Origin of the sequence: Bradyrhizobium canariense (genome assembly GCF_900105125.1) — a bacterium.
Taxonomy (GTDB): Bacteria; Pseudomonadota; Alphaproteobacteria; order Rhizobiales; family Xanthobacteraceae; genus Bradyrhizobium; species Bradyrhizobium canariense_A.
Genome location: NZ_LT629750.1, coordinates 2548283 through 2663625, shown reverse-complemented (window position 1 = coordinate 2663625; position 115343 = coordinate 2548283). Strand labels below are relative to the sequence as shown.

Below are 115343 nucleotides of genomic sequence, written 5' to 3'. Positions count from 1 at the left end.
CACGATTGCAGACCAAGCGCCGGACGCCGGGAGCGACGCGCCGATGCTGATCTATGCGCTCGTTGCCGGTGTTCTGTTCGGTCTGTATTTCAGTCTGGTCGGAATAGGTCTCAACCTCGTGTTCGGCGTCATGCGCATCGTCAACCTTGCGCATGGCGACATCCTGATGCTCGGCGCGTTCGTTGCGTTCGGCGTCGTGTCGCTGGCAGGCATCGATCCACTGTTTGCGGTGCCGCTGGCGTTCGTGATTTTCGTGCTGGTCGGCGTATTGCTCTATTGGGTCCTGGTGCCGCGGCTGCAGGGTTCGGTGAATCCGGAGATGCTGTCGATCATCCTGTTCTTTGGGTTGTCGCAGGTGATCGAGGCCATCACGACGATTTTCGCCGGCACCAGCGAACGCTCGATCCAGAGCCGGCTGCTCGGCACCGTGTTCTCGACCATCCGGGTCAAGCTGTTCGGCGGTCAGGCGGGGGCGAGCGGACCGGTGCAGATTTTTGGCCAGGGATTTCCCGCGCCCTGGGTGATTGCGGCCATCACCAGCCTGATCGCGATCGCCTTCGTCTACGTCTATTTGTACCGTACCCGCCTGGGCACGCTGACCCGCGCCGTGATGTCGCGGCGCGACGAGGCGCTGGCGACCGGCATCGATGTCGATCGCGTCTCCGCGGCGGCCTTCGGCATCGGCCTGGGCCTTGCGTCGGTTGCAGGCGTGTTCGCGCCCTTCATGTTCGGATCGGTGACGCCGGCGTTCGGCGCCGACGCGACCGTCACGTCATTTGCTATCGTCGTGCTGGGATCGCTCGGCAATCCCTTAGGGACGGCGCTCGGCGGCGTGGTGTATGGCGTCTGCTATATGCTGGTGCAGACCTATCTCAGCTCATGGGCCGACCTGTTGCCCTATGTGCTGCTGATCTTCATCCTGCTGCTGCGTCCAAGCGGCCTGCTCGGAAGGCGGGTGCGCGTTGCCTAGCTCCATTAAACATTTGCTGTTCCTTGTCGCGCCGCTGATCGTCATCTTCGCGGTGCTGCCGGGCGTGTACCAAAACCACCTGTTGCTGTTCAATTTCGTGATCTTCCTGATCCTCGCCCAGGGCGTGAACATTATCTACGGCTTCACCGGCTATCTGCCGTTCGGCTATGTCGGCTTCTTCGGCGCCGGCGCCTACGGTTTCGCGATCATGGTCATGCAGTACCAGACCCCGGCGCCGCTCGCGGTGATCGTGGCCGGAATCGTCGGTGTCGCGCTTGGGCTGTTGCTGACGCCGCTGCTGCGTCTGTCCGGCGCCTATTTCGCGATCGCCAATCTGGCCGCATCGCTCGCGGTGCTTCACTTCGTTGCCAATCCGGCGCTTGAGAACATCACGCGTGGGCCGTACGGCGTCTCGCTGACCGGCACGTTCAACCCGACCTTGGCCTATGCGGCGGCGATCGTCGTGCTCGCGCTGACGCTGGGTGCGGTGGTGTTTTTGAAAAATTCGCGGTTCGGCCTTGCGCTGCAAGCGGTGCGGGAAGACGCGGTCAGCGCCTCGATGGCGGGTGTCAATGTGGTGCGGATGCGTGTGATCGCGTGGCTGGCCTCGGCGCTGGTCGCAGGCCTCGCCGGTGGCGTCTATGCCTGGTACGTTTCGGTGTTCTATCCCGACAACGTGTTCAGCGGCGATTTCAGCATCTTCGCGATCGTGTTCGCGCTGTTCGGTGGTGTTGCCACGATCACCGGTCCGATCGTCGGCGTCATCATTCTCTACGGGATCTACAATTTGATCGGGTTTACGACACCGCAATACTTCCAGCTGATCTACGGGCTGTTGATCATGGGGCTGGTGCTGTTCCTTCCCGCAGGGCTGGTTTCGCTTGCAACGCGCAGGGGGTGGAATGTCCCCTGATAGCGCGCCCATTCTCAACGTTGCCAAGGTCGTCAAACGCTTCGGCGGTTTTTACGCGCTCGACGGCTTGAGCTTCCATGTCGTGCCCGGCGAAATCCTGGGACTGGTCGGGCCCAACGGTTCCGGCAAGACCACCGCGATCAACGTGATATCGGGCCTTTATGCGCCCGATGGCGGCGAGGTCGTCATGGACGGAGTATCGATCGGCGGGATGGCATCGCACAAGCTGGTCCATCGCGGCGTCAACCGCACCTTCCAGGTTCCCAAGCCGTTTCTGTCGCTGACCGTGCGTCAGAACATCGAGGTTGCGCTGGCCTATGGCCGCGCCGCGGTGACGCCGCCGACGATGGCGGCGCTGCTCGACGAATACAGGCTGGCTGACGTCGCCGACCGGCCGGCGGCCGACCTGAACAATGTGCAGCAGAAGATGCTCGATCTGGTTCGTGCGCTCGCGACGCGTCCGCGATTGTTGCTGCTCGATGAACTCGCGGCCGGCTGCAACCCGACGGAACTCGACTGGATCGCCGAACGCATCAAGGCGTTGGCGCAGTCCGGAATTGCGATCATCGTGGTCGAGCATCTGATGGGTTTTATCGAACATATTACCGATCGCGTCATCGTCATGAATGCGGGCAAGGAGATTTTCGAAGGCAAGCTCGCGGTTGCGGTTCAGGTGCCGCAGGTCATCGAAGTGTTCCTCGGAGGCGAGCATGCTGTCTGAAGCTGCGCCGCTGATGAAGGCTGTCGGCGTCGACGCCGGTTACGGTACCATGCAGGTGCTTTGGGGCGTCGATCTCGACGTGCGCCCCGGCGAGACCGTGCTGCTGCTCGGCGCCAACGGCGCCGGCAAGACCACTTTTCTCAAATCGCTGGTCGGCCTGATCGAGGCCCGGCACGGCAGCATCCGCCTTGCCGACACCGACGTGACGCGGATGCGTTCCAGCGACCGGATGCGGCTCGGCATGACCTACATGTCGGAACTCGCGGTATTCCCGGATCTGTCGATCGAGGAAAATATCCGCGTCGGCGCGCAGGCGTTGGGGCATGCCGATCCCGGCGCGCGGGTTGAGGAGCTCTACGGCATCTTCCCGGTGCTGCGCGACAAGCGCCGTGCGCCTGCGTCCAGCCTGTCCGGTGGCCAGCGCAAGATGCTTGGCATCGCCAAGGCGCTTGCGGCCGAACCGAAGCTCTTGGTGATGGATGAGCCATCGGCCGGGCTGTCGCCGTTGTTCGTCAAGGAGGTCATCCGTATCCTCAGCGATTTGCGCGGGCGAGGCCTTGCGCTTTTGATCGCGGAGCAGAATATCGGATTCTTGGAAGTGGCGACGCGGGTGTTTGTATTGGAAGGCGGCCGCATCCGTTTTTCCGGCACGGTTGCCGAAATGACCGATAACGAGGCGTTGCGGCGAGCTTATTTCGGGCTGAAGTGATGCGCACGATCAGGATCGGATCCGGTGCCGGCTATTCGGGCGATCGCATCGAGCCCGCGCTCGAACTCGCTGAAAAAGGCGACATCCAGTATCTGGTCTTCGAGTGTCTCGGCGAACGCACCGTTGCGCTGGCGCAGCAGGCGCGGATGAAGAATCCTGAAAGCGGCTACGATCCGCTGCTTGAGGAACGGATGCGCGCGGTGCTGCCGGCGTGTGCCGCCAAGGGCATCAAGATCGTCACCAATATGGGCGCGGCCAATCCGGAAGCGGCCGCACGCAAGACCGCCGAAATCGCCAAATCGCTCGGACTGTCATCGTTGAAGATCGCCGCCATCGTCGGCGACGACGTGCTCGATGCCTGCAAGGATGGCGATCTCCCGATCATGGAGTTCGACGGCACCATCAAGCAGCTCGGCAACCGGCTGTTGTCGGCCAACGCCTATCTCGGCGCCGAGCCGATGGCGCAAGCGCTGAGCGGCGGCGCCGATGTCGTCATTACCGGGCGCGCCTCCGATCCCGCGCTGTTCCTGGCGCCGATGATCCACGCCTTCGGCTGGGCGATGGATGACTGGAATTTGCTGGGGCAGGGCACCGTCGCCGGGCATTTGCTGGAATGCGCCGGCCAAATCACCGGCGGCTATTTTGCCGACCCCGGCTACAAGGATATCCAGGGTCTGGCGCGGCTGGGCTTTCCCATCGGCGAAGTTCGCGAGGACGGCGCACTCGTCATCACCAAGGTTGCGGGTTCAGGCGGCGCGGTGACCGCGCAGACCTGCAAGGAGCAGTTGCTCTATGAGGTGCACGATCCCAAACGGTATCTCCAGCCCGACGTGGTCGCGGACTTTTCACAGGTGAAGGTCGAGGAGATCGCACCGGACCGCGTGCGTGTCAGTGGCGGGCGCGGCACCAAGCGCACCGACACGCTCAAAGTCTCGGTCGGCTATGTCGATAGTTATATCGGCGAGGGCCAAATCTCCTACGCCGGTCCCGGCGCGCTCGCGCGGGGACGGCTGGCATTGGACATTGTTCGCGAGCGGCTGAAACTGTCAGGCGTCGCCGCAAGTGAACTGCGGTTCGAACTGATTGGCGTCGACTCGTTGCACGGGCCGGAAGTCTCCGCGCACGCCAACGAGCCCTACGAGGTTCGCGTTCGCGTCGCGGGCCGTACCGAAAATTTGCGCGAGGCCGTGCGGATCGGCAACGAGGTCGAGACGCTCTACACCAATGGCCCGGCCGCCGGTGGCGGCGCGTTCAAATCGGCACGCGATGTCGTCGCGGTTGCCTCGGTTCTGCTGCCGCGCGAACGGGCGAAGCCGCAGGTCCGCTTTGTAGGGGCATAACATGAAGCTGCGCGAGATCGCCCATTCCCGCACCGGCGACAAGGGCAATACTTCGAACATCTCGGTCATCGCTTATGACGAGAAGCATTATCCGCTGTTGCTGGCGCAAGTCACCAGCGAGCGGGTGAAGAGCCATTTTGCCGGCGTTGTCGAGGGCGAGGTGGTTCGCTATGAATTGCCCAATATCGCGGCACTGAATTTCGTGATGACCGGCGCGCTCGGCGGCGGCGTGACGCGGTCGCTGGCGCTGGATGCCCATGGCAAATCGCTGAGCTCTGCGCTGCTCGATCTCGACATTGAGCCCGCTTCGGGCGACAAATAATGCTTCATGGCGTCTTCGAGCGAAGCGGATATCCGTTCGCGCGAAGAGACGCCTCAAAACACAAGCAAGCGACGAGACGAAAAGCCATGCCCAACACGCCAACCCTTGCCGCCCTGGCTGATGATCTCGACAGCGGACGCACCAGCGCCCGCAAACTGGTCGAGGAGTGCATCGCTAAAATCGCCGATGCGTCCGGCGAAGGTCAGCGGACCTTCATTCATGTCGACAAGGAAGCCGCCATCGAGGCGGCGGACGCGATGGATCGCCTGCGCAAGGCGAATGCCGCGCCGTCGCGGTTTGCCGGCATTCCCGTCTCGATCAAGGATCTGTTCGACATCAGGGGGCAGGTGACCCGTGCTGGTTCGCGGGCGCTGGAGGATTCAGCGCCGGCGGAGGCCGATGCAACGGTTGTAGCGCGGCTGCGCCGCGCCGGTTTTGTCGTGATCGGCCGCACCAACATGACGGAATTCGCCTTCTCCGGGATCGGCATCAATCCGCACTACGGGACACCGAAGGGCGCCTGGCAGCGCAATGTCGGCCATGTCCCCGGCGGATCGTCATCGGGCGCGGCTGTTTCTGTCGTCGACGGCATGGCGCATGGTGCACTCGGCACCGACACTGGCGGCTCGTGCCGGATCCCGGCGGCCTTCAATGGCATCGTCGGCTTCAAGCCGACGCAGCGGCGCATCCCGCTCGACGGTGGCGTGCCGCTGTCGTTCACGCTCGACAGTTTCGGGCCGCTGGCGCGCACCGCTTCCTGCTGCGCGGTGCTTGACGCGGTACTCGCCGATCAACCGATCGCTCCGTTGCAACCGCGTCCGGTCAAGGGGATGCGGCTGGCGGTGCCAACCACGGTCGTGCTCGATGATCTCGATGACGCCGTGGCGAAGACCTTCGACCGCGCGCTGGAAACGCTGTCGCGTCAGGGCGCGCTGATCGAGCGGATCGAGGTGCCGGAATTTCTCGATGTGGGCGTGATGAACGCCAAGGGCGGCTTTGCGGCGGCGGAAAGCTATGCCTGGCATCGCTTCCTGATCACCAGCAAGGGCGAGGATTATGATCCTCGCGTGTCCGTGCGTATTCTTCGCGGCGAGGGTTTGAGCGCGGCTGATTATGTCGATCTGCTCGGCGCGCGTCGGTCGCTGATCGCGCGTACGGAAAAGCGGATCGCTCCCTACGATGCGCTTGTGATGCCGACCACTGCCAACACGCCGCCGCGCATTGCCGATCTCGCCGACGACAAGGCATTCGCCGTGGCGAATGTGCGCGCGCTGCGCAATTGCACGCTGATCAACATGATCGACGGCTGCGCGATTTCGCTGCCGGCGCATCGCGAGGGCGAAGTGCCGGTCGGGCTGATGCTGGCGGCAGCAGGCGGATCGGATCGCCGCATCTTTGAACTTGCGGCTGGAATGGAGAGTGTCATCCGTGTTTGATCTTACATTCACCATTGACGATGATGGCGCGCCGACCCCGCTGACGCTGCCGATCGATCAGGCCGTCATCGCCGGCTGGACCGGGCGGGACCCGGTGGCGCGCGACAAGCATATCGCCGAGCTGGAAGCGATCGGTATCGCGCGGCCGGCCTCGACGCCGATTTATTACCGGGTCGCGGCATGCCGGCTGACGACAGCCGACAGCATTGAAGTCAGCGGCGAGGACTCGAGCGGCGAGGTCGAGTTCGTGCTGATCGGGTGGCAGGGCCGCATCTTTGTTGGCCTCGGTTCCGATCACACCGACCGCAAGGTCGAAGCCTACAGCGTCACCGTGTCCAAGCAGATGTGCGACAAGCCGATCGCGTCCGAGCTGTGGGAACTGGAAGATGTTGCCGATCACTGGGACCAGATGATCCTGCGCTCATTCGCATGGATCGATGGCAAGCGCGTGCTGTACCAGGAGGGCACGCTCGACGCGATGCTTCCGGTCAAGGAGTTGATCGATCGCCAGTTCGGAACGGCGGGACTACCCGACGGCTGCGCCATGTTCGGCGGCACCTTTGCGGCCAAGGGCGGCATCCGTCCCGCCAGCCGTTTCGAGTATGAGCTCGAAGATCCCGTGCTGAAGCGCAGCATTCGCCATGCCTACGACGTGATCACGTTGCCGGTGCTGGGCTAGTCTCTGACGTCTGAAATACGAATGCTGCGGACACGGCCTTACCTCTCCCATAGGGAGAGGTAAGGCGCGACGCGCCGGGTGAGGGGGTAGGCTCTATCGAGGGACCGTAACCCCTCACCCTGACCCTCTCCCAATGGGAGAGGGAGCGCATTTCCGAGGCGGTTCCACCGGAAATCGGGTGGCACGAGGCGTCGCGGTCTGCGAAGCTTGCAGCCATGAAATCAAACGTCAAAAGAACCGTCGCTGCTTCCTCCGACATCGCCGCGCGTGTCGACGCGATCGACTGGGCGGACGTGAGCGGCGATCTTGACGCGCAGGGCTGCGCCGTCCTGAAGAGTTTGCTGTCGCCGGATGAATGCCACGCGATGGCGGGGCTCTATCCGGACGACAGCCACTTTCGCAGCCGTGTGGTGATGGGACGCCACGGCTTCGGCCGCGGCGAGTACAAATATTTCTCCTATCCGCTTCCCGAAGCGATCAGCGAATTGCGGCCAGCGCTGTATGCGCAACTCAGCGGCGTCGCCAATCGCTGGAACGAGACGATGGGGATCGATATCCGCTATCCCCAGGCGCATGAGGCGTTCCTGAAGCGTTGCCACGAGGCCGGTCAAGTCAGGCCCACCCCGTTGCTGTTGCAATACGGCGCCGGTGACTACAACTGCCTGCATCAGGACCTCTATGGCGAGCACGTGTTCCCGCTGCAGGTCGCGATCCTGCTGTCGGAACCGGGCCGCGATTTTACCGGCGGCGAGTTCGTGCTGACCGAGCAGCGGCCGAGGATGCAGTCGCGTCCGGAAGTGGTGCCGCTCACGCAGGGCGATGCGGTCGCCTTTGCTGTGCATCACCGGCCGGTGCAGGGGACGCGCGGGTTCTATCGCGTTAACCTGCGTCATGGCGTGAGCCGGATCCGGTCCGGTCATCGCCATACGCTCGGCGTCATCTTTCACGATGCGAAGTGATGCCGTTGTCTTGACGATGGACGTATTGGAAAGTGGATCTATTCGAAACCGTTGCTGACGTACGGCCCTCGCGGGAAGCAATCGCCGAGGGCGCCGTTCTGCTGCGTGGATTTGCCAGGCCGTTCGAAGACGACCTGATCCCGGCGTTACGCGAGATCGTGGCGCAGGCGCCGTTTCGCCATATGACGACGCCGGGCGGCCATCAAATGTCGGTGGCGATGACCAATTGCGGCGGCTCGGGCTGGGTCACCGATCGCAGTGGCTATCGCTACGATGGCCTCGATCCGCAGTCTGGAAAGCCGTGGCCGGCGATGCCGCCCTCGTTTCGCACATTGGCTGAGGAGGCCGCTGCGGAAGCGGGCTTTAACGGCTTTGCACCGGATGCGTGTCTGATTAACCGCTACCAGCCCGGTGCGCGGATGTCGTTGCATCAGGACAGGGACGAGAATGATTTCGGCGCGCCGATCGTCTCGGTGTCGCTGGGCCTGCCCGCGATCTTCCTGTTCGGCGGCTTGGCGCGCAGCGACAAGACACGCCGCTATCGGCTGGAGCATGGCGATATCGTGGTGTGGGGCGGGCCCGCGCGGCTCGCATTTCACGGCGTCGCGCCGCTTGCCGACAGCGAACATGCCCTGATGGGGCGGCAGCGCATCAATCTCACCTTTCGCAGGGCGCGCTAGAAGCGCCTTCGCGTGAAGTCAGAACCACTGGGCTCCAGCACCGAGGCAAATTGCCTCATTTAGGTCGCGGCGGCGCGCGATTGCTGCTCATCTGTTATCCCTTGGATACGCTCGGCACTTGAGGAGCAAGATGAGCATCGCGGCACGCTCGACTGAGGTCGGCACGGTGAGCGGCAACCGGGCCGGCGTCTATTTCGCTATTCTGCAACTGGTCTTTACGCTGGGCTGGACCACCTACGTGATCTACCTGCCGCAATTGGCGGCGAAGGTCGGCATCGCGCCGACGGCGGTCATTCTCATCCTGATGATGGATCAGGCTATCTTCACCATCACCGATACCGCCATGGGGATCGCGGCCGACAAGATCGCGCCCGTTGTCGGCCGGCTCGGCATATTCGTTGGCGCGCTGACGGCTATATCCTGTGTCGCCTTTGTCGCGTTGCCATTCGTGGCCGGCACCGGCCCCGGCGCGCAAGGCTGGTTCATCGCGCTGATCGTGATCTGGGCGATCACCTCGTCGGCGTTGCGCGCGCCGCCGCTGGTCCTGTTGGGCAAGTACAGCGCAAAACCATCGATCCCGTTTTTGTCGGCGCTGGCGATGCTGGGCTATGGCCTGGCGGGTGCGGTATCGCCCTATCTCGGCGTATTGCTGCGCAATCAGGACGCGCGGCTTCCTTTCGTGATCTCCAGTGCGGTCCTGCTGGTCGTCGCGCTGGCGCTGTCCAGGGTCGAACGAGGGCTGGTGCGCGACGCCGCGCCAGCCGGCAAACCCCCTGAAGCTGCAAAACCACTCGGCAAGGTGTCGGCGATCTTCATCGCCTCGATGGTTATTCTGTCACTGGGCTATCAACTGCATTTCAGCATCAACAGCGCGCCGGTCTACCTGCGTTTCGCCAAGCCCGATGATCTGCAGTGGCTGTTGCCGGTGTTCTGGATCGGCTTCAATATTGCGATGTTTCCGGCAAGCGCCGTCGCCAGGCGCCGCGGCGGGCTCATTGTAATGGGTACTGCGGGTCTACTGGGGGCGCTGGCGGTTATCGGCGCGGAGCTCGCCGGCAACCTCAACACGCTGATTGCAGCGCAATTCATCGCGGGCGCGGCCTGGGGCTGCATGCTGATGAGCGCGATCTCGGCGGCTCTTGCCATCGGCGACAGTGGTGCGGAGGGCAGGGTGCTGGGTCTGGTGTTCTCCGCGCTGGCGCTCGCGACCTTTGCGCGGATGGCCGCCGTTGCCGGCGGTCTGCAAAAACTGCCTGAATACGTCCCGCTGCTGCACTGGACGCCGGTGGCATGCTGGTCGGTCGCCGGCGCGGGGCTGTTGGTGCTGGCGGCGTTCCGGGCGCAGCGGAGCGCAGGGGTGCGAAGGATCTAAATTTCCGCGGTCATTCCGGGATGCGTCTCTTGGCGCAGACCCGGAATCTCACTCGCGCCTCGGAATGACGTTGAATATTTTACGGCTTTGCCGGATGAATAAACTTCCAGGGGCTGACTTCCGAATCCGTTGGCACGTCGATGGCGATAAGCGTCGGCCCGCCATGCGCCAGCGCCTTTTCCAGCGCGGGTCGGAAATGATCGGGTGAGGTGACGCGCGACGCTTTCACGCCAAAGGATTCCGCGAGCTTGACGAAGTCCGGATTGACGAGGTCGGACGCCACCACGCGACCGTCAAAGCGCTGGATCTGATCGCGCCGCACATTGCCATAGGCATTGTTGTTAAACACCAGCGTCACGACGCCGATGTTGAACTGTACGGCGGTGGCCAATTCCTGCACGCCGAACATGAAGCCGCCGTCGCCGGTGATCGCAACCACCGGCCGGTCGGGGTTGGCGACCTTGGCGCCGAGCGCGGTGGGGAAGCCCGACCCGAGCGTGCCCTGATACCCCGAAGTGATGAAGGTGCGCGGTTCGTAGATTGGGAATCCGTACCAGGAGGCAAAACCGACCTGAGACAATTCATCCGTGACGATCGCATTCGATGGCAGTACCTCGCGCAGGATATTCAGGTAAGCCATCTGCGGCTGGATGCTCTGAATTTCGTGCTGCGCCGCCGCCGAGGCCTCGCGGATCGCGGCGCGCCGGCCGCTCGTTTTTGTGTAGCCCTGTTTTCTCACGGCTGTGAGCAGTTCGCGTGTACCGGCCTGTGCATCGGCGATAACAGCGGTGTCTGGCGTGAACCGGCGCATCTCCGACGGATCGATATCGATACGAACGGATTTCAGTCCGTCGGGCCGGAACGGCCAACGCGACATCGTTGGCAATTCCAGCCGTGTACCGATCCCGATCATGAGATCGGTGTGCGGCCATAGCTTATAGGCCGCCGCCATCGTCAGCCCCAATTCATGGGCGTTGCTGACGATACCGCGCCCGCTGCGGAACGCCACCACCGGCGCGTCGATCAGTTCGGCAAGCTCGAGGATTTCGTCGCGCGCGTGAATGGCGCCGCTGCCGACAAAGATCATCGGCGTCTTGCTGCCGGCGATAAGCGCGGCGGCGGACTTGATACGATCAGGGTCGGGCTGCGGGGCCGGGAAGGGATCGAACGGCTTGGAGGCGCCGACCTCCGCGCGTTGCGTGAACACATCCCACGGCATTTCCAGCGCCACCGGGCCGCGCCGTCCTGACAGCATTTCCTGGAATGCGCGTGAGACCATGGCGGGCGCGGCATCCGGATATTCGATCCGCTCGGCCCATTTCACGAATGTCCTGAGCGTCGCGAGCTGATCGGGCATCTCGTGCAGATGGCCGCGGCCCTTGCCCAGAAACTGCGTCGGCACCTGTCCCGTCAGGCACAGCACCGGTTCGTTCGAACCGTACGCCGTCAGCATGGCGGCACCGGCATTGAGCACGCCGGGGCCCGGCACCACGCTGAACACGCCGGGCCTGCCGCTAGATCGCGCGTAGCCATAGGCCATGTAGCCGCAAGCCTGCTCATGGCGCGCGCCGATGACTTTCAGTTGCGCCTGATGAAACGCGTCGAACAGCCCGTAGATCTGCGCGCCGGGCAGGCCGAACACGGTGTCGACGCCGTGCGCGACCAGACCATTGACGATGGCTTCGCCGCCGGAAATTGCAGTCATTTGCGATGTCCAATCGTTCGATGAATTACAGTGCTTCGTCGATCACGCCATTGCGGAGCGTGCCGATATTCTCGGCTTCCACTTCGATGACGTCGCCGGGCTTGAGGTAACGCGGCGGATCGAACCGCGCGCCGGCCCCAGTCGGCGTGCCCGTGACGATGACGTCGCCGGGAACCAGCGTGGTGAAGGTCGAGATGTAGTTGATCAGGTAACGGAAGCCGAAGATCAGCCGGCCGGTACGGTCGTCCTGCCGCGTCTCGCCATTGACCCGTGTCGATAGCCGGATATCCGATATCTGCGATTCGCCGGTGTAAGGAACGAGCCATGGGCCGAGGCTGCCGGTGGAATCGAAATTCTTGCCCTGCGTGACGTTGAATTTGGCGTGCCGGACCCAGTCGCGGATGGTGCCTTCGTTGCACAGGGTGACTGCGGCGATGTGGTCCAGCGCGGTGCTCTCCGCAATGTGTCTTCCGGCTTTGCCGATGATCAGAACCAGCTCGCCCTCGTAGTCGAGCTGGGGTGATGCCCGCGGCCGAACCAGCGGCGTCTCGTGGCCGACGAACGAGCGCGGCGTGCGCATGAACATGCTGGGATATTTTGGTGCATCCTGACCGTCTTTGTATTCGGCGTTACGATCGGGATAATTGACCCCAATGCAGATGATCTTCTCCGGCGCCGGGATCGGCGGCAGCCAGGTGATCGCGTCGAACGCGTGATCGGGCGCACGTCCTTCCGCGTGCCTAGCCAGCTTTGTCAGTGCGCCGGCCGCGACCACTTCGCGAAGCGTCGGATATTCTTTTGCAAAATGCGCCGAGAGATCGACGATGCCGCCATCAACCACGGCGCCGTATTTCGTCGATCCGTTGACAGAGAAGGTTGCGAGACGGGGAGGTGCCATCTGGTGTCCAGTACGATCGAGAGACAAAATCAGTCAGCGATGGTGACGTCGGCGACGAACTGCGGTTCACGAATGGCCTGGCCCGAAAACGGCGAGCCCTGTTCGAACCACGAGCGCGGCGCCGGTGCGCCCCACAGTGTCTGCCGGCGCGGGTCCTTCAACGACCAGCGCAACGGCTCGTGGTCGTGATCCCCCGTGAAATAGTCGCTGGTGTAGAGCTCCAGACGGTGGCCATCGGGATCGCGAACATAGAGAAAGAACGCGTTCGAAATGCCGTGGCGGCCGGGGCCGCGCTCGATATTCTTGAGATAGCCGCTGGAGGCCATCACGTCGCACAGATGCAGGATGTTCATCGCCGTCGGCACCCAGAAGGCGAAATGGTGCAGGCGAGGGCCCTTGCCGTTGGTGATCGCGAGATCATGCACGTTGCCCTTGCGGTGCATCCACGCCGCCGCGATGCGGCCATTCGGCCCGTCTTCCTCGCCATATTCGGTCAGGCGGAATCCCAGCCGGGCATAGAAGTCGACGGTATCCTGGACTTCGGCCGCGAATATATTGAAATGATCGAGCCGTTGCGGGTGGCAGCCCTTGTAGAGATCGTAGCGGCGCAGCAGATGCGGACGCTTCTCCATCGTTGCATAGAGTTCGATCTGAAAGCCGAAGGGATCGGTCGCCTGCAAGGTGCGGCCCTGGAACGGCCGTTCTGTAAACGCGTAAGCGATGCCGTTCTCCGAAAAGAATGCGGCGGCCTTGTCGAGATCCTGCTCGTTGCCGACCTTGAAGCCTATCCGGTTGCAGGCGGCCACTGCCGCTTTTCGCAGCACCACCGAGTGATGCTGGTGCTCTTCGCTGCCACGCAGATAAACCGCGTTGTCGTCGCGATCCTCGACATGCAGCCCCACGGTGTTTTCGTAGAACTCGCGGCTGGCGTTCAGATTGGTCACGTCGAGCACGACGTGGCTGCACCTGACGATATTGAAGGGTGGATCGAAAATATGCTGCGGAACGGGCATGCTGTATCCTCAAATTTAGCTCGTCATTCCGGGATGGTGCGCTAGCACCAGACCCGGAATCTCGAGATTCCGGGTTCGCTTCGCGCCCCGGAATGACGGTGACCTTTAAATTCCCAGCCGTTGAATCTTGTGCGTCCCTCGCGCCAGGGAGACGTGCTTGGTTTCCATATAGAAGTCGAACGAATAGTCGCCCCCATCGCGGCCGATGCCCGACGATTTCATGCCGCCGAACGGGGTTGGCAAATGACGGACGTTTTCCGAATTGAGCCAGATCATGCCGGCTTCCAGCGCGTCGGCGACGCGCAGTGCGCGGCCCATGTCCGACGTCCAGACATAACCGGTCAGGCCGTAATTCACGCCGTTGGCGATTTCGATCGCGTCCTTTTCGTCGCGGAAAGGGATCACGGTCAGGAACGGCCCGAACACTTCCTCCTGCGCCACCCGCATCTTGGCGTGCGCGCCGGTGACCAGGGTCGGCTGGATGTAATGGCCGCCGCCGGGGCCGTCATGGGGCTTGCCGCCGACGGCGATCACGGCACCGTCCTTTCGCGCGACATCGAAATAGGAGCAGACCTTCGCCAGATGCCGTTCGTGGATCAGTGGCCCGATTTCAGTCGCGGGGTCGAGGGGATGTCCGACCTTCAGCGCTTTGACGCGCGCGATCAGCTTCTCGATGAAGGTCTCGGCGATGCTTTCCTGGATCAGCAGCCGGCTCGAGGAGGTGCAGCGCTCGCCGTTGAGCGAGTAGATCATGAAGACGACCGCGTCGAGCGCACGATCGAGATCGGCATCGCCGAATACGATCACCGGATTCTTGCCGCCCAACTCGAAATGCACCCGCTTCAATGTCGGCGCACCCTGCGCCATGATCGCCGAACCGGTGGCGCTTTCGCCGACAAAGCCGATCGCCTTGATGGCGGGATGCTCGGTCAGCGCCTTGCCGGCTTCCTCGCCGATGCCGTGCACGGTGTTGAGCACGCCGTCGGGTACGCCGGCCTGCTTCACCAGTTTGGCCAGCAGATCCGCCGTCACCGGCGACCATTCCGCCGGCTTGTGAACAACCGTGCAGCCTGCCGCAAGTGCCGGCGCGATCTTCCAGGTCGAGAGCATGAACGGCGTGTTCCAGGGCGTGATCACACCAACCGGACCGATCGGCACGCGGGTCGAAACGTTCCAGTGCTCGTCACTCGGCATGTTCAAGCCGTCGCGTGCATCGGCGCATTTGTCGGCGAAGAATCGGAAATTCTCTGCGGCGCGGATTGCGGCCTTGGCCATGAAGCGATGGGCCTGGCCGGTATCGATACATTCGAGCACGGCAATATCGTCGGCGCGCTCCTCGATAGCGTCGGCAACGCGATGCAGCAATTTCTTGCGCATCGCTGCGGGCATGTCGCGCCAGGCTTTGAACGCCTCGGCCGCAACGGTGGCCGCGTGATCGATGTCCTCAGGCCCGCCGCGCGCGACAGAAGCCAGCACGGCGCCATCGACCGGGGATTTCGTCTCGAAGGTTTGGCCCGAGATCGACGGCACGATCTTGCCGTCGATCATGTGGCCGATGCCCTCTGCTTTCAATTTCTCGAGCAGCGGCGCGACGCGGTCGCGGTTGGCTTTGAATACATCTGACGGTTTCGGCGTGACCTTATCCATGCGCGGCCTCCACTTTCAGGGCTTCGTGGATGTTGTTGCGTTTCCAGCTCGTCTCCTTGTCGTTGATCTGCATGTCGAACGACAACGCGAATTTGCTTTTCGCAAAAACCGGATCGAGATAGGCGGACAACGCCTTGAAGACGTGTTCGCCGGCCTTCTTGCGGGTCGCGAGATCGCGGCCCTCGCCGAGGCGCAGCACCATGGCGAGAAACCCCAACTCCGCATTGCCGTCGGCGATGGCGTAGTGCTCACAACGGACGGCGCGAACGCGAATGCCGCCGAGCGGGAAGATTCCGGTTTCCACCGCGGCCGCGCGGACCACTTCGACGACCTTGCCCATGTCGACGCGTTTATCGAGATTGGCTGAATATTCGAGCGTGAAATGCGGCATGCGGATCACTCCTGCGATTGTTCGGGGCTCATCAAGCGAAGTGGCAGCTCACGGTGCCGTAGGGACCATAATCGGCTTGAATCGTGTCGCCTTTGCGGGTCTCGATCGGGCGAATGAACGATCCTGCTAGCACCACTTGACCCGCTTCCAGCGCCAACCCGAGCGGCGCGATCTTGTTGGCAAGCCACGCTACGCTGGTCGCCGGATGGTTGAGCACGCCGGCGGCCAATCCGGTTTCTTCCAGTTGACCGTTTCGATAGCAGAGCGCGCCGATCCAGCGCAGATCGGCATCGAGCGGGCGCAACGGCCGCCCTCCGAGCACGATTCCGGCGTTGGCCGCATTGTCGGCGATGGTATCGAATATTTTGCGCGTTGATTTTGTCTTGGGGTCGACCCGTTCAATACGGGTGTCGAGAATTTCCAGCGCCGGCACCACGAAGTCGGTCGCATTGAGCACGTCGAACATGGTGCAGCCGGGCCCGGCGAGCCGCTGTTTCATGATGAAGGCAAGTTCGGCCTCGACGCGTGTCCCGATGAAGCGATCCGATGGCACGAGGCCGCCATCGGCAAAGAACATGTCGTCGAGCAGCACGCCGGAGTCCGGCTCGTCGATGTTGAGCGCGCTCTGCATCGCTTTGGAGGTCAGGCCGATCTTGTGGCCTTTGACGACACGGCCCTGGGCAATTTTCATCCCGACCCATGCTTTCTGGATCGCATAGGCGTCTTCGATCGTGATGCCGGGATGATCCAGCGAAATCTGCCGGATTTGCTTGCGGGTTTTTTCCGCCTGATCGAGCCGCCCGGCGGCGGCGCGGATGTCTTCTGTGGAGAGCGCCATGTCAAGCCAGCGAAAAGAGGGTATCGGGAAGTGATTAACATGTTAAATGTATCAGATCAAACCGATTGAGGTTTGCTGCAATGCAAACTTGAAGCATTGGATCATTTGAACCGATACTCCACTTTTGCGGATCAGGATCATGGCGCGGAAGAGTTCGTCCAGGGATGGCAGTTCGAGGCCGGTCATGTCGGCCGCCCGGCGCGTACCGATGCGCGAATTTTCCCGCTCGCTGCCGATGTCGTTGTTGCGCGCGCGCGAGGCGGTGATGCGGCAGTTCCGGCCCTCGCTGCGCAGTCATGGCTTGACCGAGCAGCAATGGCGGATTCTTCGCGCGCTGACGGCGGTGGACTCCATCGAGGTTACGGAACTCGCGCATGTCGCCTTTCTGCTTGGACCAAGCCTTTCCCGGATTTTGCGCGATCTGGAAGCGCGCCATCTGATCGAGCGCAAGGTGGCGAAGGCGGATCTGCGCCGTGCCGTGGTCTCAATTTCCGCAAAGGGCCTCAAATTGATCGAGGCGGTCGCGCCGACATCGGAGGCGATCTATGCGGCGATCACCAAACGCTATGGCGCCCGCAAGCTCGCCGAGTTGCAGGATATGCTTCACGTGCTCGAGGCAAGTCTTTCGGAATTGAACGTGGCGGAGCGGGGGAGCGGCGAGGCGGACGATTGAGCGCAGATGTGCCGCGTTTTGCCCGCTGCCCAGTATTTTGGCATAAAAACGGCCGCTAACAGACCCGAACCGCGGAATAGGCGCGGCCGGCCAGCGTTAATCATCTCTGGAAGGACGCTCTGCGCCGTTAGTCGAAAGCGCCGCGATATCAATTTACTCCGGACCAAAGAGTCCGTAAGTAGCACTCGGTTTCGCGTCCATCGCGGACTGCCAACACTAAGAAAGGCCGACAAAGAAGCCCGGCCTCAGGGAGAAATACATGAAGCTTACAAGACGCGATTTCACGGCTGGTATTGCTGCCGGTATTGTCGCACCCCAAATCATCAGCAGCGCACGGGCGCAGGGCGCCACCATCAAGATCGGCATGTGCGCGCCGGTAACCGGCCCCGCCGCTGAATCAGGTGGTTATGCCATCAAGGGCGCCAAGCTGGCGCTCGATGCCGTCAACAAGGCCGGTGGCATTCTCGGCAAGCAGGCTGAATTGATTGTCGAAGACGATCAGACCACCAACCCCGGCATCGTGCTGGCCTTCTCCAAACTGGCCGCGCAATCCGATATCGTCGGCTTCCTTGGCTCGATCCGCTCCACGCAAGTCCATGCAATGGCGCCCGACGTCGTCAAGCTCGGCAAGCCGGTGATGATCGGCGGCACCGATCCGAACCTCACCCATATGGGCAATCAGTGGCTGTTCCGCTGCCGTCCGAACGATAGCTATTCGGGCCGCGTTATCGCCGAATACGGCTTCAACACGCTCGGCAAAAAGAAGTGGGCCGTGCTGCATTCGACCGACGCGTTCGGCACCGCCGGCGGCAAGGCTTTGACGGAAGCGCTCACCAAACTCGGCAGCACGCCCGTCCTTGACCAGGGCTACGCCAACCAGAGCCAGGACTTCACCCCGGTCGTGCTCGCGATCAAGCAGTCCGGCGCCGACATTCTCGGCTCCTACTTCACGTTCGAAAACGACCTCGGCATTTTCGGTCGCCAGTTGCGCCAGCTTGGCGTCAACATCCCCTGGGTCGGCTCGCCCTCGATCACCAACATCACGGCGCTGAAGCTCGCAGGGCCCGCGCTCTATGGCACCTACGGCGTGGCCGATTACGCCGAAGATTCCAGCGATGCATCGAAAGCCTTCGGCAAGATCTACCGCGATTCCGTCAAGGTGGCGCCGGATAACCAGAGCTCCTGGACGTTCGACGCGATCAACGTGCTGTCGGGCGCGATCAACAAGGCCGGTTCGACCGATCCTGTCAAAGTCCGCGAGGCGATCCTGGCCACCAAGAAATTCCCGGGTGCCGAGGGCGAATACAATTTCGACCAGAACGGCGACGGACTTCACGGCTACAACGTCGTGAAGAACGACAAGGGCAACATCGTCTTCGACAAGCATATCGAATTCAACGATTGATCGCGCTTTTGGCCTCCCCGGATCTATCTCCGGGGAGGCCGGGCGTTTTCGACGGATTGAATAAGTTCCTCTTACCGAACGCTTGTCATGGACCTCGCACTTCAGCTGTTATTTACCGGCATCGGCATCGGCGCCGTCTATGCGCTGGTGGCGCTCGGTTTCGTGCTGATCTTCCGTGCCACCAACGTCGTGAATTTCGCGCAAGGCGAATTCTCGATGGTCGCGGCTTACCTGATGGTGGTGTTCTCCGTCGATTTGGGATGGCCTTACTGGCTGTCATTCTTGCTGGCGCTCGCCGGAATGGCGCTGCTTGGCGTCATCTTCAATCTCGGGGTTTATTACCCGCTTCGTCACCGCAGCTTTCTGCCGGTTATCATTGCAACCATCGGCGCGTCGATCTTGATGGCCAATTCGGTGCTCGCGATTTACGGCCCGCAGCCGCAGGTGTTGCAGGGGTGGTTTGAGACCCCGGGCATTCAGCTCGGGCCTGTCTATCTCGACAGCCAGTATCTCCTGATCATTGCCGTGACGATCGTGCTTGTGATCTTCAATTACTGGTTCTTCGAACACACGATGCTCGGCAAGAAGTTGCAGGCGACATCTCAAGACAAGGAGATGGCCTCGCTGCTCGGCATATCCGTGTCCGGCATGATCATGATCACCTTCATCTATTCGGCGGTGCTGGGCGGTCTTGCCGGCATCCTGGTTGCACCGGTTCTGTTTGTCTCGATCCAGATGGGGTCGACGATCGCACTGAAAGCCTTTGCCGCGACCATCATCGGCGGTTTCGGCGATGTCACCGGCGCGATCATCGGCGGTCTCGCGCTTGGCGTGATCGAGACCTTCGGGGCGGCCTACATTTCAGTGCCCTACAAAGACGGCTTTGCCTTCCTGGTGCTGATATTGTTCCTCGTCTTCCGGCCGCAGGGCATCTTCGGTGAACGCGTGGCGGAGAAAGCATGAGCGCGCCCAGCGACAACATGTCGATTCCGACGCCGGTCATGCGCACGAAACCGCTGCTGCTGCGACACCTGCCGTATTTCATCGCCGCCGCGATCCTGGTGGCGCTGGCCGCTGAAATGCAATTCGACGGCTACATCCTCAACATTCTGATGCAGGCGACGACGTTCTCGATCGCGGTGTTTGGGCTCTCGGTCGTGCTCGGTCTGTGCGGCCAGATCAATCTGGCGCAGGCCGCGTTCTTCGGATTCGGCGCCTATGCCGTCGGCATTGGCACGACCGATCTGCATCTGAGCTACTGGCTCTGCCTTCCGGCGGGTTGCGTGATCGCGCTTCTCGCCGGCGCTGTCCTGGGCGTATCGACGCTCCGGCTTGGCGGGCATTATCTCGCCATGGTGACGATCTCGTTCCAGCAGATCGTCACGCTGGTCATGATCAACGATATTGCGCTGACGCACGGACCGGACGGCGTCTCCAACATCGGCCGCCCTGGGTTATTTCCGACGTCGCAAGGTTATCTGGCCTTCTGCGTCGCGATGCTGGCGATCGTCGGCTATTTCGTCTGGCATCTGCCGGACACCAAGCTCGGTCGCGCCATGCGCGCCGTGCGCGACAACGAACTTGCCGCCGGCGTCAACGGCATCGATATATTCCGCACCAAAGTCTATGCCTTCGGGCTTTGCGCGGCGCTGGGTGGCCTGGCAGGTGGGCTTTTTGCCGGCGGGTTTGCCTATGTCAGCCCGGATCAATTCTCATTCGCGGATTCGATCGTATTCCTGACGATGTCACTGCTCGGCGGCGTGGCATCACCGATCGGTTCGGCGATCGGCACCGGCTTGCTGATCCTGATTCCGGAATGGCTGCGCTTTCTCAAAAGCGTTCCCGGGCTTTATCTTGCGATCTACGGCCTGTTCGTCATTCTGATCATCCGCTTCATGCCGGATGGCATCTGGGGATTTGTCAGCACAGCGTTTGAGCGTTGGCGCGCCCAGATCAAGCCGCCCGCTGTGGCCGCGCCGCTGAAACTGGCGCCGGCGACCGTCGGTGGTGATATCGTGCTCGAGGTCACAGGGCTCTCCAAATATTTCGGCGGCCTCAAAGCGGTCGATGGCGTCGATATCCAGGTCAAGCGCGGCGGGGTTCACGCGCTGATCGGGCCGAACGGCTCCGGCAAGACCACGACGCTGAACGTTCTCTCCGGGCTTTACAAGGCGACGTCGGGCAAAATCGTGCTTGATGGCACCGACATCACCAACATGCCGCCGCATCAGCGCACGGCAGCAGGGTTGGGCCGCACGTTCCAGAATATCCGCCTGTTCCGCTCGATGACGGCGCTGGAAAACGTCGAGATCGGCGCCGAGCGGCCGGGCAACAAGATGATCGGCGATGGCGGTGACGCGCTGACCGAACGCGCGCTGGAAGCGCTGAACTTCGTCGGGCTCGGCAACCGCGCCAACGAACTGATCTCCAGCTTCTCCTATGGCCATCAGCGGCTGATCGAGATTGCGCGTGCGCTCGCCGCCAATCCGACGCTGCTGCTGCTCGACGAGCCCGCCGCCGGCTTGAACTCGACCGAGAAGCTCGAACTTCATGAACTGCTCAAGCGCATCGCAGCCCAGGGCCTGACCATCCTGATCATCGATCACGACATGACGCTGGTCAGCGAAGCGGCCCAGCACATCACGGTTCTTAATTTTGGACGCCGCATTGCGGACGGCGAATCCATGGCGGTGCTGCGCCATCCCGATGTCGTCTCCGCCTATCTCGGGACCGAATAATGGCGCTGCTCGAAATCCGCGACCTGGTCGTCCGCTACGGCGAAATCGAAGCGCTGCGTGGTGTTTCGCTGACCGTCGATCCGGGGCAGGTGGTGACACTGCTTGGCGCCAACGGCGCCGGCAAATCAACCACGCTGCGCGCGATCTCCGGGCTGACAAAACCAGCGTCAGGTGAAATCCTGTTCGACGGCAAGTCGATCGCGGGTTTGGGGCCGGAGATCATCGTCCGGCTCGGCATTTCCCACGTGCCCGAAGGCCGGCGGATTTTTCCAGGCCTGACGGTGAAGGAAAACATCATGCTCGGCGCGTCGAACCGGCGCGTCGCGAGATCCGAATTGTCGCGCGAGGCAGACGCGATGTTCGATCTGTTTCCCGATATCCGCAAATTCTCCAACGTGCTCGGCTGGACCTTGTCCGGCGGACAGTTGCAGATGGTCGCGGTGGCCCGCGGCCTGATGGCGAAACCGCGCCTGCTGCTGCTGGACGAGCCTTCGCTCGGTCTCGCGCCCGTGATCGTGCAGGCGGTGTTCAAGATCATCTCCGAGATCAGGCGCAACACCACGGTCTTGCTTGTCGAGCAAAATGCGCGCATGGGACTTTCCGTCGCCGATCACGGCTACGTTCTGGAGACCGGTCGCATCGTGCTGGGCGGTAAGCCGGACGAGCTGTGGGGCAACGAAGCCATCGCTGCCGCCTATCTCGGCGGCCACGCCAAAGTCAGCGTCTAAACCAGCGAGCCATCGATCCATGGTCACCATCCAGGTTCCGAACCTCATCAATTTTGTTGCCGAAGTTTTCTCCCATTCGGACTCTTCGCCCGAAGAAGCCAGGCGCATCGCGACGTATCTGACGACCGCCAACCTGACAGGACATGACAGTCACGGCGTGATCCGGGTTCCGGTCTATATCCGCTGGAAGAAGATGGGATCGGTTGTTCCCGATCAGACCGTTGAGGTTGTCGTCGATACCCCCTCGCTCGCGGTGGTCGATGGCAAGTTCGGCTACGGGCAGACGGTCACGCCCCAGGCCGTCAGGATCGGCATCGAGAAATGCAAGGCATCGGGCCTTGCGGCGGTCGCGCTGCGCAACGCCGGACATATCGGCCGGGTCGGCGACTGGGCTGAAATGGCCGCCGCCGAGGGCCTGGTCTCGGTGCATTTCGTCAACGCTGCCGGCTCGGTGCTGGTGGCGCCTTACGGGGGTGTCGAGCGGCGGCTTTCCACCGCGCCCTATTGCGTCGGCATTCCGCGCCAGGGGCAGGGGCCGATCGTGCTGGATTTCGCGACCTCGATCGTCGCCGAAGGCAAGGTGCTGGTCGCCAGCCGCGGCGGCAAGAAACTGCCGAAAGGCGCGCTGATCGATCTCGACGGCACCCTGAGCGAAGATCCGGCGGTGCTCTACGGCCCGCACACCGCGGAAGGGCCGCGCGACCACAGCCAGGGCAAGGGCGCCATCCGGGCATTCGGCGAGCACAAGGGCTCGGGTCTGGCGCTGATCTGCGAACTGCTCGGCGGCGCGCTGACCGGTACCGGCGCCACCGGACCGGACCGGCGCTTCGCCAACGGCATGTTCGCGTTCTATGTCGATCCCAAGCTGGTCGATCCCGCCAACTTTTTCGACGGCGAGATCGCGCGCTACGTCAAATATTTCAAGGATACCAAGCCGGCCGCCGGCGTCGATTCCGTGCTGATTCCGGGCGAACCGGAGGCCAGGATGCGGGCCGATCGCACCAAGAACGGTGTGCCCTTGCCTGACGATACCTGGGCGGCGATAGTGAATACTGCCCGCGAAGTAGGTGTCAGCGAAGTCAGCATCCAGCGGGCAACGGCATAATCTGCGCCGCTGGCGGGAGCAGCGGAGCAATCCAGAGCTGCGAAATCTGGACTGTCTTGCTTCAGCGCCAGGCTCTACGCAATGACGGCAGGTTCGGAAAAAAGGGAAGGAAACAGAGTGGCAAACAACGTCAAGAAAGTATGGGCCTCGGGCAAGGCTGTGGTGAACGCCTGGCTTGCGATCCCGTCGGGATTTTCCGCCGAGGTGATCGCGCAATGCGGCTTCGACAGCGTCACCGTGGATATCCAGCATGGTGTGCAGGACTACCAGTCGATGGTGCAGTGCTTTCAGGCGATGAACGGCCACCCGGTGACGCCGATGGTTCGCGTGCCCTGGAATGAGCCGGGCATCATCGGCAAGGTGCTCGATGGCGGCGCCTATGGCGTGATTTGCCCGATGGTCAACACCAAGCAGGAGGCGGAAAACCTCGTTTCCTACGCCAAATATCCGCCGCGCGGCACGCGTTCGAACGGCCCGATCCGGTCCGGCATGTATGGCTCGGCCGGCACCTATCAGCAGACCGCCAATGACGAGATCGTGCTGCTGCCGATGATGGAGACCAAGACGGCGGTCGAAAACATGGAATCGATCCTCGATGTCGAGGGCATCAACGGCGTCTATATCGGCCCCTCGGATCTCGGCTTCTCCTATGGCCTGGTGCCGAAGCTCGACCGCGACGAGCCGGAAATCCTCAAGATCTATGAGAAGATCGTGAAAGAGTGCGGCAAGCGCGGCCTCTATCCCGGCATTCATTGCAGCGGCGCCGACGGCGCGGTGCGCGCGATCAACATGGGTTTCAAGCTCGTGACGCTATCGAACGAGAGCGGACTGATGATGACCTACGCCAAGATGCAGGTGAATCAGACCCGCAAGGATTCCGGCGGCAAGGCGTAACTGAAAAAGGCGAATAGCGAATGGGGAGTAGCGCGTAGAACTAATTCTGTTCGCCATTCGCTGCTCACCATTCGCAAATCTCACAGGAGACAACCCATGACCCCAGCACCCGTCATTCGATTGCATCCTGATGATGGCGTGCTGATTGCGCGCTCGAGCCTGCCGCCCGGCATGGTGGTGGCCGACGGCGTGACCACGGTTGAGCGCATTCCCGCCGGCCACAAGGTGGCGATCAAGCCGATCGCGGTCGGTGAACCGGTCCGTCGTTATGGCCAGATCATCGGCTTTGCGACCACGCCGATTTTGCCGGGCCAGCACGTCCACACCCAGAACTGCGGCATGGGCGATTTCGCCAAGGACTACGCCTTTGGCGTCGACGTCACGCCGACACCCAATTTCGATCTGCCTGCGACTTTCGACGGCATTCGCCGCCCCGACGGCCGGATCGCGACCCGCAATTATATCGGCATCCTCACCTCGGTGAATTGCAGTGCGCATGTCGCCGGCATGGTCGCCGATGTCTTCAAGAAAAACCCGTTCACGGGCGACAACCCGCTGGCCGATTTCCCGAATGTCGACGGCGTGGTCGCGCTGACCCACAAGACCGGCTGCGGCATGACGCAGGACGAGCCGCTGACGATCCTGCGCCGCACGCTCGGCGGCTATGCGCGGCACGTCAATTTTTCCGCCGTGGTCGTGCTGGGGCTTGGCTGCGAGGTCAACCAGATCGGCGGATTGATGAAGGAGCAGAAGCTCGCCGGCCGCCTGCGCGAACTGGAAATCCAGGAAATCGGCGGGACCCGCAAGACGGTGGAGGCCGGAGTTGCCTTTGTTCGCGAGGCGTTGGCCGATGCGAATAAAGTAAAACGCGAACCGGTGTCGGCCAGTGAATTGACGGTGGCCCTGCAATGCGGTGGCTCCGATGGTTATTCCGGCGTCTCCGCCAATCCGGCGCTGGGAGCGGCGAGCGATCTGCTGGTGCGGCACGGCGGCACCGTGATCCTGTCGGAAACGCCGGAAACCTACGGCGCCGAGCATCTCCTGACGCGCCGCGCGGTCAGCCGCGAGGTCGGCGAAAAGCTGGTGTCGTTGATGCGCTGGTGGGAGGAGTACACCGAGCGTGAAGGCGCCGAAATGAACGCCAATCCAAGCCCGGGCAACAAGGCCGGCGGCCTTACCACGATTTTGGAAAAGTCGCTCGGCGCGATGGCCAAGGCCGGCAGCACCAACCTGGTCGATGTCCTGAACTACGCCGAGCCCGTCACCAAGAAAGGTTTTGTGTTCATGGACACGCCTGGCTACGACCCGGTCGCGGCGACCGGGCAGGTCGCCGGCGGCGCCAATCTTGTCTGCTTCACCACCGGCCGCGGCAGCGTGTTCGGCTGCAAGCCTGCGCCATCGATCAAGCTCGCGACCAACTCGCCGATGTACAAGCGGATGGAAGACGACATGGATGTCAATTGCGGCACCATCCTCGACGGCGAGGAAACCGTGCAGCAATGCGGCCAACGCATTTTCGATCTGATGCTGAAGACCGCTTCGGGACAGCCGACCAAGAGCGAGAGCTTCGACTTCGGCGGCGCCGAATTCGCGCCCTGGGTGCTTGGGGCTACGATGTAGGATTAATCTGTCATTCCGGGGCGATGCGAAGCATCGAACCCGGAATCTCGAGATTCCCCGATGCGCAATTGCGCATCTGAGGTCTGGTCCTACGGACCATCCCGGAATGACGGCGCATACGCCTCCCGCCTAGGCATCCTGTGCCCGTTGTTAGGAGCTGTCCACAGGATGGGTTGAGCCCTTCGCGAAACCCATCATCTTCGCAAATTTAGTTGATGGGTATCGCGGAGTTTATCATCGGGCCGGCCGAAGGCCGGACCCGTTGGCTCGACCCATCCCACGCGCTAGTTGCCGAGCTTGATGCCGGCATCCTTGATCACTTTTGCCCATTCGGGCGTTTCTTTCTTGATGATCGCGGCAAATTCGGCCGGCGTGTTGCCGACCGGCTCGAGGCCAAGTTCGTCGAACTTCTTGCGCACCTCGGGCGTCGCCAGGGCCTTGACGGTTTCGTCGTGCAATTTGTCCAGAACATCTTTCGGCGTGCCGGTCGGCGCGAGCAGGCCGAACCACGGCACGGCCTCGAAGCCAGGGAAGCCGGATTCCGCCATGGTCGGCAGGTCGGGCGCCAGGGCCGAGCGCTTGAGCGAAGTGATGGCCAGCGCGCGCAATTTCCCTTCGCGCGCGAGCGGCACCACGTTCACGATATTGGCGAACGACATGGAGATTCGGTTGGCGAGCAGGTCCGGCATGAACGCCGTGGTGCCGCGATAGGGCACCGGCGCAATATCGACATGCGCCATGTATTTGAACAATTCGGCGGCCAGATGCTGCGACGTGCCCACGCCGGCATGGCCATAGGAAAGTTTGCCGGGCTCGGCTTTGGCGAGCGCCACCAGCTCCGCCACGCTCTTGACCGGCAGCTCGGGCGGAACGGCGAGCACGTTCGCCGCGATGAATACCTGCGAGATCGGTGCGAAATCCCTGATCGGATCGAATGGCAGTGTCGTATACAGGCTCGGATTGATGACCAGCGACGGGTTGCCGCCCATCAGCAGCGTGTAGCCGTCGGCGGCCGCCTTGGCGACGCGGTCGGTGGCAATGTTGCTGCCGGCGCCGGGAATATTCTCGACCACGAACGGCGTGCCCCAGACTTCCGCAAACCGGTCGGCAAGAATGCGAGCCGCAAGGTCGGGAGCGGTGCCGGGTGTGAAGCCGACCAGGATTTTCACTGGCCGGTTCGGATAACTCGATTGCGCCGAGGCGGTCTGCGCCGCGAGCAGCACAAACAGGGCGGCGAACAGGTTCGCAGCGAGCTTCATCGTTCCCTCGATTGTCCCGTATGCCCGCTTGCCCGGTCTTTGCCGTCGGACTTGAGGGCTAAGTGTGGCACCGGCGAGCAGCACCCGCAAGGCAGCCCAGACCGCGATCGGCTGCGCGCAGCGGCGGCACAGGATCCTCGACTGGCGGATCTGCAGTAGGCCGCGAAGAAACTTTGCACTCGGATTTGAATGGCCATCCCACAGCCGACTGTCTATGGTGTGCTTATGTCGCGCCTCGTGTGTCTATCAATTGCTGTCGTTCTGTCGCTGCTGTCGGTGGTCGCGCTGGCTGCGCCAATTCATAAGCGGCCGGCGCCACGCTGGCATGGCTATGGCTTCCTGCCGGGCTATCATCAGCCGCTGAACAACAGCCTGCCGCTCTATCGCCAGGAACCTGCGGTGCTGCGTATGGCGCGCCGCGAGCGACGCCCTTGGTATATTGACCCGGTCCCTAGCTATTACGGGTATGATGGCGACCGGTACTATTTCGGCCGGCCCGGCTTTGCCCGCGGCCGCTACAATGGCGGCAGCTTTGGTCCGTGCTGGACGCAGACACCTATCGGGCCGATCTGGAATTGCGGCTGAGCAGATTGTAGGATGGGTTGAGCCCTTCGCGAACCCCATCATCTTCGCAAATTTTAAATCGATGGGTATCGCGGAGTTTATCATCGGGCCGGCCGAAGGCCGGACCCGTTGGCTCCACCCATCCTACGTGCTATAAAATATGATGCGCCAAGAGATTTTCGGAATTTCGAAGGATAGCCACAGGTGGGTAAGAAGGAAGCCCTGGCTGATTTAATCTTGCTCCGAAAGCAGGATAGAAATCCAAAGTATCATGCGCTGTCTGACTTCGACGATGGCTTCTACGATGGCGATTGGATAACTCCTTGGACTATATCGGCTTGCAACCTGGATGCTGGCTTGATGATTGTGGCCCAAGATTGGTCCTCAGCAGAAGCCTTAGAATCACCAAAGCGAAGCAAACCAGCGCAGAAAGAGGCGCGAAAGCTCTGTGGTCAAGACGCTAATCTTCCGACAAACAAAACCTTGAAAGCACTTCTCAAAAAGCATTTTGGACTGGAGTTTGCTGACACCTACGCAACGAACTTGTTTGTTTTTATCAAACCTGGAACCATCAGCGCCAAGATTCCGATTGAAGACCTTGCGTATTGCGCGGAAAAATACGCCCTCCCGCAAATTGAGATTGTTCAGCCCCGCATGGTCCTTTGCCTCGGAAAAGGAACGTTCAACGCGATTCAACTTGCCCTAGGTCATCCGCTAAGCAAGCTAAGCGAAGCATCGCTGCCTAACGCTCACACCCAACACCAGAATGGGGCTGAGATTTACGGCGTGCCCCATACCGGAAGTTGGGGGACTAGGAATGCGGGCGGCATTGATAATATGCATACCATTTGGGCTAGGCTTGCGAATCGGTTCGCTGAACTTGCCATCACGCAAGGAGTTCGGCACCGGCTTAGGTGAACTTCACATAAACGCTGAGCAGCGGAGGTCCGAGAAACAGAATCGTGTTCGCAGAGCCGGCACAAGCGGGGCCGCTGAGGGCGGTCTGCCGAGATTATGAATGAATGCCGTCGATTTACCCAACGTGTCAGATTATTCTTTCCGTCGAACGGGCGGATGACGCCGTGCAAAAAGCACCCGCGCCCGACGGGCTAGATTTGGTGTGATCGGGGCTGTCGAGTCCCATAGCGAAAAATATTCCCATTCCGTTTTTCTCCAAATCACCTCCATACCCGCCGCCGTCTCGTCCCACAGGAGGGGCGTATCGCGATCGTCACGGACGCGGGATGAGATGCGGTGGACGCGGCAGCGTCAGGCGTGCGATGGGGTCGCAGGGCGGATTGCTCTCCGTGAGCGATATCAGGCACGCAAGACGACGACGCTGTTTTTTCCGCCTTCGCCGAGGCTTCGGCGCGACAAACCGTATCGCGTTGATGACTTTTGTCGAAGACGGAGTCCGCGGACGGTGAAGTCGTGTGGTCCTGACGCCTCGACGCTGGCGTCAAGTCTTGCGGAGGCTCGTTCGGCTCAACCGGGCTGGATAGAACCTTTGGTCCGCGAGGCGACGGTGGCAAAAGAGCCCGATCGCCGGGGAGAGCACGAAGTAAACCGTTAAAACCATTGCGTGCGGGAATGCCGGGCGATTTCCGGTGTGACTGCTGTGAATACTCGTGTGCATACTTACCAACACCATGCGCACACGAGGCTGCGGGTGCACTGGGCGCCCGGCATTCCCCACGCCCTCTGGGCGGAAGTTTTTGCATCAGCTCGGGCGCATCGCGCGGCGAGAGCGTGAGGCATGTTTGAAGGGATTCGGCACCTGGCTGGTCGTCCCAGCTTAGCTCGTAGGATGGGTTGATTCCTTCGTGAAACCCATCGCTTTCATAGACGAAATAGATGGTATCGCTTCGCTCCACCATCCTGCGCGCCGTCATTCCGGGGCGATGCGAAGCATCGAACCCGGAATCTCGAGATTCCCCGATGCGCAATTGCGCATCCGAGGTCTGGTCCTTCGGACCATCCCGGAATGACGGTGCTTACGCCCCTCGCGTAGGCAGCTCGTGCCCGTTGTTAGTGCTTGATCGACCCCCAAACCAGTGTTCTGCTTAAAAAAGCTGCTGGAGTGGTCAGTCTGTGTCGATCTTCGTCGCGCTACATCACGTTACACACTACAAATATGATCGTCCGATCGACCTCGGCCCTCAAACCGTTCGCCTGCGGCCGGCGCCGCATACACGTACGCCGATCCTGAGCTATTCACTCAAGGTTACGCCATCAAATCATTTCGTGAACTGGCAGCAGGACCCGCAGGGCAACTGGCTGGCTCGTTTTGTCTTTCCCGAGAAAGCCACCGAGCTGAAGATCGAGGTCGATTTCACCGCGCAGATGACCGTGGTCAATCCGTTCGATTTCTTCGTCGAACCCTACGCCACCAGCTTTCCGTTTCAATACACCGACGACCTCAGGACCGAGCTCGCGCCCTATCTCGCGATATCCGAGGAGGGGCCGCTGTTTGCCGCCTATCTTGCCGGCATTCCGCGCAAGGCCGAAAGCACCGTCGATTTCCTGGTCGATCTCAACGCCCAACTGCAGAAAAAGATTCGCTATATCATCCGCATGGAGCCGGGCATTCAGACGCCGGAAGAGACGCTGGCGTCCGGCGCGGGATCGTGCCGCGACTCCGCCTGGCTGTTGATCCAGATCTTCAGGCATCTCGGTCTGGCCGCCCGTTTCGTCTCCGGTTACCTCGTTCAGTTGCGGCCCGACATCGATCCGGTCGAGGGGCCGCGCGAGGTCGAGAATGATTTCACCGATCTGCACGCCTGGGCCGAAGTTTATCTGCCGGGCGCCGGCTGGATCGGTTTCGATGTCACCTCGGGCATGCTGACCGGCGAAGGGCATATTCCCGTCGCCGCCACGCCGCATTATCGCTCGGCGGCGCCGATCAGCGGCAGCGCGGGCTTTGCCAACGTCGAATTTGGCTTCGAGATGAGCGTCAAGCGCATCCGCGAAGCGCCGCGGATCACGCGGCCGTTCTCGGATGAATCCTGGGCGCGCCTCGACGGGCTCGGCGAGCAGGTCGATGCCGATCTGAAAGCCGGCGACGTGCGCCTGACGATGGGTGGTGAGCCGACCTTCGTTTCGGTCGACGATCTGGAATCGCCGGAATGGAATATCGCGGCCGTCGGCCCGACCAAGCGCGGCCTGGCCGATGACCTCATCAGGCGCTTGCGCGCGCGCTTCGCGCCCGGCGGCTTGCTGCATTACGGCCAGGGCAAGTGGTATCCGGGCGAGAGCCTGCCGCGCTGGGCGTTCGGACTCTACTGGCGCAGGGACGGCGTCCCGATCTGGAAGAATTCCGATCTGATTGCGAAGATCGAAAACCCGCGCCGGGCGGACATTAACGATGCCGAGCGGTTCGCCGAAGCCACCGCGCAAAAGCTCGGCGTCGATTCCGAATATGTCCTGCCGGCGTTCGAGGATCCGTCCCATTGGCTGCAAAAGGAAGCAGGTCTGCCGCCGAACGTCGACCCCAGCGATTCCAAATTATCCGATCCGGAAGAGCGCTCGCGCATGGCGCGGGTGTTCGATCAGGGGCTCAATACGCCCAAAGGCTTCGTGTTGCCGATCCAGCGCTGGAACGCCGACGCGGGACGCTGGCGCAGCGAACGCTGGAAGCTGCGGCGCGGCAATCTGTTTCTCACGCCCGGCGACTCTCCGCTCGGCCTGCGGCTGCCGATCTCGTCGCTGCCGCATATCCCGGCGGAGGAGTATCCCTACATCGTCGAGCAGGATCCGCTGGAGCCGCGCGGAGCGCTGCCGGTGTATGACCAGACCGCCCAGGCCGAAGCCGCGCCGCATCAGGACGTGCAGGAGCAGCAACTCAAATCCGGCGGCGTTCGCACGGCGATGTCGATCGAAATCCGCGACGGCATTCTCTGCGCCTTCATGCCGCCGGTAGAAAAGCTCGAGGATTACCTGGAGTTAGTCACGGCGGTTGAAGCGACCGCTGAAGAGATGCAGATGCAGGTGCATGTCGAGGGCTATCCGCCGCCGTTCGACCCCCGCGTTGAAGTCATCAAGGTGACGCCAGATCCCGGCGTGATCGAAGTGAACATTCAGCCGGCGAGCAATTGGCGCGAAGCCGTCGATATCACCTTCGGCCTCTACGAAGACGCCGCCAAGGTCCGGCTAGGCGCCAATCGCTTTCTGGTCGACGGCCGGCATACCGGCACCGGCGGCGGCAATCATGTCGTGGTTGGCGGCGGCAAGCCTGCGGATTCGCCGTTCCTGCGCCGTCCCGATCTGCTGAAGAGCCTGGTGCTGTACTGGCAGCGGCATCCGTCGCTGTCTTATCTGTTCTCGGGCATGTTCATCGGGCCGACCAGCCAGGCGCCGCGCATCGACGAGGCCCGGCATGATGGCCTCTATGAATTGGAAATCGCGCTGGCCCACGTGCCGCCGGAGGGCGTCAAGGCGCCGCTGTGGCTGGTCGACCGGCTGTTCCGGCATATCCTCGTCGACATCACCGGCAACACGCACCGCGCCGAGATCTGCATCGATAAGCTTTATTCACCCGATGGTCCGACCGGCCGGCTTGGGCTGGTCGAATTTCGCGCCTTGGAAATGCCGCCCGACCCGCGCATGTCCCTGGCGCAGCAATTGCTGATCCGGGCGCTGGTCGCCAAGCTCTGGCGGGAGCCGCAACAAGGCAAGTTCGTGCGCTGGGGCACGACGCTGCATGATCGTTTCATGCTGCCGCATTTCCTCTGGGAGGATTTTCTGGGCGTGCTCGCCGAACTGAAGCAGTCCGGTTATGACTTCTCGCCGGATTGGTATGCAGCCCAACTCGAATTCCGTTTTCCCGTGTTCGGCCATGTTCACCATGGCGGCGTTTCGCTCGAACTGCGTCAGGCGCTCGAGCCTTGGCATGTTCTGGGCGAGGAGGGCTCGGCTGGCGGCACGGTACGTTACGTCGATTCATCGGTGGAGCGGTTGCAGGTCAAGGCCGCGGGCTTTGTCGAAGGCCGTCACGTCGTGACTTGTAACGGCAGGCGGATGCCGATGACGGAAACCGGCCGCTCCGGCGAGGCGGTCGCGGGCGTTCGTTTCAAGGCCTGGCAGCCCGCCTCGGGGCTACACCCGACCATTCCGGTTCACGCGCCGCTGACGTTTGACTTGATCGATACCTGGAATGGCCGGTCGCTGGGCGGCTGCGTCTATCACGTGGCGCATCCCGGCGGCCGCAGCTACGACACCAAGCCGGTCAATTCCTATGAAGCCGAGGCGCGGCGGCTGGCCCGGTTTCAGGATCACGGCCATACCCCCGGCAAGATCGACCCGCCGCGCGAGGAACGCACAATTGAATTTCCGCTGACCCTCGACTTGAGGACGCCGCTCCTGCATTGAGGACTGGCCTAGGGCGGGAGAGTCGGATGGCGGAACAAGCCGGCAATCAGGAGAGCAAGGCCCGTCCGGGCCATCGCCGGATGGCGCAATGGGCGCGCGATTACGTTCGCCTGCCCGGAATTCCCGATGAATATATCGGCGAGGATGGGGCGCCCCGTGCGGTCTGGACCCGATTTTTCGACGCCTTTGCCGCGTTGACGCCGGCCGACATCGAGCGGCGCTTCGCCTCTGCCGACCGCCATCTGCGCGAAGCCGGCGTGACCTATCGCACGCCCGGCGACAGTGCCGACCGGATTTGGCCACTGAGCCATCTGCCGCTCATCATCGATGACGCCGATTGGCAGCAGTTGACCGCCGGCATCGCGCAACGGGCGCAATTGCTCGAAATGGTCCTGAGCGATCTCTACGGCGAAGGCCGCCTTGTCGCCGAGGGTGCGATACCCGCGGCCGCCATTGCCGGCAGCACGGAATATCTGCGCGCGGTGAGCGGCGTCAAACCGCCGGGTGGGCGCTATCTGCATCTTTATGCCGCTGATGTCGGCCGGGGACCCGATGGGCGCTGGTGGGTGCTCGGCGACCGCACGCAGGCGCCATCGGGCGCCGGCTACGCGCTGGAAAATCGCCTCGTGCTGTCGCGCGCCTTTTCCAATCTCTACAAGTCGATGAATGTCGAACGCGTGGCGCCGTTCTTCGAGGCCTTCCGCGACAATCTGCGCGCGAGCGCCGATCGCGATGAGCCGCGGATCGGACTGCTGACGCCGGGCAATTTCAACGAGACCTATTTCGAGCATGCGACGCTGGCGCGCTATCTCGGCTTCCTGCTGGTGGAAGGTGACGATCTCGCCGTCAGCGGCGACCGCGTTTACATCCGCACCGTCGCCGGCCTGAAGCGGCTCGACGTATTGCTGCGCAGGGTCGATTCCAATTGGCTTGATCCGCTGGAGCTGGATGCCTCATCGCATCTCGGCGTGCCCGGACTGATCGATGTGCTGCGCAAGGACGGTGTGGTCGTTGCCAACATGCCGGGATCAGGCGTTTTGGAGGCACGGGCGCTGCTGGGCTTTCTGCCAAGCCTGAGCCGGCGTTTGCTGGGCCAGGACCTGAAGATGCCGCACATCGCGACATGGTGGTGCGGCCAGAAGGCCGCGCGCGAGGAAGTGTTGTCGCGGCTCGATGAAGTCGCCATCGAGGGCGCCTATGGCCGGGGCGTTCCCGGCTTTCCAGGAAACGGGCCGGTGCTTGCCAGCGAGTTGTCGCCGAGCGAGCGCGAGCGGCTCAAGGCCGCGATCAACGAACGCGGCATCGATTATGTCGGCCAGGAACTGGTCCGGCTGTCGACCACGCCGGTGTGGGAAAATGGCCGGATCACGCCGCGCCCGTTCGTGCTGCGGGTTTTTGCGGCGGCAACACCCGATGGCTGGACCATCATGCCCGGCGGCTTCTGCCGGATCGCCGAGCAGCCTGATGCCCGTGCGGTGTCGATGGGCGATGGCGTCCGATCGGCTGATGTCTGGGTGGTCTCGGACAAGGCGGTCTCAACCGCGACGCTGTTGCCAGCCGTCGATACCGTGCGGATCAGGCGGATTGCCGGCGTGCTGCCGAGCCGCGCCGCCGACAATCTGTTCTGGCTCGGCCGCTACCTCGAGCGTGCCGAGGCGACGCTGCGGCTGGTGCGGGCGCTCGGCACGCCGATGCGCGATCCTGGCAAGGGGCCTTCGACCGCGCTGCCTTCGGTGGAGCGGATCCAGCGGATGCTGGTGGCATGGGGGGCGGTATCGCAGACGACACGGACCAATCCTGCGAGGATCGCAGCCGAGGCGCTGCAGAACCCGGACAAGTTCGGATCGGCCCTGTCGCTGGTGCGCGCAGCGCAGCGGACCGCGACATCATTGCGCGAACGGCTGTCGCCGGACGCCTGGCAGGTGATCACCGAAATGGCGGAACGCCTCGCCTTCGAGGTCGACGACGACGACGGCGTTCTTAGCGCTGCCGAACTGACATTGCAGGAGCTGGCGAGCTTTGCGGGGCTGGCGCAGGAAAACATGAACCGCGCCGCGGGCTGGCGTTTTCTCGAAGTGGGCCGCCGCGCCGAACGTGCCATCAATACCGCGCGTTTCGCGCGTCAGTTTGCCTATGACGAGGCCAGCGACGAGGATCTCGACATCCTCCTGACCTTGGCGGATTGCCAGATCACCTATCGCTCGCGCTATCTGGTTGGAGCTCTGCTGGCGCCGGTGCGCGATCTCGTGGTGCTTGACCCCTATAATCCACGCTCGGTCGCGTTTCAGGTGTCGGCGCTGAATGATCACATCGCCAATCTTCCGGCGTTGAAAGAGCATGGATTGATCGAGCGTCCGCAGCGGCTCGCGGTGGCCTTGCAGGCGATGCTGACAACGGCGGAAGCCACGAGCCTTGAAGTCAAAACGCTGTTCGCGCTGGAGCAGGATCTGCTCATCCTCGCCGATGCCATCGGGTCGCATTATTTCCCGCATGGTGCCAATGCGAGCCGGCCCGAGAAGCTGACGGGCCTCGCGTGATCTACGACATCCGTCATGTCACCACCTACAGTTACGAAAGTCCGGTCAGCTTCGCGCGCTGTTCGCTGCGGCTGGAGCCAAAGAGCAGCGACGGACAGCAGCTGCTTTCTCACGCCGTCGATATCAGGCCGCGGCCGGCAGAGCGTACGATACGGCACGACTTCTTCGGGACGCATACCGAGAACGTCCTGATCGAGACCGCGCATCGCAGTCTTCGCATCGATTCTCGATCGCGGGTCTCGGTCTCTCGCCACGCGCCTGATCGCACTGCGCAAACTCCGCCATGGGAAAGCATTCGCGACGTCGCGTTCGCGGCCACGAGTCTCGGTCCGTCCTCGCCGGTGGGGTATGTCTTTGCCAGCCCGCTGGTGCCGGTACAGCAGCCGGTCACCGCCTATGCGTCCGCGAGTTTTCAGCCGGGATCCGGGATCCTTGCGGGCGCCGTCGACCTGATGCATCGGATCCGCACTGATTTTAAATATGATCCGAAAGCGACGGTGATCTCGACGCCGCTGAAGGAGGTCTTCGAAAAACGCCATGGCGTTTGCCAGGATTTTGCCCATGTGATGATTGCGGGCCTGCGCGGTCTCGGGCTGCCAGCGGCTTACGTCAGCGGCTATCTGCGCACCATCCCGCCGCCCGGCAAGCCGCGCCTGCAAGGCGCGGACGCGACCCATGCCTGGGTCTCGCTGTGGTGCGGCCCTGACGTCGGCTGGATCGGTTTTGATCCGACCAACGATATTCTCGTCGAGAACGATCACATCGTTCTGGCTGTGGGACGGGACTTTTCCGATGTCTCGCCGGTCGACGGCATCATTGTCGGCTCCCGCAAGCAAAAGCTCGCGGTCGCGGTGGACGTACTGCTGGTCGAATGAAGCCTGGTGGTGAGTGATCGGCCTTTACCTGCGGTTGACCACATGAGCCGCCCGCATTTTTAACCACGGTTTTGCAATTCGGCCGGCCGGAACCTTGACGGGATTGCGGGTAAGGCTCGCCTTAATCGGATTACGATGGGTTGAGGTTCTTAGACGAGAGCTTCATCTCGCGAAACCTGTCGGGAAGGGTGTGCCATGTCTAACTTCAAATGGATTGTGTGTTCGAAACTGGAATGCAATCTGTTCAGTCAGATCGCGATGTTCAGTATCGCCGGCCTTTCAATGTCGTTGGCGCTGGCCTTTGTCTGTGATCTCCAGATTCCGTCGCAGTGGCTTTAAGCGGCATCGCGCGGACTGGCGGATGCCAATAAGGCGCTTGAAAGCCGGTTCGTTCGGTTGAAACTGCGTTTCAGGCGGCAGCCGGCCGCGCGGCGTCGCGGCCATGACCCTCATGCGGGTCAGCGCGAAGATTGCGGAAGAATTTTTCGATTTCACGCGACAGGATTTCTGCCGTGGAGGTCAGGTCGCTGGATGCCGACAGGACTGAACTTGCGGCCTTGGTGGTCTCGCCGATGGCGTCGCCGAGCGAGCCGATATTGACGACCAGCGTCTCGTTGCCCTGAGCCGCCATTTGCGCATTCTTGGAGATCTCACGCGTCGCGGCATCCTGTTCTGCCACGGCGCTGGCGATGCTCGACGTAACCTCGTTGATATTGCGGACCGCGCCGCCGATCTCGCGCACGGCATCGACCGCGCTCCGCGTCGAGGTCTGGATCATGCTGACGTTCTGGCCGATTTCGGTGGTCGCCTTGGCGGTTTGCTCGGCCAGAGCCTTGACCTCGTGCGCCACCACCGCGAAGCCGCGGCCGGCGTCGCCGGCGCGGGCCGCCTCGATCGTCGCGTTCAGCGCCAGAAGATTGGTTTGCTCGGCGATGGTCTGGATCAGATTGAGGACACCGTCGATGCGCTGGGTCGCGGCCGCCAGACTTTCAATTTCAGCCACCGACTTATCCGTGCGCTGACCGGCTTGTTCGACGACGACCGCGGACTGATGGACTTGACGGCTGATCTCCTCGACGGATGCCGACAGTTCTTCGGCAGCACCCGCGACGGCATTGACGCTCTGTGAAGCCTGCTCGGTGGCGCCGGCAGCGACGACCGCCTGTCCACTAGCATCCGACGCCACCTGGGCGATGGACTGCGCCGTTTCGCGCATCGTCGTGGCGCTGTTGGTCACCGCGCGCATGACGCCGGCCATCGCTTCGCGGAAGGTCTCCACCGACGTCTCGATATGCCGGGTTCGTTCTTCGCGCGCCTTGGAGTCCGCCAGGACCTGCGAATTGAGATTGCGGTTGCGGCTCATCGCCTCCTGGAAGATCTGGATGGCCCGCGCCAAAGCACCGATCTCGTCCGCCCGATCGGTATGGGGAACCTCGACATGATCGGCACCGCCAGCGACCTGCTTGATGGTCGCCGTGATGGCCGAAAGCGGCCGCGCGACCGAACGGGAGATGATGAGGACGCCGATGATGACCACGACGAGCGCGAGACCGCCGAGACAGGTCAGCAGAAAGGCCAGTTCGTGGTTGGCGTCGGTTTGCTGGGCCAGCCGCTTGCTGCGTTCGGCATAGACCCTGGAAAGCGCTTCAAGATCCTTGTTGAGCGCGGAACGCACTTCCCGATTGGCATCGTTGTCGCCCCACTCGCGGCCCGCGGCGGGGCTGATCTCGACGCCGCGGCGAACCAATTCCTTACGGAACTCAATGAATTGTTCGATGCGCTTCTTGAAGACGGCGAACTGTTCGGCGTCATCGGCCCGAACGAGGGATTCCCAGTTTTTGACCACGGCAAGAATCTGGTCGTTGAATTTGAGAAGCCCGTCGCCAAACTTCTTGGCGCCGGCGGTATCGGTCGACATATAGACGCCGCGGGATTCCATCACGACCGCGTAGACCAGCGAATTGACATGCTGAACGTTGAGCGCGGCCCGGCTGGCGGTCTCGACGGCTTCCGTAAGCTCCGCATTCCGGCGGGAGTTGTAATCGGACAGCGCGGTGATCGCCGCGGTCAGAACCGCGAACAGAGCAAAGACCGAATACAGCCTGGCCGCCAGCGACAACCCCGACATCAGGGCGCGGACAGAAAGGGGGCGGGGCGATTTCATTTCCTTGGGCATCACGATCTCTCCACAGAGGCCGTGAGCTCGGCCGTCTAAAAATTATGCAGTATTTTCATGGACAAATTCTTAATTTGCGAAGCCTGTGTGACATACAAATTTAGTTTCGATATCAATGGCTTGTTCGAGATTTAAGGGTTCCTTAAATTGGAACCCGAGGCTCGCCGGGCTGGATCGGCGTTTGGGTGCTGCGCTCGCGCCGAGCAAACGATGCCGGATTTTGCGGCCCGGCTTCCCTCGACGAAGATGGTACTGTCGGCGATCAATATCGTGCATGGAAGCCATGACGGCTTCGGAGCTGCCATGGTCTATCGCCACGTCATCGACGCCACCAGTTATGTTTTCGATGATCTGCGCGATCTCCTGGCCAAGGCCACGCCGCCGCGCTCCGGCGACCGGCTGGCGGGGATCGCTGCGGACAGTGCGCAGCAAATGATCGCGGCGCGGATTGCGCTGGCCGATGTTCCCCTGAAAAAATTCCTGGATGAAACCGTCATCGCCTATGAAGACGATGAGGTCACCCGCCTGATCGTCGATACGCATGACAAGGCGGCCTTTGCAGCGATCTCTTCGCTGACCGTAGGCGCGTTCCGCGATTGGCTGCTGTCCGACGCCGCGACCGGCGCGGCGCTTCAGGCATTGTCGCGCGGCGTGACGCCCGAAATGGCCGCGGCGGTTTCAAAGCTGATGCGCAACCAGGATCTCATTTTGGTGGCCAAAAAATGCGAGGTGACCACGCGGTTTCGCAACACGATTGGCCTGCGCGGGCGAATGAGCGTGCGGTTGCAGCCGAATCATCCGTTCGATGACGCGAAAGGCATCACGGCATCGATCCTCGACGGCATCCTGTTGGGATCGGGTGACGCCTGCGTCGGCATCAATCCGGCAAGCGACGATCCGGCTGTGATCGGCGGGCTGGTGCGGCTGCTCGACGACATTATTGCGCGGTTGCAGATTCCGACACAGAGCTGCGTTCTGGCCCATGTGACGACCACGCTCGGGCTGATCGAGCAGGGTTTGCCGGTCGATCTGGTGTTTCAGTCGGTCGCCGGAACGCAGGCGGCCAATCGGAGTTTTGGGATCGATCTTGCGCTGCTGAAGCAGGCGCATGAAGCGGGACAGTCGCTGCGGCGGGGTACCGTCGGCAACAATGTCATGTATTTTGAGACCGGGCAGGGGTCCGCGCTGTCGGCCAACGCCCATCACGGTGTCGACCAGCAGACCCTGGAAGCGCGCGCCTATGGCGTCGCCCGCGCGTTCGATCCCTTGCTGGTCAACAGCGTGGTCGGGTTCATCGGCCCCGAATATCTCTACGACGGCAAGGAGATCATTCGGGCCGGGCTGGAGGACCATTTTTGCGGCAAATTGCTCGGGCTGCCGCTCGGCGTCGACATTTGTTACACCAACCATGCCGAAGCCGACCAGGACGACATGGACAATCTGCTGACGCTGCTCGCCGCCGCCGGTGTGACCTTCATCATGGGGGTGCCAGGCGCCGACGACGTGATGCTCAATTACCAGTCCACGTCATTCCACGATGCGCTCTATGTCCGCGATCTCTTCGGCCTGAAGCGGGCTCCCGAGTTCGACGACTGGCTGTTTCGCACCGGCCTTGCCGATGCCGGCTATCGCCTCGCCGGCAACACTGGCCTGTTACCCGATTTCGCTTCGCGGCTTGTCTCCTGACGATCAGGAATCCGGTGGATCATCGCAACGCAACCATTCGGGCCGTTGCGGGTTGGCATAGCTGCCACAATGTTGAGGGATTTGTAGCCCAGCTTTGAACATGATCAATTGCGGAGCCACTACAGCTTTGCGGTTGCAGAGGAAGCTTGATGCGAGTTGAAGGCATAGAGAACGTGCGGCGCATTCTGTGCGTCTTTCCACGCTATACGTCTTCTTTCGGCACATTCGAATACGCCTATCCGCTGACCGACGGCGTTCAGGCCTTCATGCCGCCACAGGGCCTGTTGCTGATCGCAGCCTATCTGCCCGCGCATTGGCCGGTCCGCTTCATCGACGAAAACATCCGCCCGGCGACACAGGAAGACTTTGAATGGGCGGAAGCCGTTTTCGTGAGCGGCATGCATATCCAGCGGCAGCAGATGAACGATATCTGCCGCCGCGCGCATGCTTTCGATCTGGCGGTCGCGATCGGCGGTCCCTCGGTCAGCGCCTGTCCGGATTACTACCCCTCGTTCGATTATCTCCATGTCGGCGAGCTCGGCGATGCGACCGACGATCTGATCGCAAGGTTGTCGCGCGATCCATCACGTCCGGAGCAACAGGTGGTATTGAAGACCGCCGATCGCCTGGACATGACCAAGTTTCCGATCCCGGCCTATGAACTCGCCGAGATCAAGCGATACTTCCTCGGCAGCATCCAGTATTCCAGCGGGTGCCCCTATCAGTGCGAGTTCTGCGACATCCCCGGGCTTTACGGCCGCAATCCGCGTCTGAAGACCCCGCAGCAGATCACGGCCGAGCTCGACAAGCTGCTGGAATGCGGCATCAACGGTTCGGTCTATTTCGTCGATGACAATTTCATCGGCAACCGCAAGGCCGCGCTCGATCTGCTGCCGCATCTGATCGAATGGCAGAAGAAGACCGGCTATGTGCTGCGCTTTTCCTGCGAGGCGACGCTGAACATCGCCAAGCGCCCGGAAATCCTGGCAGGCATGCGCGAGGCGTTCTTCGGGACCATTTTCTGCGGCATCGAGACACCGGACCCCGTGGCGCTGAAGGCGATGCACAAGGATCACAACATGATGGTTCCCATCATGGAAGCGATCCACACGCTCAACAATTATGGCATGGAGGTGGTGTCCGGCATCATCCTCGGCCTCGATACCGACAAGCCCGAAACCGGACAGCATTTGCTCGAATTCATCGACGCGTCGCAAATCCCGCTCTTGACCATCAATCTGTTGCAGGCATTGCCGCAAACGCCGCTGTGGGATCGGCTGAAGCGCGAGAACCGGCTGATCGAGGACGAAAGCCGCGATTCCAATGTCGACTTCAAGCTGCCATATGAGGATGTCGTGACGACCTGGCGCGCCTGCATGGGCAGCGCCTACCAGCCGGACAAACTTCTGGAGCGCTACGAATATCAGATCACTCAAACCTATCCGCACCGGATCCAGCCTCCGCCATCGCGCGCGCGGAGTTCGTGGAAAAACATCAAGCTCGGGCTCACGATGCTTCGCAACATCTTCTGGAAGGTCGGTGTGCTCGGCGATTACAAGCGCGAATTCTGGAAGTTTGCCTTGAGGCGTCTTGTCCGCGGCGAGATCGAATATCTCATCAGTTCGATTATGGTCGCCCATCATCTGATCATGTTTGCCCGCGACGCGTCGGGCGGGCACACCAACGCGTCCTACTATTCGCTCAAACTGCAGGAAGCCTCCGTTCCGGCGGAGTAGTGAAGCGCTGATGGCGATGACAGCTGGCCCGCCGGGACGAACGTTGCGCGATCTGCGCAATCTCACACCCGCACGCGTCGGACTGGGGCGTAGTGGGGCGAGCATGCCGACCGATGCGCTGCTCGAATTTACCCTGGACCATGCGCGCGCCCGCGACGCCGTTCATGCCGCTTTTGATACATCCGCGGTGATGCTGGGCCTTAGCAGTCTTGGTCTCGAGACCTTTGAGGTCCGCAGTCGCGCGGGCAGCCGCAAGGACTATCTGCGGCGGCCCGATCTGGGGCGCATGCTCGACCAGGCTTCTCAGCAGTTGCTGACGAACAGAGGCGGTGGTCCATGTCAGCTTGCCATCGTTGTCGGCGACGGTCTGTCGTCAGCGGCGGTGCATAACCATGCGATCGAACTGGTGCGACGCCTGATCCCATTGCTGAACTCCTGCAGCATCGACATCGGCTGTGCCGTCGTCGCGTCGGGCGCGCGGGTCGCGTTGGGCGATGAGATCGGCGCCATCCTTGGCGCGCGCATGATTGTGATGTTGATCGGTGAACGGCCCGGCCTTTCCACCCCGGACAGTCTGGGAGCGTATCTGACGTTCGGGCCGAGAATCGGTCTCACGGATGCCGAGCGCAACTGTGTGTCGAACATTCATGGCGCTGGACTTGGCTATGAAGAAGCCGCTTCGAAGATCGCGTGGCTGGCCCGCGAAGGCCTCGCCCGGGAAGTCACCGGTGTTGCGCTGAAAGACGAAAGCGGCGCTGGAACGCCGCAGCGAATCGCTGTGCATCCGGGCGAGCACGACAAAGCCGAAATTTGAAGCCATTATCGCCACTTTGATAGCGATTTTGTGCTGCCGGCCGCGCTTGCGAGAGGCCATACAGACCTGCTAGACCGGCTCAGCAAATTTTCCGCATGTTTTCAAGGACTAGCGCCAATCGGACACGGCCCATCTGAGGCCTCATTCGCGCCCCGGAACTTAAGCTATATAAATTGAGCCGATGTGAGAATTGGACAAGGCATGCTCGACAAGATCAGCGACAATGAAGTCCATGTCCAGAAGGTCGAGCAGCCGCCGACAGGGCCCAGCATTGCTTTCGGGCTGGAGCGAATCGGCCTCATTGCCGTTCGGGCGCCGATCCTGTCCTGCATCATTCTGGTTGCCCTGATTGTCGCAGCGATCTTCGGTATTCACCGCATCAAGATCGACGATTCGCTGAGCCAGCTGTTCCGCTCCAATTCCAAGGACTACCAGCAGTATGAAGCGGAGACCAAGCGCTTCCCGGCGACGGAATTCGACGTGCTGGTCGTGGTCGAAGGCAAAACGCTGCTCGAGCGCAGCAACCTGGAAAAGCTGCGCGATCTCGTCACCGATCTGCAACTCGTCGACGGCACGCGCGGCCTGATTTCGCTGTTCTCGGCCCGGCAGGCGCCGGCGCCGGGCAAGCTGCCCGCCGCGCTATTTCCGACGGAGCTGCCGCAAGGCGCCGACTACGACAAGTTCATCGAAACCGTCAAAAGCAACGAGATCATTCGCGGCAAGCTGTTGTCCGAAGACGGCACGCTGGCGCTGATCGTGCTGTCGCTCGAGCCCGAGGTGGTCGCAAGCAACAAGCTCAGCAAGACCGTCGGCGATATCAGGAAGCTGATGGCCGATGATCTCGCAGGCTCCGGACTCAAGGCCGAGCTGTCGGGCGTTCCGGTCATGCAGCTCGAAATCCGCAACGCGGTCGAGCGCGACGGGCTGACCTATAACATCCTGGGTATTCTGGCCGGATGCCTCATCGCGATCATCTTCTTCCGCAAGATATCGTTCATGGTGGTCGCCGCCTTTCCGCCGATGATCGCGATTCTGCTCGCGCTCGGCGGCCTCGGATGGGCCAATTTCAATCTCAATATGTTTTTGAACGTGATGACGCCGCTGATCATGGTGATCAGTTTTTCGGACTCGATGCAGCTGACCTTCGCGGCGCGCGATCGCCTGATCGCGGGTCAGGACAAATATACCGCTTTCAAGAACGCCGTGCTCGTGGTCGGGCCGGCCTGCGTGCTCACGCACGGTACGGCCGGGATATCGTTTATCGCCCTGCAATTTTCGGATTCCGACCTGATCCGAAAATTCGGCGAGGCGGGACTCGCGGCCACCATCATCGCTCTGATCGCGGTGCTCTCGCTGGTGCCGGTGTTCGGTGTGCTGTTCGTGCGCAACGAGAAGGTTTTCGCCACCAAGTTCCAGAGCGCCGATGCCGGCGTTCAGGCATTGCGCAATTTCTGTTACTGGATCGCAGTGCGGATGGTCGGCCGCCCCGGCCTGTTCAGCCTGATCGCTTTGATAATTGTCGGCGGTCTGGCCGGCGTCTACGCCAATCTGCAGCCGCGTTACCGGCTCGCCGATCAGGTGCCGGACAAGCAGCAGGCGGTTGCGGCGAGCGGGCGCCTCGATGCGAAGCTGACTGGCGCCAATCCGATCGATGTGCTGGTTGAATTCCCCAAGGGTGAATCGCTTTATTCGCCGGAGACGTTGCAGACGATCGCCGATGTTCACGCAACCGTGGAAACCCAGGCCGGTGTCGGCAATGTCTGGTCGCTCGAGACGCTGCGTCGCTGGCTCGCCGAGAAAGCCGGCAGCGACGATGTCGCGACGTTGAAGGAATACGTCAATTTGATTCCGGAACATCTGGTCCGGCGTTTTATCTCGGCCGATCAACAGGCCGTCGTGGTGTCGGGCAGAGTGCCTGACCTCGATTCGAGCCAGATCCTGCCGGTGGTCGAGAAGCTGGATACCGCGCTCAATGTGGTCCGCCAAAAGCATCCGGGCTATGAGATCGCCGTCACTGGCCTTTCGGCGATCGCGGCGCGCAACAGCGCCAGCATGATCGAAAAGCTCAATCGGGGGCTGACCATTGAATTCGCACTGGTCGCGATCTTCATTGGACTCGCATTCCGCTCGGTGGTCGTGATGTTCTCATGCGTCCTGCCAGGCATTTTCCCGGTGGTCTTGTCCGGCACGGTGCTGTGGTTGCTCGGCGAGGGGCTGCAATTCGCAAGCGTCGTTGCTCTCACGGTGTCCTTTGGTCTGGGACTGAGCGCGACTATTCACTTCCTCAACAGGCTCAGACTCGAGAGTACCCCGGGTATCAGTCCTGAACTGGCGGTCGAGCGCGCCACCGTGCTGGTCGGCCCGGCGCTGATCCTGACCACTGTCGTGCTGGCCTGCGGTCTGGTGGTGACGGTATTTTCAGACCTGCCGTCACTGCGTCTGTTCGGCTGGCTCAGTGCGTTTGCGATGGTCGCGGCCCTGATCGCGGATCTGTTTATCCTGCGCCCGACATCGATGTTCCTGATCAATCTGTCGAACAGGCTTCGTGGGACGGCGGCTCACACGAAAGCGGCCGAGTAAGCAGGAAACGAGAAATCGGGAAAAGCTGCTTCAGAGCCTCGGTTCCAATCGGAAGTCAGGCTCTGAATATCGGGCTTTGACGCGGCAGGCTTTCGTTCAAAAAGGCTCAGCTCTTCACCATCGTGATGTTGACGCCGCGGATCTCGCCCTTGGAGCTGATCTGCACGGTTTGCCTGTTACCGCTGGTCCGTAACGTCAGGTTCGCGGCAAACCCGTTGGCCTCAACGAACACCTCGATCTGGCCGCCGCCCGCCGTTCCCTGCAGATTGCCGAAAATATTTCGGCTTGCCTCGCTCCAGTTGCCGGAAATCCGGTCACCCTGGCTGGTCACGTCGCTGCTGAGATCGAACTTGTAGCTGTCGCTGGCGCAGTGGAGGCTCTGTTTCAGACCCAATCCGCTGCCGTTGACTTTGTAATCGGCCTTGCAGCGGATGCGCTCGGTGGTTCCGTCCGAAAGCGCAACGGTGCCGTTGCCCGACCAGGCCCCGTCAAAACCGGCGAACGGGCTGGATGACTGTGCATGGCCTGCCGATATCGACAACATCAGTGCGGCGCCAACGGTCGCGGCTTTGATGGCCTGTCCAAACAGGCTGGAAACAAGCAGTTTCATATCGATTTTTCCCGTTCAAATTGCCGTCTCATGCGAGTGACGTCTCGCCGCATCGAAGACTTGGTGTTGGCTGCGATGTGTTAGGTTCAAATGGACAATCCCCGCGGCCTTCCAATCGCGACAATTGGCCATGGCGTCGGATTGATATCTTTAAAGTACACAAACCGGAACGCAGGCGGATGGCGTTTTTTTGTTCGGCTGCGTCAAAAAACCTTCAGATATTCGCCGGATTTGAAGCGCAAGCGGCTGGTGTCTGCGGGGCCGATGACGAGTAAAATCATCATCAATAAATAATCATTTGTGATCAATCGGTTATGCGTGTCATTGGAGTTCATGCGTTAGACCCGGTATTCAAAGGCGTGCCGCCGTAAATTTGGCCGCATTTACCAGCGCTTTTGGTCCACTCGTCGCCGCAAGTTCGCGGCCTTTGCAATCTAAGTGAGCTTTCCCGCTCAGCCCTGTGCTATCGGATGGGGATTCTCCGCGTTACTAATGAAGGAACACAATGCATAAGTTTTTCCTCGCCCTGTCCCTGTTGTCGATGTCCGTTTCCACCAGTGCGATAGCCCAGCAGCAGCCGCAGCAGCGCAGCGGCACCCCGGAGGAGCAGGCAGCTTGTTCGCGCGACGTTCAGCGCCACTGCCGCGCCGTGATCGATCAGGGTGATTTCACCATTCTGGCCTGCCTTCAGCAAAATCGCACGAAGATAACCAAGGCCTGCGATCAGGTGCTGAAAAACCACGGGCAGTAGGCTCTATTTGCGGCGGGTCATCGCTGTCGCAGGCCCTTTCCCGGTGTAATTTGGACGCGGCCTGGGTCTGCGAGAAATCGCAGACAGCATTGGTTTTGGCGACGTATTCCCCTATATGGGGTTCGCGATCCATCTGCTTGCGCGGATGGCTGCCGCATGCCAATTCACCCCGACGAATGTAGCCAGTTCCTGATGACCACCGCGAGCGATTTGCGATCCGGCAAGACTCACCGCGACGAGAACTTTCCCGTCGCGTCGTGGATCATTCATCCGCGTCACCGGGCGCTGATCCTGGCATTCTATAATTTCGTCAGGACCGCCGACGATGTCGCCGATCATGCAACGCTCGGTGAGCAGGACAAGCTCACCTATCTCGATCTGCTCGAAGCCGAATTGCTGGGGCAGGGCGATAGCCAGCCGGAAGCCGTCAACCTCCGCCGCGCACTGGCGGAGCGGTCGATGCCGCCGCGCCATGCCCTCGATGTCCTGATCGCCTTCCGGATGGACGTGACCAAGCTTCGTTACGAGAACTGGGACGAAGTGGTTCACTACTGCCGATATTCGGCGATGCCGGTCGGGCGCTTCATGCTCGACGTTCACGGCGAGAGCACGTCGACCTGGGCCGCGTCCGACGCCCTGTGCGCCGGCCTGCAGATCAATAATCATCTTCAGGACTGCGCCAAGGACTACAAGAATCTCAACCGCGTCTATCTTCCGCGCGACGCGCTGGCTGCCGCCGGCGCATCCGTGGAGGAGCTTGGACGGGAACGGGCATCGGCGCCCCTGCTGCAATGCCTGCATTCGCTTGCCGTGCGAACCGAGGCGCTGCTCGACGAAAGCAAGTCGTTGAGCGCCGAAGTGAAGGATTTTCGGCTCGGGCTTGAGATCTCGGTGATCCAGAGCTTTGCCGACAGGATCGTCCGTCTTCTGAAAGTGCGCGACCCCCTGAGCCAGACGGTCCATCTGGGGCCGCTTGAACTGCTTGCGTATAGCGTCGGCGGGATGGCCGGCGAGATGGCTCGGCGCGCGGTCGGACGCCGCGCGGTGTCCAATCCGGCGGCCGGCGCATGACGCTCGACGCGGCGGTAGCCAACCCGAGTGACGGGACGTCAGCTTCCGGCAGTTCGTTTTACGCAGCGATGCGGATTCTGCCGCGCGAACAGCGCGAGGCGATGTTTCAGATCTACAGTTTTTGCCGGCAGGTCGACGATATCGCGGATTCCGAGGGACCGCGGCCGGAACGGCTGGCTGCAATCCAGCGGTGGCGCGACGACATTGACGCGCTGTATCAAGGCCACCCGCCTGCGCGGTTGCAGGACTATGTCGCCTCGGTTCGTCACTTCGGTCTGAAGCGCGAAGATTTTCTGGCCATCATCGATGGCATGGAGATGGATATTCCACAGGATATCCGCGCGCCGGACCTCGCAACGCTCGATCTGTATTGCGACCGCGTCGCCAGCGCCGTCGGGCGGCTGTCGGTGCGGGTGTTCGGTCTCGGGGAAAATGACGGCATCCTGCTTGCGCATCATCTCGGCCGCGCGCTGCAATTGACGAACATCCTGCGCGATATTGATGAAGATGCTTCGATCGGCCGCCTCTATCTGCCGCTCGAAGGCCTGCTGCATGCCGGGATCACCAGCAACGATCCGCTCAAGGTCGTTGCCGAGCCGGCGCTGCCGAAAGTCTGCGCGCCGCTGGTCGAACGGGCACGAAGCCATTTCGAGAAAGCTGACGAGGTCATGAATCGCAATTCGCGGCGCGTGGTGCGCGCCCCGAGGATCATGTCGAAATATTATCGCGCGATCCTGGAATTGCTGGTCGAAAGAGGGTTCGCGCTGCCCCGGCCGGCCGTGCGCCTCAACAAGATGGCCAAGTTCGCTATCATTCTTCGCTACGCCTTCATCTGATGCAAAAATCCGTTCATATCATCGGCGCTGGAATTTCGGGCCTGTCGGCCGCCGTTCGGCTGGCCAACGCGAACTACCAAGTGCATGTCCACGAGGCGACCCAACAGGCGGGTGGCCGCTGCCGATCCTATTTTGACGCAGCGACCAACCTGACCATCGATAACGGCAATCACCTCCTGCTCTCCGGCAACCGTCATGCGGTCGCCTACGCAAAGTCGATCGGCACCGAGGCCGGACTGGTCGGGCCGAAGCGCGCGCAATTTCCATTTGTCGATTTGACCACGGGCCAGCGCTGGCAGCTCGACCTCGGAGACAGCCGGCTGCCGCTGTGGGTGTTCGATCAGGCGCGCCGCGTTCCCGATACCGGACTGCTTGATTATCTCGCACTGACGCCCCTGGTCTGGGCGGGTCCTGACAAACTGGTAGGCAAGACGATTCCGTGTGATGGCACCCTCTATCAGCGGCTGGTGCAGCCGCTGTTGCTGGCTGCGCTCAATGTCGATCCGCCGGAAGGTTCGGCCGGGCTCGCCGGCGCGGTGGTGCGCGAGACGCTGCTGGCGGGCGGAGAGGCCTGCCGGCCGCTGATTGCGCGCGATGGCTTGAGCGCGGTCCTGGTAGAGCCCGCGATCAAGCTGCTGCAGGACAAAGGCGCCAGCATCCGGTTCGGACACGAGTTGCGCGCGTTCAGTATGGCCGAAGGCCGCGTCGGAGAATTGAACTTTGGCGACGACGTCATTGGTCTCGCGCCTGGCGACGCGGTGGTCATGGCCGTTCCGCCACGCCCCGCGGCCTCGCTGCTGCCCGGCCTGAAAACGCCGTCGAAATTCCGCGCGATCGTCAACGCGCATTTCCGCTTCGATCCGCCCAAGGATGCGCCGCCGATCCTGGGGGTCGTGGGCGGACTGGTCGAATGGTTGTTTGCGTTTCCCCAGCGGCTGTCGGTGACCATCAGCAATGCCGACCGGCTGGTGGACATGCCGCGCGAGGAACTCGCGCAGGCGATCTGGAGCGACATCTGCAAGGCCGCCCGCGTGCAGGGTGAATTGCCTCCCTGGCAGATCGTGCGCGAGCGCCGGGCGACTTTCGAGGCCACGCCGGAACAAAACGCGCTGCGGCCGGGGCCGGTCACCAATTGGAAAAACCTGTTTCTCGCCGGAGACTGGACTGATACGGGGTTGCCGGCAACCATTGAGGGATCGGTGCGGTCGGGCGACCGCGCCGCCGACCTTGTCCTCGCCATGCCGCGGGGCTGATCGGGAGAGGCAAACGGTTTCCGACGAAACCGGGTACAATTACGGGGATATCGCTGAAGATGCGTTCCGGCAATGACATGATGGGCGTCGCCACCGACGCCGCTCTGGAGGCGAGCATTGCGTCGGCGACGCGCGCTTTGCTGGACTTCCGGCAGCCCGACGGACACTGGGTGTTCGAGCTGGAAGCCGATTGCACCATCCCGGCCGAATATGTGCTGCTGCGCCATTACCTGGCTGAACCGGTCGACGCGGCGCTGGAAGCCAAGATCGCAAACTACCTGCGCCGGATTCAGGGCGCTCACGGCGGCTGGCCGCTGGTTCATGAGGGCGCCTTCGACATGAGCGCCAGCGTGAAGGCTTACTTCGCGCTCAAGATGATCGGAGATTCCGTCGATGCGCCTCACATGGTGCGGGCGCGCGAGGCCATCCGCTCGCGCGGCGGCGCCATCCACAGCAACGTGTTCACGCGCTTCCTGCTGGCGATGTTCGAGGTGACGACATGGCGCAGCGTGCCGGTGTTACCGGTCGAGATCATGCTGCTGCCGATGTGGTCGCCGTTTCATCTCAACAAGATTTCGTATTGGGCGCGGACCACGATGGTGCCGCTGATGGTGCTGGCGGCGTTGAAGCCGCGCGCGAAAAATCCCAAGGGCGTCGGCATCGACGAGTTGTTCCTGCAGGATCCGCGCAGCATCGGCATGACGGCAAAGGCGCCGCACCAGAGCTGGGCCTGGTTTCTGCTGTTCCGGGGGCTCGACCATATCTTGCGGGTGATCGAGCCTGTGTTTCCGAAAAAACTGCGCGCCCGCGCGATCGACAGCGCGATCGCCTTCATTGAAGAGCGGTTGAACGGCGAAGACGGTTTGGGCGCGATCTTTCCGCCGATGGCCAACGCCGTGATGATGTACGAGGCGCTCGGCAAACCGGCGGATTATCCACCGCGTGTGGTCACGCGAAGAGGGCTCGATAAGCTCCTGGTGATCGGCGAGGACGAGGCGTATTGCCAGCCTTGCGTCTCACCGGTGTGGGATACCGCGCTCACCTGCCATGCGCTGCTTGAGGCCGGCAGCGAGGATGCGCTGTCGCAGGCCAAACAGGGGCTCGACTGGCTGCTGCCGAAGCAGGTGCTGGATATCAAGGGCGACTGGGCGGTCAAACGCCCCGAGGTTCGCCCGGGCGGTTGGGCGTTCCAGTACAATAATGCCTATTATCCCGACCTCGACGACACAGCGGTCGTGGTGATGGCGATGGATCGCGCCGTGCGCCACTCTGGCGGCCGGGAATACGATACCGCGATGGCCCGCGGCCGCGAGTGGATCGAAGGCATGCAGAGCCGCGATGGCGGTTGGGCCGCCTTCGACGTCAACAACCTCGAATACTACCTCAACAACATCCCGTTTTCGGACCACGGCGCGCTGCTCGATCCGCCGACCGAAGACGTGACCGCGCGCTGCCTCTCGATGCTGGCGCAGCTCGGCGAGACCGCGAAAACCAGCAAAGCGGTTGCCGAGGGGATCGAATATTTGCGGCGAACCCAGCTTGCGGAGGGGTCCTGGTACGGCCGCTGGGGGCTGAACTACGTCTACGGCACCTGGTCGGTCCTGTGCGCGCTCAATGCCGCAGGGGTCGACCACCAGGATCCGATGATTCGCAAAGCCGTCGATTGGCTCATTTCGATACAGAATGCCGATGGCGGCTGGGGCGAGGATGCTGTCAGCTACCGACTCGATTATAAGGGATTTGAGGGTGCACCCACGACCGCCTCGCAGACGGCATGGGCTTTGCTTGGTCTTATGGCGGCCGGAGAGGTCGAAAATCCGGCTGTCAGGCGTGGGGTGGAGTGCCTAAAAAGCACACAGACCGAAAAAGGACTGTGGGACGAGCAGCGATATACGGCTACGGGCTTTCCGCGGGTGTTTTACTTGCGTTATCATGGCTATGCGAAGTTCTTTCCGCTTTGGGCGCTAGCGCGGTATCGAAATTTGAATAGCACCAACAGCAGGGTGGTAGGGGTCGGGATGTGAATTTGGGGATTGGGGGCGAGACCGCGGGCAGTGCAATCGACCCGCGGCCGGTTTTAATTGTGACAGGTTTGGTGCAGGAGGCGCGGATTGCAGCCGGCCCAGGCATGATCGTCATCTGCAGCAGTAGCGATCCCCAGCAATTGCGGTCGCTGCTTGCGACGCTCGATTCATCAACATTCCGGGGCGTCATTAGTTTCGGCGTGGCAGGCGGTTTGGATCCTGCCCTGAAATCTGGCGATATCGTGGTGGCGACCGAAGTTCTGGCCGGTGACACGCGATGGCTGGCCGGTTCGGCGCTGAATGAAGAGCTGATTGCCAACATCGCATTGGGCCGCCGCCGCGTCGTCAGGGGTGGCCTGGCGGGCGTCGAGCAGGTCATCGCCGGCATAGCCAAAAAGGCTGCGCTGTGGTCGGAGACGGGAGCCGCTGCCGTCGATATGGAAAGCCATATCGCCGCGGCCTACGCCGACGAGGCGGGTCTTCCCTTCGCGGCGTTGCGTGTCATCAGCGACCCTGCCAACCGCGCTCTGCCGGCGCTGGCAAGGAATGCGATCAAGCCGAACGGTGACATTGATCTGCGCAAGGTCCTGCGAGGGGTCGCGCGTAATCCGCTGACGCTGCGCTCGCTGGTTTCGACCGGGATCGATTTCAACCGCGCGCTGCGCAGCCTGCGTGGCTGCCGAGGCTTTCTGATGGGCGGCGAGGGCCTCGTCACAGCCGATCTCTGAGAAATTACTGCAATTTCCAGCTTGAAATGAAGACGAACGAAAACAGGGCGCGATCGCTATCGCGCCCTGTTTTGTTTTGGGTCGGCAGTTAAAGCGTTTTCGAGCGAGGCAGATACAGGATCGCTCTGGAAAAGCGTATCAAATCAAAGGCTAGAGCCTCGGTTCTAATTCAATATCAGAACCGAGAGGGGGCCAGCTCAGGCGGCCGTCGACGCCTTTTGCTGTGTCTTCAATTGCGCCGCCGCAGCCTCGTCGCGGCGGATTTCCGACAGCCGCTTCTGCACTTCGGACGAGAAGATGTATTGTGCCGGACGCTGGTTATCGAGATTGATCTCGGGCGCCATCGGGCCGGTCGTCCGCACGCCGCGCAGCGCCACCCACATCGCCTTCAGCGGATTGGTCAGGGCCGCGTTCGCTGCCGTCGGCTCATAACCGCAATGCGCCATGCAGTCCGCGCACTTCTCATACTTGCCGGTGCCGTAGGTTTCCCAGTCCGTGGTTTCCATCAGCTCCTTGAAGGTCTTGGTGTAGCCTTCGCCGAGCAGATAGCAGGGCTTCTGCCAGCCGAAAATGTTGCGGGCCGGCATGCCCCACGGGGTGCATTCATAATCCTGATTGCCGGCAAGGAAGTCCAGGAACAGGCCGGAATGCATGAAGTTCCACTTCTTGCCCTTGCCGAGCGCAAACACGTCGCGGAACAGTTTTTTGGTCTTGGTGCGGTTGAGGAAGTGCTCCTGGTCGGGCGCGCGCTCATAGGCGTAGCCCGGCGACATCGAAACGCCGACACCAAGCTCGGTGGTGAAGTCGAGGAACTTGGCGATCTCCTCCGCCGCGTGTCCGTCGAAGATCGTGGCGTTGACGTTGACGGTGAATCCCTTGGCCTTGGCGGCCTTGATCGCGGAGACGGCGCGATCGAACACGCCCTTCTGCGAGACGGCCTTGTCGTGATGCTCCTTCAGACCATCGAGATGCACCGAGAAAAACAGATAGGGCGACGGCTCGAACAGATCGAGCTTCTTTTCCAACAGCAGTGCGTTGGTGCACAGCGACACGAATTTCTTGCGCGCCACGAGGCCGCGCACGATCTCGCCGATTTCCTTGTGAATCAGCGGCTCGCCGCCGGGGATCGCCACCATCGGCGCGCCGCATTCGTCGGCGGCATCCCAGCACTCCTGCGCCGACATGCGGCGATTGAGAATCGCGTCGGGATAGTCGATCTTGCCGCAGCCCACGCATGCTAGATTGCAGCGAAACAAGGGCTCAAGCATCAGCACCAGCGGATAGCGTTTCCGGCCCAGCATTTTCTGCTTGAGAAGATAACCGCCGATACGCATTTCCTTGAAGAACGGTATTGCCATTACGAGTTTTCTTTCTGGACTTGGTAGAGGTGGATCAGCCCGTCGTTAATTCGCTGCCGTCAATTCAGCCGGAAGCCGGAACTCGATATTTTCTTCCCGGCCGGGAAGCACAGACACCGCAACCGGCCCGATACGCCTCAACGCCTCGATCACATCGTCGACTAAAACTTCCGGCGCCGAAGCACCGGCGGTAATGCCGACAGCTTTTGCATCCTTCAGCCATTCCGGGTTCAGTTCGCTTCCGTCGGCAATCAAATAACTCGCAACGCCGGCCTCGGTGCCGATTTCGCGGAGCCTGTTTGAGTTGGAACTATTGGTGGCGCCCACCACCAGAATGACGTCCACGAGCTTACTGAGATCCCTTACCGCAGATTGGCGGTTCTGTGTCGCATAGCAGATATCCCGGATGTCGGGGCCTTGAATGTCTGTAAATCGCTGCTGAAGGGCGAGAATTATGTCCTTTGTGTCATCCACGCTCAGGGTGGTCTGGGTGATGTAGGCCACCGGGGTGTCCGCGGGCAGGGTCAAAGCCGCCACATCGTCGACATCCTGGACCAGCAGCACGGGGCCGGGAACCTGGCCCATGGTTCCCTCGACCTCGGGATGGCCGGCATGGCCGATCAGGATCAGGGCGCGTCCCTTGGACATATACCGTTTGCCCTGATTGTGGACCTTGGTGACCAGCGGGCAGGTCGCGTTGAGGACGGGCAGGCCGCGCACCGCAGCTTCCTCCTCCACGCTCCGGGCCACGCCGTGGGCGCTGAATACCGTCACGGCACGGGGCGGCACTTCCGACAGATCCTCAACGAAGATGGCGCCTTTGTTTTTGAGGCTTTCGACCACGTATTTATTGTGCACGATCTCGTGGCGCACATAGACCGGGGGACCGTACTTCTCGATCGCGCGTTCGACGATCTCGATCGCCCGCACGACGCCGGCACAAAATCCGCGGGGTTGCGCGAGATACACTTCCATGGGACTTCCGTTACGCAAGTTGCACCAACCTCATTTTGGTATCTCCGTGCCGCTCGGATAGCTGCAATATCTGCACCATGCCTCAATTTGCATCCATTCCGGCCCTAAGCGCATGGAGGCACTGGGCTTTGTGTCAAAAAACGATCGGCTAGAAAAGGCGGATCGCAAAAAGGATCAGCCATGGTTGACGGAGATAGGTATTATAATACGGAGAAACCGTGACGGGAAGCCGCGGAACCCTCACTTGTTCGTCACTTTACTGGAGGTCGATCCGCATTATACCCGCGACGGGAAGATTAAGGCGAGCTCTTGCGCTATCTGTCTGCCGCCCGTAGCAAAACGCATCCAAACAACGTTAATCAGCCGCTGGAACTTCGCTGGATAGCGAGCGTTTCGGCTAGCTATTAGATTAGAAAGAAAAGATGTGCTGACAAGTATTGTCGTATCGATTGTTAAAACTTGTACGCGGTTTGCTCCTCTTGTTGTTCTCGTCGCGCTGATCCTTGCGGTCGCAGCGGGCTTCTACACAGCCCAGAATTTTTTAATCAATACCGACATCAATACGCTGATCTCGTCGAAACTGGATTGGCGCAAGCGGGACAATCAATTCGACAAGGCGTTCGATCGCGACAGCACGATCCTGGCGGTAGTAGAAGCCCCAACCCCGGAACTCACCAGCACTGCAAGCGCCGCGCTCGAGCAGAAGCTATCCGGCGACACCGCGCATTTTTCTTCCGTACAGCCGCTCGGCTCCGGCGCGTTCTTTGAAAAGAACGGACTGCTGTTCCTTCCGGAGGTGGAGGTCCGCGAGCTGACCGGCCAGTTCGCATCCGCCGCGCCGTTGATCGAGATCATGGCCGGCGATCCCTCCATCCGGGGCCTGACCGGCGCGCTGGAGACCGGGCTTGCCGGCGTCAAGCGCGGGCAGGTCAAGCTGGACAGCACCGAGCGGCCGTTCACGCAAATCGCAAAGACGGTGGAGGATGTGCTGAAAACCGGCACCGCGACATTCTCCTGGCGCGAACTCGTCAGCGACAAGCCTTTGACCGATTCCGATCGCCGTTCGTTCATCGAGTTCAAGCCGATCCTCGATTTCAACGCGCTTGAGCCCGGCAAGGATGCGACCGATGCGATCCGGCAGGCCGCGAAAGACCTCAATCTCGCGGGCGAATATGGCGCGCGGGTCAGGCTGACCGGACCGGTTCCGATGGCCGACGAAGAGTTCGCGACCGTTCAGGACGGCGCCGTCGTCAATGGGATCGGCACCGTGATCGTGGTACTTTTCATTCTTTGGATGGCGCTGCATTCGGCAAAGATCATCTCCGCCGTGTTCATCAACCTCTTTATCGGCCTGTCGATCACCACCGCCCTGGGATTGATGATGGTGGGCTCGCTCAACCTGCTCTCGGTTGCGTTCGCCGTTCTGTTCGTGGGGCTTGGTGTGGATTTCGGCATCCAGTTCAGCGTTCGCTATCGGTCGGAGCGCTACAAGGGCGAGGATCTGCCGGGTGCGCTGGCGAAGGCAGCCGAATATGTCGCGGTCCCGCTTTCGCTAGCCGCGATGGCGACCGCGTCCGGATTCCTGTCGTTTTTGCCAACCGACTACAAGGGCGTTTCAGAGCTCGGCGAGATCGCCGGCGTGGGCATGCTGGTGGCGTTTATTACCAGCATTACGGTACTGCCGGCGTTGTTGCGCTTGCTTAATCCTCCCGGAGAAAAAGAGCCCGTCGGTTATGCGTTTCTGGCGCCGCTCGACCATTTCCTCGAAAAGCATCGCGTGATCATTATCGTCGGCACCCTCGTGATCGCGGTGGCCGGCCTGCCGCTGCTCTATTTTCTGAGGTTCGACTTCAACCCGATCAACCTGCGCAGTCCCAAGGTTGAGTCGATCGCGACCTTTCTCGATCTGAGAAAAGACCCCAATACCGGCGCCAACGCGATCAATGTGCTGGTGAATTCCGACGAAGACGCTAGGAAAGTTCAGGCCCGGCTGGAAAAGGTGCCGGAAGTGCTCCGCGTCATGTCGCTGGAGAGTTTTGTGCCGGAGGACCAGCCGGCAAAATTGAAGCTGATCGCCGAGGGTGCCAAGATTCTCAATCCGGCGCTGAACCCGGATTCGATCGATGCCGCGCCGTCCGATCAGGAGAATATCGATGCCCTGAAGGAATCGGCGGAGAGCCTGCGAAAGGCCGCCGGCGATGGCAAAGGCCCTGGCGCGGTGGCGTCCCGGCGGCTTGCGGATGCGCTGTCAAAGCTTGCCGAATCGAATCAGGCGACGCGAGACAAGGCCCAGGCCATCTTTGTGACGCCGTTGAAAATCGTGCTCGACCAGCTCAAGAACTCGCTGCAGGCGCAACCGGTCAGCCTGAAGACGCTGCCACCCGATCTGGTGAACGCGTGGAAAACCAAGGATGGCCTGCAGCGCGTCGAGGCGCTGCCGAAAGGCGATCCCAACGACAACGACACGCTGCGCCAGTTTGCCGGCGCCGTTCTGAATGCCGAACCAACCGCGATCGGTGGACCGGTATCGATCCTCAAATCCGGCGAGACGGTCGTCAGGGCCTTTATTCATGCTGGTCTGTTTGCGCTGATCGTGATCAGCCTTCTGCTCTGGCTGGCGTTGCGGCGGATAACCGATGTGCTGCTGACGCTGGTTCCGCTGCTAGTGGCCGGCGCTGTCACGCTCGAGATCTGCGTGCTGATCGGGCTGCCGCTCAACTTCGCCAACATCGTCGCACTGCCCTTGCTGCTGGGCGTCGGCGTCGCATTCAAGATCTATTATGTGACGGCCTGGCGGGCGGGCAGAACGAATCTACTGCAGTCGAGCCTGACGCGAGCAATCTTTTTCAGCGCGCTAACCACGGCCACGGCGTTCGGCAGCCTCTGGCTGTCGAGTCATCCCGGCACGGCGAGCATGGGCAAACTGCTCGCGCTCTCGCTGGTCACGACGCTTGCCGCGGTGTTGTTGTTTCAGCCTGCCTTAATGGGCAAACCGCGCGATGTCAGGGATTAGGCAGATATCGCCGACCGGATCGTTCGGCTTCGCAGCGGTTGCCAATTTTTGACCCTGCGTTTTCGGAGCCGGATTGGCCGACCCGGTGGTCTTCGGGGGAGCTGCGGTTGGGGGGACTGTTGCCGCGGTTTTAGGCGGCGCGCCCGTCGTCTTCGGTGCTGCGCCCTTCGCCATGCTGTTGACCGGGCTGCTGGGAATCGAGCCCGCGACGCGGGTCCAGGTTTCGCCGCCACAGAGAAAGCCTAGCACGCAGCCGCGGATTTCAAGCTGGTCGGGGCCGGCTGGCTTGATCGTGGAGCTGTAGGTTTGTCCATCCTTGGCGTTATAGACTTGGCCTTCCCACTCATCGGCGCCAGGCTTTTTCTTCATGTCAAGCAGGATTGGCATCCCCAGCGTTAACCTATTCTGCTTTGAGACATCGGGATTGTTCTTGTCATGGCCGCCCGGAATTTTCTCCCACGCCACCACGCCCCACATGCTTCCGTTACACTCTGCCACCCGGATGTCGGCAACTCCGTCCGCCACTCTCCAGTCGCCGGTCGGATCTGCCGCTAAAGCTGACGCAAGACCTGTTGCCAAAAAAATTCCGGAATATGCTAGGGTGCGGATGACGGTTCGCGGGCAGTGCAACATTTGTTGAAACCTCAAAGAGCTGGTCAAATCGTGGGCAAAACGCCGCATTGAGTGTTTTCAGTTGACGAAGCAGCCATCAACCGAAGTATGTAGCTAATGCTATATTCAAATCTAGACGTTTCCGAGATGTTTGTGGACCGCCAGTCACAGCGCGGTTCCATGCATACCCGCCATCTGAACGAACAGCTTGTTCGGGTCCTCAAGACGATCGGCTACGACGTCGGCTTTCAAAAGGGGCAAGGCCAATACCTGTTCGATCGAGATGGCGTTCGCTATCTCGATCTGCTGAGCGGTTTTGGCGTTTTTGCGATTGGCCGGAATCATCCGGCACTGCGCACGGCGTTGAAGAGCGTGCTCGACAGCGACCTGCCCAATCTCGTGCAACTCGACGTTTCGACGCTCGCAGGGGTGCTCGCGGAACGTTTGCTGGAGCATGTGCCGTATCTGGATAAGGTCTTTTTTGCCAATTCAGGCGCGGAATGTGTCGAAGCTGCGATCAAATTCGCACGCGGCGCCACCGATCGCCCCGGCATCGTACACTGCGCGCATTCCTATCACGGATTAACCTACGGCGCGCTTTCGCTGACCGATGATTCGAACTTTCGCGGCGGATTCGAGCCGCTGCTGCCCGGATGCACATCGATTCCGTTCAACGATCTTGCTGCGCTGGAACAGGCGCTGTCGTCGCGTCAGGTTGCCGCCTTTATCGTCGAGCCGATCCAGGGCAAGGGCGTCAATATGCCCACGGATGAGTTCCTGCCGGGTGCGGCGGCGCTGTGCAAGAAGTACGGGACGTTGATGGTCGCCGACGAGATCCAGACCGGAATGGGCCGGACCGGACGATTCCTCGCCGTCGAACACTGGAATGTCGAACCTGACATCGTGTTGCTCTCCAAGGCGTTGTCGGGCGGTCATGTCCCGGTCGGCGCGCTGCTCACCCGCAAGAACATCTTCGACAAGATATTCAACCGCATGGACCGTGCGGTTGTGCACGGATCGACGTTTGCGAAAAACGATCTGGCGATGGCGGCGGGCATCGCAACGCTGGAAGTGATCAAGTCGGAAAAGCTGGTTGAAGCAGCCGCCAAGCGCGGCGCCGAGCTCCGGCTGGCGCTGACGCGGATGGTTCCCGGCTATGAATTGCTGAAGGACGTTCGCGGCAAGGGATTGATGATCGGCGTCGAATTTGGTCCGCCGAAGTCCTTGCGACTGAAGGCGTCGTGGAACGTGCTGGAGACCGCCAACAAGGGCCTGTTCTGCCAGCTCATCACCGTGCCGCTGTTCAAGGATCACAAGGTCCTCACGCAGGTCTCCGGCCATGGCAGCCACACCATCAAGCTGCTGCCATCGCTGACCATCACCGAAGAAGATTGCAAATGGATCGAGACGGCGTTCGATATCGTCATCGCGTCCAGTCACAAGGTTCCCGGTGCGATATGGTCGCTCGGGAAAACCCTCGTCGACAACGCCGTCCGCAAGACGGCGTAACGGCACGATGTAACAGCACGATCTGCAATCTCGCCGGTTCCTGGAGCTAGCCCACGGAATTGGTCCGCAGCGACGTCTCGAACTTCTCGCCGAATTCGGCGAGTTCGTCGGGAGCGATATCGCTGACCGCCCAGAAGTTCATTCCTTGCTCGCTCCAGCGTCGGACGTTGAACCCCTGCATGGTTTCCATTTTTGCGGCGCGGTGCTCGGTGCTGGCGGTCTGGGCCACGAACAGGTTGATGATGTGCTGACGCCGGCGATAGACCACGGCACCGATCGCCCGGGCATCGACATAATCGAGCCGGCCGCCGATCAGCGTGAAGCCCTGCGCGGTGAGATCGATCACCGGCGGAGAAACATCCAATTTGCCATTGAACCAGGGTTTCACGGTGTGCTGGTCGGTGGAGACCACGTCGATGAGATGACCTGCCTGCAGCGATCGCAGATGCGCCGAGACGACCTCCGAGACAACGCGCTGGTCGTCATCGTTACGCAGCACGATGGCGACGAGACCGGTGGCCGCGATCGCCGACACCGCCGAGCCCATGGCGAAGCCTCTGAGCACCGAACGACGGTTCGGTAATGCTCGTGTTTGCGGCAGCGATGCTTCGATACGCCGGCGCAGCGCCAGCGGGGCCGTATAATGCAGATCGGCGTCTGCAACGGCCTTGCTCATCTCGCGATAGGCGGCAAGCTGCGCGGCGCAGCGCGGGCAGTCGGCGATATGGGCTTCGACGTCGCGTGCATGTCCGGCGTCGAGTTCGCCGTCGATCAGCGCGTGAAGAAGGATCTCTGCTTCATCGCAAGTCATTTCGGTTGCTCCTCTGCCGCCATCCATGCCGATCGCAGCATGGAGCGGGCGCGCGCGAGACGGGACATCACCGTGCCAACCGGCGCAGCAACGATGTCGGCAATTTCGCGGTACGAAAGATTGTGAATTTCGCGCAGCACGAACGTCTCGCGAAACGGTTCGGCGAGCGCGGTCACGAGCTGCTGGATCGTTGACGCGTCGCGGCGGCGCAACATCTGCGTCTCCGGCGTCTCTTCCGCTTCGTGCCACAGCGGCGTCTGCTCCTCGCTATCGGCCACATCGTTGACCGCGCCGGTCGGCGAACTCGCGCGCCGCGCAAATTCGGCGCGACAGACATTGCGCAGGATGGCGAACAGCCAGGGCTTCATCGCCGGCCCGCGATAGCTGTCGAAATGCTTCAATGCGCGCAAATAGCATTCCTGCACCGCATCCTCGGCGTCGGTCGCGTCGCGCAGCAAATGGCGCGCGAGCGTATAGACATCGTCGAGATGCGGAAGCGCCGCATCGCGAAACCGCCGCGCTTTGTCGGCATCATTGTCCGAAGTGGTGACCGGCATCGCCTCTTGCCCGGCTTTTGCTGAAAATGTGTATGTCCGGCCGGCTTCGATGCGCCGGCCGGACATCATTGTGATGCCTTGGTTTTGACCGCTATTCAACCTTGATCGTCCCGGTCATGTGCGGGTGCAGCGAGCAAAAATACTTGTAATCGCCTGCCGCCGTGAACGTGAAAGAGAAGCTGTCGTCGGTATCCAGCGCCTTCGACCTGAATTTACCCGCGGAGACGATGGTGTGCGGAATGTCATCGTGGTTGCTCCAGGTGACGGTGTCGCCGACCTTCACCTTCAGCTCAGCCGGCGTGAAGGTGAAATTATCGATTGTCACCTTCGTTTCGGCGGCAAACGCACCGCCGGGATGCGAGGATAGTAACGCAGCGACGGCCAGGCGAATGCCGAAGGTGCGGAGAGTTGCCGAAATCATCTTGGATTTCCTTTAGCCTTGCAGCGGGGTGTCGATGATCGCGAGGCGCTGGTCGCCACGCTTGAAGTTGATGCTGGCGACACCGAGCATGCTGCGGAGCTTGTCGTCGGCAACTTTCATCGGGCCGGGCGAGGGGGCCGCGCCCGGCGCCGGCTGCGGGAAAGCGGTCGAGCGCGCGGTGTGGAAGGTGACGTTGCCTTCGATCTTCTGCATCACCTGGTGAATGTGGCCGTTGAGCACCGTCACCGAGCCGAACCCTTTGAGGTAATCCAGCACGCGCGCGCCGTCCTCGGTGCCCCAGCCCCACTGCGGATAGACCGTCCACAGCGGGATATGGGCGAATACGACGATCGGCGTCGATTTCGAGCGGCCTTTCAGATCTTGCTCCAGCCATTCGAGCTGCTCGTCGCCGAGATTACCGAGACCGCCAGCCTTGAGATTAACGACGTTGACGAGGCCGATGAAGTGAACGCCGCTGGCATCGAATGAGTAATAGCCCGCGCCTTTCGTGCCGCGGCCGTAACGATCGCGATAGAACTTCACCTCTTCGTCGAGGAAGTCGTGCTCGCCCGGCACATAGTGCACGTCGAGCTTGGCTTGCGAGATGATGCGCTCGGCGTCATCGAACTCGGACGCCTTCGACAGATGGCTGATATCGCCGGTGTGAATCATGAACGAAGGCTTCACCGGCATGGTGTTGATCTTGGCGATTGCTTCTTCCAGCGTGCCAAGCGCGTTTGGATTGGCCGGCTTGTCGAAGCCGACATGGCTGTCGCTGATTTGCAGGAACGTCATGCCGGCGGGCTCCGCGGCCATCGCCGAGCCGACGAGCCCGAGCGAACGAGGCACGCCGCCTGAAATCGTCCAAAGCACGCCGGTGCCAGCCCAGGTCATGCATTCCAGCACCCGGCGGCGACTGACGCCCCGATCTTCATTGTTGTGGTCGTGATCAAACCCGCTCATTGCCACTCTCCATGAGCCCCTGATTGGGCTTCGGCGACATGATTGGGAGAGGGGGCGGTTTATTCCCGGAAATTTCCGCAGCAGACGAAAAAGCCGACGCAGGGGGCAATGACGTTTCCGTGACCGGGCAGGCCTGCGATCATCCCGCCCACTCTGCTTGCGGCCGTCGGCAAGGCGATCGATCAGGCCTGCAAATATCCGGATGGTTGAAAATCGGCTGCGACGGAGTTGTGCTAACCTCCTTTCTGAATTAGCGAGGCGTCCCTACGTCCTCAGCATCGACTTCATGGTGCGAGCATGAATTTCGTCGAGATGCCGGATTTCCGTCAGGGGTGGGCGCGACGTATTCGGGAATCGATACGGCAAAGACCCCATAGCGGCCCGACCGTCATGGTGGCGCAGCGTATTATTCCGCTCGATCGGGCTCGCACCTTTGTTACGTTCTTGGTGGTGCTGTACCACTCGGTGATCAACTACACGCATTTCGGGATTGGCGGCGACCGCATGCGCTGGCTTGGTTTCGACCTGATCGTGCTGTTCGAAGACAGCTTCTTCATGGCCTGCATGTTTTTCATTTCCGGACTGTTCGTATCCGACAGCCTGGCGCGCAGGGGGTCGGCAAATTTTCTGTCAAATCGCGGCTGGCGCCTGGGCATACCCTATCTGGGGTCCATCTTCGTCCTGATGCCGATTGCCTATTTTCGCTACCAGTTTCCGGACGCGGCGGACATCAATTTCTTTCATTTCTGGTGGCGCACGCTGACGACCGGTCCCTGGCCGCCGGGGCCAGCCTGGTTCCTGTGGGTATTGTTGACGCTCGATGCAATCGCGGCCCTGCTATGGGCGGTAGTACCGCGCGCGATCGAAGCGCTCGGGCGGCGCATTGATACCTTGCGTGACCGGCCGATGACCGCCTTCGCCGCGTTCCTGGTCTTCTCGATCATCATCTATCTGCCGCTGCGCCTGGAGTTCGGCGATTCCTCCTGGTTCGTGCCCGGCCATTATCCGCTCATCATTCAGACCAGCCGTATCCTGCTCTATGCCGGCTATTTCTTTGCCGGCGTAGGCATTGGCGCCGCCGGGTTGAGAAGCGGACCGCTCGCGGAGAAAGGCGAAATCGTAAAGCACTGGATGGTGTGGTTTGCCTTTGCGCTTGCCTTCTATGGCGCGATCCTGGTTCTGGTTTATGCGCACCACAATTGGATCGTGGATTTCAGGTCGCCGCCGCTTTGGTGGCACACGGCTTACGGTGTTTCGTTTGCGATGTTCTGCGCGTCGATGACGCTGACGATCCCTGCGGTTTTCTTGCGCTTTGCAGGATCCCCGCTTCGGCTGCTCGACACGATGCAGCCCTCGGCTTACGGCATTTATCTCCTGCACTTCATTCCGCTGATCTGGCTGCAGTACCTCGTTTACGATCCGGCCTTCCCGGCCTTCGTCAAATTCGCGATCGTGTTCGCCGGCACGCTTTCAACAAGCTGGGGGCTTACCGTCCTGTTGCGAAAAATTCCTGTCCTGGCGCGTCTGATCTAAAGCATGATGACTTTTAGTTGGATCGGTCTGTCCGAAGTTTTCCTTCACCTCTCCCATGGGGAGAGGTCGGATTGCGAAGCAATCCGGGTGAGGGGTTATGGACCACGATAGACCGTACCCCCTCTCCCCATGGGAGAGGGGGAGACAGACTTCCGCTGACGATCTAACTCAACCCAATCTCATCACGTTTTAGAAATCGGCGGCGGGCGCTACCGCGCATCCTCAAGGATCATTGCGGCGCCCTTGTCGGCGATCATCGCGGTCGGGGTGTTGGTATTGCCCGAGGTGATCGTCGGCATGACGGAGGCGTCGATGACGCGCAGGCCCGCGAGCCCAAGAAAACGCAGACGTTCGTCGACGACGGCGGTGGGGTCGCTGGTCTTGCCCATCTTCGCGGTGCCGACGGGGTGAAAAATCGTGGTGCCGATATCGCCGGCGGCCTTCGCGAGCGACGCATCGTCGTCGCCGACCGATGGGCCCGGCAGAAATTCGCTGGGATGATAGGGCGCGAGCGCGGGCTGTTGCATCAGCCGCCGCGTGGTGCGGATCGCATCGGCGGCAACCTGGCGATCTTCAACCGTCGACAGATAGTTTGGCGCGATCGAGGGCGCCTGATCGGCCTGCGCGGAGCGAACGCGCACGGTGCCTCGCGACGTCGGTTGCAGGTTGCAGGCGCTGACGGTGATCGCCGGGAAGCGGTGCAGGGGATCGCCGAACTTGTCGAGCGACAGTGGCTGCACGTGGAACTGGATGTTAGCGCGTTCGCGGTGCGGATCCGAACGCGTAAAAATTCCGAGCTGGGACGGCGCCATGGTCAATGGGCCGCGGCGGCGGAAGGCATAGTCGAGGCCCATCAAGCCGCGCCGCACCAGCGAGTAATAGGTCTCGTTGAGGGTGCGAATGCCTTCGACCTTGTAGATCGCGCGTTGCTGCAAATGGTCCTGCAGGTTGCGTCCGACGCCCTGGCGATCGAGCACGGTTTCGATCCCCAGCGGCGCCAGCCAGTCCGCCGGGCCAATCCCGGAGCGATGCAGCACCTGGATCGATCCGATCGCGCCGGCGCACAGGATGACTTCGCCCTTGGCGCGGGCTTCGACCATTTCGCCGCCTTGCATGAAGCGCACGCCGACCGCGCGGCCGTTCTCGACAATCAGGCGATCGACCAGCACGTCCTTTTCCAGGCGCAGATTGGGGCGATTCAAAACCGGCTTCAGGAAGCCCCGTGCGGAGGACCAGCGGCGCCCGCGCTTCTGGTTGACGTGGAAATAGCCGACGCCCTCATTGTCGCCGGTATTGAAATCCGGGATTTTGCGAATCCCCATTTCTTCCGCGGCCTCGCCGACGGCGTCCAGAACGGCCCAGGACAGCCGTGGCGCCTCGATCCTCCAGCCGCCGCCGGTGCCGTGATATTCGCTGTCTCCGAGAAAATGATCCTCCAGCCGCCGGAACGCGGGCAACACATCATTCCAGCCCCAGCCGGTGAGGCCGAGCTGACGCCAGTGATCATAGTCGGCCGCTTGCCCGCGCATCGAGATCATGGCGTTGATCGCAGACGAGCCGCCGATCACCTTGCCGCGCGGATAGGCCAGCGAGCGGCCGTTGAGACCTGCTTCCGGTTCGGTCTTGAACATCCAGTCCGAGCGGGGATTGCCGATCGCGAAGAGGTAGCCGACCGGGATGTGGAACCAGATCCAGTTGTCATTGCCGCCGGCCTCCAGGATCAGGACGCGATTGGCGGAATTGGCCGACAATCGGTTGGCGACGATGCAGCCCGCGGTGCCCGCACCGACGACGATGTAGTCGAAATCACCTTCTAACCGCTTCATAAGTCACCACCGTGCAGCCGCTTTGGGCAATTTATAGGCCATAGCGTTGCTGTCGCCCGCTGTACAGCGCAGGGGGCGGCGCCGAGAATGTTGGGCCGAACGCAACGGCGTGCTAGACTAAGCGGTCACACTTGGTCCCTGCACATTTGGCCCTTTACCCGAGACCTTTCATGCCCATCATCAATCGTGTCGCCGATCTGCAACCGGATATTCAGGCCTGGCGCCGGGATATCCACCAACACCCCGAACTGCTGTACGACGTCCATCGCACTGCAGCATTCGTAGCCGACCGGCTGCGGGAGTTCGGCTGCGACGAAGTCGCCACCGGTCTCGGCCGCACCGGCGTGGTCGGTGTCATCAAGGGTCGCAAGCCTGCCGGCAAGGGCGACGTCAAAGTGATCGGGCTTCGCGCCGACATGGATGCCCTTCCGATCGAGGAGGAGACCAATCTCGCTTATGCCTCCAGGACGCCGGGCAAAATGCACGCCTGCGGTCATGACGGACACACCGCCATGCTGCTCGGTGCGGCGCGCTATCTCGCCGAGACCCGCAATTTCGCCGGTGACGCGGTCGTGATCTTCCAGCCGGCCGAAGAGGGCGGCGCCGGCGCCGCCGCGATGATCAAGGACGGCCTGATGGATCGCTTCGGCATCGATCAGGTCTACGGCATGCATAACGGTCCGGGGCTTCCGATCGGCTCGTTCGCGATCCGGCCCGGTCCGATCATGGCCGCGACCGATGCCATCGACATCAGCATCGAAGGGCTGGGCGGCCACGCGGCGCGTCCGCACAAATGCATCGATTCCGTTCTGGTCGGCGCGCAGTTGATCACCGCCTTGCAATCGATCGTGTCGCGCACCGTGGACCCGCTGGATTCGGCCGTCATTTCGATGTGCGAATTCCACGCCGGCAATGCGCGCAACGTCATTCCGCAAACCGCCGAGCTGAAAGGCACGGTCCGCACGCTGACGGCGGAAGTGCGGGAATTGGTCGAGAAGCGGGTGCGCGAAGTCGTCGCCGGCGTGGCGCAGATGACGGGCGCGAAAATCGACCTGGTTTACGAACGCGGCTATCCGGTCGTGGTCAACCATTCCTCGCAGACGGACCTCGCGACGCAGGTAGCGAAGGAAGTCGCCGGAGATGCCAACGTTCACGAGATGCCGCCGCTGATGGGGGCGGAGGATTTCGCCTACATGCTGGAGGCCCGGCCGGGCGCGTTCATCTTCTGCGGCAATGGCAACAGCGCCGGGCTGCATCATCCCGCTTATAATTTTAACGACGAGGCTATCGTGTATGGCACGTCGTACTGGATCAAGCTGGTCGAGAACACGCTGGCGGCGTGAGGCCGGTCACCGGCCCGGTGAGGTCCACAAAGAAGCATCGATAAGAAAAAGGCCCGCGCTGTCACGCGGGCCTTTTTGTTGGTTCTCGGTCCGCCGCTGGCTGCGGCGAATGGTTCGGTTAGAACAGCTTCGAGAAGATCAAATACAGGAAGCCCGAGAGGATCATCGCGGCCGGCAACGTCAGCACCCAGGCGAGCGCGATGTTGCGGATCGTCGACCATTGCAACCCCGACCCATTCGCCGCCATCGAACCGGCGATACCCGACGACAACACGTGAGTGGTCGAAACCGGCAGGCCGTACCCATCGGCCGCCGCGATCGTGGCGGCTGCCGTGATTTCGGCGCAGGCGCCCTGCGCGTAGGTGAGGTGGGTTTTACCGATCTTCTCACCGACGGTGACGACGATGCGCTTCCAGCCGATCATCGTGCCCAGACCGAGCGCGATGGCGACGGCGATTTTCACCCAGGTCGGAATGAACTTCGTCGCGCTGTCGAGCGATCCCTTGTAGCTGTTGAGGGTCGCAACGTCAGCGCTGCTGAGTTCACTTTCCTTGTCCTTCATCAGGAAGCGAAGGGCTTCGGAAACCAGGTACATGTCGTTACGGGTGTTGCCGACGAGATCGGCGGGGACCTTTGCCAGCGTTCCGTACTGATGGACCTGGTCGCTGATGTCGCAGACAAGCACGGCCAGCGACGGATAGGTGCCCTCGTTGATCTCATGTTCCGCAACATAGTTGGTCACAGCCGGCCGCGGATTGCCGATCACGTTGAAGCCGGCGGCCTTGCTGTCGATGATCTTGCTGGCAGCGATTGAATTCGTGCTGAACTGCTCGATCTGGCTTTCGGGCAAGGCGCGGTTCAGTGCATAGGCCGTCGGCACCGTTCCGATCAGAATGAGCATGATCAGGCCCATGCCCTTCTGGCCGTCGTTGGATCCATGGAAGAAGCTGACCAGCGTACAGGTCAGGATCAGAATGCCGCGAATCCACCATGGCGGCGGCTGATCGCCCACCGGTTCGCCGAACAAGGCCGGCGTAACACGCAGCAATACCGCCTTGAGGACGAAAAGAAGCACAGCCGCCAGCACGAAGCCGAACAGCGGCGACAGCAGCAGCGCCTTGGCGATACCGGCCGCCTGCGACCAATCCACGCCGGAGGTGCCGTTACGGCCGCGCAGCAAGGCATTGGTGATACCGACGCCCATGATCGATCCGATCAGGGTGTGCGAGCTCGACGCCGGCAGGCCGAAATACCAGGTGCCGACGTTCCAGATGATCGCTGCGATCAAGAGGGCGAAGACCATGGCGAAGCCGGCGCTGCTGCCGACCTGCAAGATCAGTTCGACGGGGAGCAGCGACACGATGCCGAAGGCGACCGCGCCGCTTGAGAGCAACACCCCGAACAGGTTGAACATGCCCGACCAGACCACGGCGGCGTTGGCAGGCAGCGAGCGGGTATAAATCACCGTGGCGACGGCGTTTGCGGTGTCGTGGAAGCCGTTGACGAATTCGAAGCCGAGCGCAATCAGCAGCGCGACAAAGAGCATAAGGTAGGGCAGGTACGATGTGACCCGCGTACCGGTCGCGTCGACGTCGGAATAGATGCTGTAGGCGACGAACAGGAGCGCAGCCGCAACCACCCCCATGTAGATGATGCCCTGCAGCGGATTAATCCCGCCATCGAGGTTGGGGCCTTTTTTAGCGGCGGGCTCAATCGAACCAGGTAATGCAACGTCGCTCATGGTAAATTTCTCCAAAATCCGGTGCCCGGACTTTGCGCGATCGATGTGACAGCCACGTGAAATGGCCACGAAAGTCCTGTGTTGAGATGCCGTCAAATCGAGCTTCGGTCCGGTCGGCCGCGCCAGGCGTCTCCGCGGCTTTCCTTTTGAAATGATAGGAACATTGCTTGGGAGGTGACGTTGAGCTGCCGGGTAGACCCCGCATTTCAGTGACGTCTCAGAAGGAGCGTGCCATGACCGCCAAGGACAAAGACCTCAACGACCTGTTTCTCGATACGCTCAAGGATATTTATTACGCCGAAAAGCAGATTTTGAAGGCGTTGCCGAAGATGGCCAAAGCTGCCAGTTCCGACAAACTCCGCGCGGCGTTCGAAAAGCATCACGGCGAGACCGAAGGCCAGGTCGAACGCCTCGAGCAGATATTCGAGCTGATCGACAAGCCGGCGCGCGGCAAGACCTGCGACGCGATCCAGGGCATCCTCGATGAGGGCAAGGAGATCATGGACGAGTACAAGGGCTGCGAGGCGCTCGACGCCGGCATGCTTGCCGCGGCCCAGGCCGTCGAGCACTACGAAATCTCCCGCTATGGCACGCTGAAGCAGTGGGCGCAGCAGCTCGGCATGAAGGACGTGGTCCGGTTGCTGGATCAGACCTTGCAGGAAGAGAAGAAAACCGACCAGAGCCTGACGACGCTCGCGGAAGCCGCAGTCAATCTTGCCGCGGCAGCCTGAGATCAGGCGTCGAACCCGTCATGCCCGGCGAAAAGCCGGGCATGACGGTCGATCGACCGGCGTTTCCAGGAAGATTCAGGCCGCGTGCGCGGCTTTTTTCAACAAATCGGCGGCAATCCGGAGATCATCGACAAAGCGCTGATATTCCCGCGCCTTGGCGTCTTCGTCCGGCAATCGCAGCAGATAGGATGGATGCACTGTCACCAGCGCCTTGATGCCGTCCTGGAGGTCAATCAGGCGCCCACGGTGCTTGTTGATCGGTGTGATTTTTCCGAACACGCTTTGCGCCGCGGTTGCGCCCATCGCGACCACCAGCGCGGGTTGGATTGAGGCCAGTTCGCGCTCGTACCATGGCCGGCATGCCCTGATCTCCGGCGTGTTCGGTTTCTGATGCAGGCGGATTTTGCCGCGCGGCACAAACTTGAAGTGCTTTACCGCGTTGGTGACATAAGTCTTTGTGCGATCAATGCCGGCTTCTTGCAGCGCCCGGTCGAGCATCTGTCCCGCCGGTCCGACAAAGGGCTTGCCGGCGAGGTCTTCCTTGTCGCCGGGCTGCTCGCCGACCAGCATCACTTGCGCGTGCTGCGGACCTTCGCCGAACACGGTTTGCGTCGCATCTTTCCAGAGCGGGCAGGCGCGGCAATCGGCTGCTTCCTCGCGCAACGCTTCGATAGTGCCGGATCCTGCATGCGGGGGTTTCATGGGTGGCTCCGGCCGTTTCTGGGACTTATGCGGTTCGGTTGCGGCTTTGGCGATCATGGCACCGGCCAGGCGTTCGGCATCGGCGATCAAGGGTTTAATGATCGAGGCTTCCGGCAGGTTCCTCCAGTATTTCCTGGGCATCTCGGTTTGCATGGCTTTCACCTTCAGCCGGGCCGGATTGAAGATGCTGGCGTAGTACCGCCGCCAGGTTTCCTCCAGCCGGTCCTCGCTCGGCGCGTCAGCCTTGCCGACGCCGGATGTCATGGAGACCGCATGGCCGTCCCAATGGGCGCAGACGTCAGGGGTCAGGATCGACCAGGGCATGTCGGCGAAACGCCGCGCGAAGAACGGCGCGGCCGCCTCGACGATGTGATGCTCAGGTTCGAACCAGGCCACGAAATGCGATTTCTGTTCGCGCCCGACTTCGCGAAAGCGGACGAAGGCGTGCATCTTGTGTTCATCGCGGCGCACGGCCCTGGCCATTGCCGTGACCTGCGCGACATCGGGATCGGTCGCGACGTCAAGCAGATCGTGGTTGCTGCGCAACCGCCACAGCAGGCGATAGAGGATCGCAAAGCGCTGGGGATCGCGGTGCAGGATCGCGGATTGCGCCAGTTCGACGAATTTGGCTGACACGTTGAAAGTGCCTGACGCCGGTTCAAACGGTGGAGCTTCGGCGGCTTGTTCGAACAGTTCGGGCTCGCTGCCGCGCAGCGTCCATGTCACGTCGGACGGGTTCACATGGTTCAGCGCCAATGCCCGCGCAGCTTTACGCCAGCCATCGAAATCTGTTTCGTTGTCGAGGGTTATGAGGTGCATCAGAAGCCAAATCCGAGCTGTTTCGCCTTCGGCTTGAACCGCTCCGCCAGCCGCGCATCGTCCAAAAGATGCGGTGGCGGCCGGTGATCGCTGAGAACGACGAAGGGCAAAGCCTTGTTTCGGGGGATGTGCAGCCGGGCCAGATCGGCGACGCGAATGGATGTGACGCGGCGGGTGGCGATGATGCGGTCGACCGCCTTGGTGCCGAAGCCGGGCACGCGCAGCAATTCTTCGCGGCTGGCGCGGGCGATATCGAGCGGGAAGCGGTCGCGGTGCCGCAGCGCCCAGGCGAGCTTTGGATCGATGTCGAGCGGCAGCATGCCTTCCGCCTGGTCGACGATTTCGCCGACATCGAAACCGTAAAACCGTATCAGCCAGTCGGCCTGGTAGAGCCGGTGTTCGCGAACCAGCGGCGGCGCGGCTAAGGGCAGGGCGCGGCTGGCATCGGGGATCGGGCTGAACGCCGAGTAATAAACCCGCTTGAGCTTGTAGGAGCCATAGAGATTGGCTGACGTGTCGAGGATGGTCTGGTCGTTGGCGGCATCCGCGCCGACGATCATCTGCGTGCTCTGGCCGGCCGGTGCAAAGCGCGGCGGTTTTGTTCTCGTCGGGGTCTTGCTGTTCTCCTGCGCTTCATCGAGTTTCAATCGCAGCCGGCCCATGGTGCGGCGGATTGCGCGCACATCTTTCTCCGGCGCCAGTTTCGCCAGACTCGTCTCTTCCGGGACTTCGATGTTGATGCTGAGGCGATCGGCGTATTTGCCGGCCTGCGCGATCAGCGCGTCGTCGGCTTCCGGAATGGTTTTCAGATGGATGTAGCCGCGGAAGTGATGTTCTTCGCGCAATTTGCGCGCGACGCCCACCACCTGCTCCATGGTGTAGTCGGCGCTGCGGATAATGCCGGAGGAGAGAAACAATCCCTCGATGTAATTGCGGCGATAGAAGTCGAGCGTCAGCTTCACCACTTCATCCGTTGTGAAACGCGCGCGCGGTACGTTGCTCGAGGTGCGATTGACGCAATAAAGGCAGTCGTAATTGCAGGCATTGGTCAAAAGGACTTTCAACAGCGAGATGCAGCGTCCATCCGGCGCGTAGGAATGGCAGATGCCCATGCCGGGGGCGGTCGAACCCATGCCCTTGCCGTCGCTGCTATCCCGCCGCTCGGTGCCGCTGGAGGCGCAGGAAGCGTCGTATTTGGCTGCATCCGCCAGGATTTCCAGCTTGCGTTGCACATCCATCGCTGAATCCTCTTGATTCCATTCATGAATCGCCTGAAGCGCCAATTCGATTGACTCCGCGGGCCCTGTTAGCTTTATATTAGAACATATCATGAACAAATGAGCCAGCTTCGGGTTCATGCAAAGAACCACTGGCAGTCCAATATTTTCGAGGAGCGGCGCATGTGCGAGCGCGATCAGCAAAAGTGGTCGCCGGTTTTGCGTCCGATCGCGCTCACTTTTTTTAAGAGGGGCGCATGATCTTGTCGCCAAACCGCTCACACTTTGGCGGATCATGCGCCGCACGCACCAGCACGCTTGCGACTTTACGCGGCAGCATCGAGCGCATCGAAACGCCTGGCGCTGCGTACGCGCTCAACAGGGTGCCGCTCGGCCATGCCGAGGCGGATGCGACGCTGCAGGGCGGCCTCGCCAGAGCTGCCGTGCACGAGGTGTTCGCCGAGGGACACCAAAGTGGTGCGGCCACCGGGTTCATCGCAGGGCTCGCGGGGCGGGTGTCATCACGCCGGCCTTTGGTGTGGGTGCGGCAGGATTTCACCGAAATTGAATCAGGCGCGCTGTCGATGAGCGGGTTGGCCGAGCTTGGCCTCGATCCGCGGCAATTGGTGACCGTGCGCGCGGCTGATGTCGACGGCGCGTTGCGAACGGCGGCCGATGCGCTTGCCTGCGATGCGGTGGGCGCTGTGGTGCTGGAAGTCTGGGGCGAGGCACGTCAACTCGACCTCGTCGCCAGCCGCAAGCTGACGCTGACCGCACAAGCCTCTGGCGTCACCTGTCTGCTGCTGCGCGTGGCAGCAGAGCCGTCGCCTTCAACCGCGGAGACAAGATGGATCGTGCGCGCGGCGCCTTCACTGCCTGCGGCGCCCTGGAGCACATGGGGTGCGCCTGTGTTCGACGCGCAGCTCATTCGAAATCGTCATGGCCTTGTTGGGCGATGGATCATGGAATGGAAATGTGATGAGTGCCTTTTCAGCGAACCGGCGGCGTATCCTCAGCCTGTGGCTGCCGCGCCTGCCCATCGATCGCATCAAACGCCAGCTCGGGTGCAACAACAGCGCCGCGCCGGCTGAATCGTTTCAGCGTGAGGTGGGTATCGGTTCGCGTGAAATTTCTCACGACTCGGATGGTCGGCTCTCTCCCCCCTTGCGGGGGAGAGTTGGAGAGGGGGGTAAGCCGCAAACGCCGGAGCTTGCGGGACCCCCCTCCCTAACCTCGAGAGCGAGCTTTGCTCGCCTCGGCCCCCGCAAGGGGGGAGAGAACGACACCAAATCGCGAGATGGTTCAGATGACGCCCCCAGCATCGTCGTCGCCAAGCAAAACAACGCGCTGCAGATTTACGCGCTGGATGATGCCGCCGCCCGTCTCGGCCTTGAGATCGGCCTGCCGCTCGCCAACGCCCGCGCGATCTCTCCGCAATTAAAAGTATTCGATGCCGATGAAGTTGCCGACGTCAAAACATTGAATGACATCGCCGACTGGTGCGACCGCTTCACGCCGCTGGTGGCGCTTGACCCGCCACATGGCTTGTTTCTCGACATCACCGGTTGTGCCCATCTGTTCGGTGGCGAAGCCGCGTTGATGCGTCTGGTGTGCGAGGTGTTGACCGCGCAAGGCTTTACCGTCAGCGCCGGGATTGCCGGTACCCCCGTCTGTGCGCGGACCATGCGAAGTCATGTCCATGGCCGCATCGTTGCGGATGGCGAGGAGGCCGGCGCGGTCGATCCGCTGCCGGTGTTTGCCCTCGGCGCCGATGACGCCATCACCCGGGGCCTGCGCCGCGCCGGGCTTAAAACCATCGGCGATGTAGCCTCGCGGGCGCGCCACGAAATCACCGCGCGGTTTGGCGCTGGTTTCACGGCCCTGCTGGAACAGGCGTTAGGGCAGGGCGATGCGCCGATCAGTCCCCGAAAGCCGCCGCCGGATTATATCGTGGAGAAACGCTTTGCCGAGCCGGTGGCGACCGATCAGGTGATCTCCGTGACCTTGTCCCGTCTGGCGCAAATGCTGGTCGCGGCAATGGACAAGCAAGGCAAGGGGGCACGGCGGCTGGAAGCGAGCTTCTTCCGTACCGATGGCGCGGTGCGCTCGATCGTGGTGGATACCGGGCGGCCCGTGACCCGGAGCGAGATCATCGATCGGCTGTTTCGCGAGCGGCTCGATGCGTTAAACGATCCGCTCGATCCCGGTTTCGGCTTCGATCTCATTCGCCTGTCGGCGAGCCGTACCGAAATCGTGGTGCAGCAGCAGCGCGATCTCGATGCCAATGTGCATGACAATGACGAACTGGCGGCGTTGATCGACCGTATTGCCGCGCGCATCGGCGGCAAGCGCGTGGTCGTGTACTTGCCGCAGGATACGCATATTCCGGAGCGCGCGGTGCTGGCCGCGCCGGCGCAGCATCATTTGGCCGCAGCGATGCAGGCGGCGTGGCCGGCTCGTGTGGAGAGCGAGCCTCCATTACGGCCGCTGCGGCTGTTTGAAAGACCGGAGCCGATCAAGGTGCCGTTCGCAACGGTGCCGGATGGACCTCCGCATCATTTCACCTGGCGCCGCGCCACCCATGCGGTGGTCCGCGTGGAGGGGCCCGAGCGCATCGCCATGGAATGGTGGAAGCAGAACGCCGAGGTGCTGACGCGCGATTATTTCCGCATCGAGGATGAAGCCGGACTGCGTTTCTGGATTTTTCGCGATGGCCTTTATGGCAGCGAACTCATGGACGGTGAGGGGAAACCCACGCCTGCCAACTGGTTCGTGCATGGATTGTTCGCATGACGGCTGTTCGCATGACCAAGTCAGGCGGTATTGCCCCAACGCCCGGTTATGCCGAGATCGGCATCACCACGAATTTTTCATTCCTGCGCGGCGGATCGGATCCGCGGGCTTATGTGCACCAGGCGAGCGAGCTCGGCCTTCCCGTGATCGGCATTGCCGACCACAACACCCTGGCCGGCGTGGTGCAGGCTTACAAGGAACTCGACAATCCCGACGTCATGCACAAGCCGAAACTTCTGATCGGCTCGCGCCTTGTCTTCATCGACGGCACGCCGGATATTCTGGTCTATCCGCGCGATCGCGCCGCCTATGGCCGGCTGTGCCAGCTCCTCACCCGCGGCAAGCGGGGAAACGATACCGAGAAGATCGAGAAGGGCGAATGCCATTTAAGGCTCGATGATCTCCTGGAATTTTCCGAAGGCCAGCTTCTGGTGTTGACGCTGCCGCACCGCTATGAGGCGGCCAGCGCCTTGAAAATTCTGGAACGGTTGCAGGAGAGTAGCGCCGATGGCGTGTGGCTGGCGGCGAGCCTGCTGTATCGCGGCGATGACCGGCGCCGTCTGGCACGGCTGCATCACCTGGCTGCGACGGCGGGGGTGCCGCTGCTCGCGACCAACGAGGTGCTGTACCATCATCCCGCGCGCCGACCGCTGCAGGATGTGCTCACCTGTATCCGCGAGAAGACGACGATCGATGCCATCGGCAGGCGGCTTGAGGCCAATGCCGAGCGCTATCTGAAGCCGCCGGGTGAAATGGCGCGGCTGTTTCGCGATCTTCCGGAGGCGATCGCGGAAACCATGCGGTTTGCCGATCGCATCGTGTTTTCAATGGATCAGCTCAAATACCAATATCCGGACGAGCCGGTGCCGCCCGGCAAAACCGCACAACAGCATCTGGAAGACCTGACATGGGCGGGTGTGAAGCAATATTTTGACGGCAAGATTGACGATACGCTCCGTGCGACCTTGAAGAAGGAGCTCGATCTCATCGCCGAGCTCAAATACGCGCATTATTTCCTCACCGTGCACGACATCGTTCATTACGCACGCAGCCAGGACATCCTTTGCCAGGGCAGGGGATCGGCGGCGAACTCGGCCGTCTGCTACGTGCTCGGTATCACCTCCGTCGATCCGACCAAGGTCGATCTGTTGTTCGAGCGTTTCATTTCCAAGGAGCGGCTCGAGCCGCCCGACATCGACGTCGATTTCGAACACTCGCGGCGCGAGGAAGTGATGCAATATGTCTATCGGCGCTATGGCCGGCACCGTGCCGCGATCATCGCAACCGTCATTCACTATCGTCCGCGCAGCGCGATCCGCGATGTCGGCAAGGCGCTGGGGCTGACGGAGGATGTCACCGCGGCATTGGCCGATACCGTGTGGGGAAGCTGGGGCAAGGGTCTCAGCGAGATGCAGGTGAAACAGGCCGGGCTCGATCCCCAGAATGCGATGATCGAGCTCGCCGTCGAGCTTGCCACCGAGCTGATCGAATTCCCCCGGCATCTGTCCCAGCATGTCGGCGGCTATGTGCTGACGCAGGATCGGCTCGATACCTATGTGCCGATCGGAAATGCCGCGATGGATGACCGTACCTTCATCGAATGGGACAAGGACGATGTCGACGCGCTGAACATGATGAAGGTCGATGTGCTGGCGCTGGGCATGCTTACCTGCATCCGCAAATGTTTTGATCTGATCGCCGATCATAAGGGCGCGCGTTACGAACTGGCCGATATCAAATCAGTAGACAACGACGAAGTTTATCAAATGCTGCAACGAGGCGAGTCGCTCGGCGTATTCCAGGTCGAGAGCCGCGCGCAGATGAACATGCTGCCGCGCCTGAAGCCAAAGACATTCTATGATCTCGTCATCGAGGTCGCGATCGTGCGGCCGGGGCCGATCCAGGGCGACATGGTGCATCCTTACCTGAAGCGCCGGAAAATGAAGCCCGAGGATATCGAATATCCGTATCCCAAGGGCGGCAACAAGGATGAACTCCGCAACGTCCTGCACAAGACCCTCGGCGTGCCGCTGTTCCAGGAGCAGGCGATGCGCATTGCCATCGAGGCGGCAAAGTTCACGTCCGAGGAAGCCAACGGATTGCGCCGCTCGATGGCGACCTTTCGTAATCTCGGTACGATCGGCAAATTCGGCGACAAGATGATCGGCAACATGATCGCGCGTGGCTACGATCCTGCATTTGCCAATAATTGCTTCGAGCAGATCAAAGGTTTCGGCAGTTACGGTTTCCCGGAGAGCCATGCGGCGAGCTTTGCGCAGCTCGTCTATGTCTCGTCATGGCTGAAGCATTATCACCCGGACGCGTTTTGCTGCGGGCTTTTGAACTCGCAACCGATGGGCTTTTACGCGCCGGCGCAGATCGTCGGCGATGCCCGCAACAACGGCGTCAAGGTGCGTGAGATCGATGTTTCCTATAGTTTTGCCCAGAATACATTAGAGGAGAAAAACGGCGACCATCACGCCGTGCGGCTCGGCTTCCGCCAGATCGATGGCTTCAAATGGGCCGATCCGGATGATGAGCGGTTGAAGAAAATTCAGGCGTCATTCCGGGATGATGCCTCCACACCGTCATTCCGGGATGGTCCAAAGGACCAGACCCGGAATCTCGAGGTTGTATCGCGAGATTCCGGGTTCGATGCTGTCGCATCGCCCCGGAATGACGATGTTGTGGTGACGCCCCGGAATGGCGATGAGAAAGCAGACGACTGGGCCGAGTGCATTATCGCGGCACGTAACCGCCGTCCCTTCACCTCGCTGGAGGATTTTGCCCGCGACACCGGCTTGCCCAAGCGGGCGCTGATCCTGCTGGCGGATGCCGATGCGTTTCGCTCCATTGGGCTTGATCGGCGTGCGGCACTTTGGGCGGTGCGGCGATTACCGGACGATGTGCCGCTGCCGCTGTTCGAAATCGCCACCGCGCGCGAGCAGCCCGACGAAAACGCAAAACCGTTGCCGCTGATGCCGCTGCCGGAGCAGGTGGTCGCCGATTATCAGACCATCCGCCTGTCGCTGAAGGGCCACCCGATGCAGTTTCTGCGGCCGACGTTTTCGCGCGAGCACGTCATCGCCTGCGCGGAGGTTTGCCATGCCAACGATAAAAAGCGTGTGCGCTGTGCCGGCGTCGTACTGGTGCGGCAGCGTCCGGGCAGTTCCAAGGGCGTCGTCTTCATGACTTTGGAGGACGAAACCGGCATCGCCAACATCGTGGTGTGGCCGAAAGTGATGGAGCATTTCCGCAAGGAAGTGATGGGTTCACGGCTCATCCTGATCGAAGGCTACATCCAGAGCAGCCCGGAAGAAGTGACGCATCTGGTCGCCCAGCGTATGTTCGACCGCTCGCATGATCTGATCGGCCTGGCCAATGATGCGCGGGCCCGCAAACACGCTTTGCCGGTAGGGCCTGCGCTGATCGAAGCGGTCAATGATGACCGGCGCGAGCACCCGGATAATCCGGCGCAGAAGATCCGCCATCCGCGCAACGTGCGTATCCTGCCGCGCTCGCGGGATTTTCATTAGGCCTGCCGCAGCGGCAAAACCGGACAACCGGCACTTCCGAGATTCCCCCCGACCGGACGTGACGCGGACATGCCAAAATCGACACGAATGACCCGAAGGAGAAATTCCCCGACCTTGCCGCTTGCGGCCCTCCCATTTACGCGTCAGTGCTTGTGCGTTAAGTTCCAGCGGGCATCATGAGCCGTGCGTGGCTGATTTGTCCGCAGGCTGAGAGCTGGATATGCAGCCGATGACCGACATCTCTTTCGAGACGGCTCTGGGCGAACGCGTCGATGAGATGCTCGACGCCTGCACGCGATGCGGCAAGTGCGTCGAGGTTTGTCCGAGCGTGAGACCCGCCGGCATCTCGGCCACGAGGTCCGAAGACATCATCAGCGGCGTACTCGACCTTGTACGCACCGGCGATGGTCCCGAGGCGGCGCGCCAATGGGCGGCGTCCTGCATGCTCAGCGGGGAATGCATCAAGGCGTGCGATTATGGCGTCAATCCGCGCTTTCTGCTTGCGATGGCCCGCCTCGGCATCGCAAAGGCCGACAGCGGGCTGCCTGAACGGCGACGCCAAGGCTTGGAGAGATACCGCGATCTCGGCCGCGACGTGACGGTGCTGTCGCGTTTGCAGCTCGATAGCGAGGTACTGGAGCGGCTTGGCCAGAAATCGGCGACGGTATCAAAGCCCGCCGAGGCGCCTGACTTCATTTTCTATACTGGCTGCAACGTGCTCAAGACGCCGCATATCGCGTTACTTGCCCTCGATATCATGGATGCGCTTGGCGTCACTTACCAGGTGATGGGTGGGCCGAGTCATTGTTGCGGCGTCATGCAGCTGCGTACTGGCGACCTCGAGATGTCCGGGCGTATGGCCTCGAGCACGATGGAGAAGCTGTCGCATTCCAAGTCCGGCCAGGTGATCTCCTGGTGCCCGAGCTGCTACGTTCAGTTTACGGAATTGACACTGCCAACGATTGAACGACAGCACGGCTCGCGACCGTTCGAGATGACGCCATTCATGCGGTTTCTCGATGGCCGGCTCGCTCAATTAAAACCGCAACTACAGCGACGGGTCGAAATGCGGGTCGCGCTGCACCGACATCCCGGCGTAGTCGGCGTCATGGAAGCCGCGGCTGAAATCCTGAAGGCTATCCCCGGCGTTGAACTTGTCGATCTGAAGCAGCCTGCGGTCGGCTTGCAGAGTGTTAATGTCGGTGTGCTTCCCGCGTTCAAGCGCGAGCTGCAACTTAACGAACTCGAGGCGGCGCGTGACGCGGGCCTCGATGCTCTGGTCGCGGTCTATCACTCCGATCATCGCGAGCTGTGCGCGCACGAACGCGACTGGCCATTCCGCATCGTCAACCTCCTCGAGGTGGTCGGCGAGAGTATGGGGCTGCACCGGCACGATCGCTACAAGCAGCTCAAGATCATGCAGGATGCCGACCAGATCGTCGCGGAATGCAGCGACCTGATCACAAAGCACTCGCTTGACGCCGGCAACGCCCGCAGCGTCATCGTCAAGGCGATGCTCGGCGACCAACCGCTTCCCTTGAAACCGGGCTCGGGACCGGTGGGGCAATCCGCGAGCGACGGGCACTAGCGAGTTCCCGAAGGCCCGTCGCCGTTAGGAGCCCTATACTTTCCATCGTACGGTCATGCTTTGGCCAAAACTGCATTGAGTGTGACATTGGGGAGGGTGCGCGAATGGATCCCACACCGAAACCGAAAACAACTGAACCCAACGATGTCTTGGTCGCGCTCGCGGATGAACGGCTGGCCCACGCTTACGGACAGATCGCGCGCGCGGATGAACAGCTCGCGCGTGTCAATGAACAGCTTTCGAAGCTGGAGCACGATGCCCCGCGCCATCCTTGGGCTGTCCCGGGCCGCCGGACATCGCGCGTCAGGCCGGCGCTACGTGGCCTCATCGGCTTGCTGTTGGCAGCGTGTATCTTTGTCGCTGCTTTCGTTTCGCAGTCGTCCTACGGCGACGCGGCCAGGCTGACGATCGGGCGGTGGGTGCCGCAGCTCATTCCAACTTCATCGCTCCCGCTGGAAAAATCGGGGCCGCCCGCGCAGCTGAGCTCATCTGCCGTTCAGGTGGCCGGGGCGGAGTCAGTACCTACGCAACCAACGCCTTCGGCCCAGGCCGCGCCGCAAGACGGCGCGCCGGCAGCCACCACAGTGTCTCCCGAACTGGCGCAGTTGCTCCAGACGATGGCAAACGATCTCGCACGCGTGGAGCAAGGAGTCGAGCAGCTCAAGGTGAACCAGGCGCAAATGGCCAGCGACAATGCAAAGGCCGTCGAGCAGCTCAAGGCGAGCCAGGAACAAATGACACGTCTTATCGCCAGGGCTTCCGAGCAGAACCTGCGGCCCAACACACCAGCGCCTCCGCCACGGCCGATTGCTCCCCCATTGCGTAAGCCTGCGCCGACGCTTCAGTCGCCGCAAGCAAGAGCGCATCCGCAGGCCCCAACGCAGTCGCAGCCCAAACAACAGTAGTTGTCATCGGCGCCGTGTGGTCGCGTCCCGGCTGCGTTTTCCCGCTATCTACCGTTACCGCGAGTTCGCGGAGGCCCTAACCGGACGTGACGCGGACATCGACGCAAATGACCCTGAACGGACTTTTGAGTGTCACCGTTTCCCTCGGGCAGAGGCACCAAGGCGCTTCGTCCTCGTTACCCGAGGTGGTGTGCCTTCGCACCGCGCGAAGGGGAAGTAACCCGTGACCCATCCAAGACCGACGAGTTCAAGTCTTTGGCGGCGGGACGCAGGGTCGCGAAGGATTTTTGAGCTGCATCTCCAGTGCTGCGCTTAGACCGACTGTGTCTAACGGTCGAGTTCTCAGACGCTGTTCGAAGCCGCCTTCAAACCATTTACTGACACACACCAATTGCTTCTGTGCGCGATCGAACAAATCGCGGCGCTGCGAAATTTCTATGGTTTCACAACCACGACGAAAGAGGTCATTCGCCAGAGTGTGGCACACCCACGCCGTCCTTTGACGACAATAACCGGTTCCGTTGGTTGCACATGCAGAAATGCTTCCGTCGTCGTCACCGACGGGACGCAGGCGATCATCCGCTTCCAGGTAGTTGTAAAGGTGGTCGTCGCTGTCGCGGATGCGTCCCCGAATACGCAAGATTTCCGCTTTGTAGTAGGGGACACTGCCGTTGAGTTCGTCAACGTGTTCTAACAAAGATTCCAGGTCATCACAGTGATCCGCGTCCACCGGGGGGGCCTTCACACAGTCTCCGAGGCGGTGAGTTACGAACAGGACAAACCCATGCTTTACGTCCGCCAGCGTGGCATATGCCTGAATATCTTTTTCGAGCTCGCTTCTCAGCTTTTGAGCCCGCAATTGCTCCGATGTGTCAGTGGCTGTGCAGAGCCCCACGACTGCCGTTCCTATGCCGGCAATGATCCATTTATCGAGGATATGTCCCGAACCGATACTTGAAAGGGCGATTGCAACGCTGCCAAGGATCGTCCCAACTGTGACTCCGTAGGGTACGAGAAATCCCGCTGGCCACAGTATCAGAAATACTGCAAACGAAAGATACACGACCAAAGAAGCTGGTCGCTCCTTGAGGTACTCGAAGATATAGAATAGCCACCGAAGAAACGCTGACACGATCCCAATCCCACCGCTTCTATTCCTGAAAAACAGATGTCCGTGGAACACGATGCCGATCTGCTCCGCAACCTATGGTGGATAAGCTAGCTCTGGACGAGGCAACGCGCAATCAGCAAACCATCAAAGACACCCAATCCCCCTAAAGACGTGTCACTTTGTGCTTCGAGGCGCCAGCAGCGTATTTTTCAAGGCGTAAAGTCCGTTCCTGGCACCTTTCTGGGAATTCGCGCCAAAGTGGACGTTCACCGACCACTCTGAATTTACTGGTTCACCCTCTACGCCAGACTGGATCAACGACTTTCCACAAACCGGTGAGTCGGGTGTCCAGCCCTCTTTCACAAGATTTTTTGCTTTCGTCTCAAGTAAAATCACCTCTATGTCCCGCGCATCTCGTACCCGCCAGAGGGGCGTATCGCGATCGTCACGGACGTAGGGCGCGGGATGCGGTGGACGCGGCAGCATCAGGCGCGCAACGGCAACGCAGGGCGGGTCGTCATTGACCTCGTGAGCGATGAACCGGCGGGCTGACGACGGTGTTAACGCGGACGGCGAAGTCGTGTGGTCCTGACGCCCCGACGCTGGCGTCAAGTTGGTGATGATGCCTGCGCATCACGCAAGTGATGTCGCTTCGCATCACACCGATGACGGTGGCAAGAAAGCCCGGTCACCGGGGAGAGCGCGAAATAAGCCGTTAAAACCATCGCGCAGGGAATGCCGGATGAAACCGGTGAACCTGTGGTGATTACACTCGTGTGCTTTTTTCATTGCACGCGAGGCTGCGGGTGCATCGGACGCCCGGCATTCCCTGCGCCCTCTGCTACCGGAGGGCCATGCTTCCTGCACAACTCGGGCGCTTCGCGCCGCGGGAGTGCGGACGCGTATCCTCAGCTCTTTGAAAATAGTTTCGTTACTCCGGCGCTGCCCCGACCGGCGGGCCGCCGGGCGGCCGGTGCAGGAATGTGATCGATGCATACGCGCCGAGCCACGAACCGATCGCCGCAAAGGCCACATAGACCCAGTTTTCCGTGTAGCTGATCACGGCATAGGAAGAGAGCAGGTACCATACGCTGCTCCACGTCGCTGCGGGAACGCGCTTGCGCGCGACCACGGCTGAAGTGAACATGACGTAGACCGCGTCGGTCGCGGCCGTCGCCAGCAAGACGCCTCCGGCGGTCAGTGGATCGATCGCAGCCATTGCAAGTCCTTTCATGGTCGGGCAGAGCTTAGGTTATCGTGTTTGCGAACAAAGTGTTGCCGCTTCGCGTAAAGAAAATACGTCAGAACAAAAGGCTCTAGGCAAGGAGTGAGGATGACGCGAAATACCAGGGAAATTCTCACGGATATCTGGACCTCCGCGGGAGGCGATTCCTCCGCGCTCGATGACGTCACGCTGACGGGGCAAGAGCCGCAACTGCCCTCGACGTTTCGCGTCGGTGCCGGGGCGCAAGCCAGCATTGCCGCGACGGGGTTGGCTGCCGCGCAAATCTGGAAATCGCGCAGCGGGCAATCGCAGAATGTCGCCGTCGACATGAGTCACGCTCTCGTCGAATGCCGCAGCGAGCGCTATCTGCGCGTCGATGGTCAACCTCCGGGCCCGACGTGGGATGCCATCGCCGGTATCTACAGGACCCGCGACCGGCGCTTTGTGCGGCTGCACACCAATTTCAGGCACCACCGCGACGCTGTCTGCAAGGTATTGAACTGCAAGCCGGAGCGCGACGAGGTTCAGGCCGCGCTGATGCAATGGGACGCCGAGGCATTCGAGACCGCGGCCTATGCCGGCGGCTGCGTGGTCGCGATGATGCGCTCGCATGACGAATGGTCGGCTTTGCCGCACGCCAAGGCGCTGGCGGAATTGCCTTCGTTTTCGATCGAAAAAATCGGCGAGGCCGCGCCAAAGCCCTGGCCCGCGGGCGATCGTCCGCTCGCAGGCATTCGTGTGCTGGATTTGTCGCGCGTGATCGCCGGTCCCGTTGCGGGCCGCACGCTCGCCGCCCATGGCGCGGATGTCATGCTGATCTCCGGTCCGGATCTGCCGGCGATTCCCTGGCTCACGATCGATACCGGCCGCGGCAAGCTGACAAGCTTTGTCGAGCTCAAGAGCGAGCAGGGGCGGGGCGTGCTTCGCGATCTGCTGGCGCAGGCCGATATTTTCTCGCAAGGCTATCGTCCGCGTTCGATCGCCGCGCTTGGTTTTTCGCCGGAGGACGCGGCGCGTATCAGCCCCGGCATCGTCTACGTGTCGCTGTCGGCTTACGGCCATGCCGGGCCGTGGGCGGAACGCCGCGGGTTCGATTCACTGGTGCAGACCGCGACCGGTTTCAATCACGCCGAAGGCCAGGCCGCTGGCCTCGATGGGCCGAAGGAATTGCCGGCACAGTTGCTCGATCACGCCTCCGGCTACCTGATGGCGTTCGGTGCGATGATGGCGCGGGCGCGCCAGTCGCGCGAAGGCGGTAGCTGGCATGTTCGGGTGTCGCTGGCGCAGACCGGACGATGGTTATGGAATCTGGGCCGTGTGGTTGATGGCCTCAAAACCCCTGACTTGAAGGACGACACGGTGCAGCGCTTTATCGAAGAAATCCCGTCGGGCTTCGGTCCGTTGCGCTCGGTCCGTCACTCGGCGGTGCTATCGAAAACGCCGGCCTTCTGGGCCCGTCCGGCGATGCCGCTCGGTAGCCACCCCCCGCAATGGCCGGCGCGAGGATGACCATCACCATCGCACCGGCTGTTGCTATCGTCCGACGATCCGCGTTCGTCTCGCTGCATGCGAGGCGCGATGACGAGGGACGCGCCCGAAATCCGCAGCGCAGTCATAACTATATACGTTCTGTCCCTCCGGACCGCGCTGTGACTGCAGCTTCCAGCCCTTTCCTGGTCCCAATATATTGATCTCCTGCGCGACCACCGGTGCCGATGTCAGTGACAGCAGCAGCGTCGCGGCGGTTGCTAAAATCGTGGTCTTGCGCATGGCCATCGGTCCAATGGTTGACGAGGAGCCGTTCATCCTCAGCAGCGTCTCATTTCAAGCCGGCTGATTAGTGGCCGGAATGTCGGTGGCAAGATGGCGCTTCCGTCGTAGCCAAGGTCTTGTGGGGGAAGCTCTTGTGGGCGAAGGTCTTTGGGGGCGTTCTCAGAGACAGTGGAAGGCCGCCGAGGTCGCGCTGCCTTTCGAAATTTTAACGCAAAACGCTGAGGCATCGGCGTTTTTAGTTTGTTTGAAACATCAAATGGGCACTATTAGCGTAGCGATGAGGCCGTCGCTGCCAGAATCATCGCTGATATGACCCGGATCCATGCCGCCAGAATTTGACAAGCAATTACAGCCGCTTAACCGAAAACCGCTGGTCGTTGGCGCGGCCTTGCTGGTGCTCGTCGGCGGCGCTCTTTACGGCTTTATGCATATCGGCGGGGCAGCGAAGCAGAATTCCGAGATGTCGAGCCAATCCCGCAAGGGGGCGTCACGCTATACGCCGACTCCGGCCGAGTGGGCGACCCTGACGATCGAGCCCGTGACGGAGCGTATCTTCCGGGCGGAGCACGCCACCGAAGGCAAGATCGCCGTCGATGAGGATCGCTCGACGCCGGTGTTCTCGCCTTACACCGGCCGGGTCATCAGGCTCTTGGCCAAGGCGGGCGACCATGTCACCCAAAGGCAGCCTTTGTTCGTGATCGAAGCCGCCGATACCGTGCAGGCGCAGAACGATTTCATCACGGCCATGACCGGCCTGAACAAGGCAAAATCGGCGCTCGATCTTGCGCAACTGCAGGACACGCGGGCCAAGGATTTGTTCGAGGGCAAGGCGGTTCCGCTGAAGGATTATCAGCAGTCGCAGGCCACGCTGATCCAGGCGCAGAACGATCTGCGTTCGTCGCAAACGGCACTTGAGGCCGCGCGCAATAAATTGAAAATTCTGGGACTCAGTGACGCCGCCATTGCAGCCTTTCAGGAGAAGGGCAGCATCGATCCGAACACCACCGTGTTCTCGCCGATCGCGGGCACGGTGGTGCAGCGGAAGATCGGACCCGGCCAATACATCAACTCCGGCGCCAGCGATCCGGTCTATGTGATCGGCGATCTCTCCACGGTCTGGCTGATCGCCTTTGTCCGCGAAACCGATGCCTCGATCGTCTCCGTGGGGCAGGAGCTCTCCTTCAGCGTCCTGGCGCTGCCGGCGCATCCCTTCGTGGCGCACGTCGATTATGTGTCCGCCGCCATCGATCCCTCGACCCGCCGGTTGCTGGTTCGTGCGACGGTGGACAACAAGGACGGTCTATTGAAGCCGGAAATGTTTGCGAATGTGACGATCTATTCGGGCGGCGATCGTTCCGCCGTCGGCGTGCCCAAGCAGGCGCTGATCTACGAGGGCGATCAGGTCCGGGTCTGGGTCGCGCACGAGGACAAGTCGATCGAGCTCCGCCAGATCAAGACCGGCCTTACTAATGGTGATCTCGTGGAGGTCGAAGGTAATTTGAAGCCCGGTGAGCAGATTGTTACAAAGGGCAGCCTGTTCATTGACCGCGCAGCGTCGGGTACCTAGAGCATGATCCGCCTCGCATTCGGAACGCCAGTCCTCCCCGCAGCGCATTGAAAGCCCCGGTCTGAATGGATCGTCTCGTCGCCATTGCAGTCAACCGCCGCTATTTGATGGTGGGCCTGTTCGTCGCCGTGATCGTCGGTGGCCTGATCGCGTTCAAGCAGCTCAACATCGAAGCCTATCCCGATCCGACGCCGCCGATGGTCGACGTCGTGACGCAAAGCCCGGGTTTGTCGGCGGAAGAGATCGAGCGCTATATCACCATCCCGCTCGAGACCCAGGTCTCGGGCATCAAGAACCTGCAAACGATCCGCACCATTTCGCTGTACGGCCTGTCGGACGTCAAACTACAATTTTCGTTTGATTACACCTATGACGAAGCATTGCAGCAGGTGTTGAACCGCCTGTCGCAACTGGCGCCGCTGCCCGGCAACGTGCAGCCCCAGATTTCACCGCTGAGCGCCATCGGTGAAATCTACCGCTACCGGCTGAAGGGGCCGCCGAATTACAGCGTGCTCGACCTGAAGACGCTGCAGGATTGGGTGCTGGAGCGCCGCTTTCGCGCGGTGCCGGGCGTTATCGACGTGACCGGCTGGGGCGGCAAGACCAAGACCTACGAGATACAGGTCGATTTCAACAAGCTGGTCGCCAACGGCCTGACGCTGCCGCAATTGTTGCAGGCCGTCAGCAACTCCAACATCAATGTCGGCGGCAATACCGTCAATATCGGCACGCAATCCGCGGTCGTGCGCGGCGTCGGTCTGATCCGCTCGATCGACGATCTCGCCAACACCATGGTGTCGCAGAGCGGGGGCAATCCCGTTCTGGTCAAGGACGTCGCAACGGTGACCGTTGGCGAACGGCCGCGGCTCGGCATTGCAGGCCTCGATAACGACGATGACATCGTCCAAGGCATCGTGCTGATGCGGCGCGGCGAGCAAAGCTCACCGACCATTCGTCGCGTCGAGGACGTGGTCGCCACGATCAACAATTCCAGCATCCTGCCGCCGGGTGTGCGGATCGAGCGCATCTACGACCGCAAGGACCTGATCGACATCACGACCGCGACCGTGCTGCACAACATGGTGGTCGGCATTCTGCTGATCGTGCTCCTGCAGTGGATTTTCCTCGGCGATCTGCGCAGCGCGCTGATCGTAGGCGCCACGATTCCGTTCGCGCTGTTCTTCGCCGTCATCATCCTGGTGCTGCGCGGCGAATCCGCCAATCTATTATCGGTCGGCGCCATCGACTTCGGACTGATCGTGGACGCCACCGTGATCATGGTGGAAGCGATCTTCCGCAGGCTGACGCAGACCACGGCCCTTTCGGAGGCCGAGCAAAGCCATATCTCGACCGACACCGCGATGGGCATGAAGAGCCACGCCATCCTCTCGGCCGCCGCTGACGTGTCACGGTCGATCTTCTTTGCCGCAGCGATCATCATCGCAGCGTTCCTGCCGCTGTTCACGCTGAGCGGCGTCGAAGGCAATATTTTCGGCCCGATGGCCCGCACCTATGCCTATGCACTCGCGGGCGGTCTGCTTGCGACGTTTACGGTCACGCCGGCGCTGAGTGCGATCGTCTTGCCGTCGCATGTGCATGAAACCGAGACCTGGATCATGGCGGTCCTGCATCGGCTTTACGTGCCGGTGTTGAACTGGGCCGTTGGCAATCGGAAGCTGGTCGTGGCCGGCGCGATCGGGCTCGTCGTCATGACCGTTGTATTCGGCCGATTGCTGGGGCTGGAGTTTCTGCCCAAGCTCGAGGAGGGCAATCTCTGGATCCGCGCAACGCTGCCGCCGACCATCTCGCTGGAGACGGGCAACGCCTATGTCAACGAGATGCGCAAGCTGATCCGCAGTTTCCCCGAGGTTGAATCCGTCGTGTCGCAGCACGGCCGTCCCGACGACGGCACCGACGCGGCCGGATTTTTCAACGCGGAATTCTTTGCGCCGCTGAAGCCGGCCAGTGAGTGGCCGGGGACCCACGACAAGGATGAACTCACCGGCCAGATGCTGGCGAAATTGCAGGACAAGTTTCCCGGCGTCGAGTTCAATTTCTCGCAGTACCTGCAGGACAACGTCTCCGAAGCGGTGTCGGGCGTGAAGGGTGAGAACTCGATCAAGCTCTACGGCAATGATCTGCAGACGCTCACCGACACCGCCAACAAGATCAAGGCGGTTCTTGCCACCGTGCAGGGCATTACCGATCTCGCGGTGTTCACGTCGCTTGGTCAACCCACCATCCAGATCGACATTGATCGCGCCAAGGCCGCCCGATATGGGCTGGCTCCCGGCGATATCAACGCCACCATCAAGGTCGCGATCGGTGGCGACACCGCGGGCGATCTCTACGAGCCCGGCAGCGACCGGCATTTTCCGATCATCGTCCGGCTGTCTCCGGAATATCGCAAGAGTGCCGAAGCGATCCAGAACTTGCGGATCGGTGCACCCGGGCCGAACGGGACCATTACGCAGGTGCCGCTGAGCGAAGTAGCCTCGATCAAGCTGGTTTCAGGCGCGGCCTATATTTATCGCGAGCAGCAGGAGCGCTATCTGCCGATCAAGTTCTCGGTGCGCGAGCGTGACCTCGGCGGCGCGATCAGGGAAGCGCAGGAAAAAGTCGCCGAGCAGGTCAAGCTGCCGCCGGGATCGCGGATCGAATGGGTCGGCGAATTCGGCAATTTGCAGGATGCTATCAAGCGGCTGTCGATCGTGGTGCCGATCAGCCTTGCGCTGATCGCGATATTGCTGTGGTTCAATTTCGGCTCGATGGTCGACACGCTGCTCGCCATGAGCGTGATTCCGATGGCGATCTTCGGCGGCGTGCTTGGACTATTGCTGACCGGTATTCCCTTCAGCGTTTCCGCCGCGATCGGGTTTATCGCGCTGTTTGGTATCGCCGTGATGGACGGCATCATCATCCTGTCGCAGTACAATCAACTGATCGACGAAGGTTTCGACCGCATCAGCGCCGTGATCCGCACCGGCGAACTGCAGCTTCGCCCGGTGCTGATGACCTGCGTGGTTGCAGGCGTCGGACTGTTGCCCGCGGCGCTGTCGGCCGGCATCGGATCGCAGGTGCAAAAACCGCTCGCGGTCGTGGTGGTGACCGGCATGATGCTGGCGCCGCTGGTCATCCTGGTGACGCTGCCGGTGCTGATCTCGTTGTTCTCGCGCCGGGCGCGATAGCGCGGCGAGGTCGCTCAGAACCCGTAAAGTCCTGCCGGATTGTCGACCAGGATCTTCTTGCGGATCGCGGCATCGGGCGCCCATACCGGAAGCTGATTGAACAGCCGGCCGTCATCGATCTGGAACAGCGGCGTGAGATCGGTCGGCTTCTTGCCGGGTGGCGTGGTCGAATTGGGGTGCGGCCAATCGCTTCCCCAGACGATCCGATCGGAATTCGCGGCGATCAGCGCACGGGCCAGCGGCACCACGTCGGGATAATCGGGCGCCAGTTTTGAAGCCCGATAGGCCCCGGAGATTTTCACATAGGCCTTGCCCGAGCGCACCAGTTCGAGCAGGTCCGCAAAGCCCGGCTGCTCCGGGCCAAGCTCGCCAAGCGCGCCGCCGAAATGATCGAACACAACCGGCACCGGCGAAGCCGCAACGAGATCCTTGATCGCGCTGATCATCGCCAGACTCGTGAACATCTGGACGTGCCAGTTACGGCTCTTGACGCGGTCGACCGCGGTCTGAAAACGCTGCCGACCGACGTTCGGGTCGCTGGTGCCGCCGGTTGCGAGGTTGAGCCGGATGCCGCGAAAGCCCGCCTGGTTCATCGCATCGAGGTCGCTTTCGGGCGTCTTGTCGTCGATCACCGCAACCCCGCGCGCGGTCGCGCCCCGCGCCTTCATGCCGAACAGCGTGGCGGAATTGTCGGGGCCATAGACGCTCGGCGTGACGATGACCACGCGCTCGATATGCAGTGCCTTATGCAGCGCCGACATTTCCTCCGGTGATGCCAGTTCCGGCGTATAGACGCGGCCCGGAAAGAACGGAAACTTCGTGGGGTCGCCGTGGATGTGGGTGTGGCAGTCGGTGGCCCCGGCGGGAACGTCGAAATTCACCGGGGTTGACGGCTGCGACGCCGTGGCGCGTGCGTTTCGGTTCGACATCATCACGCTGGCCGCGACGGAGGCGAGAACAACACTGCGTCTGGTGAACATCGGCTCACTCCCTGGTTTTCTATTATTGTTTTCACCGCGTGCGTCCTAGGTGAGTATAACGCCGCGGACTTCCGCGACCAGTTCGGCTAACGGTCGCGATCCATCGAGACGGAGAATACGACAGGGCAGGGCGGCAAGCCATGCCTGATGTTTTGCCAGGCTGCGGCCCTCGCGATCGCCGTCGTCATAGTGCGATGCCCATTCAATGAATTCTTCGGTCTCGGTGTGCCGCCATCCGCCTGGTGCCACTGACTCAGCGCCGAAGTGCGTGGCTTCGCGGGCGCGCAAGCGCTGCAGGCGTACCGGCCACGGTGTCGCAATGAAAACCACGAGGTCGAAATAGGGGACGATTGGATCGCCCCAGCCTTCGAGCGATCCGCTCAGCACCCAATCCGCGCGCGCCAAAAACATCTCGTGCATCAGCCGCAGGCGATCGGCGATTTCGCGCTTGTCGCGATAGGGCGGTGTTGTGGGCTGCCAGAAATAGTCATCCGTATCGTGATGCGGGGTCGCCAAGATATCGGCCGACGCGCGGCCAAGACTCGTGACGCCAGATCCCGAGGCTCCCATGATGTGAATGCGGCAGAACTTCATCGCATCCCGCCCTCCGCAGGCTACTGACCGGACGGTGTGCGCGTGCGAAGTCCTTCCCACGCATCGCGCACCTGATGGTAGTGCACTTCGGGCAGATAATCCGGGGTATTCAACCCGAGCGTCTTGACGTCGAGCCGGCCGATCGCGCTGAGCAGGGTATAGGATGCGATCACCCGATCGCGCTGGGCGCCGATCAGCCGCGCTTTTGCCGAGATCAGGTCCGCTTCCGAGTTCAAGACATCGACGGTGGTGCGCTGTCCGCCCTGTGCTTCCTTCTGCACGCCCTGCAGCGCCACTGTTGCCGCGCGCACTTCGGATTCCGATGCCGTCACCGCGATCTTGGCGCCTTCATTGGCGACCCAGGCGCCAACGGCGGCGGTCCGCGCCTGGCTGCGGACCTGATCGAGCACCAGCCGGCTTTGGGCCGCCACTTCCTTGGCCTGCCGGGTCTGCGACGCTCCGGTGCCACCATCGTAAATCGGCGCGTTGATCTGGCCGACCACCGATGCCTGATCGGTCCTGAAGGTGCTCAGCGTCGAATCGTCGTCGGCGCTGTGGCTGACGTTACCTTGCAGGGTAACGGTCGGCATCAGGCTGCTCTCGGCGACGCGAATGCTGGTCGAGGCGACGTCGACATCGAAGCCGGCGGCGACAACCGCGGGATTCTCCTTGGTCGCAAACGTGGTAGCCTCATCGCGACTGTGCGGCAGATACCGGTCTACGGTTTCGGCCGGCCGCAACTGAGCGGGAGGATTACCGATAACCTGGGTGTAGGTCGCCTGGCTGACCGCAAGATTGACTTCGGCGGCGTTGAGATCGGCAAGTCCCCGGCTCAGGCGGGCCTCCGCCTGCGCGGTATCGGTCGGCGTCACATCGCCGGCCTTGAGACGTCTTTGGGTGATTTCCAATGTCTCGCGCAGGAATGCGACGTTGGTGCGTTGCGCCTCGACCAGCGATTGATTGGCGAGCACATTGCTATAAGCGGTGACGGCGTCGAGCAGCACGCCCTGACCGACATTGCGCAGGGCCTCGCGGCCGGATTGCACCTGCAATTCCGCCACGCGAACGCTGTTTGCGGTCTTGAAGCCGTTGAACAATGTCTGGGTTACCGTCACCCCGATGACCCAGGGCTTCAGGGTCGCGGATTGAATCGTGTTATCCGGCAGCAGGTTGCGCACCGCCTGCAGGCCGACGCTCAGGCTGGCAATGATCTGGGGCCGATAGCCCGCCATCGCCTGCGGCACGTTCTCGTCAGTGGCGCGCTGCCGCGCCCGTTCGGCACTGAGCTGCGGATTGGTCTGATAGGCTTTCACCAAAGCCTCAGCGAGGCTTTCGGCCTGGGCTGTGGACGCGGGGAGGCCGAGGCAGGTTGCAAGGCAGGTGACGACGCCAAGGCAGATGCCCGATCGAAGCATGCGCCTTCCCACGTGGCCTACTGTAGCGGCACGCCCAACCATCTGATTCCGTAACCAACCCCGGCCGTCCGCCCCCGCCGACAGCCACCGACAGGTTTACCCGTTTAGAGGGCGTGACCGCCACTGGCAAACCGCCGGCGACAAAAAAGCCTGTGAATTCCGTCTTGTGCTGTTGCCGGTTCGTCACAGACGAATATCTGGCGAAAATAAGCTATAGCTGCCGGCGATTGGCGTCCGATTCCGGGCGTTGCCTGTCCCATTTCGCCCGGGCTTGCATTTAATGCCGAAAATATTTTCCGACCCCGACCTCATCGCGGAGGATATCGTCCGTGACGTCGGCAACAATCTGGTGGTCGGGCTGCCGCTCGGGCTCGGCAAGGCAAATCACATCGTCAATGCGCTCTACGCGCGCGCCGTCGCCGACCGCAGAATCAACCTGACCTTCTTTTCCGCACTGACGCTGGAAAAGCCGAAGCCGGCAAACCTGCTGGAGCGACGTTTCATTACCCCGGTGATTGATCGCCTGTTCGGCGGCTATCCTGATCTTGCCTATGCCGATGCGCTGCATGCGGGCGAGCTGCCACCCAATGTCCAGGTGATCGAGTTTTTCTTTCTGGCGGGAAAATGGCTGCATGTGCCGTTTGCGCAGCAACATTACATTTCCGCGAACTATACCCACGCCTCGTCCTATCTGCTGGCGCGAGGGCTCAATGTCGTCACGCAACTGGTGGCGAAGCGCGTGGTTGACGGCGTCACGCACTACAGTCTGAGCTGTAACACCGACACTACGCTCGACGTTTTGCGCGCCCGCTCGGAAGGGCGCGCCTCGTTCAGACTGATCGGCCAGGTCAATTCCGAACTGCCGTTCATGCCGGGTGCGGGTGATGTGCCGGCGGAGCAATTCAGTGCGGTGCTCGAGGGGCCGGCGAACGAATTTCCCCTGTTTGCGCCGCCCTCCGAGCCGATCACCGACACCAAATACGCCATCGGTCTTCACACCGCTGGCCTCGTGCGTGACGGCGGCACGCTTCAGATCGGCATCGGGCAGGTCGGCGACGCGCTGGCGCAGGGATTGATCGTCCGTCATCACGACAACGCCCAGTTTCACACGATCATGAAACGGCTCGCGCCCGCCGCGGACCAGCCGTCGGATCCGCAAACCGGCTCCTTTGAAAAGGGCCTCTACGGCGTCAGCGAAATGTTGTTCGAGGCGTTTCTCGGCCTGATCGACGCCGGCGTGCTCAAGCGCGAGGTCGACGGCGTGGTGCTGCACGGCGCATTTTTTCTCGGGCCAAAGTCATTCTACCGCGCGCTGCGCGAGATGACGCCTGACCAGATCGCGCGAATCCAGATGATGCCGGTATCCTTCACCAACGAGCTCTATGGCGACGAAGACACCAAGCGGCGCGCCCGCGTCGACGCCCGTTTCGTCAACAATGCGATGATGGCCACCTTGATGGGCGCTGCGATTTCCGACGGCCTCGAGGACGGCCAGGTCGTCAGTGGCGTCGGTGGCCAGTATAATTTCGTGGCGCAGGCCTTCGCGTTGCCGGGTGCGCGCTCGATTCTCACGGTGGAAGCAACGCGGCAGGCCGGCGCCAAAACCCAATCGAACATCCGCTGGACCTATGGTCACGAGACCATTCCCCGGCATCTGCGCGACGTCGTCGTCACCGAATACGGTGTTGCCGATATCAGGGGAAAATCCGACGCCGAGGTGATCGCGGCGATGCTGCAGGTGACCGATTCCCGCTTTCAAGACGGTCTGATGCGCCAGGCCAAGGATGCCGGCAAGCTGCCGAAGAATTTTGAAATCCCGGTCGCCTATCGCGACAATCGCCCCGAGAAAATCGCAGCTGCGCTAAAGCCCGCGCGTGAGGCCGGTTTGCTGCCATCGTTTCCATTCGGCAGCGATTTCACCGACGTCGAGCAGCGGTTGATTCCGGCTTTGCAGGTTCTCCAGGATGCGCAACGCACGCCAAAAAGTCTGCCCGGATTGTTGTGGCAGGGATTGACCCGCACGGTGGATGCTTCCGATCAGGAGTGCCTGGCGAGGCTCGGGCTCGATCGACCCGCGACGTGGTCCGAGCGCGCCTATCGCGCGCTGGTCAGCGCCGCGCTGGCGAGGAGCAAGGCGAGCTAACGAAAGACCGCTTGATCTACCTGTTCTTGTTCACCGGTTTGCGCTTCTCGATGAACGCCGCCATGCCTTCGGAGCGATCCTCGAGCGCAAAGGTGGAATGAAACAAATTGCGTTCGACGTTCATGCCCTCCGACAGCGGTGTCTCAAAGGCGCGGTTGATGGCTTCTTTTGCCATCGCGGCTGCGGGATGCGACATCGCGGCGATTTTTTCCGCCGCGGCCAGCGCTTCTTCCATCAGCTTGTCCGCAGGCACAACGCGGCTCACAAGCCCCGATCGCTCCGCCTCGGCGGCGTCCATCATCCGGCCGGTCAGGCACAGGTCCATCGCCTTGGATTTGCCGATCGCGCGCGTCAGTCGCTGGGTTCCGCCGATGCCGGGAATGGTGCCGAGCGTGATTTCAGGCTGGCCGAATTTCGCCGTGTCGGCGGCGATAATGATGTCGCACATCATCGCCAGTTCGCAGCCGCCGCCCAGCGCATAGCCGCTGACGGCGGCGATGGTCGGTTTCCGGCAGTTGGCGACGCGATCGCCGCCGATCGCGGTGAAATCGCTGGAGAACATATCGATGAAGGTCTTCGGCTGCATTTCCTTGATGTCGGCGCCCGCGGCGAAAGCTTTTTCGCTGCCGGTCAGCACGATGCAGCCGATTTTGTCGTCCGCCTCGAGATCGTCGATCGCGGCGGCGATCTCCCTGAATACGCCAAAGGACAGCGCATTGAGCATTTTCGGGCGATTGAGCTTGATAAGGCCGACCGCGCCTTGGCTCTCGACAATGATGTGTTCAAAAGTGCTCATGATCCACCCCGCGCAGCCTTACCTTGCGGGCACTGTGCCCGCTGGCGGGATGGGCTTCAAGTGGGGGGATTTGAGCAGATCGTCACCCGGAGGCACGCACCCGATCGGGCGCGCGTCCTCGGATGATGCTTATATGTCAGGCTATGAACATGCGCGCGGCGGAGGCCACGGTCAGCAGCGCACCAAAGCCGATGAAGATCTTCCCGATCAGCGAGGTCTGATCCCAGGCGGAACTTTCATTGCTCGCTGCCGCGACAGGGGCGGTTGCAGGCGTTACAGGCGCGTCAGCGGCGGCCATCGCTACCGGCGTCGCGGGCGGCGCGGCTTCGTGCAGGGCGCGGTCGACATCATTGAGCTGGTCGGCGGCAACGACTGGCGTTCCTGCCGCGGCCTGTATATCGGCCGTTGCATCCGGCGCAGCCTGCACGATGTTGTTGGCGCGTTCGGTCATCGCCTTGGCGCTGCCGGCCACCGGGGTGTCGGCCGCCAATTGCGCGTTGGCGTTGGCGACGGATGCCGGCATTTGCGAAGACTGGACCGCGGTCGAATTGTCGCTGTCATCGGAATCGGCAGATTTTTTGCTGTCGGAGGATTTCAGCGACGCCTTGTCGGAACTTTGATGCGCGTATTTTTTCCCGTGATGCGAGCTGTGTTTGGCAACAGGCGCCGCTGTATTGTCCGCATCGTCGGCGCTCGCGGCTTGCGACGGCCCGGCGAAGCAAATCCAGAACCCTGTTGCGAGGATCAATGCCGAGCGCCCGCTGGCTTTGATGGTCATGTGGCTATCTCCCCGATTGCCAGCCCTTGGCGGCGAAAAGAGACCCCATGGCATGTCCGCAGCGGGGCAAAAAAAGGGAATCTTCGCGCGAGTCCGGGCGAAAACAGGGCGACCCCTTTGCCCGGCGGGCATTTTGAGCGGAGCCGTTCACGGAATCTCTCCGCAAAACCTCGTGCGGTGCCGCCAAGGGTGCCAGCCGGACCGTTCGATGTTATGAGCCTTCGGCGACAGAACTTCCTGGCCGCGATTCCCTGAGTGAAGCCGACGATCCCCGCGGGCTTCCGATGACGATCATCACGACTTCGTGATTGGCGTCTGCGGGCGTAACAAATTGAAAGATCGACCGAATTGCAGTGTGGGAGCGCACGTGCGCGAACGTGAAGACGAATGGACCGGCCTGATGCGGCTGGCCATTTCAGGCGACAGTGCTGCGTATCATCGTCTGCTCAAGGCCGTGACGCCGGTGTTGAGGGCTGCGGCGCGCCGCGGTCTGGCCCGGGCTGGGCAGCCGGTCGACCAATCCGAGGATATCGTGCAGGACATTTTGCTCGCGGTGCACCTGAAGCGGCATACCTGGGATGCCGGCGCGCCGTTCGCGCCATGGCTGTTTGCGATTGCCCGCAACAAGCTGATCGATGCACTGCGCCGCCGTGGCCGGCGGATTTTCGTCAACATCGACGATTTCGCCGAGACGATCCCAAGCGAGCCCGCAGCCGAGACCGTTCCGGCAAATGAGGTCGCTGTTCAGCTTCAATCTCTTCCGGCCCGTCAGCGCGAGGTTCTGCAGTCGATCGCCGTCGACAGCGCATCGATCAAGGATACGGCGGCAAAATTCGCGATGAGCGAGGGCGCGGTGCGTGTCGCGCTGCATCGCGGGCTGACCAGCCTTACCGCCAAATTGCGGGAACAATAACCATGGAAACCGACCAGCTCATTCGAACCCTCGCCGCCGACAACGCGCAACGCGCGCAGCCTGTTGGATCTGTGCTGGCGTTGACGTTGCTCGCCGCGGCGCCGGTATCGATCGCGATATTTCTCGCAATACTCGGGGTGCGGCCGGACGTCAGGACCGCAATGCATAATCCGTTCTTCGACCTGAAGTTTGTGGTGACGCTGGCGCTGGCGATCTCGGCGATCACCGTCAGTCTGCATTTGTCGCGGCCGGAAGCCTCGCTGCGCGGCTGGGCGTTACTGCTGTTGATTCCGGCCGGAATTCTTGTCGCCGGGATCGGGGGCGAGATGATGTTGCCGCAACGGTTGCCGATGATGACGCGATTGGTCGGCCACAATTCGCGGGTTTGCATGACGGCGATTCCGCTGATCTCGTTGCCGTTGCTGGCGGGAGCGCTGGTCGGCCTGCGTCACGGTGCGCCGACACGGCCGGCACTCGCGGGCGCGATCGCCGGAATGTTGTCGGCGGGATTGGCGGCGACGCTCTACGCGTCGCACTGCACCGACGATTCGCCGCTGTTCGTCGCGACCTGGTACAGCATCGCGACCGCGCTGGTCGCGGCCGTCGGTGCGTTCGCGGGCTCGCGCGTGCTGCGGTTTTAACGCCGTGGATTCACCTTTCCCTGCGGGAGTGGAAGGCCTATGCCGCCGGCGCCGTTTGCTGCATGCGGTGGAAACGCAGCACCTGCTGCGCCGTTGAAGGCCGCAGCCGTTCGTAGGTCGCCTTGCAAGCCTCGAGATCGGTCGGATCCATGCCCGACAGATCGTCGCGCATGTTGATGATCGCCCTGACGGTCGCCCACGACATTCCCGAGACTTTTGCCAGGATCATCACGCCCTCGGCGCGGGTTTCGACCATCATGTTTTCCGCGACCAACACCGAAACATTGGCGAGCGCTGCGATTGCGGCGTTAGCCTCGTCGAATTTGCCGGCCGCGGCAAACGCCTCCACTTGGTGCTCGTCGAGCCGGCCTTCCTCGTAGAGGGATTTGACGAGCGCGTGCGCGATGGCGGTTTCCTGGCTCATGGCTGCAGAGGCTGAGCGCGCCCGTCGCGTTGCCTCGCGCACCGCAGTCGGCACCTCGCCGGCCTGTTGCGGGTTTGCCGACTCAAGACGCGCGCGCACCGTGTCCGAGGCCTTTGCGAGCAGCTTGAGATAAAGGTGCCTCGGAATGGCCGGTCGCAGGCCGAGGCAGGTCGCGAGGTTGTCGTCTCCCTCGGCACGGTTGACCAGCCGGGTAAAGCCGCGCTCGGAGAATTCCGCGCCCGGATTGTTGACGGTGCTCTGGATTACCTCGTCGTTGCCGCGCAGCACCAGCACGTCGGTCACCGCGTCACTCAACACCCTTCGTTTCGAAATCGCCATCAGATGCGCCTGGCTTTTGGTGCGCGCGGTCTCGATCAACGTTTCGTCGTCGAGCCGCTCCGATTGCGTCAGCACGGGAGCCGCGACCTCGATGAGGTCGTCGAACGCCAGGGTGCGAATGATCCGCGGCGGCGCGGTGTCGATCGGAGCGAGGCGGTTGGCGAGCAGTGCCTTGGCTGAAGTCTCGATGTGCAGGATCAGGCATTGGAAGACGTCGTCGAACAGTCCGATCTGTTCATCCGAATAATCGACCGCGCCGTTGATAAAAAGGTCGGTCACACGACGCAGGGTCTCGACCCGGCGCGCAACGGTCCCGTGTGCGAGCGTGGCCTGCAGCTCGTCGAGCAGGTTTTCGGGACTGGAGGCGATTTTCAAATTCATGACTCTATCCTGGAGTATTCATATTGGCCGGCAACGGTTTCTTCGTTCCGAAATAGAAATAGTTGAATCAGGCGCTGGCGATGCGGTCGCGTCCCCGTGCCTTGGCTATGTAGAGCGCGCTGTCGGCGCGCGCGAGAAATGTATCCGACGTCTCGTCCGGTTTGAGCGTTGTGACGCCCGCGGAAATCGTCACCTGCATGCCGGGCGAGAATGCGCTCCAGTCGAGATCGGCAATGATCTCGCGCAGCCTTTCGAGATTGTGCACGGCGCCTTCGGTGTGCGTATCGGGAAGCACCAGCAGGAATTCCTCGCCACCATAACGGCCGAACCTGTCGATGCTGCGGATGTTCGCGAACATGGTGATCGCGAACGTTCGCAGAACTTCATCGCCGGTGGGATGGCCGTAGGCATCGTTGATGCGCTTGAACCAGTCGAGATCGATCAACGCGATCGAGCAGGGCGTCTTGAGGCGGCGGGCGCGGGAAATCTCTTCATCCAGCATCCGCATGATGCAACGGCGGTTGTACGAACCTGTGAGTTCGTCGAGTTCGGCAAGCTCTTCGATGCGCCGGTAGGCTTCCTTGAGCTTGAGGCCGCTCTTGTAAAGCGATTGGCGCATCGAGTTCGAGAACATCCCGAGAAACATGCAGCGCCCGACGGTAAGGACGAATACCGACATCGTCGCAACGCGCTCCAGATAGCTGCCGTGCGGCATCGAGATCGGCTTGTCGGTGAGCAGGAACAGCCCGGCGACGCCGAACGCCATCGTGGTCCAGACCACGGCCATCTGCCGCGGCGTCGAGCACAGCGAGGAGAAGTTGAAGACGACGAACAGGCTGCAGAGAAACATCACCCCGACCTGCGGCGCGATGTAGGTGAAGGCCAGCAGGATTGTCATGCCGACGATGGCCTGCGGCGTGACGAAATAATGATCCTTGAAGCGCTCGGTGAATCCGGCTTCCGACAGCACGATATTGCATGCGACGGTGAAGAGACCGCACGCGGCATAGGCCGGGCCGATCGCCGCCGGGATTGTGCCGGCCTGGCTGTAGATCAGCAGGACAATGGCATCGATGACATAGCTGACGCCGACCATTCCCAGAATTTGCCGGCGCTGCCTGGCGCGGCGCGACAGTGCCTCTGCCGTCGGCTTTGTGGGGCCGACGCCGTCCAGTTCGGCCGAAATTGGATTCAGGAACGCGGACGCAGCGGTGCCCATGACCTTGCCGTTGATGGAACTCAAGTTCCAAAATCTAAAAGGTAAAGCCTTTAGGTTTGGTATCTTTGGGCCCCAAATTCCCGGCTAAGAGTCCGTAATTACCCTTGTTTCATAATGGAAATTTGCCGGATCAGGGTCGCGCGGAGGGGGAGGTTCGCCTGGCGCGGGCCGGTCCAGGCGGTCGCGCCGTGCAAATGCTGTGTTGCGGACCAAGCCTTGGTAAGGAACCCTTGGTAAGGTCGGCCATGAATTGCCGAGACGTAAAGAAAGTAATACTGTATTATGATACCGGATTTTGCATTGCGATCGGACTCGAGGCTTCGGCGGGCGCTTTTTTCCTGCCTCTTGTGCGGTACCTCACAGGTGAAGTCGCGCTGTTGCGATAATTTCAAGAATCTTGCCTTTTCCATCGAACCACCCGGCAGCCCACTCCGACCAACCTTGCGAGACGGCCATTGAGTGCGACACAGGCGGCTTCGGATGACGTCCTGATCGCTCGGATCGCTCAAGGCGACCGGCTCGCCATGCAGGTGCTGTACGGAAGGCACCATGTCAGGGTGTTCCGCTTTGGGATTCGTCTCGTGCGGGACGAACAGATCGCGGAGGACCTCATCAGCGAGGTCTTTCTTGATGTGTGGCGCCAGGCCGGCAAGTTCGAAGGCCGATCCGCCGTTTCCACCTGGTTGCTGGCGATTACGCGATTCAAGGCCCTTTCCGCGCTACGCCGCAGGAAGGACCTTGAGCTGGAAGACGAAGCCGCCAACGCGATCGAGGATACGTCCGACGATCCCGAAGTGACGGTGCAGAAGAAGGATACCAGTCAAGCGTTGCGCAAGTGCCTGAGCTCACTTTCGCCGGATCACCGGGAGATCGTCGATCTTGTCTACTACCACGAGAAATCAGTGGAAGAGGTGGCTGAAATCGTCGGCATTCCGGAAAACACCGTGAAGACGCGCCTGTTTTATGCACGCAAAAAACTTGCCGAACTGCTGAAGGCAGCCGGCGTGGAACGAGGCTGGCCATGATGGCAATGAAAAAAATGCTGCAGCAAGAGCCCCATGAGCCCGGTGAAACAGAAATGCTGTTGCCATGGCATGCAGCCGGCACGCTGAACGCGCGCGACGCCAAGCGCGTGGAAGAAGCGCTCGCGCGCGATCCCGGACTCGCGAAGCAATATGCCGCGATCCAGGAAGAATATGCCGAGACCATCGGTCTCAATGAAAGCCTCGGCGCACCGTCCGCGCGCGCCATGCAGAAGCTTTTTGTCGCCATCGACGGCGAGCCGCCACGCAAACCGTCGATGTCGCTCAATCTCTCGGCCAGGATCGCCGGGTTTTTCGCCCGGCTCTCGCCACGTACGCTGGCCTGGTCGGCCGGTCTCGGTGCGCTGGCGCTATTGCTGCAGGCGGGTGTGATCGGCGCGGTGCTGGTGAAGAACCAGCAGCAGGCGTCTTTCCAGACCGCGTCGCTGAGCCAGAACGAACCCATCATCCGGTCAGTGGGGCCGGAGACGCCGCCGCGCGCGCTGGTGCGGTTCGCGCCGGATGCCCGGGTCGCCGATATCACGGCACTGCTCGACAGCTATCATGCGTCGATCATCGACACGCCGGGCGGCCTGTTTCGGTTGCAATTCGGCAATCGGGCGATGTCGAAGCAGGAAGTTGCCGGTCTGATGAGCAGACTGCAAGGCGAAAAGATCGTCGGTCTCGCGGTGGCTACACCGTAGCCACGACGGTTTCGCGCCAGAACATTTCACTGACGCATACCGAGGTCTCATGACGCACAATTGTGCCAATTGGCGGATGAAGGCGCGTGCCGTCGCGGCGCTGACGGCTTCTGCAGTAGTGCTGTTAGCGTGTCTCGGCGGTTCGATGGTTCACGCGCAAAGCATCATGCGCTCGCCGAACCTCAATATCGGACCACGGCTTCCGAGGATCAATTCGAACATTGCGCCGCGGGTCAACCCCAACATCGCCGGCAGAGTGGTGACAAATGTCGGCAGGGGCACGCCCGGCGCCGGTGCAAGGATCTCCTCAATGAGATCGGTGCCGCGGATCGGCGTGCGATCGACGCTTCCGTATCTGCACTATTCGCCCAACCTTTATCCGGTTTGCGACGACGTCGGCGGCGATGCGGCGTGCTGGGATCAGCCGGTTTCGCTGGCCGATGGCGGCGCAGGTGCGACGGCGAGAGGGAGGGGAGGCGATCCTCGCCGCGGTGCGCCGCAAGCGGCGCTCAATTTGCGTACCATCCCCAATCAAATCGTGGCCGAGATCGACGGGACGCTATCCGATGCGCAGGCCGATGAGCTGGCACGGCGTCACGGTCTGGCGCGCCTGCAATCGCAGAATTTCCCGTTGATCGGCGGCACCATCGGCCTGTTCCGCGTCACCGATCGCCGCTCGGTTGAGACCGCGAGCCGCGAACTCGCCACCGACGCGAGCGTTCGCTCGGTACAGCCGAATTTCCGTTATGTCCTGCAGGACCAAAAGGCAGCACTGACCGAGGGCGATCCCGCGCAATACGCGCTGGCGAAACTCCGGTTGCCCGAGGCGCATACGCTCGTGCACGGCGCCAATGTCAGGGTCGCCGTGATCGATTCCGGAATCGACGTCAAACATCCTGAACTGACAAACGCGATCGCGGACTCCTTCGATGCCCTCGGCAGCAAGGAAGGCCCGCACCCCCACGGCACCGGCATTGCGGGGGCGATCGTTGCGCATGCGCGGTTGATGGGAAGCGCGCCGGCCGCGAAGATTTTGGCGATCCGTGCTTTCGGCGTGGCCGCGAATGGTGCGGAGAGTACTTCCTTCATCATCCTGAAGGGCCTCGACTATGCGGCTGGACATGGCGCGCAGATCATCAATATGAGTTTTGCCGGTCCGAAGGACGCGCTGATCGAGCGTGGCATCGCAGCAGTGGCGGCAAAGGGCATTGTGATGGTTGCCGCCGCCGGCAACGCAGGACCGAAATCTCCGCCGCTTTACCCGGCCGCCAATGCAGACGTGATTGCCGTCAGCGCCACCGATGCCCAGGACAAGCTTTTTTCGGCGTCGAACCGCGGCGGCTATATCGCGGTTGCGGCTCCCGGCGTCGATATCTTCCTGCCGGCGCCCGATGACAAATATCAGATGACGTCAGGCACCTCGTTCTCCGCCGCTTATATCAGCGGCCTCGCAGCCTTGGTGCTGGAACGGAACCCGGCCTTGAAGCCGGAAGAAGTGCGCGGGATCCTGACGAAAACCGCACACGATCTGGGCACACCAGGGCGGGATGACCTGTTCGGCGCCGGCGAGGCTGATGCCTATGCGGCAGTCATCGCTGTGGCGAATACGCAGGCGCCGTCGGTTGCGGCGGCTTCCGATAAACCCGCCACCGAAAAAGTCACCACGGAAAAAACCTTGGACCCACAAAGTGTTCCCGCGACCAGGGCGCTGAATCAGCCAGCGATAGCGGCGGACAAGCCGGCGGTCGGCGAAGCCGGTCGTCCTGCGGCGCAATAATTGGCCGGCGAAGCTCCCTGCCAGGGAGAAAAAAATCCGCTGAACCTTTGAACGTGCCGGCAGCCTCCCGCGACACAAATTATGTGGGAGCGGTAATCCCTCCCCATAGGCTGTATCCGGCGCGAGCGCCCATCCACCCCAGCGCCCATATAGCTTGACCCGTCCGGTTGTCCCCCCGGACGGGTCTTTCATTTTGGTGGCCGTTTACCGCAAAATCAGACTACGATTTTCGGTAGGGCCGGACGCGGGACCGCCATGCGGCCGGGGCGGCTTGACCGTGAACGCGCGGGCAACCTCCGCATTTCCCCGACTTTTTGCCGATCGCCGACGCGGACCAATGTCACTCACTGGACAAAGGAAAAGTTTTCCACAGAATATACCTGTCACGTCCAATTGATTCGGTTCGGTTGCGTCTGCGTCCGTTCTCCTCTTACGGGCTAATGTATGACACACCGACCGGACGTGGCACGGGGCCGCGAGATTGTCGCGCGCTGGTGCAACCTGGCCGAGAAGCGGCTGGAACATCTCACGGAATTGTTCGAAACCGGCCGCTGGCGCCGTTATCACAGCGAACGCGCTTTTCTCGAAAACATTCAGGAAGCGAAGGCCGCCGTGGAAACGTGGCGCGATTTGCTCCGACGGGAGGCTTCGCGGGAAAATATCGAGATCGACATCTCCTGGCTTGGCCGCACCAGAGTGACGCCGCTGCCGCGCGCCGATGGACTGTCGCGCCGGATTCGCGCGCTCTCGCCGCAGCCCGCGCCCGTTTCAGCCGAGATATCACGATCGGTTCTTGCCGCGGTTTCTCAAGCCATCGGCGTTTCGCTGCATGCTTCTTCGAACGAAGCGCCTTCCGTGCCAGCGATTGATCTGGCGGCCTTCGAACCGGACCTGTCTCCGACCTCAGACGTTGCCCTGGACACCGCATCGCAGGTCTTGCTCGATATCGCCCGAATACAGGAACGCTATCCGTTGCTGCGCCATACGCTGTAACGAGGCTAGTGTCCTGAATCAGAAGTTCGGCGGACTCTAAATCGACTCGATGATAGCGGACTCTCCAGATTTTGGGGAGGATTGGCGATGGGTCGACGCTTTGCTCCGCTGGAGTTGGATGAGGTGGAACGCGCTGAGTTGACGTCGCTGGCCTCACGCCGAAGCACGGCGCAGGCCTTGGCGCTACGAGCCCGGATCGTCTTGGCCTGTGCCGACGGCGAGCAGAGTAAGGTTGTGGCGGCCCGCCTGGGTGTTGATCCCGACACGGTTGGCAAGTGGCGGCGGCGCTTCGCCGAGCATCGGCTTGAAGGTCTTTGGGACGAGCCGCGATCGGGGACGCCGCGCACCATCGAGGATACCCGGATCGAGGCGGTGATCGTCCGCACCCTTGAGACCAAGCCCGCCGACGCCACCCATTGGAGTTCGCGCGGCATGGCTCGGGCCTGTGGGCTGTCAGTCTCCACGGTACAGCGGATATGGCGCGCCTTCGGCCTGCAACCGCACCGGCTGGAGACTTTCAAACTCTCAACCGACCCTGATTTCGTCGCCAAGGTTCGCGATGTCGTCGGCCTCTACGTGGCGCCGCCCGAGCGCGCCATCGTGCTGTGCGTCGATGAGAAGTCGCAGATCCAGGCCCTGGATCGTAGCCAGCCCATGCTGCCCATGCGACCCGGCCAGCCGGCGCGCCATAGTCACGACTACAAGCGCCATGGCACCACATCCCTGTTTGCCGCCCTCGACATCGCAACCGGCCGGATCATCGGCAAGTGCTATGGACGCCATCGCGCCAAGGAGTTCCGCAAGTTTCTCGATGAGATCGAAGCCGCTGTTCCAGACGATCTGGACGTTCATCTCGTCATGGACAATTACGCAACCCACAAAACGCCGCTGATCCGCAACTGGTTGGCCAAGAGGCCGCGCTGGCACGTTCACCTGACGCCGACCAGTTCATCCTGGCTCAATCAGCTCGAACGCTTCTTCGCACTCATCACCGAGCGCAAGATCAGGCGCGGCATCTATCGCAGCGTGGCGGCGCTACGTGCCGAGATCACGTCATTCATCGAACATCACAATGCCGACCCGAGGCCGTTCCGATGGACCAAATCAGCCGACGACATTCTCAGCTCGATCGAACGCTTCTGCGCTTACAATTCGCCGGCTAAGGTCTAAAATGCCACGAACTTTTGGTTCAGGACACTAGCTTCTCACCGCGTTGGTGCCGATCACGACCTGCGCAAAGCGTGGTGCGCCGTCGGCGGCGAGATCGGGAGTGATCGGACGCGCGCGATCGAGTCCCACTACGGCTCCCCGCGGGGTTTCTGAAATCACATTGGTGTTCACGAGCACCGTGCCCGCGCCCGAGGCCACGGATACGCCGATGCCGACGAAGGCTTTGCGGATCACGTTGCCGGATATCACGACGTCGCGCAGATATTTGCCCCAGCCGGTGATGATCCCGAATGACGGCGCATTCTCGATTACATTGCCGGTGACCGAACTGTCGGCCTCGACATAGATACCGACGCCAGCGTCATCATCGGGCGCGGTGCCGATCGGCCGCTTCGGCAACAGATTGCGGATGAGATTGCCCTGGACCACCGCAAGGCGTCCGCCCTCGTTGAAATTGCAGACGGAGACGCCGAACGCTGCGCCATCCACGGTGTTGTTGGCGATCACGGCACCCTCGAACGAAAATTCGGAATACAGCGCCACTTCGCGAACGTCGCTGACGCTGTTGCCCGTGATCTGGATGTTGGAAGCCGAATTGCCGCGCACGGCCGAATAGTCGCAGTTGCGGATGCGATTGCCGCGCACGATGACGTTGCCGGCGCGAAATGCGTTGATGGCATTGCCGTATTGTCCGGAGCCGCCGGGGCCGGCCTTGATGTCCTCGATGCGGTTGTCCGCCACCAGCGTGCCGTCGTCTCCAATGGCGGTACGCAGAATTTCGATGCCGTTGTCGCTGGTACCGACAATGGTGTTGCGCGAAACCGAGAGTCCCTGCGCGTCGAATGAGACGATGGCGGTGGAGGCTGTATGGGTGATGATATTGCCGCTGACGTCGCCCGAAACCTGCTCGAACCAGACGCCGGCTCCGCCGCTGCCTGTGATCTCGCAATCGACAATGCGGATGTCGCGTCCGCCGAGGCAATGCACCAGGCCGCGCCGGGGCGGCAGCGGAACGCCGCCGCCATCGAGTGTCAGGCCGGTCAGGCCTACACTTCCAGCGCCTTCGCCCAAAAGCATCGACGCGCCGCCGTTGAAGACGAGCTTGGTGGCGCCGCGCACGCCGACAAGCTGGGTGCCGTTCTGAAGATGGAGCATGCCGGTGCGATAGACGCCCGGCGGCAATGCGAGCGGCATCTGCGCGCGCGTGGCTTCATCGATCGCGCGCTGCAAGGTGCGGGTCTGATCGTCGGGATTACCGGGCCGGACGCCATACTGGGTGGCGTCACGTCCAAGCACAGATGTCAGCGGCGCTGCGTGCGCGGCATCCGGCGAGATCGCTAACGCGCCCGCGACGCCGGTAACGGATGCCCCGATGAGATGGCGGCGGTTGACGTCCATGATCGCGCTTTCCGGCGGCGACGCGAGAGGCGTGGCCGTGACGTTGAAGTAACGCAGAAATGCGGCCTGGCGTCGTAAAGGCGAGGGCAGGAAAGGCGGATTGTTGAGGGTAGGGTTAAATTTTTACCTGTTCCAGCAAGCCGCGAGAGGCGGAAATCACGCAGCCTCGCGGACCGCCTCACGCGTCAGCTTCACCATTTCCATCAACATCGCTTCGCCGGCATCGACCAATTCGTCGAGCGTGATGCGGGAGGTGCCTTTTTGCCGTGAAGTCTCGTCGCGCGCGAGCAGGGGGACGTGAACGAACGAAGCCAGGCGCAGCCCGCCATCGGCATGGACGGCCTCGATCGCGCGCCAGCTCAGATAATTGCAGAGGTAGCTGCCGGCATCGCGCGATACGCGCGCGTCGATCCCGGTGCCCACGGCCGCCCGCAGCAGTTTCGCGGTATGCGGGCCGAACATCATGGCGTCCGCGCCGCCGACGATCGCGCCTTTTCGCGCACGGTTGCGGTCCGCATCGGGGAATAGCGTCGTGACGGCGTTGCGGGCTCGGGTTTCGATCCGGACATGGGCTGTGCGGTCGGCGAGGCCGAACATCAACAGCGCCTGCGGGCGAAGTTGAGCGATCAGCTTGGGCAACTCGCGGTCAACCGTGTCATAGGTGACGTGAAAAATATGACTTGTCAGTTGGACGCTGCTAAAAGCGGGGCGACGGAGTTGAGTGAGCCGCTTCACCAGTGGCATCGTTGGATTGAATGGCGCACCGGGAAACGGACCGAAGCCGGTCAAGAGAATGCGCAGCTTTTCGTTCACTTCAGCATCTCCGCGATCTGCTCCGCCGCGACCGCCGGCGCGATGCGGCCGTCAGCGACTTCTGTTTCGGTTTTTTTCACTTTGGCGCGGATCGCCGGATCGGCGCGCAGCCGCGCCATCATCCGCTGCTCCAGCATCGACCACATCCACTTCACCTGTTGCTGCCGCCGCCGCGCGGCGAAATCGCCGGATGCATTCATCGCGGTGCGGTGATCGAGGATTTTGTGCCAGAGCTCGGCGATACCAGTACCGGTCAACGCCGAATAGGTCACGACCGGCGGGTGCCAGTGCTCGGAGCGGGCGCTGAGGATGTGCAGCGCGCTGCGATACTCGCCCGCCGCGGCATTGGCGCGCTTGATGTTGTCACCGTCGGCCTTGTTGACCGCGATCATGTCGGCGAGTTCGACCAGGCCCTTCTTGATGCCCTGCAACTCGTCGCCCGCGCCCGGCAGCATCAGCGCCAGGAAAAAATCCGTCATGTCGCAGACGGCGGTCTCGGATTGCCCGATGCCGACGGTCTCGACCAGCACCACGTCGAAACCGGCCGCCTCGCACAGCAGCATGCCCTCTCGGGTTTTCGCCGCGACGCCGCCGAGCGTGCCTGAGGCCGGCGAGGGCCGGATATAGGCGTTGTCGGAAGCCGAGAGCCGCGCCATCCGCGTCTTGTCGCCGAGGATCGAGCCGCCAGTGCGGGCGGAGGAGGGGTCCACTGCGAGCACGGCGACCTTGTGGCCGCGTTCGATCAGGAACATCCCGAGCGCGTCGATGGTGGTGGATTTGCCGACCCCGGGCGAGCCGGTGATGCCGACCCGTATCGCCTTGCCGGTGTCGGGCAGCAGCGCCTGTACGAGATTGCGCGCCGCGGCCTGATGATCGCCACGCCTGCTCTCGATCAGCGTGATCGCACGCGCCAGCGCCGCGCGGTTGCCGGCGCGCAGCTCTTTTGTCAGTTTGCTGATATCGAGTGGGTTGCGATCAGTCATTGCTGGTCGTCATCGTCGGCCTTGGCCCGTTCACCGCCGAAAATCCTCTCGCCTTCCGGGGTGAGATACGGCTTCAGGGTTGCCCACGGCACGAACGCGACATATTCGCCTTCCACATAGGGACCGACCGCGTAGGGCGGATAGTGAAACGTCAGGCCCGAGCTTTTGCCTGCCTCGGTCGAGGGCGCAAACGTCACCGCGCCGATCTTCAGCAGTTTGGGTTCGAGGCCCTTGTACCACTCGGCCGTGGCGGTCTCGGTGGCTTCGCGTTTCTTCTTTTCGGCATTCAGCGACGCAATCACGGCTTTCAGCATTGCGTTCATGGTCGGGCCGTTATCGGCGGTTTCAGTGAAGAACGGCCGGATGCTGATGCGCTTCTTTATCGTGGTGTCCCACAGGATGGTGTCAACATCTCTATTCGGGTGCGCGCCGTGGGTATCCATGTAGTCGGACCGGATGATGCTGACATAGCGATCGCCGACAACCGAGCGGACGCCGTATTTGCGCTCAAAATCCCAGCCGCCGTCCCGAAACAATTGCGGGTCTTCCTTGCGCGAAGCCGCAGCCTCCGCGGCATTCTTGTCGATCCACTTTTTGCCCTCGGCCAGGCAATCTGCCGCCAAGGCCGCATCCGCCTTGATCTTGTCATCGAGGAACACGCTGGCCTCGACAGTCCTGTTCTTGATCGTGGCATCGGCGGCAAGCGCTGCGGCTGGTAATATCCAGCAGGCGACCGCGGCAACGAAACATATTCTGCGAGCAGACGTGAATGCGGCGCGGTGCACGGAAAATCCTTTGAAATAATTGCCGTCGGGTATGGGCTACTCCGCCGCCTCGCTATGGCCCAGCCGCGCGTTGAGCTTGTGGATCAGCTCTTCAGCGGCGTCTGCAATGACGGTGCCCGGCGGGAAGATCGCCTCGGCGCCGGCCTTGTAGAGCGCGTCGTAATCCTGCGGCGGCACCACGCCGCCGATGATGATCATGATGTCGTCGCGGCCCTGCTTCTTCAGCGCGGCTTTCAATTCCGGCACGGCGGTCAGATGCGCTGCCGCCAGCGACGATACGCCGAGGATATGCACGTCGTTCTCGACCGCCTGCCGCGCCGCTTCATCGGCGGTCGCAAACAACGGCCCGATATCGACATCAAACCCGACATCGGCAAAGGCGGAGGCGATCACCTTCTGGCCGCGGTCGTGGCCGTCCTGGCCGATCTTGGCCACGAGAATGCGCGGCCTTCGGCCCTCGGCATCCTCGAAGGCATCGATCAATGCCTGCACTTTCTCAACCCGGTTCGACATGGTGGACGCCTCCCGCTTGTAGACGCCGGTGATGGATTTGATTTCAGCGCGGTGCCGTCCGAACACTTTTTCCATCGCATCGGAAATCTCACCGACCGTGGCCTTGGCGCGCGCGGCATCGATCGCCAGCGCCAGAAGGTTGCCATTGCCTTCACCGGCGCTTCGGGTCAGCGCCGCCAGGGCCTCGTCGACATCCTTCTGGTTGCGCTCTTTTTTCAGCCGCGACAGCTTGTCGATCTGCAACCGGCGCACGGTGGAGTTTTCCACCCTGAGCACGTCGATCGGCGCTTCATCCACCGGCTTGTATTTGTTGACGCCAATCACCGCCTGCCGTCCGGCGTCGATCCTGGCCTGCGTCTTGGCGGAGGCTTCCTCGATCCGCAATTTCGGGACGCCGGCCTCGATCGCTTTCGCCATGCCGCCGAGCGCCTCGACTTCCTGGATATGGCCCCATGCCTTGGCGGCGAGATCGCGGGTGAGGCGCTCGACATAATACGAGCCGCCCCAGGGATCGATGATGCGGGTGGTGCCGCTTTCCTGCTGCAGGAACAGTTGCGTGTTGCGCGCGATCCGGGCCGAAAAATCGGTCGGCAAGGCCAGCGCCTCGTCGAGTGCGTTGGTGTGCAGCGATTGGGTATGGCCCTGTGTCGCTGCCATCGCCTCGATCGTGGTGCGCATCACGTTGTTGTAGACATCCTGCGCGGTCAGCGACCAGCCCGAGGTCTGGCAGTGTGTGCGCAGTGACAGCGAGCGCGGGTCTTTCGGGTTGAACGGCTTCAGGAGCTTGGCCCACAACAGCCGCGCCGCCCGCATCTTGGCCACTTCCATGAAGAAGTTCATGCTGATCGCCCAGAAGAACGACAGCCGCGGCGCAAAGCGATCGACGTCGAGACCCGCCGCAAGGCCGGCGCGAAGATATTCGACGCCGTCGGCCAGCGTATAAGCGAGTTCGAGATCCTGCGTCGCACCGGCTTCCTGCATGTGATAGCCGGAGATCGAGATGGAGTTGTATTTCGGCATTTTTTGCGAGGTATAGGCAAAAATGTCGGAGATGATCCGCATCGAGGGCACGGGCGGATAGATGTAGGTGTTGCGCACCATGAACTCTTTCAGAATGTCGTTCTGAATGGTGCCCGAGAGTTTTTCCGGCGGCACGCCCTGTTCCTCGGCGGCCGCAACGAACAGCGCGAGGATTGGCAGCACCGCACCGTTCATGGTCATCGACACGCTCATCTGGTCGAGCGGGATGCCCGCAAACAATGTGCGCATGTCGTAGATTGAATCGATCGCCACGCCGGCCATGCCGACATCCCCGGAGACGCGGGGATGGTCAGAATCGTAGCCGCGGTGGGTCGCCAGATCGAACGCCACCGACAGGCCCTTTTGTCCGGCGGCGAGATTACGTCGGTAGAAAGCGTTGGAATCTTCCGCCGTGGAGAAGCCGGCATACTGCCTGACCGTCCAGGGCTGATTGACATACATCGTGGGGTAGGGGCCGCGCAGGTAGGGCGCGATACCGGGCCAGGTCTCGAGGAAGTCGATGCCTTCGAGATCGGCTTCGCTGTAAGCGGGTTTTACCGGGATGCCTTCGGGCGTAAGCCACGGTTCGGCCCGGCCTGTGGGATCGGCGCGGGCTGACTTTTCAAACGCGATATTTGCAAAGTTCGGTATGCGGCTCATGGCTTTCCATCATAGCACAGGTGGCGCGAGCAGGCGCCACCCTCAGTCGTGGTCCGGATGCTGGTGGCTGACGATGTCGTTAACTTTGTCCGGCCCATAGTTCTGCAGCGTGGTCTGGCTCGGCAGATTGGCGATCGCAACGACCCAGCCAAGCCGGGCTTCGGTTCCATATTGCCGCGTCGGCACCAACCGGTCGGGACGGTCGAAGGTGCCGGTCATGATCTCGATCTTGGGGCCGTCGATCCGGCGAAAGGTCAGGGGCGTGCCGCAGGCGGCGCAGAAATCGCGCTCGGCGAGCGACGATGAGCGGAATGCTGACGGCTTGCCCCGGGTCCAGGCGAAGTCGGCGCGTTCAATCTCGGCGAAAGAGGCAAACGGTGCGCCGGATGCCTTCTGGCACATCCGGCAATGGCAGATGCTGATCTTCACCGGCGGCGCCGATAGTGCAAAGCGAACGGCGCCGCATTGGCAGCCGCCGGTCAGAACGGGTTTGCTCGCCGCGGTCATGTTCACTCCATCCGCCGATAGGCTTCCCGAAGCGTCGCCAGTGCATCGCCGCCGGCGAAGATGAAATCGCTGACACCGGCGCCGCGCATCGCGGTTTCCTGCTCGCCGGGCCGGCCTGCCAGATAGATATGTTTCGCGCCGGCCGCTTGAAGGGCTTTTGCGGCCGCAGCGGCCTTGTCGGCGTACAGCTTGTCGGATGAACAGAGGCACACCAATGCCGCGCCGGAAGACGAGAACGATGCGGCGAGGGCAGCCGGATCGGTAAATCCGTCGCTGCCGACCGCCTCGATCCCGCCGGTCTCAAAGAAGCTTTTGGCAAACGTCGCCCGTGCGGTGAAGTCGGCGGCCGTCCCCAGATTGGCGAGAAAGACCCTTGGCCGCGCACCGCTGCGCTTCAGCCTGGCGTCCGACTTGTCCCGCAACGCTTCGAACGGCTCCGCGAGCCGCATCGGCGCCAACGCGTCGAATTTGATGTTGGTCTCGCCATCCGGCGCAAGCGCGGCTGGCTTCGCGTCGAGCACCGTGACATCGGTCTCGTGCAGGTTGGGAAATTCGCTGGCGCCGGTCAGCACCGTCTTGCGTTTGGCGATATCGGTCTCGCGCGCCGCCCGTGTCGCAGCCACCTTGCGCTGGATCAGGCCTTGTTCAAGGCTTGCGAACACGCCGCCCGCTTGCTCGATTTCCTGAAACAACAGCCAGGCCGCTTCGCACAATTGTTGTGTCAGGGTTTCGATACCGCCGGAGCCGGCCGCGGGGTCGGATACCTTGGCGAGATTGGATTCTTCCAGCAGCACCAGTTGCGTGTTGCGCGCCACGCGACGCGCGAACGGGTCAGGTAATCCCAGCGCCAGCGTGTGTGGCAAGACGGTGATGGCGTTGGCGCCGCCGAGGCCGGCCGAGAACGTCGCCATCGTCGCGCGCAGCATGTTCACGTAAGGATCGCGCTGGGTCAGCATTCGCCATGCGGTCTGCGCGTTGACGAAGATCGGCTTGGGCGCCAGCCCGCAGGCTTGTTCGATCCGCGCCCATAGCAACCGCAGCGCGCGGAATTTCGCCATTGTCAGGAACTGGTCGGCGTCGGCACTGAGCCGGAACGACAAAGCGGAGCGGGCGGTGTCCAGCTCGATGCCGCCAGCTTCCAGCGTGCGCAGATAGGCGACCGCGACCGCGAGCGTAAAGGCCAATTCCTGGGCTTCCGATCCGCCGGCATCGTGCACCGGGCGGCCATCCGCGAGCACGAACGGGCCCTTGAAGCCGCGGCCGATAAGGCCGCGGATCATCTTGGCGAGCGGCTTCTCCATCTCGGACCATGAGGCCACTGCCGCGCCACGCGTGGCGATGGTCGTCAGCGGTTGGTAGTTGAAGTGAATGTCTACTTTTGTGGGATCGAAGCCACCGGCCATAACAAGGTCGGCCAGGTTCTCACCGGCATTTTGGCGTCCAAGCACCGGGTTGAGCGCGATCATGATTCCAGCGTCGAGGACGACGCCGTCAAATACGTGCGCGATTGTTTCGGCAGATGCATCCGCAATGCCGAAGCCGCGCGCGCCCGGCCCACCGGCGAACTCGACCTCGAGGCCGGTAGCGCCGTTTTCCAGATCCTGTAGCGCCTGCGCATTGGCCCGCGCCGCGTCCGGATGATCGATCCGCTGCATGATCCGCCACGGCGCGGCGGCGGCGCGGGCAGCGATTGGCGCGGCGTCGCGGCTGCGCCGATAGATCGGTTCGATCCTCAGGCCGTCACGGGTTTTGCCGACCAGCTTCTCGAACGGCGCGCCCTTCAGCACGCCATCGACCAGCTTGCGCCAGTCGTCGTAGTTCGCCGGCGCAAAATCCGCGGCCAGCCGCAGGTCGTCAGTCTCGGATGTCATTCGGCAGGGGGCTCCCTTCCGGCCGTTCTTATAATTGGGCGGAAATTGCCACGTCGGGGCGGCC

The 115343-nt window shown here is 61.8% G+C and carries 95 protein-coding genes; 56 read left to right on the top strand and 39 right to left on the bottom strand.

Going from position 1 to position 115343, the window contains the following annotated elements:
* Positions 1–43: 43 nt before the first annotated feature.
* The 11 genes from BLV09_RS12745 to BLV09_RS12695 all read left to right on the top strand — a co-directional run bounded on the left by BLV09_RS12745 (position 44) and on the right by BLV09_RS12695 (position 10101).
* Entirely contained in the window at positions 44–970 is a 927-nt protein-coding gene (locus BLV09_RS12745; RefSeq protein WP_146687541.1) for a branched-chain amino acid ABC transporter permease, read from the top strand.
* Positions 963–1883 (top strand): branched-chain amino acid ABC transporter permease, encoded by a 921-nt coding sequence (locus tag BLV09_RS12740; protein WP_146687539.1) that lies wholly within the window; start codon positions 963–965, stop codon positions 1881–1883. Before BLV09_RS12745 ends, BLV09_RS12740 begins: the two co-directional genes overlap by 8 nt.
* On the top strand, positions 1873–2604 hold the full coding sequence (locus BLV09_RS12735) for an ABC transporter ATP-binding protein (RefSeq protein WP_146687538.1): 732 nt from the start codon (positions 1873–1875) through the stop codon (positions 2602–2604). The genes BLV09_RS12740 and BLV09_RS12735 overlap by 11 nt, the downstream gene beginning before the upstream one ends.
* Positions 2594–3313, top strand: coding sequence for an ABC transporter ATP-binding protein (locus BLV09_RS12730; protein WP_146687537.1), 720 nt, complete (start codon positions 2594–2596; stop codon positions 3311–3313). The genes BLV09_RS12735 and BLV09_RS12730 overlap by 11 nt, the downstream gene beginning before the upstream one ends.
* Positions 3313–4653: an acyclic terpene utilization AtuA family protein gene (locus BLV09_RS12725; protein WP_100386729.1), complete on the top strand. Its 1341-nt coding sequence runs from the start codon at positions 3313–3315 to the stop codon at positions 4651–4653. Before BLV09_RS12730 ends, BLV09_RS12725 begins: the two co-directional genes overlap by 1 nt.
* A 1-nt stretch (position 4654) precedes the next feature.
* The gene (locus BLV09_RS12720) at positions 4655–4975 is read left to right on the top strand and encodes an AtuA-related protein (RefSeq protein WP_100380718.1); all 321 of its coding nucleotides are present in this window, start codon (positions 4655–4657) and stop codon (positions 4973–4975) included.
* Positions 4976–5061: 86 nt separating this feature from the next.
* Positions 5062–6411: an amidase gene (locus BLV09_RS12715; protein WP_146687536.1), complete on the top strand. Its 1350-nt coding sequence runs from the start codon at positions 5062–5064 to the stop codon at positions 6409–6411.
* Positions 6404–7090 (top strand): DUF2848 domain-containing protein, encoded by a 687-nt coding sequence (locus BLV09_RS12710; RefSeq protein ID WP_146687534.1) that lies wholly within the window; start codon positions 6404–6406, stop codon positions 7088–7090. Before BLV09_RS12715 ends, BLV09_RS12710 begins: the two co-directional genes overlap by 8 nt.
* A gap of 215 nt (positions 7091–7305) precedes the next feature.
* Positions 7306–8049 (top strand): 2OG-Fe(II) oxygenase, encoded by a 744-nt coding sequence (locus BLV09_RS12705; RefSeq protein ID WP_146687533.1) that lies wholly within the window; start codon positions 7306–7308, stop codon positions 8047–8049.
* Positions 8050–8081: 32 nt separating this feature from the next.
* Positions 8082–8729: a DNA oxidative demethylase AlkB gene (gene alkB / locus BLV09_RS12700; protein WP_146687532.1), complete on the top strand. Its 648-nt coding sequence runs from the start codon at positions 8082–8084 to the stop codon at positions 8727–8729.
* Between the two features lie 130 nt (positions 8730–8859).
* Positions 8860–10101 (top strand): MFS transporter, encoded by a 1242-nt coding sequence (locus BLV09_RS12695; protein ID WP_146687530.1) that lies wholly within the window; start codon positions 8860–8862, stop codon positions 10099–10101.
* Between the two features lie 79 nt (positions 10102–10180).
* On the opposite strand, the gene BLV09_RS12690 is transcribed toward BLV09_RS12695, so the two are convergent.
* The 7 genes from BLV09_RS12690 to BLV09_RS38480 form a co-directional block, all read right to left on the bottom strand.
* Positions 10181–11806: a thiamine pyrophosphate-dependent enzyme gene (locus BLV09_RS12690; RefSeq protein WP_146687529.1), complete on the bottom strand. Its 1626-nt coding sequence runs from the start codon at positions 11804–11806 to the stop codon at positions 10181–10183.
* A gap of 25 nt (positions 11807–11831) precedes the next feature.
* Positions 11832–12704 (bottom strand): fumarylacetoacetate hydrolase family protein, encoded by an 873-nt coding sequence (locus BLV09_RS12685; protein WP_146687528.1) that lies wholly within the window; start codon positions 12702–12704, stop codon positions 11832–11834.
* A 29-nt stretch (positions 12705–12733) separates the two neighbouring features.
* A complete protein-coding gene (hpaD, locus tag BLV09_RS12680; RefSeq protein WP_146687527.1) occupies positions 12734–13717 on the bottom strand; it encodes a 3,4-dihydroxyphenylacetate 2,3-dioxygenase in 984 nt (327 codons plus the stop codon).
* A 105-nt stretch (positions 13718–13822) separates the two neighbouring features.
* A complete protein-coding gene (hpaE, locus tag BLV09_RS12675) occupies positions 13823–15364 on the bottom strand; it encodes a 5-carboxymethyl-2-hydroxymuconate semialdehyde dehydrogenase (RefSeq protein ID WP_146687525.1) in 1542 nt (513 codons plus the stop codon).
* On the bottom strand, positions 15357–15755 hold the full coding sequence (locus tag BLV09_RS12670) for a 5-carboxymethyl-2-hydroxymuconate Delta-isomerase (RefSeq protein ID WP_146687524.1): 399 nt from the start codon (positions 15753–15755) through the stop codon (positions 15357–15359). Before BLV09_RS12670 ends, hpaE begins: the two co-directional genes overlap by 8 nt.
* Before the next feature lie 31 nt (positions 15756–15786).
* Entirely contained in the window at positions 15787–16593 is an 807-nt protein-coding gene (hpaH, locus tag BLV09_RS12665) for a 2-oxo-hept-4-ene-1,7-dioate hydratase (protein WP_146687523.1), read from the bottom strand.
* A 51-nt stretch (positions 16594–16644) separates the two neighbouring features.
* Positions 16645–16779, bottom strand: coding sequence for a hypothetical protein (locus BLV09_RS38480; protein WP_283806849.1), 135 nt, complete (start codon positions 16777–16779; stop codon positions 16645–16647).
* On the opposite strand from BLV09_RS38480, the gene hpaR reads away from it, so the two are divergent.
* From hpaR to BLV09_RS12625, 8 genes are all read left to right on the top strand, one after another.
* Positions 16733–17266: a homoprotocatechuate degradation operon regulator HpaR gene (gene hpaR, locus BLV09_RS12660; RefSeq protein WP_146687522.1), complete on the top strand. Its 534-nt coding sequence runs from the start codon at positions 16733–16735 to the stop codon at positions 17264–17266. The genes BLV09_RS38480 and hpaR overlap by 47 nt on opposite strands.
* A 259-nt stretch (positions 17267–17525) precedes the next feature.
* Positions 17526–18671, top strand: coding sequence for an ABC transporter substrate-binding protein (locus BLV09_RS12655; RefSeq protein WP_146687521.1), 1146 nt, complete (start codon positions 17526–17528; stop codon positions 18669–18671).
* Positions 18672–18758: 87 nt separating this feature from the next.
* Positions 18759–19634 carry a branched-chain amino acid ABC transporter permease gene (locus tag BLV09_RS12650; protein WP_100380734.1) on the top strand — a complete coding sequence of 292 codons (876 nt, stop codon included), beginning with the start codon at positions 18759–18761 and terminating at the stop codon, positions 19632–19634.
* On the top strand, positions 19631–21409 hold the full coding sequence (locus BLV09_RS12645) for a branched-chain amino acid ABC transporter ATP-binding protein/permease (protein ID WP_146687520.1): 1779 nt from the start codon (positions 19631–19633) through the stop codon (positions 21407–21409). Before BLV09_RS12650 ends, BLV09_RS12645 begins: the two co-directional genes overlap by 4 nt.
* Positions 21409–22137, top strand: a complete 729-nt coding sequence (locus BLV09_RS12640) for an ABC transporter ATP-binding protein (protein WP_146687519.1) — start codon at positions 21409–21411, stop codon at positions 22135–22137. The genes BLV09_RS12645 and BLV09_RS12640 overlap by 1 nt, the downstream gene beginning before the upstream one ends.
* Positions 22138–22156: 19 nt before the next feature.
* On the top strand, positions 22157–23242 hold the full coding sequence (locus tag BLV09_RS12635; protein ID WP_146687518.1) for a malate/lactate/ureidoglycolate dehydrogenase: 1086 nt from the start codon (positions 22157–22159) through the stop codon (positions 23240–23242).
* A 117-nt stretch (positions 23243–23359) separates the two neighbouring features.
* Positions 23360–24136: an HpcH/HpaI aldolase family protein gene (locus BLV09_RS12630; RefSeq protein ID WP_100380738.1), complete on the top strand. Its 777-nt coding sequence runs from the start codon at positions 23360–23362 to the stop codon at positions 24134–24136.
* Positions 24137–24232: 96 nt separating this feature from the next.
* On the top strand, positions 24233–25756 hold the full coding sequence (locus BLV09_RS12625; RefSeq protein WP_146687517.1) for a UxaA family hydrolase: 1524 nt from the start codon (positions 24233–24235) through the stop codon (positions 25754–25756).
* Between the two features lie 284 nt (positions 25757–26040).
* Here the strand turns inward: BLV09_RS12625 and BLV09_RS12615 are convergent, their stop codons facing one another.
* Complete coding sequence (locus BLV09_RS12615; RefSeq protein ID WP_146687516.1) at positions 26041–27015, bottom strand: Bug family tripartite tricarboxylate transporter substrate binding protein; 975 nt, start codon at positions 27013–27015, stop codon at positions 26041–26043.
* A gap of 225 nt (positions 27016–27240) precedes the next feature.
* On the opposite strand from BLV09_RS12615, the gene BLV09_RS12610 reads away from it, so the two are divergent.
* The 6 genes from BLV09_RS12610 to BLV09_RS37225 all read left to right on the top strand — a co-directional run bounded on the left by BLV09_RS12610 (position 27241) and on the right by BLV09_RS37225 (position 36697).
* Positions 27241–27600, top strand: coding sequence for a hypothetical protein (locus BLV09_RS12610; protein ID WP_167558712.1), 360 nt, complete (start codon positions 27241–27243; stop codon positions 27598–27600).
* A 183-nt stretch (positions 27601–27783) separates the two neighbouring features.
* A complete protein-coding gene (locus tag BLV09_RS12605) occupies positions 27784–28497 on the top strand; it encodes a hypothetical protein (RefSeq protein ID WP_146687515.1) in 714 nt (237 codons plus the stop codon).
* A 1173-nt stretch (positions 28498–29670) separates the two neighbouring features.
* Positions 29671–32946: a DUF2126 domain-containing protein gene (locus BLV09_RS12595; RefSeq protein WP_146687514.1), complete on the top strand. Its 3276-nt coding sequence runs from the start codon at positions 29671–29673 to the stop codon at positions 32944–32946.
* Between the two features lie 26 nt (positions 32947–32972).
* Positions 32973–35483, top strand: coding sequence for a circularly permuted type 2 ATP-grasp protein (locus BLV09_RS12590; protein ID WP_146687513.1), 2511 nt, complete (start codon positions 32973–32975; stop codon positions 35481–35483).
* On the top strand, positions 35480–36358 hold the full coding sequence (locus BLV09_RS12585; RefSeq protein ID WP_146687512.1) for a transglutaminase family protein: 879 nt from the start codon (positions 35480–35482) through the stop codon (positions 36356–36358). Before BLV09_RS12590 ends, BLV09_RS12585 begins: the two co-directional genes overlap by 4 nt.
* Before the next feature lie 195 nt (positions 36359–36553).
* Positions 36554–36697, top strand: a complete 144-nt coding sequence (locus BLV09_RS37225) for a hypothetical protein (protein WP_167558711.1) — start codon at positions 36554–36556, stop codon at positions 36695–36697.
* Positions 36698–36767: 70 nt separating this feature from the next.
* Here BLV09_RS37225 and BLV09_RS12580 read toward each other — a convergent pair whose 3' ends face one another.
* The gene (locus tag BLV09_RS12580; RefSeq protein ID WP_146691096.1) at positions 36768–38522 is read right to left on the bottom strand and encodes a HAMP domain-containing methyl-accepting chemotaxis protein; all 1755 of its coding nucleotides are present in this window, start codon (positions 38520–38522) and stop codon (positions 36768–36770) included.
* A gap of 315 nt (positions 38523–38837) precedes the next feature.
* Here BLV09_RS12580 and BLV09_RS12575 point away from each other — a divergent pair, with 315 nt between their 5' ends.
* From BLV09_RS12575 to BLV09_RS12560, 4 genes are all read left to right on the top strand, one after another.
* Positions 38838–40220: an ethanolamine ammonia-lyase subunit EutB gene (locus BLV09_RS12575; protein ID WP_146691095.1), complete on the top strand. Its 1383-nt coding sequence runs from the start codon at positions 38838–38840 to the stop codon at positions 40218–40220.
* Between the two features lie 149 nt (positions 40221–40369).
* The gene (locus BLV09_RS12570; RefSeq protein WP_146687511.1) at positions 40370–41956 is read left to right on the top strand and encodes a B12-binding domain-containing radical SAM protein; all 1587 of its coding nucleotides are present in this window, start codon (positions 40370–40372) and stop codon (positions 41954–41956) included.
* Positions 41957–41966: 10 nt separating this feature from the next.
* Positions 41967–42770, top strand: coding sequence for an ethanolamine ammonia-lyase subunit EutC (eutC, locus tag BLV09_RS12565; protein WP_146687510.1), 804 nt, complete (start codon positions 41967–41969; stop codon positions 42768–42770).
* Between the two features lie 201 nt (positions 42771–42971).
* Positions 42972–45350, top strand: a complete 2379-nt coding sequence (locus BLV09_RS12560; protein WP_146687509.1) for an efflux RND transporter permease subunit — start codon at positions 42972–42974, stop codon at positions 45348–45350.
* A 106-nt stretch (positions 45351–45456) separates the two neighbouring features.
* Here BLV09_RS12560 and BLV09_RS12555 read toward each other — a convergent pair whose 3' ends face one another.
* Both BLV09_RS12555 and BLV09_RS38475 read right to left on the bottom strand, forming a co-directional pair.
* The gene (locus tag BLV09_RS12555) at positions 45457–45960 is read right to left on the bottom strand and encodes a hypothetical protein (RefSeq protein WP_146687508.1); all 504 of its coding nucleotides are present in this window, start codon (positions 45958–45960) and stop codon (positions 45457–45459) included.
* A 203-nt stretch (positions 45961–46163) separates the two neighbouring features.
* A complete protein-coding gene (locus BLV09_RS38475; RefSeq protein WP_283806848.1) occupies positions 46164–46295 on the bottom strand; it encodes a hypothetical protein in 132 nt (43 codons plus the stop codon).
* Positions 46296–46465: 170 nt separating this feature from the next.
* Here BLV09_RS38475 and BLV09_RS12550 point away from each other — a divergent pair, with 170 nt between their 5' ends.
* The 6 genes from BLV09_RS12550 to BLV09_RS12525 all read left to right on the top strand — a co-directional run bounded on the left by BLV09_RS12550 (position 46466) and on the right by BLV09_RS12525 (position 52623).
* Positions 46466–46711, top strand: coding sequence for a hypothetical protein (locus tag BLV09_RS12550; RefSeq protein ID WP_100380748.1), 246 nt, complete (start codon positions 46466–46468; stop codon positions 46709–46711).
* Between the two features lie 192 nt (positions 46712–46903).
* On the top strand, positions 46904–47782 hold the full coding sequence (gene hpnC, locus BLV09_RS12545) for a squalene synthase HpnC (protein ID WP_146691094.1): 879 nt from the start codon (positions 46904–46906) through the stop codon (positions 47780–47782).
* Complete coding sequence (hpnD, locus tag BLV09_RS12540; RefSeq protein WP_146687507.1) at positions 47779–48618, top strand: presqualene diphosphate synthase HpnD; 840 nt, start codon at positions 47779–47781, stop codon at positions 48616–48618. Before hpnC ends, hpnD begins: the two co-directional genes overlap by 4 nt.
* Positions 48618–49871, top strand: a complete 1254-nt coding sequence (gene hpnE, locus BLV09_RS12535; protein WP_146687506.1) for a hydroxysqualene dehydroxylase HpnE — start codon at positions 48618–48620, stop codon at positions 49869–49871. The genes hpnD and hpnE overlap by 1 nt, the downstream gene beginning before the upstream one ends.
* Before the next feature lie 59 nt (positions 49872–49930).
* On the top strand, positions 49931–51895 hold the full coding sequence (gene shc / locus BLV09_RS12530; RefSeq protein WP_146687505.1) for a squalene--hopene cyclase: 1965 nt from the start codon (positions 49931–49933) through the stop codon (positions 51893–51895).
* Complete coding sequence (locus BLV09_RS12525) at positions 51892–52623, top strand: phosphorylase (RefSeq protein ID WP_100380753.1); 732 nt, start codon at positions 51892–51894, stop codon at positions 52621–52623. Before shc ends, BLV09_RS12525 begins: the two co-directional genes overlap by 4 nt.
* Positions 52624–52820: 197 nt before the next feature.
* On the opposite strand, the gene hpnH is transcribed toward BLV09_RS12525, so the two are convergent.
* Positions 52821–53981 (bottom strand): adenosyl-hopene transferase HpnH, encoded by a 1161-nt coding sequence (hpnH, locus tag BLV09_RS12520; protein WP_146687504.1) that lies wholly within the window; start codon positions 53979–53981, stop codon positions 52821–52823.
* Positions 53982–54026: 45 nt separating this feature from the next.
* The gene (gene ispH / locus BLV09_RS12515) at positions 54027–54956 is read right to left on the bottom strand and encodes a 4-hydroxy-3-methylbut-2-enyl diphosphate reductase (protein ID WP_146687503.1); all 930 of its coding nucleotides are present in this window, start codon (positions 54954–54956) and stop codon (positions 54027–54029) included.
* Positions 54957–55380: 424 nt separating this feature from the next.
* Between ispH and BLV09_RS12510 the strand changes: the two genes are divergently transcribed.
* Positions 55381–57969, top strand: coding sequence for an MMPL family transporter (locus BLV09_RS12510; RefSeq protein WP_146687502.1), 2589 nt, complete (start codon positions 55381–55383; stop codon positions 57967–57969).
* Here the strand turns inward: BLV09_RS12510 and BLV09_RS12505 are convergent.
* Positions 57937–58578 carry a DUF2147 domain-containing protein gene (locus BLV09_RS12505; protein WP_167559069.1) on the bottom strand — a complete coding sequence of 214 codons (642 nt, stop codon included), beginning with the start codon at positions 58576–58578 and terminating at the stop codon, positions 57937–57939. The two genes, BLV09_RS12510 and BLV09_RS12505, sit on opposite strands and share 33 nt — an antisense overlap.
* Before the next feature lie 120 nt (positions 58579–58698).
* Between BLV09_RS12505 and hpnO the strand changes: the two genes are divergently transcribed.
* Positions 58699–60090, top strand: a complete 1392-nt coding sequence (hpnO, locus tag BLV09_RS12500; RefSeq protein ID WP_146687501.1) for an aminobacteriohopanetriol synthase HpnO — start codon at positions 58699–58701, stop codon at positions 60088–60090.
* 46 nt (positions 60091–60136) lie between these two features.
* Here the strand turns inward: hpnO and BLV09_RS12495 are convergent, their stop codons facing one another.
* The 4 genes from BLV09_RS12495 to BLV09_RS12480 all read right to left on the bottom strand — a co-directional run bounded on the left by BLV09_RS12495 (position 60137) and on the right by BLV09_RS12480 (position 62842).
* Positions 60137–60901: an anti-sigma factor family protein gene (locus BLV09_RS12495; protein WP_146687500.1), complete on the bottom strand. Its 765-nt coding sequence runs from the start codon at positions 60899–60901 to the stop codon at positions 60137–60139.
* Positions 60898–61458: a sigma-70 family RNA polymerase sigma factor gene (locus tag BLV09_RS12490; RefSeq protein ID WP_244549064.1), complete on the bottom strand. Its 561-nt coding sequence runs from the start codon at positions 61456–61458 to the stop codon at positions 60898–60900. The genes BLV09_RS12495 and BLV09_RS12490 overlap by 4 nt, the downstream gene beginning before the upstream one ends.
* Positions 61459–61549: 91 nt before the next feature.
* A complete protein-coding gene (locus BLV09_RS12485) occupies positions 61550–61879 on the bottom strand; it encodes a cupredoxin domain-containing protein (protein WP_100380761.1) in 330 nt (109 codons plus the stop codon).
* Positions 61880–61891: 12 nt separating this feature from the next.
* A complete protein-coding gene (locus BLV09_RS12480; protein WP_100380762.1) occupies positions 61892–62842 on the bottom strand; it encodes a metallophosphoesterase family protein in 951 nt (316 codons plus the stop codon).
* Positions 62843–63139: 297 nt separating this feature from the next.
* On the opposite strand from BLV09_RS12480, the gene BLV09_RS12475 reads away from it, so the two are divergent.
* A complete protein-coding gene (locus BLV09_RS12475; RefSeq protein ID WP_244549063.1) occupies positions 63140–64375 on the top strand; it encodes an acyltransferase family protein in 1236 nt (411 codons plus the stop codon).
* Positions 64376–64584: 209 nt separating this feature from the next.
* Here BLV09_RS12475 and BLV09_RS12470 read toward each other — a convergent pair whose 3' ends face one another.
* Positions 64585–66201 (bottom strand): GMC family oxidoreductase, encoded by a 1617-nt coding sequence (locus BLV09_RS12470; protein ID WP_146687498.1) that lies wholly within the window; start codon positions 66199–66201, stop codon positions 64585–64587.
* 170 nt (positions 66202–66371) lie between these two features.
* Between BLV09_RS12470 and BLV09_RS12465 the strand changes: the two genes are divergently transcribed.
* The gene (locus BLV09_RS12465; protein WP_100380765.1) at positions 66372–67544 is read left to right on the top strand and encodes a M20 aminoacylase family protein; all 1173 of its coding nucleotides are present in this window, start codon (positions 66372–66374) and stop codon (positions 67542–67544) included.
* Positions 67545–67662: 118 nt separating this feature from the next.
* On the opposite strand, the gene BLV09_RS12460 is transcribed toward BLV09_RS12465, so the two are convergent.
* A complete protein-coding gene (locus BLV09_RS12460; RefSeq protein WP_146687497.1) occupies positions 67663–69285 on the bottom strand; it encodes an inorganic phosphate transporter in 1623 nt (540 codons plus the stop codon).
* A 233-nt stretch (positions 69286–69518) separates the two neighbouring features.
* Between BLV09_RS12460 and BLV09_RS12455 the strand changes: the two genes are divergently transcribed.
* On the top strand, positions 69519–70016 hold the full coding sequence (locus BLV09_RS12455) for a ferritin-like domain-containing protein (protein ID WP_146687496.1): 498 nt from the start codon (positions 69519–69521) through the stop codon (positions 70014–70016).
* Positions 70017–70091: 75 nt separating this feature from the next.
* Here BLV09_RS12455 and BLV09_RS12450 read toward each other — a convergent pair whose 3' ends face one another.
* Both BLV09_RS12450 and BLV09_RS12445 read right to left on the bottom strand, forming a co-directional pair.
* Positions 70092–71537, bottom strand: a complete 1446-nt coding sequence (locus BLV09_RS12450) for a UdgX family uracil-DNA binding protein (RefSeq protein WP_146687495.1) — start codon at positions 71535–71537, stop codon at positions 70092–70094.
* Entirely contained in the window at positions 71537–72775 is a 1239-nt protein-coding gene (locus BLV09_RS12445; protein WP_146687494.1) for a putative DNA modification/repair radical SAM protein, read from the bottom strand. The genes BLV09_RS12450 and BLV09_RS12445 overlap by 1 nt, the downstream gene beginning before the upstream one ends.
* A 236-nt stretch (positions 72776–73011) precedes the next feature.
* On the opposite strand from BLV09_RS12445, the gene BLV09_RS12440 reads away from it, so the two are divergent.
* The 5 genes from BLV09_RS12440 to BLV09_RS12420 all read left to right on the top strand — a co-directional run bounded on the left by BLV09_RS12440 (position 73012) and on the right by BLV09_RS12420 (position 81576).
* Entirely contained in the window at positions 73012–73845 is an 834-nt protein-coding gene (locus BLV09_RS12440; protein ID WP_146687493.1) for an ImuA family protein, read from the top strand.
* Complete coding sequence (locus BLV09_RS12435) at positions 73733–75547, top strand: Y-family DNA polymerase (RefSeq protein WP_349536752.1); 1815 nt, start codon at positions 73733–73735, stop codon at positions 75545–75547. Before BLV09_RS12440 ends, BLV09_RS12435 begins: the two co-directional genes overlap by 113 nt.
* Positions 75544–79083, top strand: a complete 3540-nt coding sequence (locus BLV09_RS12430) for an error-prone DNA polymerase (protein ID WP_244549062.1) — start codon at positions 75544–75546, stop codon at positions 79081–79083. The genes BLV09_RS12435 and BLV09_RS12430 overlap by 4 nt, the downstream gene beginning before the upstream one ends.
* A gap of 229 nt (positions 79084–79312) precedes the next feature.
* Positions 79313–80671: a (Fe-S)-binding protein gene (locus BLV09_RS12425; RefSeq protein WP_244549061.1), complete on the top strand. Its 1359-nt coding sequence runs from the start codon at positions 79313–79315 to the stop codon at positions 80669–80671.
* 149 nt (positions 80672–80820) lie between these two features.
* On the top strand, positions 80821–81576 hold the full coding sequence (locus BLV09_RS12420; protein ID WP_244549060.1) for a hypothetical protein: 756 nt from the start codon (positions 80821–80823) through the stop codon (positions 81574–81576).
* Positions 81577–81823: 247 nt separating this feature from the next.
* Here the strand turns inward: BLV09_RS12420 and BLV09_RS12415 are convergent, their stop codons facing one another.
* A complete protein-coding gene (locus BLV09_RS12415) occupies positions 81824–82708 on the bottom strand; it encodes a hypothetical protein (RefSeq protein ID WP_146687491.1) in 885 nt (294 codons plus the stop codon).
* Positions 82709–83618: 910 nt separating this feature from the next.
* Positions 83619–83906, bottom strand: a complete 288-nt coding sequence (locus BLV09_RS12410) for a hypothetical protein (RefSeq protein ID WP_100386736.1) — start codon at positions 83904–83906, stop codon at positions 83619–83621.
* A 114-nt stretch (positions 83907–84020) separates the two neighbouring features.
* Here BLV09_RS12410 and BLV09_RS12405 point away from each other — a divergent pair, with 114 nt between their 5' ends.
* Positions 84021–85421, top strand: a complete 1401-nt coding sequence (locus BLV09_RS12405; protein ID WP_146687490.1) for a CoA transferase — start codon at positions 84021–84023, stop codon at positions 85419–85421.
* A gap of 24 nt (positions 85422–85445) precedes the next feature.
* Here the strand turns inward: BLV09_RS12405 and BLV09_RS12400 are convergent, their stop codons facing one another.
* On the bottom strand, positions 85446–85682 hold the full coding sequence (locus BLV09_RS12400; protein ID WP_146687489.1) for a hypothetical protein: 237 nt from the start codon (positions 85680–85682) through the stop codon (positions 85446–85448).
* Positions 85683–86007: 325 nt separating this feature from the next.
* On the opposite strand from BLV09_RS12400, the gene BLV09_RS12395 reads away from it, so the two are divergent.
* Together BLV09_RS12395 and BLV09_RS12390 are read left to right on the top strand one after the other, a co-directional pair.
* Positions 86008–87252: an efflux RND transporter periplasmic adaptor subunit gene (locus tag BLV09_RS12395; protein WP_146687488.1), complete on the top strand. Its 1245-nt coding sequence runs from the start codon at positions 86008–86010 to the stop codon at positions 87250–87252.
* A 65-nt stretch (positions 87253–87317) separates the two neighbouring features.
* Complete coding sequence (locus BLV09_RS12390) at positions 87318–90440, top strand: efflux RND transporter permease subunit (RefSeq protein ID WP_100380779.1); 3123 nt, start codon at positions 87318–87320, stop codon at positions 90438–90440.
* Between the two features lie 14 nt (positions 90441–90454).
* Here BLV09_RS12390 and BLV09_RS12385 read toward each other — a convergent pair whose 3' ends face one another.
* Genes BLV09_RS12385 through BLV09_RS12375 form a run of 3 tightly spaced genes read right to left on the bottom strand, consistent with a single transcriptional unit; the run spans position 90455 to position 93429 of the window.
* Entirely contained in the window at positions 90455–91420 is a 966-nt protein-coding gene (locus tag BLV09_RS12385; protein ID WP_146687487.1) for an amidohydrolase family protein, read from the bottom strand.
* Positions 91421–91465: 45 nt separating this feature from the next.
* Positions 91466–92014, bottom strand: coding sequence for a hypothetical protein (locus tag BLV09_RS12380; protein ID WP_146687486.1), 549 nt, complete (start codon positions 92012–92014; stop codon positions 91466–91468).
* 20 nt (positions 92015–92034) lie between these two features.
* Entirely contained in the window at positions 92035–93429 is a 1395-nt protein-coding gene (locus tag BLV09_RS12375) for a TolC family outer membrane protein (protein ID WP_433994392.1), read from the bottom strand.
* 280 nt (positions 93430–93709) lie between these two features.
* Here BLV09_RS12375 and BLV09_RS12370 point away from each other — a divergent pair, with 280 nt between their 5' ends.
* Entirely contained in the window at positions 93710–95572 is a 1863-nt protein-coding gene (locus tag BLV09_RS12370) for an acetyl-CoA hydrolase/transferase C-terminal domain-containing protein (RefSeq protein ID WP_100380781.1), read from the top strand.
* A 16-nt stretch (positions 95573–95588) separates the two neighbouring features.
* Here the strand turns inward: BLV09_RS12370 and BLV09_RS12365 are convergent, their stop codons facing one another.
* The gene (locus tag BLV09_RS12365; RefSeq protein WP_146687484.1) at positions 95589–96368 is read right to left on the bottom strand and encodes an enoyl-CoA hydratase; all 780 of its coding nucleotides are present in this window, start codon (positions 96366–96368) and stop codon (positions 95589–95591) included.
* Positions 96369–96504: 136 nt separating this feature from the next.
* Positions 96505–97146: a hypothetical protein gene (locus BLV09_RS12360; RefSeq protein ID WP_146687483.1), complete on the bottom strand. Its 642-nt coding sequence runs from the start codon at positions 97144–97146 to the stop codon at positions 96505–96507.
* Positions 97147–97513: 367 nt separating this feature from the next.
* Between BLV09_RS12360 and BLV09_RS12355 the strand changes: the two genes are divergently transcribed.
* Both BLV09_RS12355 and BLV09_RS12350 read left to right on the top strand, forming a co-directional pair.
* Entirely contained in the window at positions 97514–98059 is a 546-nt protein-coding gene (locus BLV09_RS12355) for a sigma-70 family RNA polymerase sigma factor (RefSeq protein WP_100380784.1), read from the top strand.
* Positions 98060–98061: 2 nt separating this feature from the next.
* Positions 98062–98700, top strand: a complete 639-nt coding sequence (locus tag BLV09_RS12350) for an NrsF family protein (RefSeq protein ID WP_100380785.1) — start codon at positions 98062–98064, stop codon at positions 98698–98700.
* Positions 98701–98737: 37 nt separating this feature from the next.
* Here the strand turns inward: BLV09_RS12350 and BLV09_RS12345 are convergent, their stop codons facing one another.
* Together BLV09_RS12345 and BLV09_RS12340 are read right to left on the bottom strand one after the other, a co-directional pair.
* Positions 98738–99844, bottom strand: a complete 1107-nt coding sequence (locus BLV09_RS12345; protein WP_100380786.1) for a DUF2336 domain-containing protein — start codon at positions 99842–99844, stop codon at positions 98738–98740.
* A 67-nt stretch (positions 99845–99911) separates the two neighbouring features.
* Positions 99912–101063 (bottom strand): GGDEF domain-containing protein, encoded by a 1152-nt coding sequence (locus tag BLV09_RS12340; protein WP_146691089.1) that lies wholly within the window; start codon positions 101061–101063, stop codon positions 99912–99914.
* A 455-nt stretch (positions 101064–101518) separates the two neighbouring features.
* On the opposite strand from BLV09_RS12340, the gene BLV09_RS12335 reads away from it, so the two are divergent.
* The 5 genes from BLV09_RS12335 (at position 101519) to BLV09_RS12315 (ending at position 106729) form a co-directional block, all read left to right on the top strand.
* Positions 101519–102088, top strand: coding sequence for a sigma-70 family RNA polymerase sigma factor (locus BLV09_RS12335; RefSeq protein ID WP_100380788.1), 570 nt, complete (start codon positions 101519–101521; stop codon positions 102086–102088).
* Positions 102085–102789, top strand: a complete 705-nt coding sequence (locus tag BLV09_RS12330; RefSeq protein ID WP_100380789.1) for a hypothetical protein — start codon at positions 102085–102087, stop codon at positions 102787–102789. Before BLV09_RS12335 ends, BLV09_RS12330 begins: the two co-directional genes overlap by 4 nt.
* A 49-nt stretch (positions 102790–102838) precedes the next feature.
* Positions 102839–104566, top strand: a complete 1728-nt coding sequence (locus BLV09_RS12325) for a S8 family serine peptidase (RefSeq protein ID WP_146687482.1) — start codon at positions 102839–102841, stop codon at positions 104564–104566.
* Between the two features lie 444 nt (positions 104567–105010).
* Positions 105011–105559 carry a TIGR03809 family protein gene (locus tag BLV09_RS12320; protein WP_146687481.1) on the top strand — a complete coding sequence of 183 codons (549 nt, stop codon included), beginning with the start codon at positions 105011–105013 and terminating at the stop codon, positions 105557–105559.
* An 87-nt stretch (positions 105560–105646) separates the two neighbouring features.
* Positions 105647–106729, top strand: coding sequence for an IS630 family transposase (locus BLV09_RS12315; RefSeq protein WP_100381355.1), 1083 nt, complete (start codon positions 105647–105649; stop codon positions 106727–106729).
* Positions 106730–106756: 27 nt separating this feature from the next.
* Here BLV09_RS12315 and BLV09_RS12310 read toward each other — a convergent pair whose 3' ends face one another.
* From BLV09_RS12310 to BLV09_RS12280, 7 genes are all read right to left on the bottom strand, one after another.
* A complete protein-coding gene (locus tag BLV09_RS12310; protein ID WP_146687480.1) occupies positions 106757–108127 on the bottom strand; it encodes a TIGR03808 family TAT-translocated repetitive protein in 1371 nt (456 codons plus the stop codon).
* 156 nt (positions 108128–108283) lie between these two features.
* Positions 108284–108940, bottom strand: a complete 657-nt coding sequence (locus BLV09_RS12305) for a pyroglutamyl-peptidase I (protein WP_100380793.1) — start codon at positions 108938–108940, stop codon at positions 108284–108286.
* On the bottom strand, positions 108937–109923 hold the full coding sequence (gene meaB, locus BLV09_RS12300; RefSeq protein WP_146687479.1) for a methylmalonyl Co-A mutase-associated GTPase MeaB: 987 nt from the start codon (positions 109921–109923) through the stop codon (positions 108937–108939). The genes BLV09_RS12305 and meaB overlap by 4 nt, the downstream gene beginning before the upstream one ends.
* Positions 109920–110675, bottom strand: coding sequence for an RsiV family protein (locus BLV09_RS12295; protein WP_146691088.1), 756 nt, complete (start codon positions 110673–110675; stop codon positions 109920–109922). The genes meaB and BLV09_RS12295 overlap by 4 nt, the downstream gene beginning before the upstream one ends.
* Positions 110676–110744: 69 nt before the next feature.
* On the bottom strand, positions 110745–112901 hold the full coding sequence (scpA, locus tag BLV09_RS12290; protein WP_146687478.1) for a methylmalonyl-CoA mutase: 2157 nt from the start codon (positions 112899–112901) through the stop codon (positions 110745–110747).
* A gap of 42 nt (positions 112902–112943) precedes the next feature.
* Positions 112944–113408, bottom strand: a complete 465-nt coding sequence (locus BLV09_RS12285) for a GFA family protein (protein WP_146687477.1) — start codon at positions 113406–113408, stop codon at positions 112944–112946.
* Between the two features lie 2 nt (positions 113409–113410).
* Positions 113411–115279 carry a methylmalonyl-CoA mutase subunit beta gene (locus BLV09_RS12280; protein ID WP_146687476.1) on the bottom strand — a complete coding sequence of 623 codons (1869 nt, stop codon included), beginning with the start codon at positions 115277–115279 and terminating at the stop codon, positions 113411–113413.
* Between the last annotated feature and the right edge of the window lie 64 nt (positions 115280–115343).

What these genes read in the sequence shown, in the direction of transcription:
- BLV09_RS12285 (WP_146687477.1), bottom strand. Translation starts at nt 113,408, where the DNA reads ATGACCGCGGCGAGCAAACCCGTTCTGACCGGCGGCTGCCAATGCGGC.
- BLV09_RS12670 (WP_146687524.1), bottom strand. Translation starts at nt 15,755, where the DNA reads ATGCCGCATTTCACGCTCGAATATTCAGCCAATCTCGATAAACGCGTC.
- hpnD (WP_146687507.1), top strand. Translation starts at nt 47,779, where the DNA reads ATGACGCTCGACGCGGCGGTAGCCAACCCGAGTGACGGGACGTCAGCT.
- BLV09_RS12560 (WP_146687509.1), top strand. Translation starts at nt 42,972, where the DNA reads ATGCTCGACAAGATCAGCGACAATGAAGTCCATGTCCAGAAGGTCGAG.
- BLV09_RS12570 (WP_146687511.1), top strand. Translation starts at nt 40,370, where the DNA reads ATGCGAGTTGAAGGCATAGAGAACGTGCGGCGCATTCTGTGCGTCTTT.
- hpnC (WP_146691094.1), top strand. Translation starts at nt 46,904, where the DNA reads ATGACCACCGCGAGCGATTTGCGATCCGGCAAGACTCACCGCGACGAG.
- BLV09_RS38475 (WP_283806848.1), bottom strand. Translation starts at nt 46,295, where the DNA reads ATGAACTCCAATGACACGCATAACCGATTGATCACAAATGATTATTTA.
- BLV09_RS12380 (WP_146687486.1), bottom strand. Translation starts at nt 92,014, where the DNA reads ATGAAGTTCTGCCGCATTCACATCATGGGAGCCTCGGGATCTGGCGTC.
- BLV09_RS12590 (WP_146687513.1), top strand. Translation starts at nt 32,973, where the DNA reads ATGGCGGAACAAGCCGGCAATCAGGAGAGCAAGGCCCGTCCGGGCCAT.
- meaB (WP_146687479.1), bottom strand. Translation starts at nt 109,923, where the DNA reads ATGACTGATCGCAACCCACTCGATATCAGCAAACTGACAAAAGAGCTG.
- BLV09_RS12490 (WP_244549064.1), bottom strand. Translation starts at nt 61,458, where the DNA reads ATGCCGGTCACCACTTCGGACAATGATGCCGACAAAGCGCGGCGGTTT.
- BLV09_RS12365 (WP_146687484.1), bottom strand. Translation starts at nt 96,368, where the DNA reads ATGAGCACTTTTGAACACATCATTGTCGAGAGCCAAGGCGCGGTCGGC.
- BLV09_RS12310 (WP_146687480.1), bottom strand. Translation starts at nt 108,127, where the DNA reads ATGGACGTCAACCGCCGCCATCTCATCGGGGCATCCGTTACCGGCGTC.
- BLV09_RS12475 (WP_244549063.1), top strand. Translation starts at nt 63,140, where the DNA reads ATGAATTTCGTCGAGATGCCGGATTTCCGTCAGGGGTGGGCGCGACGT.
- BLV09_RS12330 (WP_100380789.1), top strand. Translation starts at nt 102,085, where the DNA reads ATGATGGCAATGAAAAAAATGCTGCAGCAAGAGCCCCATGAGCCCGGT.
- BLV09_RS12315 (WP_100381355.1), top strand. Translation starts at nt 105,647, where the DNA reads ATGGGTCGACGCTTTGCTCCGCTGGAGTTGGATGAGGTGGAACGCGCT.
- BLV09_RS38480 (WP_283806849.1), bottom strand. Translation starts at nt 16,779, where the DNA reads ATGACCGGCCTCGAACTGCCATCCCTGGACGAACTCTTCCGCGCCATG.
- BLV09_RS12280 (WP_146687476.1), bottom strand. Translation starts at nt 115,279, where the DNA reads ATGACATCCGAGACTGACGACCTGCGGCTGGCCGCGGATTTTGCGCCG.
- hpnH (WP_146687504.1), bottom strand. Translation starts at nt 53,981, where the DNA reads ATGGCAATACCGTTCTTCAAGGAAATGCGTATCGGCGGTTATCTTCTC.
- BLV09_RS12455 (WP_146687496.1), top strand. Translation starts at nt 69,519, where the DNA reads ATGACCGCCAAGGACAAAGACCTCAACGACCTGTTTCTCGATACGCTC.
- hpaE (WP_146687525.1), bottom strand. Translation starts at nt 15,364, where the DNA reads ATGGATAAGGTCACGCCGAAACCGTCAGATGTATTCAAAGCCAACCGC.
- ispH (WP_146687503.1), bottom strand. Translation starts at nt 54,956, where the DNA reads ATGGAAGTGTATCTCGCGCAACCCCGCGGATTTTGTGCCGGCGTCGTG.
- BLV09_RS12480 (WP_100380762.1), bottom strand. Translation starts at nt 62,842, where the DNA reads ATGAGCGGGTTTGATCACGACCACAACAATGAAGATCGGGGCGTCAGT.
- BLV09_RS12405 (WP_146687490.1), top strand. Translation starts at nt 84,021, where the DNA reads ATGACGCGAAATACCAGGGAAATTCTCACGGATATCTGGACCTCCGCG.
- BLV09_RS12650 (WP_100380734.1), top strand. Translation starts at nt 18,759, where the DNA reads ATGGACCTCGCACTTCAGCTGTTATTTACCGGCATCGGCATCGGCGCC.
- shc (WP_146687505.1), top strand. Translation starts at nt 49,931, where the DNA reads ATGCGTTCCGGCAATGACATGATGGGCGTCGCCACCGACGCCGCTCTG.
- BLV09_RS12655 (WP_146687521.1), top strand. Translation starts at nt 17,526, where the DNA reads ATGAAGCTTACAAGACGCGATTTCACGGCTGGTATTGCTGCCGGTATT.
- BLV09_RS12720 (WP_100380718.1), top strand. Translation starts at nt 4,655, where the DNA reads ATGAAGCTGCGCGAGATCGCCCATTCCCGCACCGGCGACAAGGGCAAT.
- BLV09_RS12425 (WP_244549061.1), top strand. Translation starts at nt 79,313, where the DNA reads ATGACCGACATCTCTTTCGAGACGGCTCTGGGCGAACGCGTCGATGAG.
- BLV09_RS12430 (WP_244549062.1), top strand. Translation starts at nt 75,544, where the DNA reads ATGACGGCTGTTCGCATGACCAAGTCAGGCGGTATTGCCCCAACGCCC.
- BLV09_RS12385 (WP_146687487.1), bottom strand. Translation starts at nt 91,420, where the DNA reads ATGTTCACCAGACGCAGTGTTGTTCTCGCCTCCGTCGCGGCCAGCGTG.
- BLV09_RS12440 (WP_146687493.1), top strand. Translation starts at nt 73,012, where the DNA reads ATGATCTTGTCGCCAAACCGCTCACACTTTGGCGGATCATGCGCCGCA.
- BLV09_RS12450 (WP_146687495.1), bottom strand. Translation starts at nt 71,537, where the DNA reads ATGCACCTCATAACCCTCGACAACGAAACAGATTTCGATGGCTGGCGT.
- BLV09_RS12705 (WP_146687533.1), top strand. Translation starts at nt 7,306, where the DNA reads ATGAAATCAAACGTCAAAAGAACCGTCGCTGCTTCCTCCGACATCGCC.
- BLV09_RS12400 (WP_146687489.1), bottom strand. Translation starts at nt 85,682, where the DNA reads ATGCGCAAGACCACGATTTTAGCAACCGCCGCGACGCTGCTGCTGTCA.
- BLV09_RS12645 (WP_146687520.1), top strand. Translation starts at nt 19,631, where the DNA reads ATGAGCGCGCCCAGCGACAACATGTCGATTCCGACGCCGGTCATGCGC.
- BLV09_RS12580 (WP_146691096.1), bottom strand. Translation starts at nt 38,522, where the DNA reads ATGAAATCGCCCCGCCCCCTTTCTGTCCGCGCCCTGATGTCGGGGTTG.
- BLV09_RS12390 (WP_100380779.1), top strand. Translation starts at nt 87,318, where the DNA reads ATGGATCGTCTCGTCGCCATTGCAGTCAACCGCCGCTATTTGATGGTG.
- BLV09_RS12470 (WP_146687498.1), bottom strand. Translation starts at nt 66,201, where the DNA reads ATGAAGCGGTTAGAAGGTGATTTCGACTACATCGTCGTCGGTGCGGGC.
- BLV09_RS12685 (WP_146687528.1), bottom strand. Translation starts at nt 12,704, where the DNA reads ATGGCACCTCCCCGTCTCGCAACCTTCTCTGTCAACGGATCGACGAAA.
- BLV09_RS12485 (WP_100380761.1), bottom strand. Translation starts at nt 61,879, where the DNA reads ATGATTTCGGCAACTCTCCGCACCTTCGGCATTCGCCTGGCCGTCGCT.
- BLV09_RS12635 (WP_146687518.1), top strand. Translation starts at nt 22,157, where the DNA reads ATGGTCACCATCCAGGTTCCGAACCTCATCAATTTTGTTGCCGAAGTT.
- BLV09_RS12350 (WP_100380785.1), top strand. Translation starts at nt 98,062, where the DNA reads ATGGAAACCGACCAGCTCATTCGAACCCTCGCCGCCGACAACGCGCAA.
- BLV09_RS12730 (WP_146687537.1), top strand. Translation starts at nt 2,594, where the DNA reads ATGCTGTCTGAAGCTGCGCCGCTGATGAAGGCTGTCGGCGTCGACGCC.
- BLV09_RS12465 (WP_100380765.1), top strand. Translation starts at nt 66,372, where the DNA reads ATGCCCATCATCAATCGTGTCGCCGATCTGCAACCGGATATTCAGGCC.
- BLV09_RS37225 (WP_167558711.1), top strand. Translation starts at nt 36,554, where the DNA reads ATGTCTAACTTCAAATGGATTGTGTGTTCGAAACTGGAATGCAATCTG.
- BLV09_RS12320 (WP_146687481.1), top strand. Translation starts at nt 105,011, where the DNA reads ATGACACACCGACCGGACGTGGCACGGGGCCGCGAGATTGTCGCGCGC.
- BLV09_RS12640 (WP_146687519.1), top strand. Translation starts at nt 21,409, where the DNA reads ATGGCGCTGCTCGAAATCCGCGACCTGGTCGTCCGCTACGGCGAAATC.
- BLV09_RS12555 (WP_146687508.1), bottom strand. Translation starts at nt 45,960, where the DNA reads ATGAAACTGCTTGTTTCCAGCCTGTTTGGACAGGCCATCAAAGCCGCG.
- hpaH (WP_146687523.1), bottom strand. Translation starts at nt 16,593, where the DNA reads ATGGCGCTCTCCACAGAAGACATCCGCGCCGCCGCCGGGCGGCTCGAT.
- hpnE (WP_146687506.1), top strand. Translation starts at nt 48,618, where the DNA reads ATGCAAAAATCCGTTCATATCATCGGCGCTGGAATTTCGGGCCTGTCG.
- hpnO (WP_146687501.1), top strand. Translation starts at nt 58,699, where the DNA reads ATGCTATATTCAAATCTAGACGTTTCCGAGATGTTTGTGGACCGCCAG.
- BLV09_RS12695 (WP_146687530.1), top strand. Translation starts at nt 8,860, where the DNA reads ATGAGCATCGCGGCACGCTCGACTGAGGTCGGCACGGTGAGCGGCAAC.
- BLV09_RS12460 (WP_146687497.1), bottom strand. Translation starts at nt 69,285, where the DNA reads ATGAGCGACGTTGCATTACCTGGTTCGATTGAGCCCGCCGCTAAAAAA.
- BLV09_RS12340 (WP_146691089.1), bottom strand. Translation starts at nt 101,063, where the DNA reads ATGGGCACCGCTGCGTCCGCGTTCCTGAATCCAATTTCGGCCGAACTG.
- scpA (WP_146687478.1), bottom strand. Translation starts at nt 112,901, where the DNA reads ATGAGCCGCATACCGAACTTTGCAAATATCGCGTTTGAAAAGTCAGCC.
- BLV09_RS12735 (WP_146687538.1), top strand. Translation starts at nt 1,873, where the DNA reads ATGTCCCCTGATAGCGCGCCCATTCTCAACGTTGCCAAGGTCGTCAAA.
- BLV09_RS12615 (WP_146687516.1), bottom strand. Translation starts at nt 27,015, where the DNA reads ATGAAGCTCGCTGCGAACCTGTTCGCCGCCCTGTTTGTGCTGCTCGCG.
- BLV09_RS12345 (WP_100380786.1), bottom strand. Translation starts at nt 99,844, where the DNA reads ATGAATTTGAAAATCGCCTCCAGTCCCGAAAACCTGCTCGACGAGCTG.
- BLV09_RS12715 (WP_146687536.1), top strand. Translation starts at nt 5,062, where the DNA reads ATGCCCAACACGCCAACCCTTGCCGCCCTGGCTGATGATCTCGACAGC.
- BLV09_RS12375 (WP_433994392.1), bottom strand. Translation starts at nt 93,429, where the DNA reads ATGCTTCGATCGGGCATCTGCCTTGGCGTCGTCACCTGCCTTGCAACC.
- BLV09_RS12445 (WP_146687494.1), bottom strand. Translation starts at nt 72,775, where the DNA reads ATGGATGTGCAACGCAAGCTGGAAATCCTGGCGGATGCAGCCAAATAC.
- hpaD (WP_146687527.1), bottom strand. Translation starts at nt 13,717, where the DNA reads ATGCCCGTTCCGCAGCATATTTTCGATCCACCCTTCAATATCGTCAGG.
- BLV09_RS12725 (WP_100386729.1), top strand. Translation starts at nt 3,313, where the DNA reads ATGCGCACGATCAGGATCGGATCCGGTGCCGGCTATTCGGGCGATCGC.
- BLV09_RS12435 (WP_349536752.1), top strand. Translation starts at nt 73,733, where the DNA reads ATGAGTGCCTTTTCAGCGAACCGGCGGCGTATCCTCAGCCTGTGGCTG.
- BLV09_RS12395 (WP_146687488.1), top strand. Translation starts at nt 86,008, where the DNA reads ATGCCGCCAGAATTTGACAAGCAATTACAGCCGCTTAACCGAAAACCG.
- eutC (WP_146687510.1), top strand. Translation starts at nt 41,967, where the DNA reads ATGGCGATGACAGCTGGCCCGCCGGGACGAACGTTGCGCGATCTGCGC.
- BLV09_RS12370 (WP_100380781.1), top strand. Translation starts at nt 93,710, where the DNA reads ATGCCGAAAATATTTTCCGACCCCGACCTCATCGCGGAGGATATCGTC.
- BLV09_RS12360 (WP_146687483.1), bottom strand. Translation starts at nt 97,146, where the DNA reads ATGACCATCAAAGCCAGCGGGCGCTCGGCATTGATCCTCGCAACAGGG.
- BLV09_RS12325 (WP_146687482.1), top strand. Translation starts at nt 102,839, where the DNA reads ATGACGCACAATTGTGCCAATTGGCGGATGAAGGCGCGTGCCGTCGCG.
- BLV09_RS12495 (WP_146687500.1), bottom strand. Translation starts at nt 60,901, where the DNA reads ATGACTTGCGATGAAGCAGAGATCCTTCTTCACGCGCTGATCGACGGC.
- BLV09_RS12410 (WP_100386736.1), bottom strand. Translation starts at nt 83,906, where the DNA reads ATGGCTGCGATCGATCCACTGACCGCCGGAGGCGTCTTGCTGGCGACG.
- BLV09_RS12550 (WP_100380748.1), top strand. Translation starts at nt 46,466, where the DNA reads ATGCATAAGTTTTTCCTCGCCCTGTCCCTGTTGTCGATGTCCGTTTCC.
- BLV09_RS12610 (WP_167558712.1), top strand. Translation starts at nt 27,241, where the DNA reads ATGTCGCGCCTCGTGTGTCTATCAATTGCTGTCGTTCTGTCGCTGCTG.
- BLV09_RS12625 (WP_146687517.1), top strand. Translation starts at nt 24,233, where the DNA reads ATGACCCCAGCACCCGTCATTCGATTGCATCCTGATGATGGCGTGCTG.
- BLV09_RS12575 (WP_146691095.1), top strand. Translation starts at nt 38,838, where the DNA reads ATGGTCTATCGCCACGTCATCGACGCCACCAGTTATGTTTTCGATGAT.
- BLV09_RS12690 (WP_146687529.1), bottom strand. Translation starts at nt 11,806, where the DNA reads ATGACTGCAATTTCCGGCGGCGAAGCCATCGTCAATGGTCTGGTCGCG.
- BLV09_RS12745 (WP_146687541.1), top strand. Translation starts at nt 44, where the DNA reads ATGCTGATCTATGCGCTCGTTGCCGGTGTTCTGTTCGGTCTGTATTTC.
- hpaR (WP_146687522.1), top strand. Translation starts at nt 16,733, where the DNA reads ATGGCGCGGAAGAGTTCGTCCAGGGATGGCAGTTCGAGGCCGGTCATG.